Below are 115,343 nucleotides of genomic sequence, written 5' to 3'. Positions count from 1 at the left end.
TACCGCCAATGATCTTTTTGGTTGCTTTTAAATGGTACGGATGGATGCAGAATTTTGTTATCCCGACAATATTTTCCTCTAACCCTAATTCGAAAAGTAATTCTGTTTGCGAAGGCACCAGAGAGATTATTCTTTTGGGAGTGGTTTCAAAAGAATGCAGCGTTCCTAATTGATCTGTGAACATTTTCATAGTGCAAAAATACAAAAAGCGCTATCGTTGTAATGAAAAATCAGCCTGAATGGAAAACTTTTATTTTGGTTTTCGGGACTATTTGTGTTTATGGGTATTGGCCGCTAAAAACAAAAAATGGTTGTCTTAAATCAGGAACCGGGAATGGTTGCGGTTTTCCCCATTTGCTTCAACCCTGTTTTATCCGACAGATGAAATACAGGGTTGAAACCTTATAAGGTAATTTTATTTTGCAGCCAGGATGGCTTGCATTTCCTGTTGCATTTTTAGTGCTTCGGCTCTGGCTTTTTCGGCAAAATCGGCCCCGTCTGAAGCATAAATAATACCGCGTGACGAATTGATCAGTAAGCCTACATTGTCGTTCATACCGTATTTACATACTTCCGAAAGGCTGCCGCCCTGTGCGCCAACTCCGGGAACTAATAAAAAACTATCCGGGATGATCTTTCTGATCTCCGTAAAATATTCTGCTTTGGTTGCCCCAACCACATACATCAGGTTACTGCTGTTCTTCCATTCTTTGGAAGTTGCAATTACTTTTTTATACAGCTCTGCGCCATCCACCATTTGGGTCTGGAAATCAAAGGCTCCTTCATTGGACGTTAAGGCCAGCATTATCGTGTGTTTGTTCTCAAAAGCTAAAAACGGTTCCACACTGTCTTTCCCCATATATGGCGCCACGGTTACACTGTCGAAATTCAGATCTTCAAAAAAAGCTTTTGCATACATAGACGACGTGTTACCGATATCTCCTCTTTTAGCATCGGCTATTGTAAAGATGTCCGGATACTTTTCGTTAATATAACGGATTGTTTTTTCCAGTGACTGCCAGCCTTTAATTCCGTAAGCTTCATAAAAAGCTGTATTCGGTTTGTAGGAAACGGTAAGATCGTGTGTGGCATCGATGATTGCTTTATTGAATTCGAAAATAGGATCTTCCATCGCTAAAAGGTGCTTTGGAATTTTATTCAAGTCGACATCCAGGCCCACGCACAGGAATGATTTTTTTTGTTGAATCTGCTGAATTAGTTGTTGTGTTGTCAAAGTAGTGTGTTGTTTATGATTACTGGCAAATTTCGGAAAGTTTCAGAAAGCTGCCAAAAGGTTAAAAAAAATGCCACACTTAGATTGTTCTTCCGTGTGACATTTTTTGATAGTATTGCATTTAAAAAAATTAAAATACTTCGCTTTCTTTTAATTTCTCGGTGTTGCTTACCAATTGTAATTCGTCGATTACTTTCTGGATGCTTCCGTTCATTACCCCGTCCAGATCGTATAATGTTAATCCGATTCTGTGATCGGTAACACGTCCCTGCGGATAGTTATAGGTACGGATTTTAGCAGAACGGTCACCGCTGCTCACCTGTGAGTTACGTTTTTTAGCATCTTCTTCCTGTTTCTTTGCCAATTCCATTTCGTATAAACGGGAACGCAATACCGTTAGTGCTTTATCTTTATTTTTATGCTGCGATTTCTCATCCTGACACTGTGCCACCAAACCGGTTGGAATGTGTGTCATACGTACAGCCGATTTTGTTGTATTTACCGACTGACCACCAGGACCTGACGAACAGAAAAAGTCAATACGCACATCATTCATATCAATCTGTACATCAAATTCTTCTGCTTCCGGAAGTACCATAACGGTCGCTGCCGAAGTGTGAACACGTCCCTGAGTTTCCGTTTGCGGAACACGCTGTACACGGTGAACACCTGCTTCAAATTTTAAAGTACCATACACATCTTCTCCGGTTACTTCAAAAATAACCTCTTTGAATCCTCCCGAAGTTCCTTCGTTCATATCCACTACAGATGTTCTCCATCCTTTACCTTCACAGTATTTGGTATACATACGGAATAAATCGCCGGCAAAAATACTGGCTTCATCTCCTCCGGTACCGGCACGGATCTCCACCATTACGTTTTTAGCATCTTCCGGATCTTTCGGGATCAACAAAAACTTGATTTCTTCTTCAAGTTCCGGTAAGCGTTCTTTTGCTTCATCCAATTGCAATTTGGCCATTTCTACCATTTCCGCATCAGAACCGTCGGCAATTATTTCGTTCGCTTCCTTAATATTCCCGTCAAGATTTACATACTCATCACGTTTTTCAACCAATGCTTTTAAATCCTTGTATTCTTTATTTAACTGTACATAACGCTTCTGGTCGGCAATAACATCCGGCTGGATAATTAAGTCCGAAATCTCATCAAAACGTTGTTTTACTATTTGAAGTCTGTCTAACATCTTTGTTTCTCCTTTATTGGAGTGCAAAATTACAAAAAAATCCGTTTAGTTTCTAACAGTAGCCCTGTAGATTTTTTTTATACATTTGAAATTAAAATCAAGCGGTTATGGAAAATTTCGATTGGACTACATTCACGATAAGGATTGCCATAAACACTACTATTTCAAAACTTTATGCTGCCTGGACACAGGCTTCCGAAATAGAAAAATGGTTCCTGAGCAATGCCAATAATTTCGATCCCGACGGAAATATCATCGCTAAAAACATCCCGGTTCAAAAAGGGTTTCGCTATGAATGGAACTGGTATTTGTATGATGTCATGGAGATGGGAACATTTACCGAAGCCAACGGCAGGGATGCCCTTCAGTTTACCTTTGCCGGATCGTGCCAGGTTGCGATCAAACTTACCGACCACAAAGAATATGTACTGGTCGAGCTGACTCAAAAAGACATTCCAACAGATGATCATTCCAAAAAAGAAATCCGTTTGGGCTGTCACAGCGGCTGGTCCTTTTATCTGGTGAATCTGAAATCCGTTTATGAAGGCGGACTGGATTTAAGGAACAGGAATCCTAATTTAAAACCAATGCTCAACAACTAAAAACCCCGATAATTATGGCTAAAAAAAGTATCACACTGGCGGCAATCGCAATAACGGCTCTGGTGGTTTCCTGCCAGAAAAAAGAAAAAACGGAAACCACAGCCCCGGAACCCGCAGCAAAAACCTATGCCCTGATTGACAAGGCTTCCTGGCTGGTTGGCGAATGGGGCAATACCTCCAAAGAAGGTGTTTTAACCGAAACCTGGACCAGACTAAACGACAGTACGCTAACCGCACAGACCTACTTTGTGGCGGGTAAAGACACCGTTCATACCGAAAGTGTTGTACTGGAACAAAAAATGGACAGTTTGTTTTATATCCCTACCGTTAAAAATCAAAACGACGGCAAGCCGGTTACTTTTAAATTGACCAGCAGCACGGATCAGCTTCTTGTTTTTGAAAACCCGAAACATGATTTCCCGCAGAAGATCACGTATAACAAGATTACAAACGATAGCCTGGTCGCAGCAATTTCCGGAATGAAAAACGGAAAAGAAAGCAAGGAAAGTTATCCGATGAAGAAAAAATCATAACCACAAAAAACGCGTCATAAATGACGCGTTTTTTGTTAGCGGCGTGCTTTGAAATAATCCTCAAAGAAAGAACAGTCGCTGGTTAACGATGTATAATCGTCACTGTAATTATTCTTTAAATCGGAATAATAGCGGTTCTTACCCAGAAGATAGCTGTCATAATCCTTTATGTCCGAGCCATAACGATCCGGATAACGATAGGCCAATCTATTCTTTTCACATCTCCCGATCATTCGCAGACACAACGCTTTATACTTCCGGGTTTTAGCGTTTTCCAGTGCCAGCCTGTAATATTTTTTAGCCAGATTGCATTCGTAATATTCCGATTCATCTTCCAGTATGCTGTGATTGCCGCTGCTTGACCAGGAATAACGCCGCATCATCCAGGCATTCCCATATTGCGTCATGTTGTAATAGCAATTGGCGGCCAGAAAATAATAATAGTCCCGGTTTTGCTCTGCCGGATTATCTGCTTTATTGAGATACCTGATCAGCTGCCGGGTTATACTGGTCTTGGTGAGTCGCATCGAATCTTTTACCGCAATAAATTTCGGGGTATAATTCAATTCATAAAATGGATTTTTGTCAAACACATTGCTGTAATCCCAATAACTAGCTGTTTTTTCCCAGGCTGTATATTTTTTATCCCAAAAATCCTGCGTTACTTTTTTAAAACCCGCCAGGGCAGCAGCCAACTCATTCCGGCGGATGTATTTTGTACCGAGCAAATCATACAAGCGGGGTATTTCCTTTTGCAATCCGTTATATTTCCAGGCAGAGAAAACGTCCTTTTTATTTCGGTTAGCCAGTATATCGCCTATCAGTTCTTCCAGTTGTTTCGGAGTATACATGACATTCACATAATCAAAATAATTGTCATAAAAATCGAAATAGGTATCCCCTTTGTTCTTTTGTGTTTTCCAAACCACCTCCGAACCGTAACGATCACCATTCCCTAATCGGGTATATAGCAAAGCGGCATCTGTTGTATTTCCTTTATATTCTAACTCCCTGCCCAAAGCAAAAATAAATTTCTGGTTGTCTTTATTCTTAAGAATGATTGTTTGTACTTCTTCCGGAATAACAGCCTTCCCGTTTGCCTGATTTGCGGTGAGATTTAATGCCTTTAGCAGCGTTAACTGTTTTAACAGGGCTGCATTCGATTTATTTTCCTGAGCCAATTGCCCGATCAGTACCAAACTTTCCGAATAGTCTTTCGTGATAAAAAGCAAATGTGCCTTAGTGGTTTTCCAGAATACGGCATCTTCAACCTTGTTTATATTCACGGTATTGACAAAACGCAAAACTTTCCGGGCATAGTCCCTGTCGTTTTCAACCCTTTTTAAAACAATTTTCACGGAATTCTCTTCCCAAAATGACGTTACGGACGGACTGAACAAGGAATAATAAGGCGTAAAAATCCAGTCTTCAATTTTGTTGACTTCCCGCAATAAAAGAAAATTCATCGCTTCCGATCTGGGATTGTACCGGTATGTTTTTTCCAGATTTTCCAAAGCTCTGTCGTGTTTTAAAATACCGGCTAAAAAATAAACACTTGCTTTTTCCTGGTTTGTTGCAGCATATTTCAAAACCTGATCAATAGGAACAGTTCTATTATATTGCTGGGCAATCATAAAACGTTTGTCCGGGGCATTTTCAAAAACCCTGGCGGCATAAAAATTAGCCAGTGCCTTGTCTGTTTCAGCCAAAGTTCTGAAATACAAACTCCAGTAGTTCAGAATATCCTGATTGCCCTGATTCTTAAACACGGTATCATACAACTTCCGGATGGTTGCAAAATCCTTATTGTAAAAGGCCAGCCGAATGGCTAAAAAAGTATAGCGGCGTTTTATTTCATTATTCGCAACCTGCTTAGACAGCCGGATGGCTTTGTCGATCTGTTTGGTCCGTTCCGGCAATATTGCTCCCGAGCGGCGTTCCCAGGGATCATCCAGCCAGGTGTTAAAAAACTCACAGCTCTTGGCAAATTTCAGGTAATTGATTGCTTCCCAATCCTGCTGCCGGTGCAAATACTGCAGCATTTTATTATCATTCCCGATCGTTTTATCTCCATACAAAACCTCCCAGACAGCCGAAGCAGGAACTTTATGGTTGCAATACCGCAACCACAACACCTCATTAGGCGATAATTCTGCTTCTTCCTCTTCATATAGCGCTTTTGGCTTAAACGAATCCGAAGAATAATTAAATTCCGAATAGCCGTAATAACGGAAAACATTCGGATTAAAGAATGAAAAGCGCAGTTCTTCTCCGTAAGGATAAAACCCGCAGGCAAAAAGCGGTTTACTGACTAAAATCAGAATAAAAAGCAGAAAGTTCTTCATCGCTGCAATTGCTTAATTGTTGTTCGTCTAAATGAAAAAGGGTCACTGTGGTAGTCTTATCAAAGGCCACATTCTTTTTGATAATCCGGATAGCCTGCCGGATCGTTCCGGCAGTAAGTTCTTCCAGTTTAACCCGGTCGCCCATCCGCAGATACATATCTTCCACAACCGTATCTTTCGTAATTTCATACCATAACGGTTTTACAGGTTTCAGTATTTTCTTTACCGCTTTAATATCGGTATAAACCACTTTTGAAAACTGATTGTTCTGGTATACCTGCAGCCAGGAATAAACCGGTAACGCAACGTCCAGATGCAGCGGATATTTCTTTTTAGCAGGCAAATAGCTTTTTAATTCCTCAAGGTCCAGTATCGAATTTTTACGGGAGCTTTCCAGCGGATTAATCAGGTTATAACACATTAACGTCACTTTATCCACCGGAGGCACACCCATTTTATCAGGGTATTTATACGGATACAGGCGCAGCGTACAGCTGATCTGTTTCCCGGAAAGGGATTTGAGTTTCTTTAAAAAATAGAAATAATTGTCCTTCGTTTTTAAAGTCCAGTCACAGTCCATCTGGTATTCCTTAACTTCCGGCTGCTTCCCGAATCGTTCCTTACAATATTTCTCAATCAGGAAATGAACATTGTCTGCCAGTGTATCCAGACTTCCCTTACTGCTTTGACTGAAAACTTTGTTTTTCAGGTAAACCGTCGGAATAATATGCAGATTGCCTTTGGGCATTGAAAAATTCAGATTGGTTTTTGAAACCGGATAATTTCCCATTTCATTGCTATTGTCAACTTCAAAAAATTTGACGTATAATTTTTGTACCTGTAGCTTTTTAACAATCGAATCCTCCCTGTCTGAAAAATACCCATCATAACTTTTCCAGTAATAGAACGCTTTTTCCACATTTTCAATCTTGTGCTGACATGACAAAAACAGCAAGGCAGCCATTCCTGAGAATATAACATTTTTCATTTTAGCCTGTATTTCTTTTTAAGATAAATCCGTATTAAAGTTATGTTATTTTCTGAATGTATTAACAACAAAAAAAGCCTGTTTTAATATTTAAAACGAGCTTTTTTTATTGTTATTTTAATTCACTTTTGTTAGTGTTATGTTAGTGGGTATCGTAAAAGTGCTTGGCTGGCCTAAGCCACGCATTCCCATAGGTAAAGTTACCTCCCATTGTGCTGTATCAGGATTGGCCGGATTGATTATCATTTCTAATTCTCCTCTAACTCCTGTTGGGTATGAAGGATTTAAGACACCGGCAACATCAAATACTTGTCCTGTCATCTTATAATTCTCTAACGCTTTACCCGCAATAATAATTGTCGACCATGGGGTGACTGAATTACCTATGTTTTTTTCAGATGTATAAATAACCTGTTCATTTGGCTGCCCGTAATTCTGAACTAATTTATAGTGTCCGCATAATTCATCTATATAAAACTTCGGATTTTCATTGATGTAGCTGGCTTTCGTTTCTTTCCAAAATCTTATAACAAAAGTTTGGTTACCGTTTTGGTAAATCCAGGTTCCGATAAATGGAGTAAAATAATTGTTTACATCCTTATAGTAATAAATAATTAGAGAACTCTTTTTTAAATTAGAGTTGTAAAATTGTCTTATGTCCACTGTTTTCTCTGTCTGTGCGTAAGAAAAAAAGACTGTAAACATTAATAAAAAAAGGTATACTATTTTTTTCATAATATATGAGTTTAACGGGATTAACTTATCTCATACTAAACGGATATATAATCACTAATTAAAAATATGTCTATATGATATAACACACAATACCTAACAGCAATTAGGTCAACTGTAACAAACAAATTGCGGCAATATCGTCATTGAATAGTAGTCCCAAAAAGTATATAAAGCCCGATAAAACTTCCCGGATTTTTTATGTTACTGATTAACTTTTGTTAGTGTTACGTTAGTCGGTATCGTAAAAGTGCTTGGTTCGTCTGAGCCACGCATTCCCATAGGTAATATTACTTTCCATTGCGCTGTGTTCAGGTTAACTGGGTTTATTTCCATACTCAACTGCCCTTTTACACCTAAAGGATAAGCAGGATTCACTACTCCAGTAATATCATAAACGAAACCACTCATCTTATATGGCTCAATTGGCTGATTTCCCATTACAATAGTTTCCAAAGGCATTGTTGAATTTCCTATATTCATTTGAGAAGTATAAATTAGCTGTTCGTTTGGTTGCCCGTAATTTTGAACTAATTTATAATGTCCTCTCAATTTGTCAATATAATATTTAGGTGGATTATTAGGATATCCCGGGATTTTTTCAACTTTCCATAAAGTTAAAATAAAGGTTTGATTCCCGTTTTGATTAATCCAGGTTCCAATAAATGGGATGAAATTGTTGTCAATATCTTTATAGTAGTATGTAAAAAAGGGACTTGGCTTAAAGTTTGAATCAAAATATTGTCCGATATTTTCTATTTTTTCCTGTTGTGCATAAGAAAAAAAGACTGTAAACATTAATAAAAAAAGGTATACTATTTTTTTCATAATATATGTGTTTAACGGGATTAACTTATCTCATACTAAACGGATATATAATCACTAATTAAAAAATATGTCTATGTGATATAACACAAAAACCTGATAGCAATTAGGTCAGATGTAACAAACAAATTGCAGCAATATCTTCATTGAATAGTAGTATCAAAAAGTATATAAAACCCGATAAAACTTCCCGACTTTTTTATGTTACTGATTAACTTTTGTCAGTGTTATATTAGTGGGTATTGTAAAAGTGCTTGGCTGGTCTAAGCCACGCATTCCCATAGGTAAAGTTACCTCCCATTGCGCCGTATTAGGATTAGCCGGATTGATTATCATTTCTAATTCTCCTCTAACTCCTGTCGGGTATGATGGGTTTAAGACACCAGCCACGTCAAAAATAGTACCAGTCATTTTGTATGGTTCCGTTGGTTGGTTGGACATAACAATTGTTGGCCACGGCGTTATTGAATTTCCTACATTTTTTTGAGAGGTATAAATTAGCTGTTCATTTGGCTGCCCGTAATTTTGAACTAATTTATAATGTCCGCGTAACTCATCAACATAGTACTTTGGATTTGTATCTGGGTAGCCAATTTTTGTTTCCTTCCAAAAAAGCATAACAAAAGTTTGGTTTCCGTTTTGGTAAATCCAGGTTCCGATAAATGGGGTAAAATAGTTATTTATATCCTTATAGTAATAAATATAAAAAGGACTTGTGTTAAAATTGGGGTTGTAATATTGTCTTATTTCCTCAATTTTTTCCTGTTGCGAATAAGAAAACGTGGTAATAAACATTAATAAAAACAGGTATACTATTTTTTTCATAATATTATGTGTTTAACGGGATTAACTTATCTCATACTAAACGGATATATAATCACTAATTAGAAAATATGTTTATGTGATATAACACACAATACCTAACAGCAATTAGGTCAACTGTAACAAACAAATTGCAGCAATATCGTCACTAAATAGTAGTACCAAAAAGTATATAAAACCCGGTAAAACTTCCCGGCTTTTTTATGTTACTGATTAACTTTTGTTAGTGTTACGTTAGTGGGTATTGTAAAAGTACTTGGCTGGTCAGAAAGACGTATACCCGGCGGTAATTTAACTTTCCATTGCGCCGTATTAGGATTAACTGGATTAATTATCATCTCCAATTCTCCTCTTACCCCCAAAGGATAAGCAGGATTCACTACTCCTGTCACATCATAAACGAAACCACCCATCTTATATGGTTCAATTGGCTGATTTGCAGTAACTATAGTTGACCAAGGCGTAATGGAATTACCAATGTTTATCTGTGAGGTATAAATTAACTGTTCGTTTGACTGCCCGTAATTTTGAACTAATTTATAATGCCCTCCCAATTCATCAAGATAATATTTTGGGGTTTCATTGAGATAAGCATTTTTAGTTTCCTTCCAGAAGTTAATAACAAAAGTTTGGTTCCCGTTTTGATAAATCCAGGTTCCGATAAATGGCGCGAAATAATTATTAACATCTTTGAAATAATAGGTAAGAATCGGACTTCTCTTAAAATATTGATTGCGAAAATTTTTCATTTCCTCAATTCGTTCTTGTTGCCCATAAGAATAAACGGTAGTAAGCCCTAATAAAATTATATAGAATATTTTTTTCATAGTATAAGTAATTTTAGTTTAAACAAGGTATCTTAATAATATTTGACTTTTTAGAGTCATACTCTAACTTTTCAAAGTTTGTAAAAGTAGCGTCAACTTCAAATAAAGATATACCTAAATTCGCTTTTGATATAAACCTTAAAAAAGTTTTTTTATCCTCTTCTGGATCAGAGTTTGTGTGTATACCGTTAACTCCGTTATAAAATTCATCACTTAAATCATCCACTTTTTTTAATCTTGTCATATTTAAAATTGTACCAATCGCCAAATTTTCACCACAAGGATAGCAGAAAGCTTCTAAACAAGAGGCACAGTTTATCGTCATCGCATATCGTGTGCCGTCGGCCGTAGCCACATAAAAAACAAAATCACCGGTATCAATTTTTCCTTTTTGGATTAAATTACTTATTGTTGCCATATCGTCAAAAGAAAATATGGAATAAGTTCCTTGCCCATCAGCCCCGGATGCATCATGTGTATGTGCTATCATTGTATATTTTGATGGCGGATTTAAATTGATTTCGATAGTGCCGCCACTTCCTACCGGTACTGTCTGAACTGGATCGGGCGTTTCCGCTGTAGCTGATTTGTCAATAAATATCCCGTTTTCATGACTATCTGAGGTGGTGGCCGCTAAATCGATTAAAGATTGTTTTAAACCCGGGAATTTGGCCATTTGTTTGCTGATCGTTTTACACTTAGTGATCAGGTCTAAATCAAAAACCGGAGCGGTAAGTACCGGAGGATTCGTATTAGAACCCGGAGCAGTTCCGCTGCCATTTCCGGCTCCTGCATGTCCGCCGCCGGGGTCACTGCCCTGACTACCCTGATTAGCACCAAACCATCCGCCGGCTCCGGCACCCATACTTCCGCCACCGGCAGTCATATCGCAGGTGGTGGTGGTTACCTCCGTTAAGTGATTGGGGTTGTTACAATATTGGGTGGCCACATGCGGTGTTGTAGAGCCGCTACCCGACCAGGACTGGTCACACATCATCACGGTAGCCGTAACACAGTGTAATTCTTTCTCCGCTATGGCAATATTATAGGTAATGGGCGTGATATGAACAGCTCCTTTAAAATGGAATGAATCGTGTTCTTCACTGGGCGCTAATGGCTCTGTTGGCAAATATTTAAAGAGATAGGCATCCGTTTGCCCGATACTGTCCGTGTCTATGACAAGGTTTTCAAAATAGTCCGGATTTTGGACTTCTCTTTTTATCTGAAAAGTATAGGAGGTTTTGCCTTTATGCTCCAATACTTTTGCCTGGTCCGGCAGGATGGTAAAACCATATTCTGCCTCCATAACGGTTTTGGATTGTGCCGGTTTACTTTTGCTTAGTTTCGAAATTGCGTTAACAAAATGTTGTTCGTTCAGCAGCGCGTCAAAAGTGCTGTTTCTGATTTTTATATTTTCCCGGTAGTTGTTCTTTTGCAATACCTCTTCTTCAAGTTCACAACTAAAAAGAGCCAACAGCATAAAAGTTAGGACCGGAAAGCAGGCGTGTAATTTGCTAATTTTCATAGTGATACGTTTTGGAACTGCGAATCTTGTAATTTTTATTGAAATAACAATTATGGATTGGCATAAAAATTAGGAGTTGAGTATATTTGCGTATATAAGTACCTCTTTTTGGATAAAAAAGGGTGTAATCAGGAGGGAATTTATAACGATACAGCGAAATGATTCCGGAAAAATAACAGTATCATAAAGCTGTTTTTAAAAAGAAAAAGCCCCGAAACGGAGCTTTTAATATTGTTTGAAGACATTTCGTTTTAAAAAATATAACGGTACTGTCGTTTGAAATTAACTTAAAGATTGGTTAAGGCAATAAATAGCACAATAGCCCATTGAATAGTCAAAAGGATCCAAATGGTATTCCGACTTGGTTTTGTGATGCTTTCCAAAGTTTGAATGGTTTTTACCTTGATTATTTCATAGAAGTTCAAATTTTCCTGATTAAAATCGATATCATCCATATTAACTTTTTTCATCGCAAAAACTAAGATTTTCCGAAGCCATTTATTCTCGCTCTGGTCATTTTTAATTTCGTGGATAATCCGCATTTTAGTCATTGAATAATCACCGGCACTTCGAACGATTTGTGGTTGGTTTTTATGAAATTTTTGCAGCACTTTGTCCAGAAGCGGATGTATTAAACTTTCGGATTTGTCTGTTATCAGCTTATTGGCTACTTTCTTAATTGTATATTTATTTCCAAAGAAAATGAAAAGCCAGGGACTTCCGAAAGTACTGATTAACCACAGGATAGAGCCAACAGGTCTTGCTGCAAAAAGTAAGGCCAGAAACGGAATCGGGCTAACGTGTGCGGAATGTCCGGGATCTATGTTTTTGACCAAAAATACAGCTCCAATTATAGCAACAATTACCGTTGAAAATATTCCCAGTAAATTTATCTTGATTAAACTTGCCGCGCCGATGGACGAAAGTTTCACGAAATATTTAAAATTCTCTTTCATAACCTTGTTTTTCCGTGGTTTACATTTTTTTCTGGTTAAAAGTAACGATTTTTTTCAGATAAAAAACAGTGTAACCGGGAAGGTATTTTTAAATGATTTCAGAAGACCGGCAATACCCTAAAACTGTTTTAAAATGAAAAAGCCGGGAAAATTTTCCCGGCTTTTTATTAGTAATGCTTCTCTTTTAGTTTTTCGATGGGATATTTTGTAAAATCTCCAATACGAATTTCCAGTACTTCTGTGCAGAAGCGATAGATGCTCTTTCATCCGGGCTATGCGCTCCTTTGATGGTCGGTCCGAAAGAAATCATATCCATATCCGGGTAATTTGTTCCCAGAATACCACATTCCAATCCGGCATGGCATGCTACCACATGTGGTTTGGAACCGTTTTGTTTTTCGTAAATGGCCGTTAATACATCCAGGATAGGAGAATTCACGTTTGGTGTCCATCCCGGGTAAGAACCTGCAAAATTAACTTCACAGCCAATCAATTCAAAAGCCGAACGCAATGCATTTGCTAAATCGAATTTTGACGTTTCCACAGAAGAACGGGTTAAACACTGGATGGTGATTTTTCCTTCCTTAACAATTACACGAGCGATATTGTTTGACGTTTCCACTAAATTAGCCATATCGGCACTCATACGGTACACACCGTTATGAGCGGTATATAAAGCACGTACCAGACCTTCCTGAACACCTAAGTCCATTACTTTAGCCGGTAGATCCGATTTTACGATTTCGATCGTTAAATTCGGTTCTGTCGTTTTGAATTCTGCTTTGATATCCCCGATCACTTCCTGCATATCAAACACAAAAGCTTCATCATAAATCTGGGAAATAATCACTTTTGCAACACTTTCTCTCGGGATAGCATTACGCAAACTACCACCGTTGATCTCCGCAACCTGTAAACCGAAGTTTTCAAATCCGTCAAATAACAAACGGTTCATGATTTTGTTCGCGTTTCCTAATCCTTTGTCGATATCCATACCGGAATGTCCTCCGTTAAGTCCTTTTACCGTAATGGTATAACCTACAGAATCTGCAGGAGTTTCTTCCTCTTCATACTCACGAACAGCAGTAACATCTACACCACCGGCACATCCGATATCGATTTCATCATCTTCTTCCGTATCCAGGTTTAAAAGGATCTCACCGTCAAGCAAACCGCCTTTTAATCCCATAGCACCGGTCATACCCGTTTCTTCATCAATCGTGAATAAGGCTTCAATTGCCGGATGCGGAATATCGTTACTTTCCAGAATAGCCATGATTGTAGCCACACCAAGTCCGTTATCGGCACCAAGAGTAGTTCCTTTTGCGCGAACCCAGTCTCCGTCAACATACATTTCAATTCCCTGTGTATCGAAATCAAAATTTGTGTCGTTATTTTTTTGGTGAACCATATCCAGATGCGATTGCATTACTATGGTCTTTTTGTTTTCCATACCAGCAGTTGCCGGTTTTTTGATGATTACGTTACCAACTTCGTCGTTGATCGTTTCAAGTCCTAGTTTTTTACCGAAATCCATCATAAATGCAATCACACGCTCTTCTTTTTTTGAAGGACGGGGTACAGCATTCAAATCGGCAAACTTATTCCAAAGCTGTTTAGGCTCAAGGTTTCTTACTTCCTGGCTCATTATTTTTCTGTTTGTAGTTTATAGTTTGTTCTTTCGAATTCGAAAGTCCCAAAGTTACAAAGATTTTCAGCCAAGGAAAACGATAATCAACTTATTTTGAAGATTTAATTTGGAGGAGTAAAACAGCGGGGAAGGCTGTTATTTTGCAATTTTTAAAACCGGTAAGGCAATGTGTTCTTCAAAAATCTGAACTGCTTTTTTTTCCGATACTTCACCAAACCAAAGGTTTTCCGGCTGAACGGAAATTACCGGGGCACATTTACAGTTATCCGTGCAATAGGTTTTAACCAAAGCCACTTCATCTTTTAAGCCAGCTTCCTTTACTAAGGAACGAATGGCTTTGCGATTGTGCTTATTCTCTTTGCTGCATTTGCTGCCATCACAGAAAAAAATTGTTTTTTGAGGCGCTTCTAACTTTTTCATTACCAGAACAATTGCTTTGTTATTTTTATCTATTCTAATTAAATGCAAATATACTATAAGAAAATTAACGGCATCTTAAATTAACATTTTTTATATTTATAAAAATTTTGCTGATGAATAAAAAGCTGTTACTCCCCCTGTTTTTAGGGGTACAAATCCTGTTTTTAAAAGTACTTTCTTTTTTTCCTGAATTCGTAGAACGTTTTTACAGCAATGGCTTTTACCCTTTCCTGTCCCGGATATTGCGCATCAGTTTTGGCAAAATTCCTTTTTCTATTGGTGACCTGTTGTATTTTATCGTAATACTGCTGTTGCTAAAATGGCTTTGGAAACAACGCAAGTCCTGGAAAACCGCCTGGAAAGACAACCTGCTCAGTCTGGTCGGATTTGTGTCTGTATTTTATTTTCTGTTCAACCTGCTTTGGGGCGTGAACTACCACCGTGTTCCGCTGTATAAAAAACTGGCCATAGAAAAGGACTATTCACTGGAAGAACTGATGGATTTTACCAAACGGGTGATTGTCAAAGTGAATGCCGTTCACGCGCAGATCGAAAAAAATGACAGCCTGAAAGTTTCCGTTCCGTATACCCAAAAACAACTCTTTGAAAAAACACTGAACGGCTATCATCACCTTGGCGAAGCATTTCCCTTTTTCGCATACGATCATAAATCCGTTAAAGCGTCATTGATCAGCACACCGCTCACCTATATGGGTTTTAGCGGTTACCTGAATCCGTTTACCAATGAAGCACAGGTGAACGACCTGATCCCGAAAACCAATTTTGCCACAACTACCTGTCATGAAATGGCACATCAGATTGGCTATGCTTCCGAAAGTGAAGCCAATTTTATCGGTTATATGGCTTCCATCTATAATGATGATATTTATTTCAACTACTCCGGTTATACGTATGCGCTTCGCTACTGCCTGCACAATATTGAAATGAAAGAAGAAGGAAAGACCAAAGAACTTCTGCCGTTGATTCGTCCCGGTGTTCTGGAAAACTTTAAAGATTCCGATGCTTTCTGGGACAGCCACCAGAACATTATGGAACCGCTTTTTAAAGTGTTCTACGACAACTTCCTGAAACTGAATCAGCAAAAAGACGGCATGGAAAGCTACAGTAAATTTGTGGATCTGCTGGTTAATTATTACGAAAAGAGAGCATTATAACGATAAAGAGCCGTTTTAAAACGGCTCTTTTTTATTTTACATTTCATCCGGAATAAAACTCTGGGAGCTTTTCTTTTTATAAGGCCGGATAATCAAACGTCCTTCCCTGTCGAAACGGATATAATTGTATACCCAGTTCATAAAAACAACCGCTTTGTTCTTAAATCCGATTAAAGAGAACAAATGAACAAACATCCATACAAACCAGGCAAAAACCCCGTTAAAATGCCATTTCGGCAAATCGACAACCGCTTTATTCCTGCCGATGGTCGCCATCGCACCTTTATCGTGGTACAAAAATGGTTTTCTTTGCTGGTTCTGTATCTTTTTGATAAGGTTATCCGCTAAAAGCGCTCCCTGCTGCAAAGCCGGCTGAGCCATCATCGGGTGTCCCATCGGGTATTTTTCGGTTTCCACCATCGCAATATCCCCTATTGCAAAAATATCTTCATATCCGTGAACCTGGTTGAATTCATCCACTTTGATCCTTTCTATCCTGTCCACCAGCGATTCGGCATGTAAACCTTTTATCGCTGCGCCTTTAACACCGGCTGTCCAGATCACTGTAGCCGATTCAAAAATCAAATCGGAACTGGTTGTCACTGTTTTACCGTCATAATTGGTCACCTTTACATTTTTCCAGATACTCACGCCCAGTCCTCTTAAAAAGTCTTCTGCTTTCTGAGAAGCTTTGGCAGACATCGCATCCAGAATCTTGTTCGATCCCTGGATCAGGTTGATTTCCATTTTCCGCACATCCAGATCCGGGTAATCTTTTGGCAAAATGGCTTTCTTCATCTCGGCTAAAGCACCGGCAAGTTCTACTCCGGTTGGTCCGCCGCCAACAATTACAAAGTTCATCAGGCTCAAACGCTCGTTAATATCATTGGTCAGTAATGCCTGTTCGAAATTTTCCAGTATCAGACTGCGGATATTCAGAGACTGCGGAATGGTTTTCATCGCCATACTGTTTTTCTCAATCTCCTTATTCCCGAAATAATTGGTTTTGGACCCGGTGGCAATCACCAGGTAATCGTAGTATAAATCGCCTATATCGGCAATAACCTTTTTATGTTCCGTATCGATCTCTTTTACCTGCGCCAGCCTGAAATAGAAATTCTCATATTCCTGAACCACTTTCCGGATAGGATAGGCTATCGAACCGGCTTCAAGGCCACCGGTAGCAACCTGGTACAGCAACGGTTGAAAAGTATGATAGTTGTGTTTGTCCAAAAGGACAACCTGAACATTTTTGTTTCTGAGTTTTTTTGCTAATGCAATTCCTGCAAATCCACCTCCTATAATAACGATTCTGGGAAAACTTGAACGGGGAATATTCATTTTCTTTTTTTCATATTTAACACGTAAAGTTACAAACTTTAATCATCACTCCTGCGGTTTTTATTCGCTTTAAGCACTTTCCTTTTCTCCTTAAAAACATACCGAAATGTTCCTGCAACAGCATTTATTTCCTGCCGATAACGAAACTCATTTTCACAACCGGACGGAACGTTACAATGGTTTTATGAAAATCAAATGCTCGTAAGCACATCAAAACCAAAACAGTAATACCGGTATTTTTTACACAGCACAGCATTCCTGAAAAATTTGATTCGTATCTTTAAAAATAAAAAAGAGGAACACCTGTAACAATTCGTTTAAAAACCACACTAATTCCAATATGAATTCGAGTTTAGAGCAATCTTTTGTTTCCCAATTGGAAGAACATCAGAATATTATACACAAGATTTGTCGGCTGTATACTTCTGATGAGGATTCGCACAAAGATTTGTTTCAGGAAATCACGATTCAGTTATGGAAAGCTTTCCCGCAATTTCGCGGAGAAGCAAAATTTACTACATGGGCCTACCGGGTCGCTTTGAATACAGCGATTACATTATACCGAAAAAAGACAAAAACGGTTAATACTATCGAATTTGACAATAAAATACACCGATTTAATCACGAGGATTACAATTTTGAGGAAGAAGAGCAGATTAAATTATTGTATAAAGCGGTACATCAATTAAATGATATTGAAAAAGCCTTAGTCTTTATGTATCTGGAAGACAAGGATTATACGGAGATTGCCGAAACCCTGGGAATCAGCGAAGTAAATGCCCGGGTAAAGATGAACCGTATTAAAGGAAAATTAAAAAAAATTGTAAATCCATAAGGAGAGGATGACTATATGGAAGAGTTAGATTTATTAAAAAAAGACTGGAAAAAGAATGAAAATGCTTTTCCGAAAATTACGGAGAAGGAGATCTATGCCATGCTGCATAAGAAGTCTTCTTCCATCGTGAAATGGATTTTTATTATCAGTATATTGGAGATATTGTTCTGGAGTGTAATCAGTTTCTTTACCGCAGACGAAAATTATCTGAAGACTTTAGAGTCGTATCATATCGCTACGTTAATCAGCATTTTTACCGTTATCAATCATGTGGTAATTCTTTCGTTTATCTTTTTATTCTATATAAATTTTAAACGCATCAATACAACAGACAATGTAAAATCGTTAATGAAAAGCATCCTGAAAACCCGCAAAACCGTACAGTATTATATCTGGTACAACCTGGCGATGATCGGCACTATCTTTATCACGATAATGATTGCGTCTTTTATGTATGATGAGAAGTTTACCCGGATATATAAGGTTTCCGGAAGCGATCAGAGTTTTATGTTCTGGGTTTTAATCATCGGATCTACCATTATATTCTTTGCCATTCTCTTTGGATTGTTCTGGTTGTTCTACCGCTTACTTTACGGATTTTTACTCCGAAGACTGTATAAAAATTATGAAGAACTGAAAAAAATAGACCTATAAAAAAAGCGGCTTACCATCGTAAGCCGCTTTTTTTTATATCTTAATAATCCCACTGTCTTTGTTTGTTCAGTTCTTCCTGGGCTTCAATTTCTTCCACCGGAATAACTTTTAAAAAGGAAGGATGCTGTTCAATAGCATATTCCACTTTTGCGACAATTTCGTCTATAGTATCGTTTTCATAATCAATATCCAACGGTTCCTTGATGATAAACGATTGCAGAATGCCTTTCTTTTTTAACCGCAGTCCTTTTTTATCAAAAGAACGTCTGAAACCGTCAATAACGATAGGTACCACTACCGGTTTATGCTGTTTGATAATGTGTGCTGTTCCTTTTCTAACCGGTTTAAACGACTTTGTTGTTCCCTGCGGAAAGGTAATTACCCATCCATCGGCCAAAGCGATCTTAATATTTTCGGTATCATTCGGGTTGACATCCTTTTTTTCCGATTCGGCTACATCTTTACCTTTAGAACGCCAGGTTCTTTCTACAGTAATTGCTCCCACATAGGATAAAATCCTTGGCAGTAATCCGGCCTGCATGGTCTCTTTTGCCGCTACATAATAAATATTAAGTTTGGGCTCCCACAGGTATCCGATATTTTTAATACTGTCTTCCCTGCCTTTTAAACTGGCATTGAAAACATGAAACATCGCTACCACATCCGCAAAATACGTCTGATGATTGGAGATAAAAAGTACATTCTTATCCGGTAATGCCCTGATAATTTCCGATCCGTCAATCTGAAGTTCATTAAACCCGCGATAACGCCTATGGGTTAAAGCCCCAAAAACACGAATCAGCCATTTTTTAATAAAAAGTATATGACCGAAAGGATTTCTTTTAAACAATCCCATTTTTTTACTGTTTAGTTTTCAAAAAAGAGCTGCAAATTTACAGAAAACAAATCGATTAGATTACATTCTTAACAGTTTCTTTGAGCTCACTCATCATCATTGCTGTGGCACCCCAGACGATATGATCTTCGATTTGAAAAGCAGGTACTTTTATGTTTTGGGCATAGGAAGTGGTCATCATTACCTCGATGATAATGTTATCATCAAGGAACATGGCCAAAGGCAGTTCGATAATCTGGGCGACTTCTTCCAGCTGTGGCACAAAAGACAATTCTTCCTGTGAAATTCCCATAAACGGCGATACCAGAAAATTACTGGGTGGGATATAAATTTCGCTAAAAGGCTTTATTACTTTGATTTTCTGCGGCGCAATACCGACTTCTTCGTGGGTTTCCCGTAGTGCCGTCTGGATTAAATTTTTATCCTCCGGTTCCACTTTTCCGCCCGGAAATGCTATTTGTGAAGAATGAACTCCGGGATAAGTGTTTCTAACGATCAAAACCAGGTGTGTTTTGTTGTTTTTAGGATAAAACAACATCATCACGGCGGCCCTTCTCGGATTTTTATCAACGTAATTTGCCTCTTTCAGAGTAGAAATACGTTCCAGGGGTGCCATTTTTATATGTGCATCCGACGCCAGAAGTTTTTCTTTTTCTATTTTTGGAATATATTTTAAAAAATCTTGAAAGTCCATCTTTTTTTTGAGTTTTCTTTAAAAACACAATCATAAAGTTACCTCAAAAAAATATCTTGGCAAACTTTTATTAATACAAATATTCAAATAAAAAAATGTTCAGTAAGGAAGAAGCACAGAAAATTAAGAAGGAATTTTGGACGGAATTCGCGAGTGTTTATCCTCGAAAATGGTTGTTGTATGACACTAAAATCAAAGATTTTTCTTTTAAATTTTATGTGGACAACAAAAAGATTCAGGTACTATTAGACATAGAACCCAAAGATGAAGAGAAAAGAAAAATTTATTTTGAAAAGATAGAATCCCTGAAAACCATTTTATTAGAAGACTTTCTGCCGGAAGCCATATTGGAACGCAATTTCCATCTGGATACCGGAAAAGTAATCAGTAAAATATGGGTGGAAAAAACAGGAATCAGCCTGTTTAACAAAACAACATGGCCGGAAATCTTTGACTTCTTTTATGAGAATATGGACGCCTTTGAGCGCTTTTTCTATGAATATGAAGACTATATTAAAGATTTGGAAACCAATACCTAACAGAAAGAGCTATTCGGAAGAATGGCTCTTGTCTTTATTCTTTTCCGCTATCCATTTCGACATATAATGCGTACTCTGTAAAGAATGATGCTGTAACATGGCACCGATAAAGTTTCCAAGACGGTGTTCGTTTACATGCTGCAACAAATCCGTTATCCTGATTTTTAAGCTCCCCCAGTACAAAACATCCCGGTATCTTTCCTGCAACAGTAGCAGTCCGTTATTTTGCTTTTCCTGCCATAACTGCTCATTGGCATACAAGGCAGCTGCCTGCGCAATAAAACGGCTGTTATTATCTTCTATAAAACCGTTCCACTCTAAATCTCCGGACATCGATTCGGCTCCTGTAGTTGTTGTAACAGATGGTGTTCCGCACACCATAGCATCCAGCAATTTCCCTTTGATTCCGGCGCCAAAACGGATCGGTGCCAGTAAAACCCTTGCCTTTTCAATTACTTCAAAAGAATTCTCTGCTCTGCCTTTTACAAAAAAACGTTCTTTGGGATTATTAAAATCCAGTACTTTCTGTGACGGATAAGCTCCGTAAATATATAATGCGGCTTCCGGTAACTGTTTTCGCAGTTCGGGCCAGATTTCTTTCTTTAAAACCTGTACGCAGTTCCAGTTTGGTTCGTGCAGAAAGTTGCCGATAAAAACAAAGTCTTTCCGGGACGCAAAAGGCTCCCGCTGCGGCAAAGCTGTAAGTTCCGTTTGAGTGACTAATAAGGGTAAATAGAACAATAATGTCTGATCGACTTTAAAAGTCCCTGTTAGCAATTCCATCTCATACTCCGAGATCATAAAGGTCAGATCACAGCGAAAAATACTGGCAACTTCCCGTTTTGCAAGATCCGACTGCAATAATCCGGCGTCAACAGTAGTCTGATGCTTATAGGCAATTCTTCTGGCTTCCCGCAAACAGTGTAAATCTTCCGTATCCAGCAATCGCAAGGCATCGGGGCAATGTTTCGCCACACGCCACCCAAACTGTTCTTCCATCATAAAACGGTCAAACAAAACAATGGCAGGGTTCAATTCCCGGATATAATCATCAAAACTGGAGCAATTTAACGTTATAGCCGTCTGCTTTACTCCTATTGCTTTTAAATCAACAGCAAAAGGACTATAGGCTGCCGGGCTGGCAAATTCAACGGTATAATTTTCGGCTTTAAAAAATTCAATCAGCTGTAACATTCTGCTGCCGGCTGCAGAAGAATTCGGTTCCGGCCATACATAGCCAATAATCAGCACTAAAGGTTTTCCCATTTGCATTCAATAAGATGCAAATATAAGCAACTTGAAAGGAAACATCATTTTAGACTCTCGCAGTAAAATTGTATTTTTACATCTAAAATTCAGTACAATGTTAGGTTTAAAATTAAAAACAGACCCACGATGGGTAAATATAGTGGAATCCAATATTCAGGAGATCCTGACCGACCATGCCTGGTGTGAGCAGAAAGCTGCCTCCAATGCGATTTCTATCATTACCAACAATTCTGAAAAAGAGGAATTGGTAACCGAAATGCTTAAAATTGCAAAGGAAGAAATCGAACATTTCGAATTGGTACACGAACTGATTAAGGAAAAAGGCCTGACTTTAGGAAGAGAGCGCAAAGACGATTATGTAAATGAACTATACAAGTTCTTAAAGAAAGACGGCAGCCGTAACGATTCATTAATTGACCGTTTATTGTTCTCGGCTATGATTGAAGCGAGAAGCTGCGAACGTTTTAAAGTGTTGTCGCAAAATATTAAAGACCAGAAATTAGCAACATTTTACAGGGATCTGATGATCAGTGAAGCCGGACATTACACTACATTTTTAGGTTTTGCCAGAAAGTATACGGAAAAAGTGGATGTAGACAAAAGATGGCAGGAATGGATTGAATTTGAAACTTCTATCATCACCAAATACGGCAAACAGGAAACCATTCACGGGTAATTATAGGCATTAAAAATTGTAAAGCTCTTCAGTAGAAGGGCTTTTTTTGTGGAGTATTAGTATCCCTTTTGCCCTATAATAGCGTAATATCTTTTATTAAAGGACAATTTATAGGTTATATAACCGGTTCATCTTACTTCTTTTCTCTCACTTCTTACTTCCTAAAAACAAAAAACCCTATCCGTTTGGATAGGGTTTTCAAAAGAAAGGCGGCGACATACTCTCCCACAGGATTGCAGTACCATCTGCGCAGGCGGGCTTAACTTCTCTGTTCGGAATGGGAAGAGGTGAGCCCCGCCGCAATAACCACCTTAATAGGTACCATTGCTTTGAGCAAGGTTTCATTGAGTTTGATTTTTTAAACCAAATTCGAATGAACAATATCTTAACATACTGAGATAAAAATTATTTAATCTTAAAAGAAAGTTGCTTCCCCCACCGAAGCGGGGGAACCGCGTACATAAGCTTACGGGTTATTAGTACTACTCGACTATGACATTACTGCCTTTACATCTATAGCCTATCAACGTGGTCATCTTCCACGACCCTTAAAAGAAATCTCATCTTGTGGTGGGTTTCGCGCTTATATGCTTTCAGCGCTTATCCCTTCCAAACGTAGCTACTCTGCGGTGCTCCTGGCGGAACAACAGATACACCAGAGGTTTGTCCAACTCGGTCCTCTCGTACTAGAGTCAGATCCACTCAAATTTCTAACGCCCACAGTAGATAGAGACCGAACTGTCTCACGACGTTCTGAACCCAGCTCGCGTGCCACTTTAATGGGCGAACAGCCCAACCCTTGGGACCTTCTCCAGCCCCAGGATGTGACGAGCCGACATCGAGGTGCCAAACCCCCCCGTCGATATGAGCTCTTGGGGGAGATCAGCCTGTTATCCCCGGCGTACCTTTTATCCTTTGAGCGATGGCCCTTCCATGCGGAACCACCGGATCACTATGCTCTACTTTCGTACCTGATCGACCTGTATGTCTCTCAGTCAAGCTCCCTTATGCCATTGCACTCTACGCACGGTTACCAAGCGTGCTGAGGGAACCTTTAGAAGCCTCCGTTACTCTTTTGGAGGCGACCACCCCAGTCAAACTACCCACCAAGCAATGTCCCCCGCAACGCGGGGTTAGGCCTCAGATAAGCAAAGGGTGGTATTTCAACAATGACTCCACAACTCCTAGCGAAGCCGCTTCATAGTCTCCCACCTATCCTACACATCACTTATCCAAGGGCAATACTAAGCTATAGTAAAGGTGCACAGGGTCTTTTCGTCCCACTGCGGGTAATCGGCATCTTCACCGATACTACAATTTCACCGAGCTCATGGCTGAGACAGTGTCCAGATCGTTACACCATTCGTGCAGGTCGGAACTTACCCGACAAGGAATTTCGCTACCTTAGGACCGTTATAGTTACGGCCGCCGTTTACTGGGGCTTCAATTCAATGCTTCTCCGAAGATAACATCTCCTCTTAACCTTCCAGCACCGGGCAGGTGTCAGGCCCTATACTTCATCTTACGATTTTGCAGAGCCCTGTGTTTTTGATAAACAGTCGCCTGGACCTTTTCACTGCGGCCAGCATTGCTGCTGGCGACCTTTCTCCCGAAGTTACAGGTCTATTTTGCCTAATTCCTTAGCCATGAATCTCTCGAGCACCTTAGGATTCTCTCCTCGACTACCTGTGTCGGTTTACGGTACGGGTACTTATAATCTAAGTTTAGAAGGTTTTCTTGGAAGCCCTTAGGTACACTATCTCTTTGTCCGAAGACTCCGAGTACTATCGCATTTCACCAGTCCCTGCGGATTTGCCTACAGGGCCTATAGCTAAGTGCTTTAACGAACTATTCCGTCAGTTCGCGGTACTTTCATCACTCCGTCACTCCATCACAATTATAAGTAGTACGGGAATATTAACCCGTTGGCCATCGACTGTCCCTTTCGGGTTCGCCTTAGGACCCGACTAACCCTCAGCTGATTAGCATAGCTGAGGAAACCTTAGTCTTTCGGTGTGCGGGTTTCTCGCCCGCATTATCGTTACTTATGCCTACATTTTCTTTTCTAACCAGTCCAGCAATACTCACATATCACCTTCAACCCTGTTAGAATGCTCCCCTACCACTTGCGAATAAATCGCAAATCCATAGCTTCGGTAGTATACTTATGCCCGATTATTATCCATGCTCGTCCGCTCGACTAGTGAGCTGTTACGCACTCTTTAAATGAATGGCTGCTTCCAAGCCAACATCCTAGCTGTCTGGGCAGACAAACCTCGTTTTTTCAACTTAGCATACATTTGGGGACCTTAGCTGATGGTCTGGGTTCTTTCCCTCTCGGACATGGACCTTAGCACCCATGCCCTCACTGCTGGTAAACATTATATAGCATTCGGAGTTTGTCAGGAATTGGTAGGCGGTGAAGCCCCCGCATCCAATCAGTAGCTCTACCTCTATATAACTTAAGCCAGCGCTGCACCTAAATGCATTTCGGGGAGTACGAGCTATTTCCGAGTTTGATTGGCCTTTCACCCCTACCCACAGGTCATCCGAAGACTTTTCAACGTCAACCGGTTCGGACCTCCACTGTGTGTTACCACAGCTTCATCCTGCCCATGGGTAGATCACACGGTTTCGCGTCTACCACTACTGACTATGGCGCCCTATTCAGACTCGCTTTCGCTACGGATCCACACCTGAAGTGCTTATCCTTGCCAGCAACGGTAACTCGTAGGCTCATTATGCAAAAGGCACGCCGTCACCCCACGAAAGGGCTCCGACCGCTTGTAAGCGTATGGTTTCAGGATCTTTTTCACTCCGTTATTCACGGTTCTTTTCACCTTTCCCTCACGGTACTGGTTCACTATCGGTCTCTCAGGAGTATTTAGCCTTAGCGGATGGTCCCGCCAAATTCAGACAGGGTTTCACGTGCCCCGCCCTACTCAGGATACCACTATCCTTATCTTCTCTTACTTATACGGGACTATCACCCTCTTTGGTTAACCTTTCCAGGTTATTCTAATTCAATCCGCAAGAAATGTCGTGGTCCTACAACCCCAATATTGCCGTAACAACATTGGTTTGGGCTAATCCGCGTTCGCTCGCCACTACTTACGGAATCACTTTTGTTTTCTTCTCCTCCGCCTACTTAGATGTTTCAGTTCAGCGGGTTCACTCACCTATCGGTGTACTATGTCTTCAACATAGTGGGTTGCCCCATTCGGATATCTGCGGATCACCTCGTATGTGCCAATCCCCGCAGCTTTTCGCAGCTTATCACGTCCTTCATCGCCTCTGAGAGCCTAGGCATCCCCCATACGCCCTTATTTTGCTTATTGTACTTTTATCTTAAATTCTACTATTGCTAGCAGAACCCAAAATTACTGTGCTTTCTATTTTTTAAATATTTTCTTATCTCAATATGTCAATGAACGGTTTTTCCTCTCGGAATCGTGGAGAATATCGGAGTCGAACCGATGACCTCCTGCGTGCAAGGCAGGCGCTCTAGCCAGCTGAGCTAATCCCCCAATTTGTCCCGAATTTCGAATTCAGAATTAAATTGTGAATCCCAACTTCCAGAATTTCCTTCTCTTAAGTCTAAAATAGTAGTCCCGGGCAGACTCGAACTGCCGACCCCTACATTATCAGTGTAGTACTCTAACCAGCTGAGCTACGAGACTCTGTTTCTTTCTTAAGTGTATTATTTGAACTAACAGCGAGAGTAATATTTCCCTTTCGATAAACTAAATATTTATCATTCTCTAGAAAGGAGGTGTTCCAGCCGCACCTTCCGGTACGGCTACCTTGTTACGACTTAGCCCCAGTTACCAGTTTTACCCTAGGCAGCTCCTTGCGGTCACCGACTTCAGGTACCCCCAGCTTCCATGGCTTGACGGGCGGTGTGTACAAGGCCCGGGAACGTATTCACCGGATCATGGCTGATATCCGATTACTAGCGATTCCAGCTTCACGGAGTCGAGTTGCAGACTCCGATCCGAACTGTGACCGGTTTTATAGATTCGCTCCTTATCGCTAAGTGGCTGCTCTCTGTACCGGCCATTGTAGCACGTGTGTAGCCCAGGACGTAAGGGCCGTGATGATTTGACGTCATCCCCACCTTCCTCACGGTTTGCACCGGCAGTCTCGTTAGAGTTCCCGACATGACTCGCTGGCAACTAACAACAGGGGTTGCGCTCGTTATAGGACTTAACCTGACACCTCACGGCACGAGCTGACGACAACCATGCAGCACCTTGTAAAGTGTCCGAAGAAAAAACTGTTTCCAGTCCTGTCACTCTACATTTAAGCCCTGGTAAGGTTCCTCGCGTATCATCGAATTAAACCACATGCTCCACCGCTTGTGCGGGCCCCCGTCAATTCCTTTGAGTTTCATTCTTGCGAACGTACTCCCCAGGTGGGATACTTATCACTTTCGCTTAGCCACTGAGCTTGCGCCCAACAGCTAGTATCCATCGTTTACGGCGTGGACTACCAGGGTATCTAATCCTGTTCGCTCCCCACGCTTTCGTCCATCAGCGTCAATATATTAGTAGTAACCTGCCTTCGCAATTGGTATTCCATGTAATATCTAAGCATTTCACCGCTACACTACATATTCTAGTTACTTCCTAATAATTCAAGTCTAACAGTATCAATGGCCGTTCCATCGTTAAGCGATGGGCTTTCACCACTGACTTATTAAACCGCCTACGGACCCTTTAAACCCAATGATTCCGGATAACGCTTGGATCCTCCGTATTACCGCGGCTGCTGGCACGGAGTTAGCCGATCCTTATTCCTACAGTACCGTCAATCTACCACACGTGGTAGGGTTTCTTCCTGTATAAAAGCAGTTTACAATCCATAGGACCGTCATCCTGCACGCGGCATGGCTGGATCAGGCTTGCGCCCATTGTCCAATATTCCTCACTGCTGCCTCCCGTAGGAGTCTGGTCCGTGTCTCAGTACCAGTGTGGGGGATCTCCCTCTCAGGACCCCTACCCATCATTGCCTTGGTATGCCGTTACCACACCAACTAGCTAATGGGACGCATGCTCATCTTGTACCGTTGGAACTTTAGTTATCAAACCATGCGATTCGATAACACTATGAGGTATTAATCCAAATTTCTCTGGGCTATCCCTCTGTACAAGGTAGATTGCATACGCGTTACGCACCCGTGCGCCGGTCTCAAGGAAGCAAGCTTCCTCTACCCCTCGACTTGCATGTGTTAGGCCTGCCGCTAGCGTTCATCCTGAGCCAGGATCAAACTCTTCATCGTATATTTTTAATATTGTCGATAAATTATCTAGCTTATTCTTCTACTCGAAAAATCTTACTCTCTCTTTATATGCTGTCAATCCAATATGTCTATGAACGTGTCTTCTTTTTTATTCCCCTCAAAGCCTAAGCTCTGAGCCGCTAGCCTTTCAGTTAGCGGATGCAAAAGTAGAAATCCTTTTTTAATCTCGCAAGATTTTTTTTAGTTTTTTTTTCAAGCTTCTCAAAAGCTTCTTAACTCAAAAATCCTACGCAATCTCTCAATGAACTTCCCGTTTTTGCGGGCTGCAAAGGTAAAACCTTTATTCCATTTAGCCAAATCTTTTTTGAAAAATTTTTTAATCCCTTTTTCACTCCGATTCAACCTCAATATCTAATGAACTTCGCCTTGATTGCGGGTGCAAAAGTAGCACCTTTTTACTCTTCTCCAAACTATTTCTAAACTATTTTTTGCCTTTCTACAAAACAATAACTTAACAAACTGATTACTAATCCTTAATATAACAAATTATTTTTAGGGGGTTTTCATCCGCATACCCCACACCTTTAAAAAACACTGCAATCTCAGTAAATTCAATTGAAAAACACAAATCCGGCTTTATCACCACACCACAATACACCTATATATAGTAAAACAAACATTTATTAAATTCTTTTACAATTATACCTTATATATATATTGTATGTATTTCTTTAAACCGTTATATTTGCGCTTTATAAATTTAACATATGATAAAGATTACATTACCCGATGGTTCGGTTAAAGAGTTTGCACAAGGTGCAACTCCGATGGATGTTGCCAAAAGCATTAGTGAAGGATTAGCCAGAAATGTTATTTCTGCTTCTTTTAATGGTACAACAGTTGAAACCACCACCGAGTTAACCACGGATGGTTCTCTTATCTTATATACATGGAACGACAAAGAAGGTAAAAAAGCTTTCTGGCATTCTACTTCCCACGTAATGGCGCAGGCTTTACAGGAAATGTATCCGGGCATTAAATTAACAATTGGTCCTGCTATTGATAACGGATTTTATTATGATGTTGATTTTGGTGATCACAAAGTAACCGACAGCGATTTCAAAGCTATCGAAGATAAAGTACTGGCGATCGCAAAAGAAAAGCACGAATTTAAAATGCGTTCTGCTTCAAAAGCAGAGGCATTGGCTTTCTATGCAAAAGAAAACAATCCTTATAAAACAGAATTAATTGAAAATTTAGAGGACGGTACGATAACTTTCTGTGATCACGCTACTTTTACCGATTTATGCCGTGGTGGCCATATTCCGAATACCGGAATCATCAAAGCCATGAAAATTTTATCTGTAGCCGGAGCTTACTGGAGAGGTAATGAGAAAAACAAGCAGTTAACCCGTGTTTACGGAATTTCATTCCCGAAACAGAAAGATCTGACGGATTACCTGGAATTACTGGAAGAAGCCAAGCGTCGTGACCATAGAAAATTAGGAAAAGAACTTGATTTGTTCCATTTCTCTCAAAAAGTAGGACAAGGTTTGCCTTTATGGTTACCAAAAGGAGCTGCTTTAAGAGACCGTTTGGAGCAATTCCTTAAAAAGGCTCAGAAAAAAGCCGGATACGAGCAGGTAGTAACACCGCATATCGGACAGAAAGAACTTTATGTTACTTCCGGCCACTATGCAAAATACGGAGCAGACAGCTTCCAGCCGATTCACACACCGGCAGAAGGTGAGGAATTTTTATTGAAACCAATGAACTGCCCGCACCACTGCGAAATATACAATGCAAAACCCTGGAGTTATAAAGATCTTCCGAAACGTTATGCTGAATTCGGAACGGTGTACCGTTACGAACAAAGTGGTGAATTACACGGTTTAACCCGTGTGAGAGGATTTACTCAGGATGACGCACACATTTTCTGTACGCCGGATCAGCTGGATGCCGAATTTAAAAACGTAATTGACCTTGTATTATATGTATTCGGATCGTTAGGTTTTGAAAATTTCACCGCTCAGATTTCGTTACGTGACCCGGAAAAACCGGAAAAATACATCGGATCGGATGAAAACTGGGAAAAAGCGGAAAGCGCTATTATCAATGCAGCAGCCGAAAAAGGCTTAAACACTGTTGTTGAGTATGGTGAAGCAGCTTTTTACGGTCCTAAATTAGACTTCATGGTGAAGGATGCTTTAGGAAGAAGCTGGCAATTGGGAACAATTCAGGTAGATTACAATTTACCGGAGCGTTTTGAATTGACTTATAAAGGTTCTGACAATGAATTACATAGACCGGTAATGATTCACCGTGCTCCTTTCGGATCCATGGAACGTTTTATTGCCATATTACTGGAACATACTGGAGGAAATTTCCCACTTTGGTTGATGCCGGAGCAAGCTATCATACTGTCTTTGAGCGAGAAATATGAAAATTATGCCAAAAAAGTTTTAGATTTGCTAGAAAATCACGAAATTCGCGCCCTAATTGATAACCGTAATGAAACTATCGGTAAGAAAATTAGAGAAGCTGAAGTTCAGAAATTACCGTTTATGTTGATTGTTGGTGAGGAAGAAGAAAAGAACGGCACGATTTCTGTTCGTCGTCACGGTGATTCCGGAAAATCAAATCAAACAATGACTATCGATCAATTTGCTTCTTTAATACAGGAAGAAATCAATAAGACATTAAAATCATTCTAAGTTTAACTTAAATTTTTAGAGCCATAGCAATTAAAAACAACAGGGGTTACCAACCCAGAGTAGAAAAAAAGGATGCGCATAGAACAAACAATGCCATTCGAGTTCCTGAAGTTCGTCTTGTAGGAGAAAACATTGAGCCTGGAGTTTACAAAACTTCTCAGGCTTTACAAATGGCTGAAGAGCAAGAATTGGATTTGGTAGAAATCTCTCCCAATGCCGCTCCTCCTGTTTGTAAAATAATGGATTACAAAAAGTTTCTTTACGAGCAAAAGAAACGTGACAAAATGCTTAAAGCTAAGTCAACGCAAATTGTTGTAAAAGAAATTCGCTTTGGTCCTCAAACTGATGAACATGATTATGAATTCAAGAAGAAGAATGCTGAAAAGTTCCTAAAAGAAGGTTCTAAATTAAAAGCTTTCGTATTCTTTAAAGGTCGTTCGATTATCTATAAAGAACAAGGACAAATCTTATTGTTAAGATTAGCTCAGGATCTTGAAGAGTATGGAAAAGTAGAAGCACTTCCGGTTCTTGAAGGTAAACGTATGATTATGTTTATCGCTCCTAAGAAGAAAAAACAATAATCTTTTTAGAGCAACCGTTCCAAAACTTTAGCTTCGGGTAAAGCAGCAGAACAACCGACAATTAATCAAAGAGCATTATGCTCCTGATATGATATTGATTTTTACTTTTACAAGTAAAGACAAATAAAAATAGTAAGTAAGATAAATCTAATACCTAGGAAGAAAATGCCTAAAATGAAAACTAAATCTAGTGCTAAGAAACGTTTTAAAGTTACTGGCTCTGGAAAAATCAAAAGAAAGCACGCTTTTAAAAGTCACATTTTGACTAAAAAATCGAAAAAGCGTAAATTAGCTTTAACGCACTCTGCATTGGTTCACCAATCAGATATTAAGAGCGTAAAAGAACAATTAAGAATTATCTAATCGTTCTTTCGGTTACAACAATTTAATAACCCTGGAGTAGTGCCCGAAATTTATTTCGACAAGAACCTGAAAAGGTCGCCTGCTACAAAAACAATTTAAAATTATGCCAAGATCAGTAAATTCAGTTGCTTCAAGAGCTAGAAGAAAAAGAGTATTGAAGCAAGCCAAAGGATTCTTTGGAAGACGTAAAAACGTTTGGACAGTAGCGAAAAACGCGGTAGAAAAAGCAATGCAATATGCTTACCGTGGCAGAAAGCAAAAAAAGAGAAATTTCCGTGCATTATGGATTATGCGTATTAACGCTGGTGCACGTTTACACGGAATGAGTTATTCTCAATTCATGGGTAAAGTAAAAGCTAACAACATCGAATTGAACCGTAAAGTTCTTGCCGATTTAGCAATGAATCATCCAGAAGCTTTTGCAGCTATTGTAAATAGAGTTAAATAAACGTTTGTTAAACATATTTATCTTACTTATTATAAAACCCATTCGAAAGAGTGGGTTTTTTGTTTTATATCGTTAGTGTTCTTAACTCCTTCCTTTTTTAAAAGGTTTATTTTTAATTTTATACTACTTTTGAAGTCAATTCCATTTTAATGAAAAAAGCAACAATCAATACTACGACAAAAAGCCTGCATCCGCGAAACAAACATAATGACCGCTATGATTTTGATCAGCTCATAACGGTATATCCGGAGCTGAAGGCTTTTGTTGCCTTAAATAAATTTGGCAGTGAAAGTATTGATTTTGCCAATCCCGAAGCTGTAAAAGCGCTTAATGTGGCTTTATTAAAACAGTTTTACGGCATTGACTACTGGGATATTCCCAAGACCAATCTGTGTCCGCCCATTCCGGGACGGGCAGATTATATTCATTATATAGCCGATGTATTAACCGAAAGTAATCATCACAAAATACCAACCGGTAAAAACGTTCGTGTCCTGGATATTGGCGTAGGTGCCAATTGTATTTATCCGATTATCGGGCATCAGGAATATGGCTGGACGTTTGTGGGAACAGAACTGGACAAACCGGCTAAAGCCACTGCAGAAAAAATTATCAGCAACAATCCAGGTCTGCAGGATACGGTTAGCATTCGCTTACAGGAAAACAAGCGCAATATTTTTAAGAATATCATACAACCGGGCGAAACGTTCGATATTACTATTTGCAATCCTCCGTTTCACACTTCCAGGGAAGCGGCAACACAAGGCTCACAACGCAAACTGAAAAACCTGGGCAAAGCTGCCGAAGGGAAACCGGTATTGAATTTCAGCGGTCAGAATAACGAGTTATGGTGCGAAGGCGGCGAACTGGCTTTTATTACCAATATGATTTACGAAAGTGTTCACTTTAAGTCCCAATGCCTGTGGTTCTCGACACTGGTTTCCAAAAATGACCATTTAAAAAACTTTTACACTATTCTTAAAAAGGTAAAAGCGGTACAGGTTAAAACCATTACTATGGAACAAGGCAATAAGGTGAGCCGTATATTGCTCTGGACATTCTTAGAAGAACGACAACAGGAAAGCTGGTCGGCAAAAAGATAAGGGTTTTAATGCTAAAATATAGACATCCCGGTTTTGGTTGTCAGTAATTCCAGCGCATTCATTCCCAATTCGGAATTTCCTTTTTCGTTTAATCCCGGGCTCCAGGTGGTCACGGTAAAGTTTTTAGGATATAAGGCTGCTATACCGCCGCCAATACCGCTTTTTCCGGGCAAACCTACTTTATAGGTAAACTCACCGGATTCATCATAAAAACCACACATCTGCATTAGTGCATTTAGTCTTTTTACCTGACTCTGGGTTAAGATCTGCCTGCCGGATCGTGTCATTCCTTCATTGGCAAAAAAGAAAAAAGAGTGCGCCAGTTCTTTACAGGTCATTTCAATGGCGCATTGAAAAAAGTAAAAATCCAAAACTTCTTCCACATCATTTTCAATGTTTCCGAATGATTTGATAAAGTTTGCCAAAGCGGCATTCCGAAAACCGGTTTGTTTTTCCGATTCGGCTACTTTGCTGTTATAATTTATATTGGGGCTTCCGGATATGGTCCGGACGAATTCCAGGAAGTCCTGTTTCGGATTTTTTAATTGGGAAACCAGCATATCAGCAATAACGATCGCTCCGGCATTGATAAAAGGGTTTCTGGGTATTCCTTTTTCATATTCCAGCTGTACTAAGGAATTAAACGGATTTCCGGAAGGTTCCACACCAACGCGCTCCCACATTCGCTCGCCCAATGAGGCAAAAGCCAAGGCCACAGTGAGTGCTTTGGAAACACTCTGTATCGAAAATTTTTCTTCGCTATCGCCAATGCCGTAATCCTCGCCATCAATTGTTGTCAGGTGAATGCCAAATTTACCGGGATCTACTTTTGCCAGTTCGGGAATAGTGGCTGCGACCGTTCCGGTAACCGGTAATCTGCTGATTTGTTGGTATATTTCCTGCAAGATGGCTGTATAATTCATATATTCGGATCGAATGAGGTATTATTAAGCCACAAAATTATACTTTTTTGGTCTTCAAGAACAGAAATTATCTGTTTCTATTGTAAGGAAAGACTGTCCAGGCTGATAATTCTGTTCTGGATCGCATAAACCACCAGACCAGCCACGTTTTTGGAGTCTGTTTTTAACAACAGGTTGTTCCGGTGTCCTTCCACAGTTCGTGGACTGATAAACAGTTTTTCCGCAATTTCATTGGTACTTAACTGTCCACAGATTAACTGTAATACTTCTTTCTCCCGATTGGTCAAATAATCATCGTCGAAGTTACTTTTTGCTTTTTTCTGAGATTCAATCATGCTTTCGTTTACTACCTGCATTACAAAATCATTATAATAAAATCCCTTGCTGATTACCTCGTTGATGGTAAAGAGCATTTCTTTTGGTGTTGCATTCTTCACTAAATAAGAAGAGGCACCCACCTGAATCATATTCGCAATAAAAGGTTTGGTATTGTAGCTTGTTAAGGCAATAATTTTAATGTCGGGGAAAACTTTATGGATTATTTTCGTTGCTTCCACTCCGCTTATCAGCGGCATTTTCAGGTCCATTAAAATAACATCCGGAAGATTGCCTTTATTCTCATCCAGATAATCGATCAATTCACTTCCGTTAGAGGCTTCAAAAAGTATTTCAAAGTTTCTTTCCCGCTGTAAAATAAAAGCCACTCCTTTTCTGAAAAGCGCTTCGTCATCGGCTAAAACAATTTTAATTGTATCTGACATCAGATTAATTTTTAAAAATTAAAAGTCACATTTATTCCCTTATTAATCTCACTCTCAATATTGAGTTGTCCATTCAACATCGTAACTCTGCTTTCAATATTTTTCATACCAAGTCCGGGTTGTTTCTTTATAACTTTAGTATCAAAACCATTTCCATTGTCGGTATAAATACAATACCGCCCGCCAAAATCTTTGTCAAAACGGATGTCGATAACGGTTGCTTTTCCATGCCGTAATGAGTTATTAATCAATTCCTGCAAAATCCTGAAGATGTGCAGTTGGTTTTCATGCTTAATTTCTTCGAAAATTTGCTGCCTGTGTACGTTGTGATAGTTAATGTGTACTTCACAGTTATTGTACTGCTGGCACAATTCTTCAATAGCGGCATGCAGTCCGAACTTGTCCAGTATTGGCGGCAATAAATTGTGTGCTATTGTCCGGGAACTTTCCAGAACCTTAGCGGTAATTGTAATGATACCGGTTGTTATTTCTTTGACTTCTTCACCGGAAAGATCGGAAGCCGTTAATAAATGGCTGTTCAAAGAAATGATATTTAATTTTGAACTGATATCGTCATGCAAATCCTGCGCTATTCTTTCTCTTTCTTTTTCCTGTGTGAGGATGGTAGCCTGCAGGAGTTTCTTCTGATAGTCAATTTCAAGGTCTTTTTTTTCCAATTCCTTCTGAACAATTTTCTTCCGGGAATAATAGACAAAAATCAGTACGGCAACAATCATTAAAACAAAGGCTATAAAAGTGTAGATTACAGCCGATATTATTTCTAAATCATGTGCGTTCAAATCATTCATAGTCTTCAGTATTACGACGGGCTCTTTTTCGCCATTCTATGAAAATAAACAACTGGTATACCACTATCAGGAAGGCATTTAACAACCAGACAATATTCCGGGATTCGAGTTTCAGCGTGTTGATCAGGTTTCCTGAAATAAACAAAACCGTACTTCCGAAAAGGTAAATCAATATCCCTGTGTTGATATAATAGTAATTTTTTTCCTTGTTTAAAAGATTGTAAAAGTGAAACATTGAATACAGTATTAACAGATAGGATGTTATAAAAATTTCAAACAGGTTGAATTTTAAAAACAGTTGTTTATCCGATAAGTACTGGACTCCTAAAACAAACAGGCATCCCATTAAACAGGTTCGCACAATCCTTCGCTGTATTTTCATTTCTAAAATTGTCAGGTAAAAAAAACTTAACAAGATCAGCTGCAATACAAAGTAAAAATGGGAAAGGAACAGGTTATTGATTCCTTTATTCTTTAAAAGGCTTGTAAAAAACTGTATTAATGCGATAACAAATAAATAAAGGGTAAATATTCTGAAGGCCTTGTCTTCTTTTCTGCATCTCTTTAAATACAGAATCAAATTGATCCCTGAAAATACATACCCTAAATAGATAATATAATTAATCAAAAGGATAATTTTTTATTCACCACCACTAATAAAAGGTGCTTTTTTATTACAAGTACTCGGACACGGTTCTGAAAAATCATAGATATATTGTCCTTTGCTTTCGTCGATCATATCATTTCCGTCAGCATCAACACCTACAATCATTAATTTTTCCACATTGCTTTCATCAACTCCCAGATAAGCTCTGACATTTTGCGCACCAGCTTCTTTCATTACCTGAGTAAAATCTACTCCGGGAACCCAGAAAGCTTTTAATTCATGGTGCCTGTTGTAGCTTCCTTCTTTGTTTTTCCATCTTGCAGCCCAGTCCTGAGCCGTTGCTAAACTAATCGTATTTTCTGCCATAAGTAATAAATTATAAGTTACATATCTTATGTAAAAATAATACTATTAATTTTTATTTTGGCATTTTTCCTTAAAAAAAATCGCATTTTATCACATTATGTTATGCTTTTGTTGTGCTAAAATGAACAAAATGTAACTTTTAAAAAAATACGAATATAAAAAATATGCATTTCATAAAAAAAGCATAATAGTAACTATTATGCTTTTTTGAAATTGTGATCAGAATTTTATGTTTTGAGTTTTTTCTTTCTGGCTGCCGGAAATAATACATTGTTTAAGATTAAACGGTACCCGGGAGAATTGGGATGCAGGTCCAAAACCGTTGGCGCATCGCCTACCCGATGCTCGTAATCTTCCGGATCATGCCCGCCGTAAAATGTGAACATTCCTTTGCCTTTGGTACCGTGTATATAACGGGCTTCGCCATTAAACTTGTTCTCTCCCATAACCAGGATATTCGATTTGATCCGCTCGCTGTCAAAAGCGGTGGTCTGTCCCATAAAACCTTTCACCAGCTGGGTATGGTTCTGGCAAAGCATACTCGGGATGGGATCCCATTTTGCCGAATATTCCATCAGCGTGAAATAATCATTATCGGGCAATACTTTTCGCTTTCGCGACATATCAATATCTGAAAATTCATAAACAAGCGGGTTTCTTTCCAGGATAAAGTCCTTGAATGCAAAGCTTTTATTGTAGTCAATCCGCGCCTGATAGTTTGCCTCACTGTCATCGCCGTCAAACATCGGTTCACAGATGTCCACTCCTTCGGCAGCAAGGGCAATATCAAAGCTGTCTGTTGCAGAACACATGGCAAACATAAAACCACCGCCAATTACAAAGTTTCGGATCTTAGCGGCTACAGCCAGTTTTTCCTGTGATACTTTGCTAAATCCCAACTTGGTTGCCAAAGCTTCCGCTTCTCTTTTTTGTTCAATATACCAGGGTGCATTCCGGTAGGCTCCGAAGAATTTCCCATATTGCCCGGTGAAATCTTCGTGGTGCAAATGCAGCCAATCGTATAGTAAAAGGGCATCGCTTAGTACTTCTTCATCATAGATTGCCGTAAACGGAATTTCGGCATAGGTTAAAACCAGTGTCACCGCATCATCCCATGGTTTTTTCCCTTTGGGTGTATATACGGCAATTTTTGGTGCTTTTTCCAGCACAACCGTTTCCATATTTTGTGAAGGGGAACTAATTTCATTCAGGATTCCGTTTGCCTGATTGTCGGACAGTATTTCAAAAGTTACCCCGCGGATCTGGCATTCTTTACGAATCTCGGCCGCATCCGGCAACAGAAAAGAACCGCCCCTGTAATTTAGCAGCCAGCTCACTTTATACTGCTTATCCAGTGCCCAATAGGTAATTCCATAGGCTTTTAAATGGTTTTGCTGCACTTCGGCTTCCATCGGCAGCAGTATAAATGCTGCTTTTGCCGAAATTGAAAACAGGAATACTAAGAATATATAAACGGACTTTTTGAGATGCATTACAATTGATTTATTTTCAAAGATAAGTGATTTCAAAAATAAAAACTCATAAAAAAAGCCTACAGATGCAGGCTTAATTTTATTTTTTAGAACGGAACATCGCTGTCGTCGTCAAAACTGTTCATGTTGCTTCCGAAAGCTTCATTAGCCGATGGCAGGTTTTTGGTGATGAAAGGATTATCGTCCATATTCATTCGGGATGGCAATTCGTCAAAAGGAGAACCGAAATCGTCCAGGTTGTCAAATTTACCCAGATTTCCGATAAATTTCAGACGAATGTTATCCAATCCACCGTTACGGTGTTTGGCTACGATAAATTCTGCCTGACCTTGTGTTGGCGAACGCTCTTCGTCATCCCATTCGTCAATTTTATAATATTCCGGGCGGTAAATAAAGGATACGATATCGGCATCCTGCTCAATCGCTCCGGATTCACGTAAGTCGGAAAGCAACGGTCGCTTACTGGCTCCACGGGTTTCCACCGCACGTGATAGCTGTGACAGTGCAATTACCGGAACATTTAACTCTTTTGCCAGGGCTTTTAAGTTTCGGGAAATGGTGGAAATCTCCTGCTCACGGTTTCCGCCGCCGCCTTTTCCGTTACCGCCGGCCGTCATTAACTGAAGGTAATCGATCACAATCATACGGATTCCGTACTGGGAAGCCAGACGACGGGCTTTTGCACGTAAATCGAAAATGGACAGTGACGGGGTATCGTCAATATATAAAGGTGCTTTTTCGAGGTCTTTTACTTTAATGGAAAGTTGTTCCCATTCGTGTTTTTCCAGTTTTCCGGTACGCAGTTTTTCAGAAGACAAACCGGTTTCGGAAGAGATCAAACGGGTGATCAGCTGTACGGATGACATCTCCAGCGAGAACAAAGCAACCGGTGCTCCGGCATCGATAGCCATATTTCTTGCCATTGAAAGTACGAATGCGGTTTTACCCATACCCGGACGTGCTGCGATAATAATTAAATCGGAAGGCTGCCAACCGGAAGTAAGTTTATCCAGATCGTGGAAACCGGTAGGGATTCCGCTCAATCCTTCTTTATTGGCAATTTCTTCAATACGTTTTTTTGCCTGGATCACTAAACTTTGTGCCGTTTCGGAACTTCTTTTAATGTTTCCCTGCGTTACTTCATACAGTTTGGATTCGGCTTTGTCCAACAAGTCGAATACATCGGTCGTTTCATCATACGATTCTTCAATAATTTCATTTGAAATTTTGATAAGGCTTCGCTGAATGTATTTCTGCAATATAATTCTTGAGTGAAACTCAATGTGTGCGGAAGATGATATTTTCTGAGTCAGCTGAATCAGGTAAAAATCGCCTCCGGCTAATTCTAACTTCCCGTTTTTTCGCAGCTGTGCGGAAACGGTCAGAAGGTCAATCGGCTGTGTATCGTTAAAAAGTTCTACAATGGCTTCAAAGATATGCTTGTGGGCATCTTTGTAAAAAGCATCGGGTTGTAAAATATCGATAACCTCATCCACTCCTTTTTTATCAATCATCATGGCACCCAGAACCGCCTCTTCAAGGTCTAATGCCTGAGGTGGTAATTTGCCTTTTTCCAGATTAATAATAGTAGTTTTATCTACTCTGTTTGGGTTTACATTTTTGAGGTTTTCCATATTGCTAAGGTAGCCAATTTTTAGGTGAATATATTTTGAGTTGTTAGTCTTGTGCTGTTCATAACCTCTCAAAAAATGTTAATAGTTAAAAAAAATCCGAAGCTGTAAGGCTCCGGATGTTATGATTTGTAAGGTAATTTCGATTATTCTTTATACTCACCCATTCTACTGTATTTTTCCATACGCTGAGCCACTAATTCTTCTGTTGATAAGTCTTTCAACTCGTTATATCCTTTGGTGATATATTGTTCAACGGTTCTGAAAGTCGTTTCTCTGTCGTAATGAGCACCACCAAGCGGTTCCGGGATAATATCGTCAATTAACTTTTGTTTTTTCATATCGAAAGAAGTTAATTTCAACGCTTCGGCAGCCTGCTCTTTGTATTCCCAGCTTCTCCATAAAATAGAAGAACACGATTCCGGAGAAATTACAGAATACCAGGTATTTTCCAACATGTAAACTTTATCACCAACACCAATTCCCAAAGCTCCACCTGAAGCTCCTTCACCAACGATAACCGTGATGATAGGCACTTTCAGACGAATCATTTCGAAGATGTTTCTGGCAATAGCTTCCCCTTGTCCTCTTTCTTCTGCTTCCAATCCCGGATATGCTCCCGGAGTATCTACTAATGTAACTACAGGGATTCCGAATTTTTCGGCCATTTTCATTAAACGAAGTGCTTTTCTATATCCTTCCGGATTTGCCATTCCGAAGTTACGGAATTGTCTGGTTTTCGTATTGTATCCTTTTTGTTGTCCGACAATCATGAACGACTGTCCGCCAATTTTACCAAGTCCGCCAATCATTGCTTTGTCGTCCTTAACGCCTCTGTCTCCAAAAAGTTCCAGGAAAGTATCCCCGCAAAGGGCTCTGACATGGTCCATCGTGTACGGTCTGCTTGGATGTCTCGAAAGCTGAACACGTTGCCATGCCGTTAGATTTTTATATATATTTCTCTTGGTTTCTTCTAATTTTTTCTCAATTTGTTTGCACGTATTAGAAACATCAACATCCGATTCCAGCCCGATTATCTGACATTTATCTAACTGATCTTCAAGTTCTTTAATAGGAAGTTCAAAATCTAAATATTCCATTTTTTAGTACCTTTTTGGGTTTAGTTTGAGCTACAAAGATAAATTATCATTTTATATTGTAGTAACAATTTATTAATTTGTTTTTATTTTTTTATAGTTCTTGGCGATTCCGTTTAGCAGAACCGTAAGCAGTATTATGGCCGCTCCCACATAAAAAGAAGGGCTCATTTTTTCTTTTTCCCGGAAAACCAAAACGGCTAATATAATTCCGTAAATAGGCTCCAGATTAATCGTCAGCATTACGGTATACGGGCTTAAATATTTCATGACTTTCACTGAGGCTAAAAAGGCATAGGCTGTACAAACTGATCCTAAAACCAGCAGCCAGATACAATCGGATAAGCTCAGTACAAAGAATTCCCGGGTAAAATATCCGGATACCAGCATATAAACCGTCAGAAATCCGACACCGCCCAGCAGTTCATAAAAAGTGATGACTCCTGCGTCATGTTTTTGGGCAAACTTCCCGTTGATCACTGAAAAAAGTGCCGATAAAAATGCCGAGGTCAGCGCTAAGATTATTCCGTTAACATGGTCGCCTTCCACATTAAAGATGATTCCCAATCCCAACACGACTATCAGGCCGAAAAGCACTTCATACCAGATCATTTTTCTTCCATAAAAAATGGGTTCCAGAAATGAGGCAAAGAAAGCGCCGGTAGACAGACAGGCTAATGTTACGGAAATGTTGGAAACTTTAATTGCCATAAAGAAGGTCAGCCAGTGCAGCGCAATGACCAATCCGCCCAAAAGGAATTTCACGAGCGTAGTCCCGGAAACGGCTATCGGTCTTTTTCGGTATAACAGGTAAAGTAATACCAGAAATACCGCTACCATCATGCGATACCACACCAAAGGCAGGGCTTCCAGGGAAATCAATCCGCCTAAAATAGCGGTAAACCCCCATATAAAAACAATTAGATGGAGGTTTAAGTAACTTTTAATATTATCGTTTGGCATTTCTAAGTAGGTAAATCGCTAAAATTCCAAAAACAAAATTAGAGAACCATACGGCCACTAAAGGCGGTACGCTGGATTTTTCGGCCAGTGTTCCAAAAATCTTGTCAAAGAAAATAAAGGTAAAGGCTATCGCAATTCCCAGGGCTAAGTTTACACCCATTCCTCCTCTTCGCTTCATGGAAGAAACCGAAACGGCAATAATGGTCAGGATAAATGCCGAAACAGGGATACTGTATTTTTTATATTTGACAACCAGATAGGTGTTGATATTGGGGGAACCACGTTGTTTTTCCTTTTCGATAAACCGGTTCAGTTCTCCTAAGGTCATGGTTTCTGCAACATAAACAACCGGTGTTAAATCTTCCAGGTCAAAATCCAGAATCATGTCCTTTTGTTCCTGTTTTTCAATTTTATCATCCAGTTCTCCAATGGTACGCTTGCTGTAATTGAATAAGGTGTACGTACTGTCGGCAGGATTCCATTTTATACGGCTGGCATTGATTTTATATTCTAACTGATCGCCTTTAAATTTTTCAAGGGTAAAGTTGAACGCTATCTTGGATTCGTAGTTAAAATTACTCACATAGATAAATTCGTCTTTACTAATCTGCCGGTAAACATCCTGGTTTTCCCTGACGGTTGGATTACTGGACAGGTAATTGTAACGGAAATCGTTAAATCCCTGACTTGCCTTGGGCACCAGAAAGAATCCCATAACCAATGAAAACAGCGATACTAACGTTGCCCCGATAATGTACGGCCGTAAAAAACGGCTAAACGAAATTCCGGAACTTAAAATCGCAATGATCTCGGTGTTATTTGCCAGTTTCGAGGTAAACCATATTACGGAAAGGAACAGGAATATCGGGAAAAGTAAATTGGCAAAATATATTGTAAAATCGTAATAGTACTTTAAAATGGCTACTAAAGGTACTTTATTAGCAAGCATTTTATTGATCTTCTCCGAGACGTCAATAACGATTCCTATAGGAATAAACATTAATAACATGACCGAGAAGGTTGCTAAATACCGTTTTAGGATATATTTATCGATTATGTTCATTCGCAAGTTAGAATAGAAAATTAATTGTTAGCATTATAAACGTTGGCTCATCTGTTTTACCATTTTTTCCTTCCATGCATAAAAATCACCTGCTAAAATATGCTGTCTGGCTTCGCGAACCAGCCACATATAAAACCCTAAGTTATGAATGGTTGCGATTTGCTTCCCTAAGTATTCGTTAGCAGCAAATAAATGGCGTAAATAGGCTTTTGAGTATTCGGTATCTACAAAAGTAATTCCCATTTCGTCAATTGGGGAAAAATCGTCTTCCCATTTTTTATTTTTAATGTTAATTGTACCGTTAGCTGTAAATAACATTCCGTTACGGGCATTACGCGTTGGCATCACACAATCGAACATGTCAATTCCCAATGCTATATTTTCAAGGATGTTAACCGGTGTTCCCACTCCCATTAAATAACGCGGTTTGTCTTCCGGTAAAATGGCCGTAACCACTTCTGTCATCGCATACATTTCTTCTGCAGGCTCCCCTACAGAAAGTCCTCCGATGGCATTACCCTGCGCTCCTACACCGGCAATGTATTCTGCCGACTGCTGACGCAGGTCTTTATAGGTACTTCCCTGTACAATCGGGAAAAATGTTTGTTCGTATCCGTATTTAAACGGTAATTTATCCAAATGTGCAATACATCTGTCCAACCAACGGTGGGTCATGTGCATCGAACGTTTTGCATACCGGTAATCACAAGGGTATGGCGTACATTCATCGAATGCCATGATAATATCAGCTCCGATGGTACGCTGGATTTCCATCACATTTTCCGGTGAGAAAAAATGATAGGATCCGTCAATGTGCGATTTGAATTTTACACCTTCTTCTTTAATTTTTCTATTGGAAGAAAGGGAATATACCTGATAACCGCCGCTATCCGTTAATATATTCCGGTCCCAGTTCATGAATTTGTGCAATCCACCCGCTTTTTCCAATATTTCGGTTTGTGGGCGCAAATACAAATGATAGGTATTTCCTAAAATAATATCGGGATTAATATCGTTTTTTAATTCTCGCTGATGCACTCCTTTAACGGAAGCAACTGTTCCGACAGGCATAAATATTGGTGTTTCAATAACACCGTGATCTGTAGTTATACTTCCCGCTCTGGCTTTTGACAACGGGTCTTTGTGTAATAAATCGAACTTCATACTTACTTTTTACAATCGGCAAAGATAATCGAATTCAACTATTCGATTGGGAGTTCCTTAGAAAATATTAACGATTGCGTCTTTATTTAATATTCTTTTTAAACAAATCCGCCGAAATAATAATAAGCAATTGTTTTACTTACATTTTCTTCATTATAACGTAAAATCCAAAGGCAATAAAAACAGTCAGTACTCCGGTTCCGATCCACAGCGTATCAAATCCGTAAAAATCGGCTACACGGGTTCCCAAATAAGGCGATACGATATGGGCCGCAGAATAGGCCAGGGCGCCAAATCCCATATAAGCGCCTCTGTTTGTTGCTCCGGAACGCTGAACCGTCACGGTAGCCACAAACGGCATTACCAGGATTTCCGAGATACACAAAACAAACATGGACACATACAATACCAGGTATTTACCCGGCAGTACCAGCATTATAAACGACAAGCCGCATAAAATCGTTCCTAAAATGATTACCTGTGCCGATGTCATTTTACGTTCGGCAATATGCACCAGCAGCATTTCCAGCGCAAAGACCACAAAACCGCTATAGGCCAGCAATATCCCGATGTCTGCTTCGGTTAATTTATGGACTTCTTTATAAAACAAAGGCAGTGTACTCAGCAACTGAAAGAAACAGATTGCATATAGAGCCGTTAGTATGTTGAACCAGATAAACTGTCTGTCCCTGTACGGAGAAACTTCTTTAGCTTCTGCCGCCGCATCCGCTTCTTTTTTCAATACGTTTTCGTTCCCTTTTCTGTTTCTGAAATAAAAGAAGAATAACAGCCCGGCCAAAACAGCACCGATCGCATTGCCGTAAAAAAGCCAGCTGTAGGATATAATTGCCAGCAAGCCGCCCAAAGCAGGACCTATGGAAAATCCAAGGTTAATAGCCATACGATTGAGCGAAAAAGCACGGGTAATATTTTCCGGTTTGGCATAGTATGCCACCGAAACGGAATTGGCCGGCCGGAACGAATCGGTAATCACGCTCAATATAAATATTCCTACCGCCAGTGTTTCCACCGTTTTAAATAGCGGCAGCAGGCAGAACATCGGAACCGACAGCAATAAGCTTACCGTCTGCACTTTAAAATGTCCTACTTTATCCGTCAGCCAGCCGCCTAACCAGGAACCGGTTACCGCTCCCAGACCAAAACAGCTTAGTACCGTACCGGCTTCCTTTAGCGAAAAGTGCAGAGCTTCCGTCATATAAATCCCTAAGAAAGGAAGCACCATGGCTCCGCTTCTGTTGATAAAAATAACCAGCGCAAGCATCCATGCGGGTTTTGACAAACCGCGATACGAATCCAAATAAATATCTAAAAAACGTTTCATCTGTTAAACCGAAAAGGGGATACAATTAAAAAGTTACTAAAAGTACTACATTTAAAGCGTTTCCTCCTATCATTAAGCGAAATTATTACGTGCTAAATCTGAAACTAAAAAACAAAAAGAGTTGGTACATCTTTAAAATAAAACTATTTTTGCCATAGTTTAACTTTTACATAAAAAATGAAGCCTAACACTCAACAATTAAACGACTTAACAATTCAGGTTAGAAGAGATATTCTTCGTATGGTTCATGCTGTAAATTCAGGACACCCTGGAGGTTCACTTGGCTGTACCGAATTTTTAGTAGCCCTTTACCAACATTTAATGGACCGCAAAGAAGGTTTTGACATGAATGGTAGCGGTGAAGATCTTTTCTTCCTGTCCAATGGTCACATTTCGCCGGTTTTTTACAGCGTATTAGCAAGAAGCGGGTATTTCCCTGTTGCTGAATTAGCTACTTTCCGCCTTATCAATTCCCGTTTACAAGGGCACCCGACTACGCATGAAGGGTTACCGGGAATTCGTGTTGCTTCAGGTTCATTAGGACAAGGAATGTCTGTTGCCATCGGAGCTGCGCTAACCAAAAAATTAAACGGTGACAACCATATTGTTTACAGTTTACATGGTGACGGTGAGTTACAGGAAGGGCAAATCTGGGAAGCGGCGATGTATGCTTCTGCTAAAAAAGTAGACAACTATATTGCTACCGTAGATTTAAACGGAAAACAAATTGACGGAACAACAGAAGAAGTTTTATCCTTAGGCGATTTAAGAGCCAAATTTGAGGCTTTCGGATGGGATGTTCTTGAGATAAAAGAAGGAAACAACCTTGAGGCTATCATCAATGGTATGACTGATGCCAAATCAAGAACCGGAAAAGGAAAACCAGTTTGTGTATTGCTATATACCGAAATGGGTAACGGTGTTGATTTCATGATGCACACACACGCATGGCACGGGAAAGCACCAAACGATACACAATTGGAAAGTGCTTTAGCTCAAAATCCGGAAACTTTAGGAGATTATTAATCGATCTTTCTAATTTTTAAATTCTTTTAATTACGTCAACAAATGAAAAAATATACAAACACAGGAAATAAAGATACGCGCTCTGGTTTTGGAGCCGGACTTACAGAACTTGGTCAAAAAAATGAAAATGTAGTAGCACTTTGCGCTGACCTGATCGGTTCATTAAAAATGGATGATTTCAAAAAAAATCATCCGGAACGTTTTTTCCAGATCGGGATTGCAGAAGCTAACATGATTGGAATTGCAGCGGGAATGACTATTGGCGGCAAAATTCCTTTTACCGGAACTTTCGCTAACTTTTCTACCGGAAGGGTTTACGACCAGATTCGTCAGTCGGTAGCTTACTCCGATAAAAACGTTAAAATCTGTGCTTCGCATGCCGGATTAACATTAGGAGAAGATGGTGCTACACACCAGATCCTTGAAGATATCGGTTTGATGAAAATGCTGCCTGGAATGACGGTAATCAACACTTGTGATTACAATCAGACAAAAGCAGCTACATTAGCTATTGCTGAGCACCACGGACCGGTTTACCTGCGTTTCGGCCGACCGTCTGTACCTAACTTCACTCCGGAAAACGGAACATTCGAAATTGGTAAGGCTGTCGTATTAAACGAAGGTACTGATGTTACAATTATCGCTACCGGACATTTGGTTTGGGAAGCTTTGGTTGCTGCAGAAGCTTTGGAAGCAAAAGGTATTTCTGCCGAGGTAATCAACATCCACACGATAAAACCACTGGATGAAGAAGCAATTCTTAAATCGGTTGCTAAAACAGGTTGTGTTGTTACTGCTGAAGAGCACAATATGCTTGGCGGTTTAGGCGAAAGTGTTTCCAGAACATTATCGTTAAACAATCCTGCACCACAGGAATATGTAGCCGTTAAGGACAGTTTTGGCGAAAGCGGAACACCGGATCAGTTAATGGAGAAATACCAGTTGAACAATCAGGCTATTTTTGCAGCTGCTGAAAAGGTTATCACACGAAAATAATCAATATGTTTTATACAAAAAAGCCTGTCCGAATGGACAGGTTTTTTTATACAGCAGTATTTACCATAAAAAAAAGCCCTCTTCAAGAAGGGCTTTTTTTATTTTACTGGCTTACTCTTAGTGACAAGTAGCGTCCAGATGTTTTCTTAATCGTGCCGGATTCGTGTTGTTTCCGCTACAATCCGGGATCAAATCATAGGTATACTGGTTAATAGTACCCGGAATACGGATCTCTTCTTTTGTAGGTACGCCATCATTATCATCATCCACGTCAAAAATATCGGCAATACCGTCACCATCTGTATCAATCAGATTGTAATTTGCATCAAAACCATATTCATATCTTGACAATACACCATCGGCATCCTGATCTAAAAATTGTATATCGTATAATTTAAACGTAAACACCAACGGTGAATATTCCGGAATACTTCCTACATATTGGCTATAATAACCTAATCCTGAAGGCAGGAACATTACTCCTGCTCCGTAATCTTCATGACGCAATGTTCCGTCAGGCACTCCCGCTTCGTTTACATTTTCTACTGTAACTCCTCTTCTGAATTCCGGAAAAATAAACTCCCATCCTTTTATCGCTCCCACAAGGCTGATTTCGGTAGCATTCGGAGCATAATCAAACTGGTATCCCGTTAACAGCGTTCCTCTGTAGGAAGTGTACAGTTTATCTACACCACAAGGGGCATCACCTGTACCGGCAGCAGTTTTTAAATAATAAACTTTATATAAGATATTGTGAAGTTTCACTGTTTTATTCAATAACGGATAGGTTGTCTGATCCCAGATAGAAACCTGACTTCCTCCGGCAGGAATCGCTGTGATTGTCATATCCTCAACATCTCCATGTGCATTATGAGTAACTTCCAGGTAATGTGTTTTCAAATAATTTTCAATGGCTGTATTATCAGCGGCAAATTGCTCAGAATAATCCCGGATTTCAGCACCACCGCTACCTTTATCATCACATGCAAAAAGAGAAAACATAAGGACTAAGCTCCCTACTATCTTAAATAATCTATTCATTATTAATAAAATTTAACGGTGCAAGATACAATTTTCATTTATTTTTGTTTTAATATTAACATTGAATTTTGAATTTTCATATGAGAGTGGATAAATATTTATGGTGTGTACGCTACTATAAAACAAGAAACATTGCAACAGAAGCTTGTAAAAAGGGGCACATCACTGTAAATGGACAAACAGCAAAGCCTTCCAGGGAAGTTTTTGCTACAGATAAAATTACATTACGAAAAGATCAGATTAACTACATACTGACCGTTCTGGATGTTCCCGAAAGCAGAGTGGGCGCCAAACTGGTTGACATATACCGAAAAGACGAAACGCCTTTAGAGTCTTTTGAACATCTGGAATTACTAAGGCTTTCCAAGGAGCATTACCGCGCCAGAGGAACAGGCCGTCCTACTAAAAAAGACAGACGGGACATTGACGATTATACCTTAGATGCCGACGAAGATGATACTGAAACTGAATAAAAATTACTGGGAAGACCGCTATCTGAACAATGAAACCGGATGGGATGCCGGTTCAATTACCACCCCGCTGAAGGATTATATTGACCAGATTGACGATAAGACACTGAAGATCTTAATACCCGGTGCCGGAAATGCACACGAGCTGGATTACCTGTTTTCAAAAGGGTTCCAGAATGTATTTGTTATAGATCTGGCCGCTTCGCCGTTACAGAACATCAAAAAAAGAAATCCGCTGTTTCCCGGATCCCAGTTGATTCAGGGTGATTTTTTTGAGCTGGAGGAACACTTCGATCTGATCCTGGAGCAGACTTTTTTCTGCGCACTGTCACCGGAGCTTCGCAAAAATTATGTTTCCAAAATGGCACAATTACTAAACCCTAACGGAAAAATCGCCGGACTGCTGTTTGATTTCCCGCTCACCGAAGCCGGACCTCCGTTTGGCGGCAGCAAAGAAGCATATTTAAGCCTTTTTTCAGACATATTTTCGATAAAAACACTTGAAAGAGCTTATAATTCCATAAAACCAAGACAAGAAAAAGAGTTCTTCTTTATCTTTGAAAAAAAATAACAACAACACAAAAACAATGAAAAATATTATCTTAACCCAGCAGGAAATCAACCATAAAACCAAACGAATTGCTTTTCAGATCTACGAAACTTTTGTAGATGAAAACGAAGTTGTTTTAGCGGGGATCGCTTCCAACGGGTATATTTTCGCTCAGAAAATTGCGAAAGAACTGGAACAGATTTCCGATTTGAAGGTTATTTTATGCGAAGTAAAAATCAACAAAACCAAACCTCAGGAAAAAATCACTACCTCACTAAGCCCGGAGCAGTACGAAAATAAAGGTTTGGTACTGATTGATGACGTGCTTAGTTCCGGCACCACTTTGATCTATGGTGTAAAGCATTTTCTTGACGTTCCGCTGAAAAAATTCAAAACCGCGGTACTGGTAGACCGGAACCATAAAAAATATCCCGTTAAAGCCGATTTTAAAGGCCTCTCCTTGTCGACTTCACTATTAGAGCACATCCAGGTTGTTTTTGAAGAAACAGAGGAATACGCCTATTTAAGTTAACAGGCTTTCAATTTCCGAAACAATATGATCCGGCTTTTTACCATCAACGGCAATCACATGTTTGGCCTGGTGGTAAAAATAGCTTCGGTCAAACAAATGTTTGGCTATAAATTCTTCTATTTCGGTTTCTTTTAACGAAGCCAGCAAAGGTCTGCCCGCCTTTTCATTTTCCAGTCGCTGCATTAACTCCTTGACGGATGCTTTTAAGTATACCGATACGATACCTTCCAGCTGTAAAAATTCATGGTTATTGGCATAACAGGGAGCACCACCACCCAGACTTAATATATAGTCATCCTTTTCTGTTATAAATTTCCGGAGTGTTTCGTGCTCGATCTTGCGAAATCTGACTTCTCCAATCTCCGAAAACAATTCCGGAATGGTCTTTTTTGTCTTTTCTTCAATAATTTTATCCAGATCAAAAGCCGGTATTGCTATTTTTTCTGATAATATTTTACCTATTGTTGACTTGCCGGAACCCATATAGCCAATGAGGACTATTTTTTTCATAATAATAAATATCTAATAAACAGAAACTTAAATAATCCCTGTAAAAAAAAGGCAAATTTAAACCAAAATTCCCTTGGATAATAAAAAATACGTCTTATATTTGCACCCGCAATCAGGAAATGATTACAGACTCGGTAGCTCAGCTGGTAGAGCACATCACTTTTAATGATGGGGTCCTGGGTTCGAATCCCAGCCGGGTCACAAAAATGACCTGAATTTATTTTCTGAAAGCAAGACTCGGTAGCTCAGCTGGTAGAGCACATCACTTTTAATGATGGGGTCCTGGGTTCGAATCCCAGCCGGGTCACGAAAGTCGAACAGCGATGTTTGACTTTTTTTTTTAAGGCCACGTGGAGAAATTGGTAGACTCGCCATCTTGAGGGGGTGGTGTTGAAAGACGTATGGGTTCGAATCCCATCGTGGTCACGAGGATTGCCTAAAGTAGTCTGAATGATCAGAAATAGTACGGGAGGTTCCCGAAAACTGTTTCAGGAAATATTGATAAAGAGATTAAGAAATAATTACAGACTCGGTAGCTCAGCTGGTAGAGCACATCACTTTTAATGATGGGGTCCTGGGTTCGAATCCCAGCCGGGTCACTAATTAACCTGAATTATTTCTTAAAAAATACCGACTCGGTAGCTCAGCTGGTAGAGCACATCACTTTTAATGATGGGGTCCTGGGTTCGAATCCCAGCCGGGTCACAAAATGGTTCCACCGGAGTCATAAAAAAAGACGCAATTGCTGCGTCTTTTTTTGTTTTAAATACTTTCATAAGCACAAGGCTAAAATTCGTTACTGCGGCTTACGCAACAGGTTTGAATCAGCCTTCTCCATCGGAGCCGACGGTTTTATGATAATATTCACGCAGCAACTCCATAAATTCTATCTTTTTCAACGGTTTAATCAGATAATCGTCAATAAACTCATATTCGTTTATTTTTTCCATATCGGCAAGGCTAGTAGAGGAGCTTAAGATAAAAACGGGAATGTTACTTACAAAATCCATTTCCATCCTGCAAACCTCATCCATGAATTCCCATCCGGTCATCTGCGGCATATTAATATCCACAAATAACATGTCCGGCCAGTCTTCTCTCCTATCCTTAACAGACTGGAAATGCTTTATAGCCGAAACGGCATCCTCAAAACCGATTACCTCGGTAGCTGCCTCGGGAAACTTCATCACCATCTTTCCGAATATGAACCGGAATATCGAATCGTCGTCGATAATAGCAATACGTAGTTTTGTCATATAATTGGGTATTTAGGGCTTACTTATTTATCAAACTGGACATAAAAAGTACTTCCTTTATCAGGCTCACTAACTACATAAATCCTCCCTCCCAATGATTCTATCTGATGTCTGGTCATAAAAAGTCCAATCCCCTTGCTGTCATATCCGCTATGAAAGGTCTTCCTAAATTTGAACACATGCATCCCATACCTGTCCAGATCAATCCCTATTCCATTATCCTTAACGCTAAAGCCGCATTTTCCTTCTGAAGCATAGGATCTGATCGTAATCTGCGGTTTTCTGCCCGGTACTGTGTACTTTAAGGCATTCCCTATCAGGTTATACATGATGCTTTCCAGATAGATTCTTGAATAGGAAATAGCCGGAACTTCAAAATCAGCTTCTATTACAGCGCCCTTAGTATGGATCTCTGCCGAGAATTGCTGGATGGTCTTCCTGTATATCTGTTCGAAACCACATCTCTCCATTGGCAGCGATTTACTGCCTCTGACTTCCAGTATCTCGATAAGTTCCTGCATAATTTCGATAAGTCCGTCACTTGAACACTGCAGGAGCTCCAGATATTCTTTTCTGTCTGTTTCATTATCTGCATGTTCAATCTCGGCAACCAGCATCTGGATATTTCCGGCCGGTCCTCTCAGATTGTGTGCAACGATCTGGTTAAATTCTTCCAATTGCCGCACTTTGGTTTCCAGGTCGATCGTTGCAATCTCCAGCTGTCGGTTATTCCGCTGCAGTTCCTCCACATACTTTCTATACTGTGTAATATCCTGTATCTGCGCGATATAGAAAATGGGCGTTCCATGCTGATCAAAGACGGCCGACATGGTCTGAAGGCACCAGATAAAACGTCCGTCTTTATGGATATACCGCTTTTTTATAGTGTAACTTTCGGTTTCAAGCGTCTTAAGCTTATTCATATTCTCTTCAATATACGGCAGGTCGTCCGGATGTGTATAGTCACTACATTTCATCCTGGACATTTCCGACACATCATAACCCAGTATCTTTGTAAGGGTATTGTTTACTTCAATACAGCGCCCGTCGGTACCCACTAAAGCCATTCCCAATCCTGAATGCAGAAAAGCCTGGTTGAACTTTTGTTCGTTAACCCTGACCTCATCCTCAATTTTCATCCTGTTACTGATATCCGTAATAATAACGGCCGCTTTTTGTTTTGAATAATAAACAGGTCTCACCTGCATCCTGTACCATCGTTCACTGTTATCCTCCAAAGGAGATTGGTATTCCATACTTAGGGATTTGTTCTCTCTTAAGGAATCCCTGATAAGGGAAACAAAAGATCTACCAAGCTTGTTTGGAAAAATAACTTCCAGATTCTTTCCCAGAAACATTGTCGGATCATAAAAAAGTTGGTCTTCGTCATTCGTCCAGCAATTAAGGATCTCACCGGTAATACTGACCTCAAATACCATATCGTCTATTGAAGCCAAAAGCTGATCCAGCTGGTTTTTTCTGGTTTGTAGTTTTTGACTTTTCCGGATCGTTTCTGTAACATCAAAAAAACCGATAATTGCATATTTTGTTCCCGAGATCTCGATCATCCTGGAACTAACGGATATCCAGATCAGCGGCTTTTCACCGATTTCTATTCCAATCACACTGTCCTCTACCGTTTTGTCCGTTTCCAGTGTTGCAATAAACGGCAATCCGTTCCGATCCAGCGGAGTCTGGTCTTCCGCATAGGAGAAACTAAACAATTCAAAGCAGCTGCTGCCCTGATAATTCTGCTCGTCCAGACATAAAACGGCTTTGGCTTTTTTGTTAGCCAAAACGATGTTTCCTTCAAAGTCTGCAAGAATCAAACATTCTTTACTAATATTTTGCGTAATGCCAAATATTTCATCGCTCAACATGTTCTGAAGTTCCGCTGAATGCATATCTTTTTTTTTATTGATAAACTAAAATAATAAAATTCTAAATAGAGATTGGTATCACTAGAAAACAAGGATTATCTTCTATTAATGCTCTTGAAGACAAGAAAAGAAGACAATCAAAAATAATCGTTTAAAGCACTGTCGCTTTTTTAATATGCTTAAATATATAGTTCTATATACTTAGTGGGGGGACCGTTTAGCAAATTATTCTTTCAGAAAAAACCAATGACTTTTGTCAGATTCAGCCAAACCGGCCGAAATGACCTTCCTGTTTCAAACTCCTAACTCCCGTCTAAGCAATTCCTTAATTGGCGAAAGATACGTTTTAATTGCTAAAAATGTTCGCTCCTGCTAACTATTTAGGAAACTTTCAGTATTATTCCAATCACTTTTGTTGCCGCCGACCCTATTTTTCCCTGTAAAGCAGACTGCAGTTATCGCTTCTGTCATTTTTATAGTGCTATGGGATATCCTGCGAAAAGGATTCTCTAATCAGGTTACAGGATTTATTTTTTAGCTGCCTGCCTGAAGTTTTACCTTTTTCGATCTGACCGGAATTAGCTGTTATTTTCCAAACCGGCAATAGCCGTTAAAAAGGCTTTTAATCCTTAACAAATACAGAATTTATTCGTAAAATTGAGTTCTTTAAGTAAGCCCCTATATGAAAACAAGCTCTTGTCCATCAATTGATGATTTTAAGTATATATGGAGAAGATACTCCCTCTTTATCAACAAGAGAACGCGAACAGGGAAAAAGTACCTGAACAGGAACGAAATGTGGAAGGACCGGTTTTTCACACAAATCATAAAATTTGCAATACCAACAGGAATAGTCTCCCTTATCGTTAATATTGTAATAGAATGTTCTCACAGTAGTTATATAACAGCCATAACCGATTTACTCGCATTCGTATCGATTATTATCGTAGTGCTGCATAAAAAACTTACGATCCGATTTAAGAAGTTTTTTGGAGTGACCGTAATGATGCTCTTCTCCATTATCAAAATAGTAACCTTACATTCCCTGATGTGCGGAACGGTTTTTCTGCTGCTGCTCAGTGTGTTTGTTACGCTTCTGTTTTCTAAAAAAATGGCTTACCTGTCGGTTGCTGTCAATGCGATGATCTGTATTTTGTTTGGCATCGCTTTATTTGAGGGTTTTCCGATACACGAACTGGAACTGGTACATGATAACATACCCTACAGATGGATACTCTACTCGTTCAACTTTATATTTTCAAATCTGGTAATGGTCTCCATTATTATATATGTTATCAGCGGTTTTGAAAAGACCATTCTAAAATCTGAAAATCTTTATATCAAACTCCGTCAGGAAGTACAGGAAAAGGTTGTCAAGGAAAATCTGCTACAGGAAGCGGTGACCCATTATAAAAGTTTGTTTTTTTTTAATCCGCTGCCGATGATCATTTATCATCCCACTACTTTACGTTTATTATATGTAAACAAAAGTGCCATACACTGCTACGGATACAACAAGAAAGAGTTCCTGGATATGAAAGTAAACCGGCTTCTGCAGTGTGATGAAGAAGCATTCAGGAACAAGGTACGCAGAGATTATGTTCATCAAAGAGACCAGCATTATTGTAAAAACGGAAATCCCATACTGGTGGATATCAATGCCAGTAATATACGGTTAAACGGATCATGGGTACGTTTAGCCATCATCAGGGACATTACGTCAGAAGCAGCCTATATTGCTGCTATTGAGAAAAAGAATAAAAAGATGAAGGAAATAGCCCATCTGCAATCACATGTTATACGAAATCCCTTATCCAGAATAATGGGAATCATCGAGTTGTTACAGTCGGATCCTGTTGCAGCAGAGGAACTGGATCAGCTGCTTTCTTACCTGATGCAGTCTGCGCAAGAGCTGGATACAGTAGTCGCAAGCATTGTAAAACGGACAGAAGAAGAGATGAAAGAGGATTAAAGCCTAATAAAATGATCTTTTTCAGATAATTTTGGCTGCTTTTATACCGTCAAATTCCTGAATTCCTGAGGTGTATTGCCTGTTTTCTGCTTGAATAATCTGCTGAAGTACTGCGGATATTCAAAGCCTAACTGATATGCTATTTCACTTATGCTTTTGCTGCTGCCCAATAATATGTTCTTCGCTTCCTCAATAACAAAATGATGGATATGATCCTTTGCATTCATGCCTGTTTCTTTTTTTAACAGGTCGCTTAAATAGTTGGGTGAAAAATTGACAATCGCTGCCAGATAGCTAACCGTAGGCAGTCCTTTCTTTTCCAGTTTGTCCGAATAGAAATAGTCTTTCAGGGCTTTTTCAACCTGTCCTACGACATCCCTGTTTGTATGTTTTCTTGTAATGAACTGCCTGCCATAATATCTTGCACAATAGTTTAAAAACAGCTCTATATTGGAAACTATCAGGTTCTGACTGTGACTATCAATATTCTCATTTAATTCATTCTCAATATTCACAATACAATCATGTAAAACCTGTTTCTCTTTTTCTGATAAATGCAGGGCTTCAGATGCCTCATAAGAGAAAAAGGAATAGTCTTTCATCCTGGAACCCAATGCTGTTCCCCTTACCAGATCCGGATGAAAAAACAGTCCCCATCCCATCATGTCTTCCCGTTTTTCGATCTCACTGTCCAGTTCCACAACCTGTTTGGGAGCGATACAGATCAGACTTCCTTCCTGAAAATCATATTGCTGTCTGCCATATTTCATATTATTGATGCAGTAGTTCTTAAACATAACCGAATAAAAACCGCAGGATATCCGCGTACCCGCCTCAATATATTCATCTACTTTACTAAAATCAATTACAGCAACCAGAGGATGCTTTGCGCCTCCCTGCTGTACAAACCTGTTGATCTCGGAGATGGTCTCCAGATGTATAATCTGCTTCATTGCTATACTGTGTTCGTTTTCCTATTGCAGTTACTACTGTAACCGGGTATTCCTGATTTTTGGTTAATCCGTAATTCTCTTTAATGCTTTACCGCATACTGTAAAACGGTATTTTATCCCCTTAGGGTCTTATTTTGTTTTTGCTAATGCTCCTGCTTCTTTTAATAGCTGTGCCGATTCTACTATGGTATGCCCCGCAGGTGGACGCACAGCATACTGAAACAGTAATGCCGCAAGAGCTTTTACCGGTAATGGTGCTATTTTCCGGAGTAGTCCGAGTTTATTCAGAAAAGAAATAATGGCAACACTAATTTTTTCTCCGGCCCTGTCGGAATCGGGTCTTAACAATGGTCCGGGACGAAAAACAATCAGGTTCTTAAAGTTTAGCGCTTCAACAGCCTGCTCCAGTTCTCCTTTCATTCTCGAATAGAACAATGACGATTCCGGATTAGCCGAGGTTGAAGATACCAGTATAAAAGTGGGGATCTGTTTCGATTTCGCTATTCTGGCAAATTCATACTGATAGCCATAATCAACTTTATACTGGGCTTCCTTGCTTCCCGCCGCTTTCAATGTTGTTCCCATACAGGAGAAAGCTACATCGGCAGCAATGGCCTCATCCCATTCGCCTATCCTGTCAAAATCGACTACCTGTTCTTTTAGTTTTGTATGTTTTACAGGGAGCGGTTTCCGAACCAGCGCCACAATTTCTGTCACTTCCGGACTTGCCATCAGCAGTTCCAGTAACTCTTTTCCCGTAGCGCCTGTAGCGCCTATTATAACAGCTTTCATATTAAAATATTTGTTTCCGGATATTACTCATACAAAATACGATATATTTTTTGATGCCGGGCTTTATTCTGGCTACGAATTGTTCCACTACTTTTTAAGCTAATCATTAGCCGGTATGTTTTGAGGTAAAAAGGTTATTTTATTCTGTGAAATGTAGCGGTCTTCCCTAAAAAGGAAACTCCCATAAAGCCACGCAGGTACATTTTTTCATTTTTAATCCAGGCTTTACAGCTATAGGTATCGCCACTTGGTGCATTGTATATTTTCCCGTCCACATACGCTTCCCCGTCCCATTTGAGATTCGTCAGACTGGTAATCCCGATTACATCCCTTGTCCGAAGTTTCGGATCAGGATTCCGGCTATCTTTCTTTGAGGTAACTCCATCATTTTCTACAATCTGGTTACCCCACAGGTATTTTCCATAATATTGATCTCCCTGTTTAAAGATTTCCAGTTTTACATCTTTCTTATCCGATTCCCATTTTCCCAAAATAGCGTCCGCTCCGGTCTGTGCAAATGTTTTCCCGGCAAATGCCAGTACTAGTATAAATATGATCTTTATTGTTTTCATCTTAAAAATTTAATGGTTGTTTATTACGTTCGCAATCCGGTTATAACTGACTCATTACGATTTTATCGAACAGCTTATCTCCCAGATATGTCCTCATCCACACCATAGGTTTGGCAAATTTCCCAACCCTGTATCTTGTTTTGGGCTTTTTACTGTTTATTATTTTGGTTACCGCATTAGCAATAACTGCCGGTTTGGAAGAACCGTTCCCTTCCGCCGCTTTACGGGTACCGTCTTCAATCTTGTTCATCATCTGCCTGTAAGCACTGTCCTTTCTAATCTTTGCAAACCCATCCAGCAATACCGATCCAAATTCCGTAGCTATAAAACCGGGTTCCAGCACCACGACGTTAATATTGAACTGTTTCAGCTCTAACCGCAAACAATCGCTCAAACCTTCTACTGCATGTTTGCTTGCATGGTACCAGGCTCCCATTGGGAAATACATTTTCCCGCCCATTGAAGATGTGTTGATAATGGTCCCCTGCCCGGCTTTACGCATATAAGGAACCACTTTCTGCGTCATTGCAGCCATCCCAAAAACATTGACCTCAAATTGTTTTCGGGCTTCGTCTAAGGGAACATCTTCAACCGAACCATACAAACCAAAACCCGCATTGTTCCAAAGCACATCTATTCTCCCTTCTTTTCGGATAATCGTATTGACTACATTGTCAATGTCCGCTTCATCGGTTACATCCATCATTATTGGATGACCGCCAATTTGTCCGATGTCCTGCATCTGGTCGATTCTTCGGGCTACTGTATAAACCGTATGGCCTTCGCTGATAAGTTTCTTTGCAGTTTCTTTTCCCATTCCGGAACTTGCTCCGGTAATTAAGATTACTTTTCCCATTTTCCTGATGTTTTATTTTATACTGCAAATATCTGGCGGCCAGGAGCCATACCTTTAAGACAAATCCACGATTATTGTATACTTTTTACCGTTAGGACCGAAAACAGCTGGCAAATCAATTTAGTATTACAGAAACTACATTGAAGCGAAGATCAACTATCCCGTTTATGAACCGGCATCAGGAAAATACTTTTATGAAATAGCAATACGCAACGAGAAAAAGGATTTCAGACAGCATCCGCTACAGCAACAATTCCGCTATATTGATAAATAAAGCCGTCAATCACCATTTTGAATCTGCTGACGCCACATTATATTTATATATTACTTTTTAATAAATTTAACTTTGGAAACAATCCTAAAAACAGCCAACACTTTTGTAACAGATTACTTTATAAACAGACACATTGTTAAACAATTCACAGGAACCATAACAATAAAAAACACCAGTCATGATTTTCAAACAAACCAAATACACCTTACTACCATCCCTACTGTTAATCGTGTGCTTTTTTTCCTGCCAACAGCAAGACAAACACCGGCAGATTGATGCGGTTATAAAAGATTTCCATACTCAGGGTGCTTTTAACGGTGCTATACTGGTTGCCCAGAACGGTACGGTTGTTTACGATACCGTTATCGGATTGGCCGACTTTACCACCAAAAAAGACTTACAGCCGGACAGTCCTTTTTACCTGGCATCCTTATCCAAACAATTTACTGCCATGGGCATTATGCTGTTAGCGCAAAAACAACTGTTAAACTATGACGATCCCGTTTCAAAATACCTGCCGGAACTGCCGGAGTATGCAAAATCGATAACCATCCGGAATCTGCTGAATCACACATCCGGATTAAAGGATTATTTCGAATCCCCGAGTTTAATCAAACCGGGACTGACCAATCAGCAGGTATTCCATTGGCTGCAAAATGAAAAAAAGCTGAATTTTGCTCCCGGTGAAAAATACGAATACAGCAATACCGGCTACCTGTTATTATCGTTAATAATAGAAAAAGTGAGTTCCAAACCATTCGCCCTGTTTATGAAAGAATCCATCTTCGATCCGCTAAAAATGGAACACACACAAGTATTTGAAGCTAATACCACAGCAATTAAAAACAGGGCTGCCGGCTTTGACAAAAACAGCAAACCGGACGATTACAACATCCTGACTACCGGCGACGGCGGAATTTTCGCCACCACACACGATTTATTTATCTGGGATCAGGCCTTATCCAGCAATCGGTTATTAAAAGATACGGTACTCGAAGAAGCGTTTACAAAACCCAGACTAAACAACGGTACTTATTCCGATTACGGATTTGGCTGGAATATTATTGAAGACGACACTAAAAAAGTGGTTTTTCATACCGGCGGACTAAACGGCTACCGAACAATGATCTGGAGAGATCTGGATAAAAAAATCACGATCATCCTGCTGACCAATAATGGTGATGCCCTTCAAATGTGGCCGGTTACCAATGCTGTATTAGCAATAATGGGCGGTAAAAAATATGTAGAATAAAGCTGCTGCTTATGCCTTTTCCTTTTAGTCAATACGGCCGGATCCTTCCAAACCGGTAACGCTTCAAATTACCGGCGGGCATGAAGGATTTAAGAGGAAATTATCAAACGGGTATTGATTAATCTCCTAACTTTGTTTAACAAAACAGATTAAAAGATGAACATTATTAAAAACCTGTTCAGTATTAAAGACCTTGAAAATCTTTCAGGAGTAAAAGCCCACACAATCAGAATATGGGAAAAAAGATACGATATCTTACAACCCATGAGAACCGATACCAATATCCGCTATTACGACACTGTTCATCTTCAAAAACTGTTAAACATTTCTTTACTGCACCATCACGGTTATAAAATTTCGGAAATAGCAGTACTTTCCGACAACGCTTTAAACACTCTGGTTAAAGAAACCGCATCGGATAAAAGTGCTCAAAACCATGCAGTGAATGCCTTTAAAATGGCAATGATGAGCTTTAATCAGCAATTATTCATCGAAACCTACAACAACCTGATTACGCACAAAACCTTTAAAGAAATCTTCTATGAAGCTTTCCTCCCGCTATTGAGTGAACTGGGTCTGCTATGGCAAACCGAAACCATCACGCCGGCTCATGAACATTTTATCAGTCATTTGATCCGGCTGAAACTGCTTCGCAATACCGAACTGATACAGGCCAATGAACCGACCCGAAAGGATCGTGTTTTTATCCTCTTTTTACCATTGAATGAAATTCATGAATTGGGATTGCTCTATGTGAATTATGAACTTTTACGACACGGATACCAAACCCTATATTTGGGCGAAAGCATTCCCAAAGAAAACCTGTCCGAAATATTCAAACACTTTGAAAACGTCACCTTTGTGTGCTATTCCACTGTAGAACCCAAAAAGGAACAATTAAACGATTATATAGCTTCACTGGAAAATGAATTGTTGCAGAAAGCAAACAGCAAATTATGGTTACTGGGTTCTGCTACGGCTTTTATTAACCCCAAAAATATCTCTTCAAAAGTCGTCTTAATCAATTCGCTGCAAAAACTGGAACTTTACCTGTAATTTTCTTTGGCATACCTGTTCCGTATGCTGCAAAAAAGACCACAGTAAACCGTAAAAAACAGCGTCCGGATTTCCCCGTTGGTATTCCTTTTTTCAAAATGCAAATAATCTCATTGCGATGCCCTGTAAGCATTTATTCGCGGAAAAACGGAAATCTTCCGGAATGCCGATTGTCCCGTTGAAGTATTTTCAGAAATAAAATTCTTATAAAAACATTCCGTCCGACCGTTAAAAAAACACACAAATAACTAAAAAACAAATAGTTAAATAATTTATTTATATTTATTCTAAATTAATTTGTCTATTCAATCCGTTGAATTTAATTTTGAAGCAAACTAAATGAACTTAAATATCACAGTAAAATGAACAGACAATTAGTCGTGTTTTTGTTGAGCTTCTTCTCAATGATTTCATTTGCTCAAAACAGGGGAACCGTTAAAGGAAATATCGTTAATGAATCCGGAGTTCCCATTCCAAATGCAAGTATAACCGTTTTAAAAACCACTAACGGCACTTCCACCAACAATCTCGGAGAATACTCCATCCCCAATCTTCCCTACGGTAACTACACACTACGATTCTCAATGGTAGGTTACCAAAAATCAGAAACAAAAATCACGGTCAATTCAGAAGTAACGACAGTACCTGTATGGGTAATTAAAGAAACCGTTAATGAACTGGATGATGTGGTTATTAATGAAAAGAAAACGAACAAGTTCACAAAAAGAGTCAGTGCGACCGTTTCGAAAATGCCTTTAAAAGATATTGAAAACCCGCAGGTTTATGTATCAGTTCCGGCAGAATTGTTAAAAGAACAGGTGGTTACCAACTTTAACGATGCTTTAAAAAATGCAACCGGTGTTACCCGTTTATGGGAATCTACAGGTCGTGGCGGTGACGGAGCGCAATACTTCTCAATGAGAGGTTTCTCTGTACAGCCGAGCATGTTAAACGGATTGCCGTATATTAACAACGGTACTCTGGATCTGGCAAACACCGAAAGTATTGAAGTAATCAAAGGCCCATCCGGAACATTGTACGGAAGCAGCCTGATTTCTTACGGCGGTTTGATTAATGTGGTTACCAAAAAACCGTATGAAACTTTTGGCGGAGAATTGGCCTACAATGCCGGTACTTACGGATTAAACAGAATTACAGCCGATGTTAATACGCCGCTTGGCAAAAACAACGATGTATTTTTCAGAGTCAATGCCGCTTATACGACTAACGACAGTTTTCAGGATGCCGGTTTTTCGAAATCATTATTCGTAGCCCCTTCAATAACGTATAAAGCGTCAGACAAACTAACGTTTATGATCAACACAGAGTTCTTCAGTTCTGAAGGTTCTTATGCGCCTATGTTGTTCTTAAACCGTAATTTACCGTTATCATTCAACAGTATCGATCTATTTGACAAGAATTATAAAAATTCATTTACGTCAAATGACCTTTCCATCAAGAATCCGAATTTTAGCTTACAGGCACAAATGCTGTACAAAATATCCGATTCATGGACTTCACAGACTGCTTTATCCAGAAGTACTTCAAAATCGGACGGATATTACTCGTATTTATTTGACAGAGGTAACGGAAATGAATTCGATCGTTATATCACCAAGCTAAATGCAGAATCATTCGGTACGGATATTCAGCAAAACTTTATCGGAGACTTCAAAATTGCAGGTTTACGAAACAGAATGGTTGTTGGTCTGGATTACTATAACAGCATTATGAAAGACAACAGTACCGGCTGGGTAGGATTAGGTTTTGTATCGTTAGCAGATGGCAGCGATACCGGAAACACCACCCGTCCGTCTGTAGACAATGCTTTGGCTGCCTCACCGGTTACGAAATCGACAGCAGAAACAGAAACCTATGCTGCCTATATTTCCGATGTTATCAATATTACCCCTACATTATCGGCTATGGGTAGTTTACGTGTGGATCATTTTGTGGGTCAGGTAGACAATGAAAAGAAAGGGCAAACGGCTTTATCGCCTAAATTCGGTTTATTATACCAGCCGTTAAAAGATAAACTATCCGTTTTTGCAAACTATATGAATGGTTTCAAAAACATTTTGCCACAGGCAATCACCAACCAGACAACTCAGGAAAGAGAAGGTTACAGAACGTTTGATCCGGAAAAAGCCAACCAGATGGAATTTGGTGTAAAATCAAGTTTCTTCAACAACAAATTGAGCGCTACCGTAAGTTACTATGATATTAAAGTAAGCAATATCGTGATGAATGTTGGTAACGGTCCTGCTACCTATACACAAGGTGGTGAGGTAACCAGCAAAGGTGTTGAAGTGAGTGTTGTAGCCAACCCGGTTGAAGGATTGAACCTTATTGCCGGTTTCAGTAAAAACGATTCGGAAGTAACCAAAGATTTGGATACAGCAGGTTATATCGGAATGCGTCCGGAAAGTGCCGGTCCGGAAACACTGGTTAACTTCTGGGCAAACTATACGTTTAACGAAGGCAGCATCAAAGGTTTCGGTTTCGGTTTCGGAGGAAACTATGCGAGTGAGCAGAAAACCCTGAACAGATCCAACATTGGTACTTTCAGCTTACCAAGCTACACGATCGTAAATTCCTCTTTATCATACAGCACCGAGAAATTCCACATCATTTTAAAGATGAATAATATTACCAACGAAAAATATTATTCAGGATGGTCAACGGTTAGTCCGCAGGCATTGCGTTCCATTACAGCCGGATTAACCTATAAATTTTAATTTATTCCAGTTAGTTAGTAAACTCCCCTATTAAACGGGGAGTTTTTGTCTTAAAAACTTAATCATACCAATATGAAAAATTTATTCCTGATTACCGCCCTGTTAGTGATGGGACTTAGCAAAAGCTTTGCTCATTTTATGTGGATTGAAACCAATGCCACCGGAAAAATCAATACTTCCCAGGAAGTACGGGTTTACTTTGGCGAATACGGTCATGATGTCCGTGAAAAAGTAGGAAGCGATACTTTTAACAAAATGCAGGCTTTCACACTTTGGGCAATCGCTCCGAATGGCGAAAAAACAAAACTGACCGTTACACCTGCCGATCTGTATTACAAAGCGGCTTTTACCCCTAAAACAAACGGTACCTACACTTTTGTACTGGATAACGACAAAATTGAGGTGATTGACTTTACGAAATACAACTTCGGTATTTTTAAAACCCATTACCATGCTACGGCAAAAACAGAAGTTGGTTCCGGTTATACCGCTTCGGCTTCGGCAAATCCGAACGGATTATCCATCAGTGATATTTCTAAAAAACAAGTAGGTTTAAACGGGGAGATCACATTGAAAATAACCTATAAAAATGAGCCTTTTGCAGAAAAGGAAATCGATTTGTTTATTCCCAACCAATGGTCGAGAAAAGTAAAGACCAATAAAGAAGGGATCATCACTTTTAAAGCGCCTTACAAAACACAATACCTTGTTGAAGCGACCCATAAAGAGGAAACTCCGGGTACATACAACAACAAAGAGTATCAGTTTATCTGGCACAGTGCTACCTACGCCATTCCGTTTTAACAATCTTTAATTTATTTTACTGCCAAACGGTAAAAGCCCTATTTGAAAATACCCTGATGACTAAAAAAAAGAAAAATACTTTTAAACAGTGGATTGGAAAAGTCCATTTATGGCTGGGACTGGCTTCCGGCATTATCGTTCTTTTACTTTCCGTTACCGGCTGCATTTATGTTTTTAATGATGAGATAACCACGCTTATCCGAAAAGAGGCTATTTATGTAACGGACAAAGCGGAAAAAACCATCCCCGTTAGTCAATTATGGGAATCAACGGCAAAACAAATGGGAGAACGCATCCGGTCGGCTTCGGTAATTACTTATACCGATCCGGACAAAGCCTGGGTTTTCCGTACGTTTAAAAGAAGTGACAAACCGGATTCTGTTTTTTATTTCGGGAATATCGATTATTATCAGTCCATCTATGTCAGCCCTTATACCGGGAAGATTTTGGGTGTTTATGATGAAACAACCGACTTTTTCAATATTGTAAAGTTTCTTCACTGGAGCCTGTTGTTTGAAACCGAAATCGGTCAGCCCGTTATCGGGTGGGGAACCTTTATTTTCGTGATCATGCTGATAACCGGTATTATTTTGTGGTGGCCCAAAAACAAAGCCGCCCGGAAGCAGCGTGTCTGGTTCCAATGGAAAGCCACAACACAATGGAAGCGCAAGAATTATGACCTGCACAACATTCTCGGTTTTTACATTGCCTCAATAGCCATTATCATTGCTTTTACCGGAATGGTCTGGGCATTCACCTGGTTTCAGGCCATTGTTTATGTAGCCGGATCCGGCACAACAACGCCACCGGATGTTAAAACAGCCACCTCAAAAGTGGTAAAAGGAAATACCGATGCCGCTATAGACAGTGTTTACATGGTGACCAAAAGCAAATATCCGGCCGCAAGCGCCTACAGCATCAGCAAACCGGCCGACAGTACCGGTGCGGTAAATGTGTATGTTCAGGTAGTGGATGGTGCTTATTACATCAACCACAGTTTGCAGTTTGATCAATATACCGGTAAACTGCTGCTGGAAAGAAAACACGATGAAAAAAACTTCGGAGAGAAACTCATTACTGCCAACTATGACATTCATGTGGGCGCTATACTGGGAATACCCGGAAAGATAATCGCCTTTATTGCCTGTTTTATTTGTGGCATGCTGCCCGTAACAGGATTCCTGATCTGGTACGGCAGGAATTTTAAAAAGAAATAAAAAAAAGCCCCGTTTCGGGGCTTTTTTTATTTTTGCTCTTTGGGCATCAATTCTTTTAATGGTGCTAACTGATCCAGATCTAAATTTCCTTTTTTAAGAAGACCTACCAGCGACATAACATGATTAGGATTCATATCGTCACCTAAAATACGGACCACTGCAAATCCCTGATCGCTTTTATTTCCGTACAGTACAAACTCACTAACGTGGTCTGTATCCCCTACGAAATAAATAGCGCCTCCTTCTTTTCCGGAACCCATTTTAATCAGCTCCTGATAGCTTTCATCCTTTAAAAGGGTATTCACTTTAGCACGCTCCGTTTCAAATTCTTTCTGGTTTTTGCCATCTGCTTTAAAAGCCAGTACATTCATTTTTTTAAACGACTTTAAAGCTGCTTTTTCCTCATCGGACAAGGCAACCTTATCAACATTTATAAAACTGGGAGCAATATCAACAGCGATAAACTCTTTATTGTTGGAATTCTCTACAAAATACTTCTGTAAAGACGGATGACTGTCGCAACTTGTCAGTACAAGCGCAAGCATTCCTGCTATTAGTCCTAATTTTTTCATCTTTTATAATGTTATGGGGTTGTAAAATGCAAACGGATAAATGATTATCCGTTTGCATCTGGAATGGTTTTATTTCTGTGACGCTTTCTTTAAAGATTCTCCTCCGGGAAGTTTCATCTTTTCTGTTAAAGCTGATATTTCGTCTAAATCAAAGTTACCGGTCAGTGACATCAATACGGTTTCGTTTCCTTTTCCGTTTCCGCCTTCAATATACATTAAAAGCTCTTTTATCTGGCTGCTGGTTGCTCCTGATTTTACGTAGATCTTAACATTTTTACCATTATCATTCACTCTCATTAATTCTTCAAGAGGATTGGATTTCAAATAGGATGCTACACTGGCTCTCATTTCCGAAGCCGGTTTTGCACTTGTTGTTGTGTACACTTTCAGGTTATCCAGTTTTTTAAGTAAACTGATATATCCCTGTGTTTGCTTGTCCGAAGTATCTACTTTCACTTTACTCATCATTTCAAACATCTTTTTGTTGACAACTACCGAAGTAACATCGTCCTGATCGGCAAATTTTTCAAAAGCCGATTGGGCAAAAATCATGCTTGGTAATACTGCTAAAACTAAAGTGAATACTATTTTCTTTATAATTGCTTTCATAATAAAGGGGTTTTAAAATTGTTGTGGTTTACTATCTAAAAATTGTTTTTGTTGTTTTTTCATACTCTTTCATATAACTCATACCTTTCACACCTACATTAACATTTTCAGAAACAAGTTCCAGCGCTTTTTGAGTTTCTCTGTAAGCGACTTCCGGATCTTCAAAAGTTCCAAGATCGTGTTCATGTGTTTGCGGATGCTGGTTCAAAAAGGTAAACAGTCCAAACAAAAGGGCAACACTTGCCGCAACAGATATCCACGCTACATAGTTTCGTTTTCTGGGTTGTAGTGGAACTGTTTTGGTAAACTGTTCTTGTTTTGCCTGAGTGAAGTAACCAAACATTGCCCGGTATTGTTCCAGATGGGGCGCCACATCCGGCTGTGAAAAGTAATCTTTCAACTGCTTTTCTTCTGCAATACTGGTTTCTCCTGAAAAGTATTTTTCGACTAGTTTATTAATTGAATTGAATTCCATAATTGTGTTTTTTAACCAATTGTTCTCTTATTATTTTCCTTGCTCTCGATAATGCCACCCGCACTGCTGTTTCATTCATATCCATGATTTTGGCGATTTCCGAGAATTCATATTCCTCTACTTCTCTCATTTGAAGAATAAGCCGCTGCTGCTCGGGTAATGTTTCCATTATTTTTTCCACCCAGTCCCAGCTGTCTTTATCTTCAAGTTGTTTTTGAACATTTGCCGTTCCGTCCGAGTAATTGCTATGTACGATTTGCAAATTTGAGGCCCTTTTTGACTTTAACTGGTCAAGACAGTAGTTTTTGGTCATCGTCATTGCAAAAGCTTCAACACTGGAATAACTCGACAGTACATTGTTATTTTTCCATAATTTCACCAAAACTTCCTGAGTAGCATCTTCGGCTTCTTCAGTACTCACAAGCAAACGTTTCGCCATCCGAAACAATTTGTCTTTAAAAGGAGAAATCAATTTTATAAACTCCTGTTGGTTCATAATTCGCTGTTGGTTAGTTTTGGTTTATAATAGCAAGACGAACAGTATTTCTTTTTGTTACATCCGTTCGTAAATTTTATTAAAAATAATAAAAAAAGCGGTCAGGAATAGTATCTCCTGACCGCTTCAATTGTGGAATGCTGCTAATGTTTATCTGATTATCAGCTTTTTTATTTCTTTTCTGCCGGTTGTTGCCACTTCAATCATATATGTTCCGGAAGCTAAACCCGATACCGGTATCTGGTTGTGGTTTCCTTTGTTCAGGCTTTTAACAACACGTCCGTAAAGATCGTAAATCACTACCGTAGTTGCTTCATCCGATTCCAGATAAACAACATCACTTGCCGGATTAGGATACATACGGAATGCCGTGGTATCGAAATCATGGATTCCTAAAGTACTCTGATTGATTACCCCCACAGCATCCAGGTCAAATCCTCCGGATGCAAACGGCGTTGCATACGGTTCGTTGATAATATTCCCATGGCTGTCGTGTGTTGCATATACCGGATCGATCGTACCGATCACATCGATTACTTTTACATGGGTAATTCTGTCTTTATTCAATAACGGGTCATTTGGAATATCGGATAGATCGAAAGGTGTCCCGAAGTTTGCACGGTACTTTCCTGCCAGGTTGTTAATGTAACGGCAATCCAGGTTTCCGAAACCGCCGATCTGTGTGGTGGTTTGCGTTTCGCTATGCGACGGGAATCTGAAAAAATTAATTCCGTCTGAACTTACCTCAACAAAAGCCAATTCTAAAAAGGTATCGGAAAAACTATTTTCAAAAACAGCAAAATCAAATCCTGGTCCGTTTGCAATTGGCGTAGCAAAAGTCATCACGGCACTACCGCCGTCACCCAGACTGACAATAGCACTGCCGTTAGCCGGTCCGGTAGCATCGTCAGCAGTTCCCACAGTAGCCAAAGGCCCGGTAGGATTGGTAATATTCTGCGGTCCGCGAACTACCGTAGCTCCGGTAGCCCAGCCAACAAACTGGGAGCTGTTACCCGGAATAGCAGTCGTTCCGGCTACACCCGCTGCCGGTGCATAGGATTGTGCGTTAAGAAGAGTCGTAAGGCTTAAAGAAGCGATAAGTAATATTCTTTTCATGTTCGTTTGTGTTATTTTTTTATAATCTTGTAGGTTAGTGTTTTAGTGTTCCCCAATTCTATTGTAACCAGGTAAATACCGGCAGCGGCAGCAATGTTCATGGTTACCGTTTCAACAGCAGCAGCATTTTTCCGGGCAATTACCTGTCCGTAGGTATTCAGGACCGTTATTTTAGCTTCCGGGATTACTCCGCTAAAATGAATGGTAAATTCCGAAGTTGTCGGATTGGGATATAATGTGATGTTTTTCCAGTCAAATTCCGGAGCGGTTAACGAACAGTTCTCCCCGATACCAATCGGATTGCGCTTGTCAACCAAAGTATTGTCGGCCAGCTGTCCTTCATTGTTTTTTCCCCAGGTAAATAATTTATTGTCATTGTTTAAAGCCATCGCATGGTTTGATCCGGCGCTGATCTTTTCCCAGTTTGAAGCAGTACCAACCTGTAATGGCAGTGTTCTGTTTACCGTTGTTCCATCGCCAATCTGTCCGCTGGAATTATAACCGAAACTCCATAATGTCTTGTCGTTTTTTAAGGCTAAACTGAAATCCCAGCCTCCGCTGATGGCCGACCAGCTGTTTTCGCTGCCCACCTGTACCGGGCTGTTTTTTTGTATTGTCGTTCCGTCGCCCAGAGCGCCTTCGGCATTTCTGCCCCAGCTCCACAACGTACCATTTTCTTTAATTGCTAAAGAATGGCTGTAACCGGTACTGATTGTTTTCCAGTCGTTCGCCGTTCCTATTCTTGTAAGCACACTTTTAGTGATTACCGTGTCGTCGCCCAATTGTCCGCTCAGGTTAAGTCCCCATGCCCATAGTGATCCATCCGCTTTCAGTGCCAGGTTGTGACTACCGCCGGCAGCAATCAGCTTCCAGTCCGAATCTGTTCCTACCTGAACCGGCGTACTGGCATTTCCGGTTTCTGTTCCATTCCCTAACTGGCCGGAAGTATTGTATCCCCATGCCCATAAGGTACCGTTCGTTTTTAAGGCTAACGTATGGTTTCCGCCGGCACTCACCGCCTGCCAGTCGGTATCAGTACCCACCTGAACCGGGTCTACCCTGTCCAGTATCGTTCCGTCACCAAGCTGTCCTCTTCTGTTGTTTCCCCACGCCCATAAAGTACCGTCTGCCTTTATTGCTAACGTGTGGTTTAACCCGCCGGAAACAATGTTCCAAACCTGGCTGCCTATTTTTTGTAATTGCTTTTTGTTATTCTTTGTTCCGTCGCCCAACTGCCCGAAAGTGTTTTTACCGCTCAGCCATAATCCGCCGTCGCTTTCCACCACTAAAGAGTGGTTGGATCCGGCACTGATTTGCTGTTTGCATTGTGCAGAAAGTGTCTGGGTAAATCCTGAAAGTGCTGTAAGGCACAGTGTAAATAAAATTCTTAAAATTGTAATTTTCTTCTTCATTAATCCTTAAGGTATTGAATATACTGTTTTAAAAATTAGGCTATCTGAATCAGATAGCCTAAAAGTTTTAGTTATTGGGATAGAATCCGTTGGTTCCTATTCCTGTTGTTTTCTGACTCAGAACGGTTCCGGCACTGGAGTAAATCGTTACAGCACTTTTGTTGACAAATCCTTTTGCATCAGACACGTATATTCTTCCGTTTATAGCCGCAAAGCCATAAAACGTAGAAAAATCATTATCCGGTACTGTAAATATAGAAGTATCACTAACCGTTGTATCGTTAATTCCCATACGGTACACGCCGTTACCTTTTGTAAAGTAAACCACTTCCCCGTCAATGTCCATATTTCGGGCATTAACCAATGTTGCAGGGAACGTTACTGTACCGGTAATCTGGTCGTTCTGCGTATTTATTTTAACCAGCTTGCTGGCGCTGTCTGCACCGCTAAGCGCATATAAAGTGTTTCCTTTAGCTTCAATGGAATTTAATCCATCACCCACCTGAAGGGTTGCCGTTACGGTATTTGTTGCAGGATTAATAACGGTAATTTCCGATCCTGTACCGAAAGAAGCATTCATCACATATATTTTCCCGTTTACCGCAACAATCTTTTCAACGGTTTTATTGATCGCGATAGTTGCCAGTTTGGCAAATGTATCGGCATCATAAACCGTCACCGTATTGTTTGAAGAATTGGTTACATATATTTTTCCGTTTAGTGCCACCACATAGCGAGGCAGTGCCAAACCGTCTGTAATTGTTCCCAATGTTGCAAACGAGTGTCTGTTTACTATTTCTATTTTGTTTGAAGTATTCACAACAATATAGGCTTTCTCATTATAGAATCCCATGCTTTGTGCTACATCTCCAAGCACTTTTGTCGGGTTAACCACAAAAAAGATATTGTCCTGAAAGGTCAAAAGGTCATTTGAAATGAACGATACGGAAGCATTTGGCGTTCCAAAATTTCCTTCATTCAACATAAAAACACCATTATCATAAGCCTGTAACGGATTTTCATATACTACCGAATCATCGCTCTGATTACAGGCAGCAAAAGAAAAATATAAAACCGCTAAAGCAAAAAGCTTACTCCATTTCATCATGTTAGTTTTCATGGTTGTTCTTTTTTAGTTATTAAAATAAAACCCGTTTGGCATTACACCAACTGTATAAGTGTTTAATGCAGCTCCGGTCATCGTGGTTACGAAAACTTTACCATTATCAACATAGTTAAGGGCATCCCCTACATAAATTTTATTGTTATGTGCTGCAAAACCATAAACAGTTGTAGCAGTCGAAGTAAAAGTTGGTGTTGTTGGCAACGTTGCAGTGGCCACATCTTTTTGATACACTCCTTTACCTTTCATATAATAAATAGTTCCGTTTTCGATATCCATAAATCCAGGATGTTCTGTAGCGCCGAAATCAAGTGTTTGTGCAACGGTATTGTTTGCTAAGTTCACTTTTACCAGTTTTCCTCCGGTTTCAGCTCCAGCCCAGCTTGGTTTTCCGGAACATAAAACATACAGGTTATCCTGGCTTACTTCAATTACAGAAGGTACATCGCCAACAGTGATTGTTGTTTGTACCGTGTTTGAAGTACTGTTAATTACCGATATTTTATCGTTAAATCCGTAACCACCTTTGTGTGCTACATATAAATTATTGTTGTAAGTAATAATTTGCTCCGGTCCTTCCACTACAGCAATATTACCGGTAATCTGGTTTGTTGTCAGGTTAAGTACCGCTACATAATCGTCTGTAGCCACACCAGCATCACCCCAGTTGGTTACATATCCTTTTCCGTTAGCAAATGAAATATAACGAGGATTCTGAAGTCCGGTCTGAATCGTCGCTACACTTACAAAAGTATAACGGTTTACTACTTCAATTTTATTGTCTCCGTTTAAAACGATATAAGCGTTATCACCATTGAATCCGATGCTCTGACCAGTATTCCCTAATACTTTTGTAGGGTTCACCACATTGAAGATATTGTTTTGGAATAACGTTGGGTATTGTGCGGAAATAAAAGAAACCTCTGCATTCGGCTGTCCGAAGTTCCCTTCGTTCATTACTAAAATCCCGTTCTCATACGCTCCTTTAGAAACCGGTGCCGGATTTTCTTTATAAATAATCTCTTCATCTGTACAAGAGGCAAAAAAGACTGCCGATAGAAGACTTAGTCCAAGTAGTTTGTTGATTTTCATTTTTATTAAAAAATTAAAGTTAGGGTAATGTTATAATTTCTGCCAGGCATTAATCGGCTGACTACGCTTTCATATTTTTCATTGGTCAGGTTACGAACCTGGGCTCCCAAACGGTATTGGCTTTTTTTACCGATACTGTAATCGATTCCGAAATTGGAAACCAGGTAATCCTTTACCATATATTTAGGATCATTGTCCGATAAGGTAAACACCTCACCGTTGTACAGCGTCTGATAATAGGCTGCCATGTTTTTATAGCTATAGGAAACCGCACCGGTTAGTTTGTGATACGGTACGTAAATCAGTTGTTTTTTGGTTGTTTCGTCTTCCGAAACGGTATAGGCATAGGTACCTTTTAATCCCAGTTCATGAGCGCCCATTTTTTTGGTATAATCCAGCAAAACTTCCGCTCCGTAGGATTGCACTTTGTCGGTATTCACCGGAGCCCAATATCCTTCACTTGTAGGCAGCCAGCGCAGCATGTCCTTAATTTTCATATAATAAGCCGTAGCCGTTAGTTTTAAACCGTTAAAGGTAAACTCCTGACCAAAATCGGCCTGATAAGCACTTTCCGGACGCAGGTTCAGGTTTCCTCCCGGTTTCCAGTACAAATCATTAAAGGTGGGTATCCGGAAATTGTGGGAACCGTTTAATTTTAGCTTATACCATTTTGTGACGGCATAAGTGGCACCGGCAGAGAATAAAAACGGGCTCTGATAAGCATCCGTGATTTCTTTTCTTCCGCTTATTTCATACGTGAACGAATCGGATACCTGGTGTTTGAACAACAAAACTCCCGAACCGATTTTCCGGGTGGCTTCGCCAATTCCTTCACCTTCACCCTCGTTTATCGTATAATCGAAAATTGCATTCAGTTTCATGTTTTTGGAAATCGAATACACTACATCATACTTTCCGATAAACGTCTTGACCTCACCAAAAGAAAAATTATCATTTTCAATATTGTCATAATACTGGTAACGCTCTTTTAAAATTGCCGCTTTAACATTAGAGGTAAAAGCCCCGGAATAATTGGTCCAGACCAATAAATTACGGGTATTGTAGTTGCGGTACTTTGTTTTGATGGCATTCGCCGATGTCAATGCAAAATGGCGCTCGTCTTCATAAAACTGGCTGTATAGTTTAAGAACGTTCTTCGCATTTATTTTATAGCCGATATTCGCATTAACGGTGGTATTGAAATACTGCCCATTGGTATTTTTTTCATCAGTACCCACAAACGGATAATCGTTATCCGAACTGTTACGGCTAAAACTGATCTGGGTATTCCATTTTTCAGAACCGGCATTCAGGCGGTATTGTGTGTTGATCGTATTAAAACTTCCGTAACCCAGGTACAACTCGTTTCTGAACTGGTCTTTAAACTGAAACTCATTGTTCAGGTGGACGGTTCCGCCAATCGCTCCGCTGCCGTAAATCACACTTCCCCCACCCGATTTTACCGAAATGGAGTTGAAATCACGGGTCGTAACCGTATTGAAATCCGTTTGCCCGAGCAATTGTGAATTGATGTTGATCCCGTTCCACAAAACAGCGGTTTGCTGTGCCGTAGTACCTCTGAAGGAAGCAGAAGAAACCATACCGTATCCGTTTTCCTTAAAATAGATCACCGAATTGTAATTTAACAATGACGTCAGTGCGGGCTGATTTTGGTGAATAATGGAGTCATTCAGCTGCAATACCGTTTGGGAAACCGTATTGTCACGCAGTTGAACATCGGATACTACTACTTCATTTAATTTAATAGTATCGTTTTGGGCGAACAAACACTGGCCCAAAAAAAGAAAAGCAAAAAGTAATTTTAATTTCATAGTCTTAATAAGCCTTTTTTCCCGAAAGCTTTTAATGATTAATTACTATGGCAGGTCTCCTGGCTTGCGTCCTGTTATTCACCTTCCCGCAATCGTTACAATTGCAGTGGTTGAAGCATAATAACAGGCATTTCTATATTAAAGAAACAAAGCTCACAGTTGCGGGTACAGCTCAAGATTAAAACACCGGAAAAATTTCCCCGTGAACACTTGATTCCCTTTTAATATACTCAGTAAACTACTTAAGTATAACCACAATACAACGCAAAGATACTCGTAAGATTGAAATTATCTAATCCGAATTCGATTTTTTTTACATATATGACAAAAATACAATGAAAATAAATTTAATTTTGCAGAAACCGCAACTATCAAATGATGAGAAAAATAGCACTTTTATTACTGCTTTCGGCTATGGTATTTACAACCGTGAGCTGTAAAAAAGAAACGGAAAAAACTGCCGTAAATACTACCCCAGGTGAGAATACCATCAAACATGCCAAAGGACTTTCCATTTACAACTACGACGGTTACAGTGTTGTAAAAGTGACGAATCCGTGGCCGGAAGCCAAAGAAGGTTTTACCTATATTCTACAGGAAAAAAACGGCAAGGTTCCGGATAGCCTGCAAAAATATACAACCATTTCAGTTCCCGTTCAATCGGTTGTGGTAACTTCCACCACTCACGTTCCTTCACTGGAATTGCTTGGTGTGGAAAGCAAATTAGTCGGTTTCCCGAATACCGATTATATCTCTTCCGAAAAAACCAGAGCGCTGATAGAGGCTAAAAAAGTAAAAGAAGTTGGCAAAAACGAAAACCTCAACACCGAAGTACTGATCGATCTGGCTCCGGAAGTGATCGTAGGTTTCAGCATTGACAACAACAATAAAACCTACGCTACTCTTGAAAAAGCGGGACTAAAAATAGTGTATAACGGCGACTGGACAGAACAGACACCGCTTGGAAAAGCCGAATGGATCAAATTTTTCGGGGCTTTATTCGGCAAAAAGAAAGAAGCCGATGCTCTTTTCAGCTCCATTGAACAGAATTATACCAAAACACTGGCAATAGCCCAAAACACCACAAAAAAGCCAACCGTTTTTAGCGGTGCGATGTATCAGGACACCTGGTATCTGCCGCAAGGCGACAGTTGGGCTGCCCTCTTTTTAAAAGACGCCAATGCCGATTATTTATGGAAAGACAGCAAAGGAACCGGCAGCATATCCCTTTCGTTTGAAGCCGTTTTTGATAAAGCCCAAAAAGCCGATTTCTGGATCGGTCCCGGACAGTTTACTTCCATACAGGAAATGCTGGCGGTAAATCCGCATTACGGACAATTTGATGCCGTAAAGAATAAAAACGTATATTCATTTGCGGTAAAGAAAGGTAAAAAAGGCGGTATTATTTATTTTGAACTGGCACCAACCCGACCGGATCTGGTTCTTAAAGACATGATCCGCATACTCCATCCTGAAGCTTTACCGGATTATCAATTACACTTTTTTCAAAAATTAGAATAAGTTGACAACAAATAACCGAAACAGTATTCTTTTTATCCTGCTGGGCATAAGCCTGGTGTTGCTGTTTTTTATCAATATCAGTACCGGTTCCATTGCGATTCCTTTAAAAGAAATTGTCAATAGCCTTACCGGGAATCCCGTTAGCAAAACCTCATGGGATTATATTATTAGCAGTTACCGACTGCCCAAAGCCATTACGGCTATACTCGCCGGAATGGGACTGTCTGCCAGCGGTTTGCTCATGCAAACTTTGTTCCGCAACCCGTTAGCCGGACCGGATGTTTTAGGCGTCAGTTCGGGTGCCAGCCTGGGTGTAGCCCTGGTGATATTAGGCGCTGCATTTTTACCGCCTTTTTTAAGGGAAATTGCCGTATCGCCTTATAGTATCGTATTCGCTTCCACTTTAGGCAGCCTGGCGGTGCTTCTGGCTGTACTCTTAGTATCCCGGTATTTGCGCGATACCATGGGGATTTTAATCGTCGGCCTGATGTTTAGCAGCTTTACCGGTGCCATTGTGGGCGTACTAACCTATTTCAGTACGGCCGAACAGTTACAGAAATTCACTTTCTGGTCTTTGGGAAGCTTAGGAAACCTGTCATGGACTTCCATTATCATCCTTTTAATAACGGTTCTTATAGGTTTACTGCTCAGCCTTGGCAGTATTAAAGCTTTAAATGCCTTATTGCTGGGAGAAAATTATGCCCGGAGCCTGGGACTGAATTTTAAAAAAGCCCGGCTTATCATTATCCTTGCCACCAGTTTACTCTCCGGAAGTATTACAGCCTTTGCCGGACCAATTGCCTTTATCGGCCTGACCGTTCCGCACATCGCAAAACTGTTGTTCCAAACCAGTAATCATGCTGTTTTGTTTTGGGCAACGCTGCTTTTAGGAGCTTCCATCATGCTGTTGTGCGATTGTATTTCGCAGCTGCCAGGAAGCGACATGACCTTACCGATAAATGCAATTACTTCTATTATCGGAGCTCCGATAGTAATATGGCTGCTGCTTCGAAAACGAAAAATGATGAATTAACGGTGTAAAAGATAGCCATGAGTACAACGAACGACATATTAGTTACTACCGATCTGAGTATTGGTTATAAGACCAAAACTTCGGTAACGGTCATTGCCGAAAGCTTAAACCTGAACTTACAGGCAGGCAAATTAGTCACGCTTATCGGTGCTAACGGTATTGGAAAATCGACCCTGTTACGAACCATTACCGGCATACAGGCACCGCTGAAAGGTGCGGTTTTACTGAACAATAAAAAAGTTACGGCCTATCAGCCTACGGAGCTTGCCCAAAACCTGAGCATTGTTCTTACCGAAAAACTGCCGCCAAGCAATCTTACCGTTTTCGAATTGGTCGCTTTAGGCCGCCAGCCCTATACTAACTGGATCGGAACATTGTCTGACGAAGATATTGCAAAAGTGAATACCGCTCTGGAGCTGACGCAAATTACCGCTCTGGCCAATAAAAGGCATTATGAAATCAGCGACGGCCAATTGCAGAAAGTTTTGGTTGCGCGCGCTCTTGCCCAGGATACGCCGCTGATCATTCTGGATGAACCCACAACCCATCTGGATTTGCTGCACAAAGTGGCTTTATTCAAACTGCTGCGAAAACTCACGCATGAAACCGGAAAGTGTATTCTTTTTTCAACACATGATATCGATCTTGCCATACAGCTGAGTGATGAAATGATTATCATGACACCGGAACACATCACCCAGGACCAACCCTGCAACCACATTGCAAACGGTTTGTTCGACACGTTGTTTAAAGATGAAAATATCTTTTTTGATAAAGAAAAAGGGAAATTTATTATCCGTTAAATTCCAAAGGTTTCGTAATTTTAAGCTTGTTTAAAAAACATGCTATGAACTGGAAAACCTCAACCGCTTCTGTTGTGCTTATCTTAACAACCATTGCAACACAAGCACAGCTAAAAACCGTCGATTATTCAGATGGAAATCAAAAACTACAGGGGCTGTCTGCCACTCCTAAAAAGGCAAAAGCCAACAAAGCCGGTGTCTTGATTTTACCGGCCTGGATGGGCATAGACAACAACGCCAAAGAAAGTGCCGTTACGCTGGAACAACAGGGTTATTATGCTTTTGTTGCCGATATTTACGGCGTGGGGAATAAACCTGAAAATGCAAAACAGGCAGGTGAACGTGCCGGATTTTACAAAAATAATTATTCCGAATACCAGAAGCGCATTCGTCTGGCTTTGGAACAACTGGTAAAACAAGGAGCAAATCCGAATGAAATTGCGGTAATCGGCTATTGCTTCGGCGGTACGGGAGTACTTGAAGCAGCACGGGCCAATTTTCCGGTAAAGGGCGTTGTTTCTTTTCACGGCGGCCTGGGCAAAGATGCTTCCCGAAAAACAGAACCGATTACGCCTAAAGTACTGGTACTTCACGGTGCCGATGATCCGTATGTTTCCGAGAACGAGATCAAAGCTTTTCAAAAGGAAATGCGCGATGCCAAAGCCGACTGGCAAATGGTGTATTATGCCAATTCCGTTCACGGCTTTACCCATAAAGATGCCGGAACCGACAACAGCAAAGGCGTTGCCTACAATGAAAAAGCGGCACAACGCTCCTGGAAAGCCATGCTGGACTTTTTTGATGAGATCTTTAAATAAAAAAAGCCAGTGCAATTGCACTGGCTTTTATATTTTTTCGCTGTATTATTTATTCTGCTTGTTCGTAATCGTAATTGACCATCCAGTGAATTCCGAATTTATCTACAAACATACCAAAAAATGCTCCCCAGAATGTTTTGTCCAAAGGCATTGTTATTTTTCCTCCTGCTGAAAGTCCGTTAAAAAGACGCGTCGCTTCTTCTTCGGAATCAGTATTGATGGAAATAGCGATATTGTCACCCATAGTGGTGGCTTTTCCAAAAGCTTCGGAAGAATCACTTCCCATTAACATGCTTCCGCCGCCAATTGGCAGACATATATGCATGATTTTTTCTTTTTCAGCATCCGGAAGCGGATATTCTCCGGGCGGCATATCTTTATATTTCCCTTTATACGGAAATTCTCCTCCAAATACGGATTGATAAAAATCAAAGGCCGCTTCACACGTACCGTTGAATGTCAGATAAGGATTTACATTTGCCATAATTTGTTTGTTTTTGTTTGTTTGGTTCATTTTTGCAATACCAAATGTAACCAATGTTCAAATCTTTTAGCAAAAATTATTGTTGTTTTTTAAACAATTATGACAAATATCCGGTTATTCCGTATTATTTTCGCAATTGTCTTTTTGCTTCGCCAACAGCGAAAGCTACCGAATTGGCCAGGTTATAGCTTCTTACCAATGGCGAAATCGGAATAGTCAGTTGCTTTTCAAAAAGTGCCAGCACTTCTTTACTGAGTCCTACGCTCTCTTTTCCGAAAACCAGCCAGTCACCATCCTGAAATTCGGCATCCAGATACGAAACAGTGCTATGGGAACTAAACAGAAAAACGCGGGATAAATCGGGAACAGCCGCTTTCCATTCGTCAACCGACTGGTATTCGAACCAGTCAAGATGTACCCAGTAATCCAATCCGGAACGTTTGAGGTTCTTATCGGTAATTTCAAATCCGAACGGATGGATTAAATGCAGCCGGCTTCCGGTGCCCACACACAAACGACCTATATTGCCCGTATTGTTCGGGATTTCAGGTTCTACTAAAACAATATTTAACATAACGGTATTTTATAATGCCCCGGGTAGCGAAAAGTGTTCTACTTCCCGCACCGCACCGGCTTTAAGATTTTGCAAAGATATAGTTCCTACCCTAACGCGGACCAACCGCAGGGTGGGAAATCCTACAGCTGCTGTCATTTTGCGCACCTGCCGGAATTTGCCTTCGGTTAAGGTAATGGATAGCCAGCTTGTAGGGCCATGGCGTTCATCCCGGATTCGTCTTCCTTCACCTATATAATCGGGTAATTCATTTAGAATGCCGGCTTCACAGTGTTTTGTCGTGTAGCGGATGCCTTTAAAGCCTATTTCAACGCCGGTTTGCAACCGGGCAATAGCTTCCGCCGTAATCACACCGTCCACCTGGGCGTAGTATTCTTTTTCCACGGTTTTACTGCGCACAATTTCACTCATCATACCATCGGTAGTGAGCAAAAGCAATCCTTCCGAATCTTCATCCAGCCTTCCGATAGCCATGGTTCCTTCCGGAAAATCATAAAGTTCCCCCAGTAGTTTTTTATGTCTTTTCTTTTCATAAATAAACTGACTTAAATAACCATGCGGTTTGTGGATCAGAAAGTGGCGGTGCTGCATAACAATTAATTTGCGGCAAAAATACACTTTTTTGGCTGGTGCCGGTTACTGCAATCCGGAGGAATGCTATACCGGTGCAGCCGCTTCCTTTTGGAGCTGCTGTTTTTTGGCAATTGCCATTTCAGTGGTATAGTAGCTGCAAAGCAGGTCATAGATGATCATTTCACATTGGCGGTTATTGGACGGGAACAAACGGTTCATGTTCATGTGGATATAACTGCCCAGCAAATCATTCAGCGTTTTACCGCTGTGGTGTATTTTTTCCCGAATGGCTACTACCGGTTCTGCTAATCGGGTATTCCTTTCCGTTAACAGCTGTTTTAGTGCGCCGGTTTCGGTTTTCATAAAAGCAGCAATCTCATTTTTGTGTTCCCTGTATTTGGCGCTCAAGCCTTTTTTAGTAGGCGTATCCACTTTAAACTCTTTAAAAAAACCTTCTCTCAGGCTTTCCATTACTGCCCGTTTTTCATGGATCGGATAACCGAAAGTATCTAAAAAAGTATCAATGGAAGCCATTCCGAAAATCCACCTGGTATTTTCACTTTCCGGTTCTTCCAAAACAGTTAAAACGGCCGTGATACAATGGCTGTCGTGAAAAAAAATTGTTTCGGCTTCCGTTATCAGCGTAGCTCCGTAACGTTTCATCTCCCTGCTGTAGGTATCCGTCTGCAGTTTCCAGATGCTGTTCTGTTCCCATAAATTGCGCAGGCATTCCTGAAAGGCAAGCATTACTTTTCCCAGCTGTTCCGTATTGACCAAATGCACCCGCAGCCGAATGTGATGGTCCGGATCGGTATAGCGGATAAAAAACCATTTATCGAGTATTCCTTCCTCCTGCAAACCGGTAATGACCGCATGAAGATGATGGGTCAGAATAGTGTCGGTCGTGGAAAAGCCGGTATATATTTTATAGTACAGCCATTCGTCACCAATAAGAAATGATTGTTTTATAGTCGTATCCATATTCACTTCTTTTAATTTAATTCTTTATAAAATGAAAAGACCACCTCGTTTGCAAAATAGTCCTCTTTACTGCCTCTGGTCACGGCATCTTCAAAAAACAGGAATTCTTCTATTTCAAAAACGTTTCTTTTCGCTACTGCCGTGGCAAGCATCTGAAAAGAGGTCAGGTTTTCAAAATTGATCAGCAGCTTGTTGTCGCCTTCCACCAAAATGGCATATTGCGGAATATTCCTTTCATTGCGCCATTCGGTAATGGTACCGATCTCCGATACCGCATCGATGGCTAACAGTTTTTCCACTTCTTTATGGGTTATTTTCCATTTGGCTCTGGAAAGGATGATGTTTTCATATTCGACCCTTGGCAGAAAAGGATATTCATCACGCAGTCCTCCCCAGGTAAAGTACAAACCGCCTCTTTTTCCCTGCGCCTGTAAATCACACAAAAAGTGATAAATAGGCAAGGCGTTATGGGAGTAATTATGGGCGTTGGTTAAACGGGGAATGATTTCTTTATTGTGTTTCAGCGAACGGAGTACAACAGTGTTATCCCTTATGGAAACAACCAGATCTTCAATCGGGAGCTGATGGTCTGCCGTTTTTCCGGAAGAAGCCAGATACGGTATTTCAAATTTCCGGAAGGCAGGGCGCATCAGCACATTCCCTACTCTGTTTTCCGGAAGGTGTATGATTTCGGGCAGTAATTTATCGCTGTTTAGCGCCTCTTCTTTTTCGATGATTGTTTTGGCATATTCATGAAGCTCCTGATCGCCCAGACAGAACCTGCCGAACAAATTGGCCGCACCGGAACCACCAACCGTTTTAATGACAATTTTCTGTTCGTCACCACTGGTTACAATTTCTGTCATGGACGAAATCGTATCCGGTAAATCGTCCCATATTGGCTCAAAGCTGCTAAAATCTTCATCCTGTAGCTGAATGGTATATTCTTTATTGGCTTGAGCCGTTCTCATTTTACCAAAAAGAATACTGTCTACTGCCGACCATTTCATTTCCCGCTGCCGGTTGGTCTGCTGGCCGGAAGGAATGTATATTTTGTTTAACAACGGATTCAGGTTGCCTTTATAGCTGTTTACCGGATAGCCGATACCGAGTTCGTTATCAAGTGCCAAAGCAAGCGGCACCTCCCGGTCTTCATAGCGTTCCTGAAATTTGTCTATAAATTTTTGCAGCTGCAGATTGGGCATGCGCGAGGTCATTCTGTTTAACAGCGCAATTCCTTTTTGAAGCTGTGCAGTAGTGGCTTCTCCCAGTGTGTTATGGCTGGTATTGAGAATCATGTCGGTTTGAAAGATGTATTTTTCATCAAACGGAATGTCAAATTTTTTCAGTATTGCCAGCAGCGCTTCATATTCCTTCGGATCATTTCCAATGGAATGATCCAGTGCCGCTATTTTTTGTGCCGTTTCTTCCAGAATGGCAATAAGGTTTTCCGTGTCCTTTAGTCTTTTTAACGTTTTGATGGTCTGCCGGATGAATTCTTCGCCGGAAACGGAAAGTTCCATTTCACTAACCAGGATCTGATTGTCAATTAAGTCATCTACAAATCCGGCTGCTTCCTCCACAGTGATGTCTTCTTTTGCCAGCAACTTTACCAATGCCGCTTTATCGGCACCGTTTTTGGCCAGTTGCAGGCAGTCGTTCAGGTAATCGGAGGTTTCTATTTCGATAAGATGATGCGAACGATTTGTATTCTGGTAGATACATTCCACATAACGGATGTTATTCCCAATAAAATAAAGGCTCGAATTGGGATAATACTGCAGCTGTTCCCGAATATTCTTATTCGCGGTAAGGGATTGGTTTAAAGCTCCTACAAAATTCATATCCAGCCTTGTATGACGCTTGTTTTTAGAGAAATCACTGTTTTCAATACGGGTATTTTCTGTAATACTTCCCAGTTTACAACCGGCAAAAAGTCCGAAAGGTGTCGGACGGAATGCCATCCGGGTTAAATATTTCAGGAAGGAAAGCTTTATTTTTTTGCATTCTTTAGGGTCTTCTACTTTTCCTTCCGTCCATTTTTCAATTTCCTTATAGAGTACCGGCGATGCCAGGAAGATGGCTTCCCGGACTACCGGATCCCGGAACTGCTGCTGTATTGTTTCGTCAGGAGTATCTGCCTGCCGGGTGAGTTCCATCAGGAAATTGACCGGCATTAACGGTGTTCTCAAAACATATTTATCAAACCTGTTATAGCGTATGTTCTTCTTTTTCATAATGGTGTTATCGCTTAATACCTTAAGAATAGTGTTTTGTCCAATAAGGTTGTTCCTCCGGTTCTAAGATTGGCCAGATAGGCCGCTGCCACACCGGAAATTCCTTCCAGCAGTGTAACATCAATCTCATTTTTCCGGCTTCCTTCAAATAGTCTGTAGGCAACCACATCATAGGTTGCCGTGCTGTTTTTATAAGCATGCGTTTGTTGCAGCCAGTATTGGGCTGTTTCCAGAAATTCAGGTTCTTTCGTCAGCTGGTATATGTTTTGAAACATAATGGACAGTCCGCTGGTGCCATGGCAAAATCCGGCATCGTTGTGCATTGTGTTTTCTTTGGTTCTTCGTTGGGCTGTTTGCTTCAATTGTCCGATTATTTCCAATTTTAAATCCGGCATTTCCATAATATCGGCTGCAAACAATTGGGTATATAAGATGCCTAAATCGCCGTAACACCAGGCCATTCGGGATGTTTCGGGCGCGTAGGTTTTATCGAGATAGTTTTCTTCCGGTATGTGTACCGGAAAATACGATTGTATCGCATTGTGGTCCTGGATGTTGTTTTTGTAAAAATTAAGGCTGGCTTCGAGCAGCTCTTTACAGGCATCGGCTTTAATGTTGTGGTAAATGCATTTTCCCAGAAAATATTGTACTCCGGCGTTGCCGTGTGCCAGTCCGAAATCAATTTTGTATTTCCGGGTTTTATAGTGATCGAATGTTTTCCAATAACACTGATCGCCTTCTCTTTGGGCTATCCCCGCAAGTCTGTCGATCAATGCTTCAACCTGTTGTTTTTTGCCCGTTTCTATAAAATACAAGCCAAGTCCCATCGCACCGTGAAGGATGTCGATATCTTCTTCTTCGAGGTTTATTTCAAAATGTTCGTCAAGGATTTCATCAATTTCAGCGAGTACCTCACTGTAGTCGCCTTCCAGGATCTGTTCTTCTTTGAGCAGGTGCAGCAGATAGGCATATCCGGCAAGACCACCGCAAAATGACGGATAGAAGGCTTCACTTTCGGAAAGGATATCGTAGGTTTTGGCGATATATTGCCGAATGATATCCGGATCAACCAGTTCCGGGAATTTTTTACGGATGTTTACCAATGTTATGATAACACCTGACAAACCGGAATGCAATGCAATATTGGCGGCTTTTTCTTCTTTAAAAACCTGTTCCGGATTTTGTAAGTAGTCGGTAATTTCTTTTAGTTCTTTATAGCCTTCCAGTTCCATAGTGGTGTTGTGAGATTATTTATTTAAATACAAAACCGTTGAAGAACAGCAACTCTTCAACGGTTTAAAATAGCGTTCATTATGAAGTAATTGTATTTTTAACCGGTTTGGACAGAAGAGAACAATCTTCTCTTTTGGTTCAACACCTGTACTGCGATCTTTAAAAGATTATAGTAAAATACATTACTGCTATTTTATTTTGTCTGTTTACTACATCTCTTCAAGAGTAGTTGTAGGGCACACTAAATGTGTTACACAAGCCACTTTAATACTTGGGCACTCTAATCTGGTAACAGGTACACCACAAGGCTGTTCTGTCCATCTTATCTCTGTTGCAAAGCTCGCACAGGTTTCGTTTGTTCCTCCACCCTGAATGTTTGCTTTTTCTTTATCCGTTAATACGGAAACCACTTTCTTTTTTAGGTTTAATCGTTTCATTGTATAATAGTTTGATTGGTTACGGTAGTTTTAAGGCACGAATATCGGATCGCTGGTTGGCGGTGTGATCCCGTCATTCGGACATCTTTTTGTTGGCGGCGGCGGTACTACACAAGGGTCTTCGGTCCATCTTATTTCTGTTGCAAAGCTGGCACAGGTTACGTTTGTTCCACCACCCTGGATGGTTGCTTTTTCTTTATCCGTTAATACGGAAACAATTTTTTTCTTAAGATTAAGTTTCTTCATAATGGTACATTTTGAATAATTATTATTGTTCTAATTTGTGTTTCCTTTTCTGAAATAAGCCTTAATAATTCCAAATTTAACGACTTAAAAAGCACTCTCTTATGCGATTTAAGGGTAATTCTACCCTTTTTTTATAAGATAACCTTTATTTTTTTTATTTTTAGAAGCAGAAAACAACAGTATACATGAACAGAACAGTCGGGGAAAAAATTCGCCATATGAGAAAATTAAAAGGCTTTTCGCAGGAAGAAGTAGCCGAAAAACTCAGTATATCGCAATCTGCCTATGCCCGTATTGAAAATGGTGAAAGTCAGTCGTGGGCTTCCCATATCGAACAGTTGAGTTTGATTTTTGAAGTGAAACCCAAAAGCTTTTTAGCCAAACAGAAAAACGGAACCGATCCTAAAAAAAGAAAAGATAAGGAGATTATCCTGGATAGTATTAAAGCCTTGAATGACGTTTATAAAAAACTGATCGAGCAGTATGAAAAACGGCTGCAGGAAAAAGATGAACTGATTGCTTTGCTGAAGAAAGAACGGTAATCGGTTTAATACATTGCCCAACAAACAGGGTACGGTTTTCCGTAATGCTTTTTCGTTTTTTTTAGCTCTTTTTATAAGGTATTGCACCTTAAAAAATTAAAGCTATGATTAAACGTACCGTTCTTGTAGAAAACAAAACCCGTATTACTACAAAAAATCTCCAGCTGGTTTTACAATCCGAGATCCGGGAAAGTTTTATTCCTGTTGAAGATATCGGTTTTCTTGTTATTGATAATCCCGAGGTTTATTTAAGCATTCCTGCCATGAACCTGCTTATCGAAAATAATACTGCGATTATTGTTTGCGGCAAAAGTCATCTGCCCAACGGGATGTTTCTGAATCTTAACAGCCATCATATCCAACAGGAAATATTCCGAAACCAGATTGAGGCTTCTTTACCGCTAAAAAAGCAATTATGGCAGCAAACCGTTGTCGAGAAAATTAAGAATCAGGGATTACTTCTGGAAAAAATCACCAGGCAAAAAAATACGTTTCCGTTTTTGGCCGGTAAGGTACTCAGCGGCGATTCCAGCAATATGGAAGGTGTCGCAGCATCGCAATACTGGAAGTCCTTTTTTGAGCACAGTTTTAAAAGGGAACGTTTTGGCGAATATCCGAATAACTTTTTTAACTACGGCTACGCCATATTAAGAGCCGCTACTGCCAGGGCTTTATCCGGAAGCGGCCTGCTGAACACTTTGGGCATTCATCATAAAAGCAAATACAATGCTTTTGCACTTGCCGATGATATCATGGAGCCTTTTCGCCCGGCTGTAGATGAGCTGGTTTATCAAGTCATACAGCAATATGATGAAGAGGAATTAAATACGCTAATAAAGTCGGAACTCCTGCAGGTGTTAACCCGAACGGTTTATTTTAAAGAGGAAAAAAGTCCGCTGATGGTGGGTTTGCAAAAAACGGCAAGTTCACTGCAGCAATGTTTTACAGGAAGCCGCAAAAAGATCAAATATCCTTCGTTATGGAACTTAACGGATACCGAGTAATGTGGCTGTTTGTATTTTTTGATTTACCAACTGATACCAGAAAAGACCGGAAAAATGCTTCCGGTTTTCGAAACAGCCTGTTAAAGGACGGTTTTTCGATGATGCAGTATTCTGTTTACATACGGCATTGTGCAAGTAGTGAAAGTGCTGATGTTCATGAAAAACGGATTTATAAGCTGCTGCCGCCTTTAGGAAAAGTGAGTGTTTTAAGGATCACCGACAAACAGTTTGGAAATATCATTAATTTCTGGGGTAAAGCAGAAGTCCCCAAAGCGCCGCAACCCACACAACTGGAATTGTTTTAACCTTAGAAATAAAAAAATGCTTCAAGCTTAGCTTATCACTCTAAAAAAGAAGCATTTTTTATCACGATATTTACTTTTAAACACTTAATAATCAGAAGCTAAAAACGCAACTAATATCGTGTTTTCTAATCTTTAATCAAACCACAACTCCAGCATTTTTGCTGTCAGTGGCATTCCGAATATCGTGTTTTCTAATCTTTAATCAAACCACAACTATTCGAGCGTCTAGGTTTAGAGTGGCAAAATATCGTGTTTTCTAATCTTTAATCAAACCACAACCTTCCGAGAATGCTACTGGTGATATACCAAATATCGTGTTTTCTAATCTTTAATCAAACCACAACCTTCTTTTTTAGCTTTTTTTGCTCGTTCGAATATCGTGTTTTCTAATCTTTAATCAAACCACAACTACTAACCGTCACACCATTATATAATGGTGAATATCGTGTTTTCTAATCTTTAATCAAACCACAACTCACACTTGTTGTTTCTGTAGCTTGTGCTAAATATCGTGTTTTCTAATCTTTAATCAAACCACAACTTCGTACTGTTTTTATCTTTCCGTCCCCTGAATATCGTGTTTTCTAATCTTTAATCAAACCACAACTAGTTTTTATACGCATCGAAGTATGCTAGTAATATCGTGTTTTCTAATCTTTAATCAAACCACAACATGTCGTTACCTAGTATTTTACTTCCTATGAATATCGTGTTTTCTAATCTTTAATCAAACCACAACCCCTTGAATATATACAATCCAACACTACTGAATATCGTGTTTTCTAATCTTTAATCAAACCACAACATTTCACGCATTTTCTGCACGAAAGGTTGAAATATCGTGTTTTCTAATCTTTAATCAAACCACAACATAATTCAGGGTCTGGTAACGTCTGACCTGAATATCGTGTTTTCTAATCTTTAATCAAACCACAACTACTTCAGAATATATGTTAACGAACCATCTAATATCGTGTTTTCTAATCTTTAATCAAACCACAACCTTATCTTATAGTCATATTGTGTTTCGAGGAATATCGTGTTTTCTAATCTTTAATCAAACCACAACTATTTTAAGATATATGTTAACGAACCATCTAATATCGTGTTTTCTAATCTTTAATCAAACCACAACGCAATTCCTTGCACTTTGCTGGCTGCTTCTAATATCGTGTTTTCTAATCTTTAATCAAACCACAACCCGTGTCCGTGATCTTTAGTAATAAAGATAATATCGTGTTTTCTAATCTTTAATCAAACCACAACAAAGATTTTTGGCAAAATGAAAGCAGCGTTAATATCGTGTTTTCTAATCTTTAATCAAACCACAACCTAAAACATCTTTAATTACCATTTCAATTAATATCGTGTTTTCTAATCTTTAATCAAACCACAACCATGATGTAATGAACTGTTAATTATTATACAATATCGTGTTTTCTAATCTTTAATCAAACCACAACATGTGAATTAGATATAGTTGTATTAGCGCAATATCGTGTTTTCTAATCTTTAATCAAACCACAACTTGTATGACCATATATACTTGTTTAATAAGAATATCGTGTTTTCTAATCTTTAATCAAACCACAACTATAGTCGATGTTAAAAAAGATGTTCAACAATATCGTGTTTTCTAATCTTTAATCAAACCACAACTAATCATTATAGTCGTGTTGAAATCTCGGCAATATCGTGTTTTCTAATCTTTAATCAAACCACAACGCCGTAGTTGATATCCCATTCTCTACGATTAATATCGTGTTTTCTAATCTTTAATCAAACCACAACATAAGCTGTAGGTCACCATTTAGTTTTAAGAATATCGTGTTTTCTAATCTTTAATCAAACCACAACCACATCAATTATAATGAAGTTACTGAAAGCAATATCGTGCTTTCTAATCTTTAATCAAACCACAACATGAATTTTGTTGTGGGTTAACCTAGCATAATATCGTGTTCTCTAATCTTTAATCAAACCACAACAACAAATTTGACATACTGTACTATGCTGTAAATATCGTGTTTTCTAATCTTTGTCCATCTTACAATCAATGGATGAGTTTTCATTATCATTTTGATATTTTAAAATCATAAAAACCTATATTAAACAATCTAAAAAATCATATTTTCTTATACTTACCAGATGTTAAAACTTTAAAATCAATTCCTTCAACAAAAGCTGTAAATTGACCCGGACTCATTTTTCTTGTTGGTTTATATTCTGTTAATTTAAAATCTCCATCTGGTTTAAAATTATCTTTTTTTATATCATCAGCTTTTCTTGCTTCTTTAAAGTATTTCAGTTGAATAACTCCAAACTCGTAAAAGTTATTACCGGATTTAACTCTATTAATCGACAATCCTTCAATAATATAGGCTCTATCTTTAAAATCAATTATTTCTGTAATGTCTTTGGGATTTTCCACTTCTTTGTCATAAAAAACAACTTGTTGCCCTTTTTTCAAAATAACATCTCTGTTATTACTTTTAGCAACCGGAATTTGTACTTTTTTTCCTTTTATTTCTTTTTCTTTATATAAAGGATAATAACCTTGACCTTGTTTTATCAATTTTGCTAAATTAAAATTATTAATTAATTCAAAATCTCGTTTCCCATCCAGTTCATAAATAGCCATACAATAGTTCTCATCATTTTGTCCATAAACTTTTTGTTTATGCTTATATTTCGATTTCGACAATGGACTATGCTCTTTTATCTCTAAAGGATTTTTTACAGAATTAGCATATATTCTGACTTTCTTTATTACAATCCCTTTTTCTTCATTCATCCAAACCGTTCCGTTAAGCTTGTTTTTTTGCTGTGCATTTGAAGAAATTAACAGTACCTTATTTTCAATAGCCTTTTTTACTTTTTCTTTTACTGTCTCATCAACAATATTTTCCAGATCAGTCGCTTTAATACTTTCTAAATCTTTACGAATTACATAGCGGATTTCTTCATTATTTAACGGATTTCTTATAGCACCATAAATACTGTCCTGATGTAATGATCCCCGGATAGTATCTCCTTGCTGCAATCTTGGTATTTTATTACCTTTTCCGTCTAACTTATAAACTATCTTTTGGTTAACATCTTTTTTTACAACTGTTTTACCATTAGCATCCTTTTCTGTTTCTGCAACATATTGCTTTTTCCCTCTAATCCGAACAATCTTTTTAGATTGTTTTTTAACATTGTCCGGTGTGTGATGTGACACTAAAACTTCTTCTTCCAGTTTTTTTAAATCTTCTTTAAAAGTTTTCCAGGGTTTTGAATCAGCCAATAACTTTCGGGCTTCATTTATTTGTTCCTTATCCTCCAAAGTCCAGGCAGTAGCCAACACATCGTATTTTTCTTTAGTCATACAAGCTATCGTTATCGCATCGATAGTGTGGTGGGTGTGCTTACTCCTGTCTTTTTCAAGAAAATACTTTTTATCATTCTCATGATAACTTTCCTGAACTCCCCAAATTTTTCTAAACTCAGCAACCATGCCGCCTTTTACACTTTCCACTCTTTTGAAATACGATTTTAAATATGCCTGGGCGTATTTGGTGATGATTCCGGTGTCCGGAATTTGACTGTTCTTAAATCCTACTTTCGGCTCTTCCCAAATGAAACGCTCGTATTTCCCTTTCAGATAATCTCTTTTTAAAGTTAAAAAGTGTCTTCTTCTTATTTTTTTATCTTTTGCTTCTTTAGTTGCAACTCCTTTTATGGAACGTGTAATTAATTCAATTTCCCGGCTTAAATTTTCTGCTTCTTTTTTCCAATGTGCTATTCTGGGCAGAATTTCTAAATAGTTACTTAATTCAACCGGCATTTTATTCCCTTTGATATTTCTGTTAAATTTTGGACTGCAAAGTGTCTTATTCATCTGAGAATTATCTTGTGAGATACTTCTTGGAATAGTATGTTCAATATCATATTTGGGATTATTTCCAATTATATCACAAATACTGATGTTCCTGCCTTCTTCATATATCTCAGACCTGTTTTGTTCCAGCCAGAGCTGATAACGCAGTAAATCATCATCCGTGGGTTCAATCTCTTTTTTACATTCTTCCCAATAAAGTTTCTTAATGTCCTTGATTGCGTCATCCCTTTTCTTCTTATTCTCGTTTTGATAATCCTGAATTCCTTTTCGTTTGTTTGAATCGTTTAACTCACGGGCCATTTCGATATGAACTTTTGTTTTTTCATCAATCTGCCCCTCAAAAATCAAGGTATTCAAGACCTTTCGCAATTGATGCAGCGCGCGCATTGCCATAGGATTCTTAATGGATGTAGTTAATGGACTACCGAGAACTATTTTCTCATTTCCAAATGCATCTTTAATAATTTTCTTTTTAAAAACTTCAATATCAGACGGATGGTATAGTTTTTTCAAACGTTTTTCATTCATACAAAATACTTGTCCATCTTCGCTTTCGCCATTTAAAAACTCAAAAACTTTTTCATCCAGACGCTTGATCTTTATAAATTCATACGCTTTCAATTGTTCAATAAAGATTGGAAAGAGCTTATCCAAAAGCGATTGCTGTTCACCGGCGTCCTCCATTTTATTGTATTTAAAGAACGTTATAAGTTTTTTATTCAAATCATCCTTATAGGTTGTTTCCGCTTCTTTTGAATAATAACAATTGTCCGTTTTACAATCTTTTATCAACGAATTTACCACTTCGAGCAAGCTATTTTCATAGATATGATTCTCAATAATTAAAGCGATTTTATCTTGAATATATTTTCTTTGAGTGATATCCTCCCAGATTTCCTTATCTACAATATTCTCAATATTCGCCATAAATACTGCATGAGAATATAACAAACCTTCTTTCACATAAGGCAAAATTTTATTAATCGCATTTAAACTCAAACTTGCAAAATCTTTTTTTAGCCGAATTCTGCTGAATGCCTTAGAAGCCTTATCTTCTAAACCTAATTTGTCCTTGGCATATTCATACAAATAAACCTCAGAAGTCGAAACTGAAAGCAAGTGCCATAGATCTTTATAATCTACAGTCCTTGACACACGCTCGGCTTTTGAATTTAATGTTTCATAGGTAAAAGTCTTTGTTTTCCAGTTTTCACCAATTACATTTTTCAAGGAAGCCGAAACCGGACAACCTGTAACCGTATCTGTTGGTTTGTAGTTGAACCAATAATGAAACTCGTTCTTATTAGAAGATTTATAAAATCCGAATGTAGTGCCTTTCGGGATTAATTCCTTAGCTAAATCTTCAAAATTGAAATTGTCTTTTTTTCTAAAAAATTTAGATACTAAACTCATTTTTTCATCCTGTGATAAAAAACGCAGGGTTTTCTCTGATTGTGTTCCGTACTTAATGGTATTCAAATAAGTCCACATTCTGTATTCCTCAAAATCAGGATGAGAAATAGCACAACGGGACTTACTTTTTTCAAAAGAACATTTTCCAATCAATCCTTTTTGAGATTTTAAAGGTCGTTGAAAAAAAATCGCTTTGTATAATTCCTTAGCCAATCCAAAATATCTTTTTTCTGGCAATTGTTCTTTTTCATCAATCCCGTCAATTCCTTGTATTTTACACAGTATTTCAAATTCTTTTAAATAGTGTTCTTCTCTCGCCGTATATTTATTTCTTATCTTATCTTTACTATATAAACTAAAAAAATATTGTCCAAGAGTAGCAAAGTTGCCATCTTTCATTGCTTGGGAGATTTCCCCAATCACTCGCTTAACAGCTCCTAAATCCTCTTTCCTGTTTAAACGGGCAATAACTTCATCTTTTGCTTTAGCAATATCATTTTCATTCTTTTTCACAATGCCAATTAGGGCATTGTAAAGCGATTTTAATTTAGTTTCCCCTTCATCTAAATCTTTTTTAAAGCCACCTTTTATACTTTCATCAAGGATTCCTGTATTAAAAAAATAGTCTTTTAATTCCGTTTTCATTTCATCTATAGTATTCAGATCTTCAATCGCTGTCTGAATAACCGGACAATGCTCTTCCATTATCCCTTCTGCCGATTGATCCAATCGATTACTCAAAAAACCGCGTCTTTGCGCTATATGATACAGCGCTCTTCCAAATTCATATAAAGGAACTTTTTGCTTACTTGCCTTATCCCTAAAAACATACGGATTTATATTTTCATCTTCATTGGTACGCAACCATTTTAAAAATTCCGGATTAAGCGGATATGTTTTAAACCCTGATTTTTTCCATTCATCCACTTCTTCAACAGTCAACGGGCACATTCCGTTTACAGAAAGCACTTTAAGAGTTTCATATTTTCTTAATTTCCTGCGGTATTTAATTTTTCTGGCACTTCTATAACCGGTGCGTTCTGCAGCGCGGGAACTCTCTACACCTTTTTCTGATTTCACTCCTTCAGAAAATATTCTGACACCTTTATCCAATAAAGTAAAATCATTTCCATCCTTATCCACAACCGCCCAGCCGATACTGTTTGTTCCTAAATCTAATCCTAATATTTTCGTCATGACATTCTAAAATTTTAAGAATTTTAAAGCTACTAAAAAATTAGTATTGTTTGTTTACGGATTTCCATAATAAAAGTCAAGCATTTTTTTATTACATTTGAAATGTGAAAAAATTATTCTAATCTTTAATCTTATCACAATAAGGCTATATGCCGTAGGTGAAAACCTTTAGTCCTGCTTCGGTGGGACTTTCTTTTTTTTATTATTCAATAAAAACAAATTCCTATTTTTACATAACACGCAAATTTTAATTATACGATGTCACAAAACGTAATACTACCCGCCGCATTTATCATTGCCCTGCTTATCGGGATATGGATAGGAAAAATACTGGCTGCCGCTGCTTCCAAATCGGAGCAATCCGGACGGGACGAACGCATCAATGGCTTACTGGCTCAGGCGGAACAGCTCAAACAGCAATTCCTGCAGGAGCGCAACCAGTTTGACAGGCAGCTCGCCCAGTCGAATATGGAGAAAGAACAGATCCGTACGGAAAAAGATGCCTTAGCCATACAACTCTCTAAAAAAGAAGTGGATTTTGACAATCTCTGGGAACGCAATAAAGAACAAAAAGAAGAGGTTAACCAGCTGCAGGAAAAGTTTGCGAAAGAATTCGAAAATCTTGCCAACAAAATCCTGGAAGAAAAATCGGCTAAGTTTACCGAACAGAATAAAGAAAACCTGAAAAACATACTGTCTCCTTTACAGGAAAAAATTCATTTGTTTGAAAAAAAGGTAGAAGACACCCATAAGGAAAGCATTGATTACCATGCAGCTTTACGCCAGCAGATTTTAGGATTACGGGAAATGAACGAACAGATGAGCAAAGAAACGCTCAACCTGACAAAAGCATTAAAAGGCGACAGCAAAATGCAGGGGAACTGGGGCGAATTGATTCTGGAAAAAGTACTGGAAAAATCGGGTCTTGAAAAAGGACGTGAATATGAAGTACAGCAAAGTTTTGTAACGGCAGACGGCAGCCGCGTACAACCGGATGTAGTCATCAATTTACCGGATGGAAAAAAAATGGTGGTGGATTCAAAAGTATCGCTAACCGCCTACGAGCGTTTTGTAAATGAAGAAGACGAACCGGCAAAAACAGCCCACCTGAAAGAACACCTGCATTCAATCAGACGCCACGTAGAACAATTGGGCAGCAAAAATTACCACGATCTGTACCAGATGGAAAGCCCGGATTTCGTATTGCTTTTTATCCCGATGGAACCGGCTTTTGCAATAGCGCTTAACGAGGACAACACACTTTACAATAAAGCTTTCGAAAAGAATATTGTAATCGTAACACCCTCTACTTTACTGGCCACCCTGCGCACTATCGACAGTATGTGGACAAACCAAAAACAGCAGGAGAACGCCTATGAGATTGCCCGTCAGGCCGGCGCCTTATACGATAAATTCGATGGTTTTGTAACCGATCTGGTTAAAATCGGCAAAAAAATGGACGAAGCCAAAACGGAATATCAGGGCGCTATGAATAAGCTTACAGACGGTAAAGGCAACCTCATCAGCAGTGTGGAAAAATTAAAGAAAATGGGCGCCAAGGCGAAAAAATCGCTGCCCGAAAATATCCTGAACAGAGCGAATACTAATCACGAACAAAACGAATAACACTATGGAAACCGACTACAAAAAAATAAATTCTTCGAGAATCACTATCTCAGAATTGATGCTCCCTTCCCATTCCAATTTCAGCGGAAAAATTCACGGTGGCTATATTCTTTCCCTAATGGATCAGATTGCTTTTGCCTGTGCTTCCAAATATTCCGGCCGTTACTGTGTAACCGCGTCTGTAGATACGGTGGACTTCCTGAATCCTATAGAAGTCGGGGAATTGGTTACCCTGAAAGCCTGTGTGAACTATGTGGGCAGAAGTTCGATGGTTGTCGGTATCCGTGTGGTTTCCCAAAACATTCAGACCGGAAAGGTCAAACATTGCAATTCTTCTTATTTTACGATGGTTGCCAAAGATGATACCGGTAAAAATGTAACCGCTCCGAAACCGATACTGACCAGCCTGGATGAAGTGCGCCGTTTTTATGATTCCATACGCCGCAACAATATCAGGAAAGAACATAATGACCATTTAAACCGCTTTGACCATACCACTAAAGAAGCATTGGAAGGATTATCAAATTACGGAGTACAGTTAGATATATAACTTTTTTAAACAAATTAATTAATATTGTTTAAAATAATTGTTAATTTAAAAACAAATCCACAAATACTATATATTTGTTATACAAAAACATAAACATTTGAATAACAAGTATATGAAGAAAAGCTACTTATCCCTTACAATTATTGCATTTCTGGGGGTTTTCACCTTATTCTCCTGTCAGTCCGACAGTGACGAATATGAAACGATTACGCCCACTCCAACCACTACTCCGGTCTCCCTGGATCTCAATCAGATTCCCTATCAAAAATTATCGGACTACCATTTCTTTACCGGTATTTTAAAAAATAACACACCCAATGCCCGGGTGCTGCCTTATGAAATTGCCAGCGGGCTGTTTACCGATTATGCCCATAAAAAACGTTTTGTATGGATGCCCGAAGGCACCAAAGCCGTTTATGACGGCGACGGTAAAGTCCTTAAATTTCCGGTGGGAACAGCACTGGTTAAAACTTTTTACTACGACAATGTACAGCCGTCCAATGACACCCGGATTATCGAAACCCGTTTGATGGTTAAAAAAGGAGTTGACGGCAGCGGCAATGACATCTGGATCTTTGCCAATTATATCTGGAATGAAAACCAGACGGAAGCAACACTGGATATGAACGGCAGCTATAAACCACTCACCTGGAAAGAAAACAATGTAACAAAATCGACCAACTACAGAATACCTTCCGCAACGGAATGCCTGACCTGTCATAAAAAGAATGAAAAAGCAATTCCGATTGGTCCGAAACCACAAAACCTGAATATTACCTACAACTATACGGACGGCGCCAAAAACCAGCTCACCAAATGGATGGAAAACGGTATGCTGCAATCCGGATACCCATCCAATATTGCCAGTACGGTAAACTGGCAGGATACTTCCAAACCTTTGGAACTGAGAGTACGCTCCTATATTGATATTAACTGCGCGCATTGTCATGCCGAAAACAGCCATTGCGATTACCGCCCGATGCGCTTTGCATTCAGCGAAACCGGTAATCCCGTAAATCTGGGTATTTGTGTTTCCCCTCAGGAATATATCGACAATTCGCTTACCCATATTGTAACCAGAGGAAGTTTCCAACGTTCCATGTTACATTTCAGAATGAATTCTACAGACGAAGCAAACAGAATGCCGCTTCTCGGAAGAACAATTGTACACGAAGAAGGTGTACAAATGATAGAGCAATGGATAAACTCTTTAAATCCCAACTGTCCATGATTTAGTAACCACCTACCAAAAAACAAAACAACATGAAAAAAATTACACTTTTACTATTTTTAACGTGTGCCGTCAGTGCCTTTTCCCAAAGCAACTGTCAGACGGCGCAACTGGTAAGCATCGGCACCTACACCGTTAATGCTATTGACGGATCGGAAGCACCATCCCCTATTTGCCCCCCAAACAGCAATACTGCTACTTCCGGTAAATGGTACAAATACAACGCGACCACAAACAACAGCATTACCGTATCTACCGATCTTGCCGTAAATACCGGTAAAGATACCCGTGTACACATTTACAAAGGACTTTGCGGTTCCCTGGAATGCGTGGGCGGTGATGACGATAGCGGTACCGGATATTTATCCATCGCTACGATTAACGGTACTCCGGGCACTACCTATTATATTGCTTTTGATAACCGCTGGAGTCCTGTGGGATTTGACTTTAAAATCACCGAACAGGCACCGGTAGTTCCACCGCCAACGCTTGTTAGTTTCTCTCCGGTTTCCGCTTCGCTTGCCGGTTCTTCCTATAAGAACTGTGTGGTGGATATGAATGGGGACTACCTGGACGACATTGTTGGCGTGAGCGGTTCCCAGATTAAAATTTTATACCAGAATGCTACCGGTGGGTTTACCACCGTCACCTATCCGACAACGATGGTTAACAACGTACCTTCCTGGAGTATTGCCGCAGCAGATTACGACAAAAACGGATATAACGATTTGATCTACGGAGGCGGCAGCGGGGCAACCTTTATGAAAGCCAACAGCAACGGAACAGCTTATACCGCTACCTCCTATCCTAATTATATCTTCTGCCAGCGAACCAACTTTGTGGACATTAATAATGATGGTAACCTGGATGCCTTTGTATGCCATGATGTCGATCCTAATGTTTATTTCCTGAACGACGGTAATAATAACTTTACGTTCCATCAGGGCGGTATGGGAGATCATCCCGAAGGCGGAAATTATGGCTCTATCTGGGTGGATTATGACAACGACGGAGATCCGGATTTGTTTATAGCCAAATGCCGAGGCGGGAACACTACTGCAAACATCAATGAACTGCACCGTAACGATGGTAATGGTGTTTTTACCAATGTGAGCGTTCAGGCCGGTCTTGCCGACCCTATCCAGACCTGGTCGTCAGCATGGGCCGATTTTGACAATGACGGTGATATGGATGTTTTAGTCGGAGCAAGCTCGAATGCAAACGGAATGCACAAATTAATGCGCAACAACGGCGACGGAACTTTTACCGATGTTACAGCCGGTTCCGGATACCCGCAACTGACCAACTTAGGACAGGAAAATGTTGCCCATGATTTTAACAACGACGGTTTTGTGGATGTATTCGGAGCAGGAAACATCATCATGATCAATAACGGCAACATGACCTTTACACCACAGCCTATTGGTGTTACAAACGGTCCTATAGGCGATTTAAACAACGATGGCTTCCTGGATATCCAGAACAACGACAACGTTTATATGAATAACGGCAACAGCAACAAATGGCTAAAAATATTACTGAAAGGTGTGCAGAGCAACATTAACGGTATCGGGGCAAGAATTGAAATATTCGGTCCGTGGGGCAAACAAATCAGAGATGTAAGAAGTGGCGATGGTTTTAGAAACATGAGCTCTTTAAATGTTCATTTTGGTCTGGGAACAGCTACCGAAATTTACCAGGTAATCGTTAAATGGCCTTCCGGAACGGTAGATGTTATTAACAATCCAGCCGTAAATCAAAGCCTTATGGTGGTTGAAGGTACAGCACTTAACAATCCTGAAGTTGCCCTGGATACATTTATGATTTATCCGAACCCGGCACAGGACTTTGTTAAAGTACATTTTAACAACCTTGACAGCAGTGCGAAAAAAGCACTTTTCTATGACACAACCGGTCGTTTAGTACTGAAAGCAGCGATCCAGTCGGAACAGATTGACATCCGTACACTTTCCAAAGGAACCTATATCCTGAATATAGAAAGCGCCAACGGTCAGAAATACTCAACAAAATTCATCAAGAATTAATCATAAAAAAGTCCCGAAGATTCGGGACTTTTTTTATTAAAACACGCGGACTAAATTAAAGCCGAATGCGATTTCTCCTTTGGACCAGTTCCCGGTGGTTGCTCCCAGGAATCCTGCCTCATGCATCGCTCTCGAATTGGTAAAGTGCATCTGGAAAACATGCCCTCCGGTTTCAAGATCGACCCCTATTGACAACGGATTGGTGTAGATAGAATGTTTGGCACGGTTCAGGTGTGCCGCATAATCCATATTAATGGACCAGCGTTTGGTGAGCTTGTATCGTCCTCCCATTCCCAATGCAAACTGATCGTTGGACTGCGGATTGGGCAATACCACATTATTATCGGCATCCAGAAAATCCCGCAGGGTATTTTGATGAAAATAGGAGGGTGCCAGTTCCAGCGATAATCTTTCCGTAAACTTTCGGGACACTAATAACTGGGTCACATAACTGAGTCGGTTCTCAAATTTCAGATTCGGAAAATCGTCTTTCTTTAATTCCGAATTGATCGCCAGGCTGTTAAACCCAACCAGAGTTACCGGGAAGCCATTTTTTTCCTGCGACATCAGTCTGTATTTCAGCGCCATTTCATAGGTTTTTTCAAAACCGCTTCTGGACACATGTGCCGTTAGCCAGTTATTGATTCCGTATACAAACTTAATCTGGGTGTTTGCATCGTCCATTCCAAAAAAGTCGGAAAACCCGTTTTTAACATACGAAAAACGGTGCGCCACTATAAAATAAAAGTCGCCTTTCGAGGCTAATTTTGTAGATTCCAGATTAACAATTTTCAAAGATTTAAAAACAGCTTCGACTTTATTATCCGTTTTTACGGTATCAATCTGAGAAAGTAAATCATCTTGCGCAAAGGAGCAGAAAGGCAATAAGCATAAGGTGAGTAAGGTTTTTTTCATATAATTACTTTTTTGGGTATAATGGTTATACTTATCTATACGATGATTTTGGTGTTTCGGACGGCAATGGTCTGTATTTTATTTTACAACAGAACCTTCATCCATTTTCAATTCACCCAGCAGGTCATCATAGCCGATAAATCTCCCTTTCACATTTACATTGGATAACAGCATCATTTCACCTTCTTTAATTTTATCCTTAAAAACAATAAAAAGCTTTTCATCAATAATAACAGAATTGGTTTCCAAATCCATACCCGTTACTTTCCCGTATACTTCTATAGCCTTGTCCAGATATTTTTCATTGGCTTTGGTTTCGTTGGTTTTAAATTCTTCAAAAATAGAATTTGCCGTAACCAGATAGCTTTGCTTTTCAGAGGCAATATCACGATGTCCCTGATACAAATATGAATAAGCACCAAAGCCCAAAAGTGCCAGAATAACGAGGATTATTATTATTTTACCTTTTCTCATAATAATTATTTTAATATCACAAAATTAACAATATTATTTTCTATAATTTAAATTTTTAATCATAACTTTAACTAAATAATTGCAATAACAATGAAATTCACAAAAATACTTTTTATCTCATTTCTATTTGTATTGTTAGCCGGCTGTACCAATGAAACCGACTCCAATCTTGTGGGAACCGATACCAATACCGGTCCTGTAACCTACGCCAATAGCGTTAAAAGTATTATTGACAATAATTGTATTTCCTGCCATGGAACCGTGCCGTCAAATGGCGCTCCAATGTCGTTAACCACCTATGCCGATGTTAAAAATGCCGTACTGAACAGAGGGTTGATCGACAGGATCACACGGGCGCAGGGAGCACCGGGAATGATGCCGAATGGCGGAACCCGGCTGCCGCAAACTTCGATTAATAAAATTATAGAATGGAATAATACCGGTCTTGTAGAACAGTAAAACACCCTAAATCATGAAAAGAGCACTATTTGTTTTCGCACTATTCCTCTCTTTTGGTTCTTTATCCGCACAATCTAAAAAAGTGACCAAAACCGGGGAAATAACTTTTGAAGCCTCTGTTCCTGCCTTTGAAGAAGTAAAAGCGAACAGCCGCAACGCCACTTTTGTATTGAATACGGACACCGGCGAAATTGCCAGCCTTATTCTGGTAAAAAGCTTTCGTTTCAAGATTGCACTGATGGAAGAACATTTCAATGAAAATTACATTGAAAGCGACCGTTATCCCAAAGCCACTTTTAAAGGGAAAATCGATAATTTCAAGCTGAGCGCCCTATCGGAATCTGCGAAAGACTTTGCCATCAGGGGAAAACTGGAATTACACGGAAAAACAAAGGATGTTATCATACCCGCCAAGATACAGAAGAGCGGTGAAGACATCGTTATCAATGCCGCATTTAATGTGAATGTAGACGATTTCGGAATTGACATTCCCAGCATTGTGAGTAAAAAAGTTTCTAAAAATGTGAATATCACGATCAACAGTACGCTAAAATAAAAGCTTTGTTACAGCTCCCAATAAAAAAGGCATCCCGGTTTATGGGATGCCTTTCACTTTTTAACGATTACTTATTCTTCTTTTTCGATTTCGCTTTTTTCTTGCCTTTGGCTTTCTCTTTATCCTTTTTTAAACCGGTTAATTCCATTTTCTCTTTGATACGCTTTTCCGTATCGGAAATAAAATAATGTAAATCGGAATTATACGAATGCAGCTTTACTTCTTTCAAAACCGCTTTGGCTTGCTTGAAGTCTCTTTTTCTTTCCAGAAACATTACTTTCTTTAACAGAATTTCCGCTTTATTACAGCCTTTAATTGTTAAGGCGAAATCAATTAGTTTCCCGGCCTGCCCGTAATCTTCATTGATCAGAAGCGTATCAATAAAATACGGATAGACCTCCAGTGCGTTAATATTTTCTGACAGCGCCTGTTCAAAGTACATTTTTGCGCTTTCATAATCATATAACTGCTCTGCATGCAGTCGGCCGAAAAGGCACAATGCCATTGTATTCTTTTCGTCGTATGACAAGGCATAGCCTAATGATTCTACTGTTTCTTCCAGATAAGAAGGATAGGCATCCATAGCCTGAAACAAAAACTTATCTAATTTATCTGTTTTCATTCGATATAGTTTTGCAAATTATTTTTTAATTGTTGCCGGGTGGCTTTATAGCTTTTATCCGTTTTTTGTTTTTTAAAATCGGTTCCGCTAAACACCCGTTTGGGATTTCCTCTTTCAATTTGGAGCTGGTTTTCCCATTGTTGGTTCACTTCTTCTTTTAGCTGTTCCAGAGTTGCCGCTTCCAGTTTTTGGATTAAGCGTTCGGTCGCTGTTTTTTTATTCTGATGCTGCGAACGGCTTTCCATTGCCACTGCCGCAATGCCCGTAGGAACATGAACGGCACGAACGGCCGAGCTCACTTTGTTCACATGCTGCCCTCCGGCTCCGGAGCTTCGCATGGCCTGGTACTTAATATCTGTATACGAAATCTGCGCTTTCGCGGATTGCCGTACTTCAAAAATTCCGATAAACCAATTCTTTCTTTTGTGCATTTTCCGGAACTGGCTCTGCCCGATCCATTGAATCGTTCCAATCCATGAATCTGCAAATTCAGCACTTCCGGATCCTTCTACAAGCACTGTGGCCGTATTGACCGTCCCGTTTTCCTGTCCGGATTCCCGTTGCAGCACTCTGGCTTCCATCCCCTTTTCTTTTGCCTCTTCCAGTACTTTTTTAAGTACCTGGGCGGCCACCCAGGAACATTCTTCCGGACCTCTTCCGGAAGTTATCTGTATGATCCTTTCCATTGTTGTATCGCTTTTAAAAGCTTCTCTCTGTTTTTTGCGTCTTTAATAAATCCCGGCAGACTGGCCACCATTGTTTTACCACCGTTATACTGGCTGTTTCTTTCTCTTAAATCAGCAGCAATATAACGTTCCATATATCCGATATGCGCTTCGTTATACGCCCAGAATATATTTCCCTTCACAGCGGTCTGAAACCATAATTCCGTATTAAAGCAGCATTCCCTGTAATTATTTTCATCGGTCACAAATTGCATATACACTTCCACTATTTTGGGTTTAAAGGCTTTTATCTCATTGCAGCTGCCGCATTTTAAGCGTACCGTTTCCGGTTTTTCATTTAAAAGCTGCGATTCATAGTTAACCTTTTCGCTATTGTTACAGCAATACTGATCCACAACGGCCTTATATTTAATCATGCCGCCCTGCTGTGAAAAGTGGCAGTGCCTGCATGCTAAAATTTTAGTGTAGCCGTAACCTTTTTTCCCGTCAGGTTTTTTTGTAACGCTTGCCTGTTTATGGCATTTGGGACATTTAACAGCTATAGCTTCTGTGAAATTATAGCTTCTCTTATTTTCGTCTTGAAATCGTTTCATGTTTTTCGGTTTTAAAACCGGTCTGATTCGGAAATCAGACCAGTTCTGTTATCGGTCCATTCTAACAATTTTAGGCGTGAATGTGCCCAAAACCGTTACCAGTTCCTGCTGGTTGTCCATCACTTTCATGATGTCTTTATAAGCCATTGGTGCTTCGTCTATTCCGCCGCCAATGAGCGCTACATCATGTTTCCGGAGTTCCTTTTTAATATCGCTCTGCGTAAAAGTGGTTTTGCACTTTGCTCTCGAAAACAATCTTCCGGCGCCGTGTGAAGCCGAATTCAGACTGGCTGCATTGCCTTTTCCCATCACGATATAACCGGGGGCTGTCATCGAACCGGGAATAATCCCCAATTGTCCTTCGGCAGCCGGTGTCGCTCCTTTCCGGTGAACGATACACTCTTTTCCCTGATGCATTTCTTTCCAGGCAAAATTGTGATGGTTTTCTATTGTTGCCACTACTCTTTTGCCTAATATTTTCGCGATCCTTCTATGGATATCGTCATGGCAGGCTTTCGCATAATCACCGGCTAAATTCATAGCACTCCAGTATTCCTGCCCGTCATGGGTATTCAGATCCAGCCATGCCAGATGCTGTACATTTTTAGGCAACGGACATTGTTTGCCTGCCAGATAGGTATACTGTTTGGCGATATTGGCGCCCAGTCCGCGGGAACCGCTGTGTGATAAAACAGCAAAATATTCGCCGGCTTCTATTTTCCATTCCTGTAGCGGATGGGCAATGTTTACGATCCCGAATTCTACAAAGTGATTCCCGCCGCCGGAAGTTCCCAGCTGTTTGTAAGCCTTATCCAACAGAGCTTTCACAAAAGGAATTTCTTTAAACTCCGGTCTGGAAAACACCTCATGATCGGCTTTGGTCGCATGGGTTTCATACATCCCGAATTTGGTATGTTCTTTCAGGATTGCCTGTAGCTGCAACTCTTTTCCTTTCAGAAACGCAGCCGGCAGATCGAAGATGGACAGACTCATCCGGCAGCCAATATCGACACCCACTCCATAAGGAATCACGGCGTTTTCTGTTGCCAGCACCCCGCCGATTGGTAGGCCGTAACCGGAATGTGCATCCGGCATTAAAGCACCTGCAACGGCTATTGGCAGTTTTAAAGCATCATAAAGCTGAAACTTTGCCTGTTCGTCAATTTCATTTTCTCCAAAAATCGTGAACGGTGCCCGTGTTGTACGCAGCTGCTGCATTCTGACGGCTACCGGATTTACCAATCCTTCTGCAACCTTTCCCCAGGTGCCGTGGTTTTTGAACTTTTCAGGAGCAAGCAATACCGCTTTTGCTTCCGTTAAAATGCTCTCTTTTTTTTCTCTTTTCCGATATCTGTTGATTTGCCCTAAGGCTATATTGATACTATTGTTTTTAGGAAAACCCAATTTTATAAGGTCTTTCCCGGATAATTTATTTCCCATTTTTATAAACTTTGATTTTTTTGGTGCGAAATCATCCGATACTGCCATTCATCGGGAATGGCAAAAATGATTTTGCGGACTATTATCCAAACGGATAAATAAGGTTCAAAAACCGGAAGCTTTGAAGTATAAAAAGTATACAAAAAAGCCCGAAACTAATTGTCTTCGGGCTTTACATATCCTGGAAAGAAAATTTCTACGATTGTGAGCCACGAAGAACAGCCACATCATTTTGCTTTGATGCCTGACTGATAGATAATGATTTGATTACAAACATTTTTCTTCGTTTTTTAAAGGTTATTAATATTTCACTGTGCAAATTTTGTAAAATGTTTTTGACATTTCCTAATCTTTTTAAAAAATTCACTAAAACAAAAACACAAATACCTGATTTAAAAACAGTTGCAATATTAAATAATTACCACAATTTTAGCTTAATTACAAAAATTATCGCTTATACTGCCGGAAAATTTCATGTTGTCCGGAGCATCATCGCCCAATATGCCATTCCTATAAACCGGAAAGAATCCGGTCTTTTTTGTAGTCAAAAAGAAAAATGTAATCCTAAAAAAGTTATTTTAGTACCTTAAAACAGCAACCCAATACTGTACCCGTGAAACAAATTACAGCTCCTTTATTTTTAGCGATACTACTCTCTTTTCAATTCGCCTTTTCTCAGAAAAAACCGGGTCTGTCCAAAAAACTCGAAACCAAAATAGACAGCCTTATCCGTACCGAATTTAACGATCAAAATGGTCCGGGAGGCGTATTTGTGGTTACCCAGAAAGGCAAAAGTTTATACCGTAAAGCCTTTGGAAAAGCCAATCTTGAACTGGATGTGAACATGACACCGGAAAATGTTTTCCAGATAGGTTCGATAACCAAACAATTTACAGCTGTAGCCATTTTGATGCTGGAAGAACAGGGAAAACTGAATGTTAACGATGCTGTTTCAAAATATAGCAAAGACTATCCATCGGGAGATAAAATAACGATTCATCACCTGCTCACGCATACTTCGGGTATTAAGGAATTTACTAAAATGAAGTCCCTTTCATCAATTGCGCAAAAAGAGATGAAACCGGAAATGGTGGTCGATTTTTTCAAAAACGAAACTGTTGATTTTGCACCGGGTGAAAAGTTTGAGTACAACAATTCCGGCTATGTCCTGTTAGGTTATATTATTGAGCAGGCTTCCGGGGAAACCTATGAAAATTTCCTCAAAAAGAATATTTTTGACAAAATCGGAATGACGCATACGTATTATGCTACCGATCGTCAGATTATCCCTAAAAGGGCATACGGATACCATAAAAAAGAACACGGATATGTGAACAGAACCGTAATTAGCTTTAGTATTCCGTTTGCATCTGGCGCATTAATGTCTACTGTTGATGATATGCTGAAATGGCAAAATGCGTTAAACCAAAATGTTTTACTGAATTCGACGGAGACCAAAAAAGCTTTTCAGAAATACCCGTTAAACAATGGTGAAACCTTCTCTTATGGATACGGATGGCACCTAAAAGACATCGACGGAACGCCTACAAGAGAACATGGCGGAAGTCTTTTCGGTTTTAAAAGCATGGGCGTTTATGTCCCGGGTGAGGATATTTATGTGATAGGATTTAGCAATTGCGACTGCCATTCTCCAACGGAGATTACCCGGAATATTGCCAAAGTGGTTCTGGAAAATAAAAAAAAGTAACCCGGAAATAACCGGAATTTATTAGCAAAAGGGCATCCTGTTCTTTTGATACCCTGATGCTCCTTCAAAAAAATTAACAATAACTTGGGATTTTAAAGAGGCATAATATTTACCTTTATTTTTTGTAAAACACATATATACATAACCATATTTATTATGCCTACTGACTGTATCAGCTATCAAGAATCCAATTATTTTTCGAAGTTAATTGTTGATTATTTAGATAAAAAAACAGAAACACAGTCCTTATACCATCGTTTTCCTTCTCTGGAAAATTTCAAATTACAGCTCGAAGAAAAAGGAAATAATTTCAATCCGGCCCACAGAAATACTTTAGCGGCCGTTCTTAAAGAACAATATCGTTCCGTGAATACTTCGGAAGCAACCCGGCAGCATATTGCTCTTTTAAAAGAAGTCAATACTTTTACGATAACAACAGGACATCAGTTAAATTTATTTACCGGTCCGCTGTATTTTCTTTATAAGATTGTTTCGACCATCAATTTAGCCAAAGAATTAAAAGCAGCCTATCCCGGTTATAATTTTGTACCGGTATATTGGATGGCTACCGAAGATCATGATTTTGAAGAGATCAATTATTTCAATTTCAAAAACAAAAAGATCAAATGGAATAAAGAAAGCCACGGTCCTGTAGGCCGTCTTTCGACGGAAGGACTGGAAAATGTTTTCGATGTTTTTTCGAAAGAACTGGGTATCGGGGATCATGCAGAATATTTACGCCAGCTATTCAAAAACGCTTATCTGAAACAGGATAACCTGGCAGATGCCACCCGTTTTTTAGCCAACGAATTGTTCCGGGAACAGGGATTGGTGATTATTGATGCCGATAACGCATCCTTAAAAAAACTGTTTGTCCCGTATCTCAAAAAGGAATTACTGGAACAATATGCTTTCGGGAAAGTAACCGAAACTGCCGGGTTACTCAAATCCTATACGGTTCAGGTAAATCCGCGCGAAATCAACCTATTCTATATAGAGGACAATTTAAGGGAACGTATTGTTTTTGAAAACGGGAAATATATCGTGAACACCACTTCCCGCACTTTTACGGAAAGCGAGCTGCTAACCGAGCTGGAAAGTCATCCCGAAAAATTCAGTCCTAATGTTATCATGCGACCGCTATACCAGGAGGTTATTTTACCCAACCTTTGCTATATTGGCGGAGGCGGTGAACTGGCATACTGGTTTGAGCTGAAATCCCTTTTTGAAGCGTCCAATGTTACTTTTCCGATCTTGTTATTACGGAATTCCGCTTTGATCGCAACGGTAAAACAAGCTCAGAAAGCCGACAATTTACAATTGAGCTGGTCTGATTTATTCACCAGACAAGGTGAATTGGTTACCGCTAAAACCAAAGCATTTTCGGAATTTACAATTGATTTTACCGAACAGAAAAATCACCTGTCGCAACAGTTTAAAAACCTGATGGACATGGCAAACAGAACAGATGCTTCCTTTTACGGTGCTGTAAAAGCACAGGAAACAAAGCAGGTAAAAGGATTGGAAAACCTGGAAAAACGCTTGTTAAAAGCCGAAAAACGCCAGCATGAAGAAAAGCTGCGCCGCATCACCGATTTACAGAACGAATTGTTTCCCAACCAGAGTTTACAGGAGCGTTTTGCTAACTTTTCGGAGTTTTATCTGGAATTTGGCCCGGCCTTAAACGACGCTTTACTAAAACAATTAAAACCACTGGAACAGGAATTTTCGGTTTTAGTTTTATAAGGCTGTTGCTGTTTTTATAACTTTTCTGAACGAAATAACAATTTCAGCAATACGAAATCGGTTTTATTTATTTTAAAAATACTACTTTTGCAAAAAATTTAAACAAATCAAAATGGCAACGAATAGAACATTCACTATGATTAAGCCTGATGCTGTTGAAAAAGGACACATCGGAGGAATTATTAACATGATTACTGAAGCTGGTTTCAGAATCGTATCTATGAAATTAACGCAATTAACTGTAGCTGACGCTCAGAAATTTTACGCTGTTCACAGTGAAAGACCTTTCTACGGAGAATTAGTGGAGTTCATGTCAAGAGGACCAATCGTTGCTGCTATCTTAGAAAAAGATAACGCTGTTGAGGCTTTCAGAACTTTAATTGGTGCTACAAACCCAGCTGAAGCTGCTGAAGGAACTATCCGTAAAAAATATGCTACTTCTATTGGAGAAAATGCTGTTCACGGATCTGACAGTGATGAAAATGCTGCTATTGAAGGTGCTTTCCATTTTGCAGGAAGAGAGCAATTCTAATACAAGATACCTTATATTTAAAAGGCTGTTCGATGAACAGCCTTTTTTTATTCCTTTTACTTTCCCACAGCACCATCGCTATTAATAACACGGGTCACTTTCTTGTTGTTTTTTATTAATTATACAATATAACTGTTAAAAACGGGTAGTTATACGCTATAATACGTTTTTTCAAGGCGCTACTTTTACCTAAAACCTTAGCATCTGCATACAGGTATAAGTGCTTTTTGAAACGAAACATTACCCAAACTAACAAAAACAATTATGAAAACACTACACAAAACCAAGGCAATGGCTATCGGAATAGCCTTGACTGCTCTAGGAATCACATCGCTGGTTTCCTGTAAAAAAGAAAAAGCAGAGGAAGCAAATGCCAAACTGGCTGCTATCGTTCCCGGTATTAAACCTCAGGAATTTCCAAGTAATTTAAACATTCCCGGTTTTAATTTCCCGGAAGATTCAACTGCAATTTACGGCTGGCTTAACAAAGCCGATACCGCCAGTATTGCCCGACATGCCTGGGGACTTTGGGCAGGAATTACCCAAAAATCCAATCAGGTTTATAACGGCGACAGCCTGATGGTTTTTGAAACCTGGATGGGTGTTAAAGAACTGGCTAAAATGGCTGCAGACGGCAACAAACAAGGCGGATGTGATCAGATCAAAAAACAGCGAACACCATTAAATGTTCCGAAACAGTTTGTACACGGAATGTTATTTGCCAATAAAAAGGCGGTAATTGACAGTACCAAATTTAAAGTTTTTGAAACGGTTGCCTACAATCCTGCAGCAGCTTGTTTTGCTACCGAAAATTTAATTTTCAATCAATCCGTATTGAACCAATACCAGGTGAAAGACGGTATTGGAAAAATACCGGATTTCCCGGCAGCTGCCATTACCACCAAGCCAACATACTATGCAGGAAAACCGGACAATAACGGCTTTATCAAAGTTCCTGTATGGCCCGGAACTCCCAATCCGGCAAAAGTTTACGGTTATAATGACTGGCAGACTTTTGTGTATGCCGACATCAACAACAAACAGTCCAATACCAACATAACACCGGTAACCACTGCCAATCCTACACCTGCGCAAATTAAGGCCGCAAGCTGTAACCTGAGTGATTTCCTTTATATGAAAATCGACCAAAAAACAGCGGCATATCTTAATGAACATCAGAATAAAAAAGAAGATCAGTTTAAAGCCGGTGATTACGTATTGTTAATGGCCATGCACGTAGGCACCAAAGAAATCAGCAACTGGACCTGGCAGACGTATTTCTGGAGTTACAATCCGGAAACACCATTTACTCCGAGTTCTACTTTCCTTGCTAAATTACGTCCAAAACAAATCAAAGGTGCAGCTGCCAATTATGCCGTTTCCACTTCTTACACGATGGTATGGCCTAACCAGCCGATAACCGGAGGAACGGACAAAGGCGCAAAACCGATGATCTCTTTCAACCCTTATCTTGAAGGCTCTTTCGGACCAGGTACGTTTAATATTCCGAACAATTATAACAAAACCTATCAGTATGGTGTTCAGACCAACTGTATGACCTGTCATGCTTTGGCTACCCAGATTGGTGTAGGTTATGCAACCGATCAGTATATCGACATGAAAGACATGAAGTTATTCAAAAATCAGGTACAACTTGATTTTGCCTGGTCTATTCAAAGTAATATCAACAAAACCAAATAGTTATGAATCAGCACGAAAGCATTCATCATGGTTGCACCCATTGCTCCTGCAACAGCCCTATTCTTAAAACTTTAGAGCAGGATTTATTCAGCCCGTCACAAATTGCCAAACTTTCCGAAAACCGGGATCTGGCTATTGCCCCTGAATCGGAATCATTAGTAATTCACGGCGGTACGATCAGACCATTGATCAACGGAAAGATGGATACCGTAGAAGCTATCGGGATTCATGACGGAAAAGTGGTTGCTGTGGGTACTTTACAATCGGTAACAGACACGATGAATTCCAACGGAATCACTCATAAGACTAAAAAATTAAAAAAACAGCAGACTTTATTACCCGGCCTGATCGAACCCCATGTACATATAGTTCCTTCTGCCCTAACCGGAAGCTGGCTGGATCTGGGTCCTTATAAAGGTCAGGATCTGAGAAAGGTTTACGACAAAACCTGGCTGAGCAAACAAATAAAAGCGTACATCAAAAAGCATCAGACCAAGCTTTCCATAGGCAGCTGGATTTTAGGATGCGGTGTGGACCCGGCATTAATGCCTTTTCAGAAAAGTGATGTTCCCGGCGGACTGAATCAGCTGATTACTTTCGACTGTGATTATCTGGACACCATTGTACGCGATTATCCGCTATTCATGACCAGTGCTTCGATGCATACGGCTTATGTGAACACCAAAGCGTTAAAGATTGTATATGAAAAAAATGAAGCGGCCTTAAAACCCACTTATCCTACTTTTGAAGATTATAAAGCCAAAACAAACGGGCAGCTTCAGGAAGAGGTGGGTATCGCACCGGCTTTAAAGAGCATACCGTCCTTTCAGATAGCCGAAGCCGCCTTATCGATCTTCCGCAACCTGAACGAGCAGTTCGAAACAGCTGTTTCAAGAGGTATTACGTTTATGTATGATGCCGGTATGAATGCTTTGCAGAAAACAATACTGGAAACATACCTGACTTTCCATCAGCGAAAAGTGCGGATCGGTGCTGCCCAGACGATAACTTCGAAAGAAATTGACAGTCTTGCGACTTATGTCCCGGTTCAAAACTATGAAGATGTTTATTACGGCAGTATCAAGATTATTTCCGATGGTTCCAATCAGGGATTAACCGGCTATCAGTCTGAAAAATATTGCTGTAATCCGGATAATAACTACGGTGCTTTCAACTTCCCGGAATCGGACCCGCATCCGAAGGAGTTACCGGACGACTACAGAACGCTGGTTAAAAGGATTGTTTCCGAAAAAGAATGGCCGTTAATGATCCATGCCAACGGTGACGTTGCTGTTGCTTATGCGATTGAGGTTTACCGCGATGCCTTTAAGGATGCTTCCGATAAAAAGAAAGTCATTACCGACCGCATGCACCGTATTGAGCACTGCTCTATCCTTACGGACGACCAGATCAAAGACATGAAAGATTTGGGAATAGTTCCCAGCTTCCTGATCGGGCATGTCGGCTATTGGGGTTATGCTTTCCGTGAAGCCATTTTTGAAGATAAAGCCGAAAAACTGGATTTGTGTAAATCTGCCCTGAATGCCGGTTTAAGAATAACACTGCATACAGACCACAGTGTTAGTCCGCTTGGACCGCTGCGTTTAATGGAACAGTCCATTACCCGTATCATGGAAGGTTCACCGGCTTCCTATCCGGATAATGTGTTAAATCCGAAAGAGCGCTTAACCGTTGAAGAGGCGTTATTAGCCGTTACTTATGATGCCGCCTGGCAATGTCATGCCGATAAATGGGTGGGGTCATTACAGGAAGGTTATTTCGCCGATTTTGTGATCCTGGAAGAAGATCCGTTACTATTGAATATCGCTTATAAAAAGCTGCGCAACATTCCGGTACTGGAAACCTGGAAAGGCGGTACCAGTGTTTACAAAAAGACTAAAAAAGCCGCAATGGCCTTTTAGAAATCAAAACAAAAAAGCAGGAGTAATATCCTGCTTTTTTTATCGTAATACCAAGTCTTTCACCAGGTCTTTCCGCAATTCCTCGTTGATCATTGCGATAATCTTTTCTTTTCCGTAGCTCAGCTCTTCCCTAAGCACTGCCGAAGAAAGGGCAACATACAAGGTTGTTCCTTTTAAGGCTATTTCTGTAGTATAGTTGTTTACACCGTTACCCATCAGGTTTTTCCAGGCATCCCTTACATCAATCTTATCCATCCCGGACTGCAAGCGGTTATCCTGAATGAACTGCTTTAAAACATCCCCTATCGGAGATTCTTCATTAAATCGTTTCGCCATGCTTATTTAATTGAAAATGAAGTCGCTTTTTTGTAATGGTATTCCATATCATGCTCATTCTTAAGAACCAGTTCCTCATCGGATATTTTTACCAGTTCTTCCTTCCATTTCGCATAAGCCGTAGTATACTTTAAATATACATGCTTATCTTCTTTTACAATAGCTACTTTTTCATCCAGTTCACTCACCAGGTAAGTCCCGTCAAGCTGCGGCATCACTTTTTTACGAAATCCCTTGTTGTTCTTTATCTCAAAATAATCAATAGTAGGATTAATTGAATATTCTTTACTGCTTCCGTCCGGCATGACCGCTTTCTCGATTTCCCAATAGCCGTTAATTTTGGCGATATCTGTATCTTCAATTTTTTGGTTACAAGCTGTAAAAACCAAACAAATCAGCAATGACGAAATTATTTTTTTCATGGCATAAACATTTTTACAAATTTACCTTTTAATATGGCAAAAACTAAATTTAGATGGAAAAAACAGTTCTGATTAAACTATTTAATATTTTTGGAGTCCTACAACAAACCCTCACCCGATGAAAAGAATTTTCCTTACTGTTTTTACGGCAATCAGCTTGATGAGCTGCAGTGCTGATAATGAAGCCGTTTCCGATACTACACCTGTTGTTCCGGTTACTCCGGGCGAAAGCATGTATTTCCCGCCTGTAACCTCCGGGAGCACCGTTTGGGAAACCAGGAGCCTGGCAGAGCTGGGCTGGAACAATAACGCCGTACAGCCGCTTTTGGATTATTTAAATCAAAAGCACAGCAAATCGTTTATTATACTTGTAAACGGACGAATCGTGATGGAACAGTATTTCAACGGTCATACCGCTACGGCAAACTGGTATTGGGCAAGTGCCGGCAAAACCCTTACGGCAACGATGACCGGAATTGCACAACAGGAAGGTTTGCTGAACATCAACAATAAAGTATCCGATTATCTGAATACCGGATGGACCAGCGCCCCATTGGCTAAAGAGAATTTAATTACCAACAGGCATCTGCTTACCATGACATCCGGACTGGACGATGCTGCCAATGGCGATTGTGTTACTCCCGATTGTTTAACCTATACTGCCGATGCCGGAACGCGATGGGCTTATGACAATGTATATGTAAAATTGCAGGATGTGGTCGCTGCCGCTTCCCATACCTCTTTCAGCAGTTATTTCAATACCAGACTCCGGGATAAAATCGGGATGAACGGAATGTGGATCAACACCAGCGACGGACTGAGCGTTTACTGGAGCACTACCCGAAGCATGGCACGCTTTGGTTTACTGATGCTGAATAAAGGCAGGTGGAATACCGATCCGATTTTAAACGAAACTTATTTTAACGAGGCAACCAATACCTCTCAAAACATCAACCTAGCTTATGGTTATTTGTGGTGGCTGAATGGAAAATCAAGCTATCATTTACCGCAAAGCCAGCTGCAGCTGCCGGGAAGTATTATTCCTTCCGCACCGGCAGATATGGTAATGGCACTGGGTAAAAACGATCAGAAAATATACATCATCCCTTCCAGGAAGATGGTTGTTATCCGGATGGGCGATGCCGCCGATGGCAGCAATATGGCCTTATCGGATTTTGACGAGGTATTATGGCAAAAAATAAAAGCGTTATATGAATAACGCTTTTATTTTCTATTGAAATATTTTATAATGGCTCCGATACATAATATAAAACTTAATAATCGTAGTCCTAAGAATATACCCGGCAACGGTTTTTCTATAAACGTTGCTGCCAGACCTAAAACACAGCCGGTAATAAACATTTTCAGCGGTGTTACTGCCTTAATGAAATCAAGAGCTTTTTTCATTGGTTCTTATTTGAAAAATGAGTCTACAAATTCAAATTTATTAAACACCTGTAAATCTTCAATTCCTTCACCAACACCAATATATTTTACAGGAATCTGGAACTGATCGGAGATACCGATAACCACTCCTCCTTTTGCCGTTCCGTCCAGTTTGGTAACGGCCAGGCAGGAAACCTCAGTAGCTGCCGTGAACTGTTTTGCCTGCTCGAAAGCATTTTGTCCGGTAGAACCGTCTAAAACC

General features: G+C 39.8%; 108 protein-coding genes, 7 tRNA genes, 3 rRNA genes, 1 CRISPR repeat array and 1 riboswitch (2 of these 120 cut by a window edge). Of the genes, 48 read left to right on the top strand and 70 right to left on the bottom strand.

Translation table 11 applies throughout. The annotated features are described in order from the left end of the window. The 3 genes from HW120_RS08745 to prfA all read right to left on the bottom strand — a co-directional run. Positions 1–190: the 5' end (the start) of an ABC transporter substrate-binding protein gene (locus tag HW120_RS08745; protein WP_177733254.1), read on the bottom strand. Its footprint begins 608 nt before the window's first position; the window shows 190 of its 798 coding nt (coding positions 1–190); its start codon is at positions 188–190; the stop codon falls past the left edge of the window. Positions 191–415: 225 nt separating this feature from the next. Continuing rightward, positions 416–1,234 carry an orotidine-5'-phosphate decarboxylase gene (gene pyrF / locus HW120_RS08740; RefSeq protein WP_177733252.1) on the bottom strand — a complete coding sequence of 273 codons (819 nt, stop codon included), beginning with the start codon at positions 1,232–1,234 and terminating at the stop codon, positions 416–418. A 130-nt stretch (positions 1,235–1,364) separates the two neighbouring features. Further along, positions 1,365–2,438, bottom strand: coding sequence for a peptide chain release factor 1 (prfA, locus tag HW120_RS08735; RefSeq protein ID WP_177733249.1), 1,074 nt, complete (start codon positions 2,436–2,438; stop codon positions 1,365–1,367). A gap of 107 nt (positions 2,439–2,545) precedes the next feature. Between prfA and HW120_RS08730 the strand changes: the two genes are divergently transcribed. After that, complete coding sequence (locus tag HW120_RS08730) at positions 2,546–3,040, top strand: SRPBCC family protein (protein ID WP_177733246.1); 495 nt, start codon at positions 2,546–2,548, stop codon at positions 3,038–3,040. Between the two features lie 14 nt (positions 3,041–3,054). Then, positions 3,055–3,573, top strand: coding sequence for a DUF6265 family protein (locus tag HW120_RS08725; protein WP_177733244.1), 519 nt, complete (start codon positions 3,055–3,057; stop codon positions 3,571–3,573). A 35-nt stretch (positions 3,574–3,608) separates the two neighbouring features. Here HW120_RS08725 and HW120_RS08720 read toward each other — a convergent pair whose 3' ends face one another. The 10 genes from HW120_RS08720 to HW120_RS08675 form a co-directional block, all read right to left on the bottom strand. Further along, entirely contained in the window at positions 3,609–5,918 is a 2,310-nt protein-coding gene (locus tag HW120_RS08720) for a hypothetical protein (RefSeq protein WP_177733242.1), read from the bottom strand. Beyond that, positions 5,878–6,906: a hypothetical protein gene (locus tag HW120_RS08715; protein ID WP_177733240.1), complete on the bottom strand. Its 1,029-nt coding sequence runs from the start codon at positions 6,904–6,906 to the stop codon at positions 5,878–5,880. The genes HW120_RS08720 and HW120_RS08715 overlap by 41 nt, the downstream gene beginning before the upstream one ends. Before the next feature lie 117 nt (positions 6,907–7,023). Further along, positions 7,024–7,641 (bottom strand): DUF6705 family protein, encoded by a 618-nt coding sequence (locus HW120_RS08710; protein WP_177733238.1) that lies wholly within the window; start codon positions 7,639–7,641, stop codon positions 7,024–7,026. A gap of 201 nt (positions 7,642–7,842) precedes the next feature. Then, positions 7,843–8,466 carry a DUF6705 family protein gene (locus HW120_RS08705; protein WP_177733236.1) on the bottom strand — a complete coding sequence of 208 codons (624 nt, stop codon included), beginning with the start codon at positions 8,464–8,466 and terminating at the stop codon, positions 7,843–7,845. Between the two features lie 201 nt (positions 8,467–8,667). Further along, positions 8,668–9,288 carry a DUF6705 family protein gene (locus tag HW120_RS08700; protein ID WP_177733234.1) on the bottom strand — a complete coding sequence of 207 codons (621 nt, stop codon included), beginning with the start codon at positions 9,286–9,288 and terminating at the stop codon, positions 8,668–8,670. Positions 9,289–9,491: 203 nt separating this feature from the next. Then, positions 9,492–10,112: a DUF6705 family protein gene (locus HW120_RS08695; RefSeq protein WP_177733232.1), complete on the bottom strand. Its 621-nt coding sequence runs from the start codon at positions 10,110–10,112 to the stop codon at positions 9,492–9,494. A gap of 13 nt (positions 10,113–10,125) precedes the next feature. Beyond that, positions 10,126–11,637 carry a hypothetical protein gene (locus tag HW120_RS08690; RefSeq protein ID WP_177733230.1) on the bottom strand — a complete coding sequence of 504 codons (1,512 nt, stop codon included), beginning with the start codon at positions 11,635–11,637 and terminating at the stop codon, positions 10,126–10,128. Positions 11,638–11,924: 287 nt separating this feature from the next. After that, positions 11,925–12,593, bottom strand: coding sequence for a hypothetical protein (locus HW120_RS08685; RefSeq protein WP_177733228.1), 669 nt, complete (start codon positions 12,591–12,593; stop codon positions 11,925–11,927). A gap of 184 nt (positions 12,594–12,777) precedes the next feature. Further along, positions 12,778–14,241 carry an aminoacyl-histidine dipeptidase gene (locus HW120_RS08680; protein WP_177733226.1) on the bottom strand — a complete coding sequence of 488 codons (1,464 nt, stop codon included), beginning with the start codon at positions 14,239–14,241 and terminating at the stop codon, positions 12,778–12,780. A 138-nt stretch (positions 14,242–14,379) separates the two neighbouring features. Beyond that, positions 14,380–14,664: a (2Fe-2S) ferredoxin domain-containing protein gene (locus HW120_RS08675; protein ID WP_177733224.1), complete on the bottom strand. Its 285-nt coding sequence runs from the start codon at positions 14,662–14,664 to the stop codon at positions 14,380–14,382. 113 nt (positions 14,665–14,777) lie between these two features. Between HW120_RS08675 and HW120_RS08670 the strand changes: the two genes are divergently transcribed. After that, positions 14,778–15,839 carry a DUF3810 domain-containing protein gene (locus HW120_RS08670; RefSeq protein WP_177733222.1) on the top strand — a complete coding sequence of 354 codons (1,062 nt, stop codon included), beginning with the start codon at positions 14,778–14,780 and terminating at the stop codon, positions 15,837–15,839. Positions 15,840–15,875: 36 nt separating this feature from the next. Here the strand turns inward: HW120_RS08670 and HW120_RS08665 are convergent, their stop codons facing one another. Then, on the bottom strand, positions 15,876–17,180 hold the full coding sequence (locus HW120_RS08665) for an NAD(P)/FAD-dependent oxidoreductase (RefSeq protein ID WP_177733220.1): 1,305 nt from the start codon (positions 17,178–17,180) through the stop codon (positions 15,876–15,878). A 340-nt stretch (positions 17,181–17,520) separates the two neighbouring features. Here HW120_RS08665 and HW120_RS08660 point away from each other — a divergent pair, with 340 nt between their 5' ends. Beyond that, positions 17,521–18,015, top strand: a complete 495-nt coding sequence (locus HW120_RS08660) for an RNA polymerase sigma factor (RefSeq protein WP_177733218.1) — start codon at positions 17,521–17,523, stop codon at positions 18,013–18,015. 15 nt (positions 18,016–18,030) lie between these two features. Next, positions 18,031–18,669 (top strand): hypothetical protein, encoded by a 639-nt coding sequence (locus HW120_RS08655; protein ID WP_177733216.1) that lies wholly within the window; start codon positions 18,031–18,033, stop codon positions 18,667–18,669. A 40-nt stretch (positions 18,670–18,709) separates the two neighbouring features. Here the strand turns inward: HW120_RS08655 and HW120_RS08650 are convergent, their stop codons facing one another. After that, complete coding sequence (locus HW120_RS08650) at positions 18,710–19,525, bottom strand: lysophospholipid acyltransferase family protein (protein WP_177733214.1); 816 nt, start codon at positions 19,523–19,525, stop codon at positions 18,710–18,712. Positions 19,526–19,580: 55 nt separating this feature from the next. Continuing rightward, positions 19,581–20,219, bottom strand: coding sequence for an NUDIX hydrolase (locus HW120_RS08645; protein ID WP_177733212.1), 639 nt, complete (start codon positions 20,217–20,219; stop codon positions 19,581–19,583). Between the two features lie 95 nt (positions 20,220–20,314). Here HW120_RS08645 and HW120_RS08640 point away from each other — a divergent pair, with 95 nt between their 5' ends. Beyond that, a complete protein-coding gene (locus HW120_RS08640; protein WP_177733210.1) occupies positions 20,315–20,758 on the top strand; it encodes a DUF4268 domain-containing protein in 444 nt (147 codons plus the stop codon). Positions 20,759–20,767: 9 nt separating this feature from the next. Here HW120_RS08640 and HW120_RS08635 read toward each other — a convergent pair whose 3' ends face one another. Then, positions 20,768–22,024: a glycosyltransferase gene (locus HW120_RS08635; protein ID WP_317168422.1), complete on the bottom strand. Its 1,257-nt coding sequence runs from the start codon at positions 22,022–22,024 to the stop codon at positions 20,768–20,770. Between the two features lie 97 nt (positions 22,025–22,121). Between HW120_RS08635 and miaE the strand changes: the two genes are divergently transcribed. Next, positions 22,122–22,703: a tRNA-(ms[2]io[6]A)-hydroxylase gene (miaE, locus tag HW120_RS08630; RefSeq protein ID WP_177733206.1), complete on the top strand. Its 582-nt coding sequence runs from the start codon at positions 22,122–22,124 to the stop codon at positions 22,701–22,703. A gap of 204 nt (positions 22,704–22,907) precedes the next feature. On the opposite strand, the gene rrf is transcribed toward miaE, so the two are convergent. The 5 genes from rrf to HW120_RS08605 form a co-directional block, all read right to left on the bottom strand. After that, positions 22,908–23,017, bottom strand: a 5S ribosomal RNA gene (rrf, locus tag HW120_RS08625). A 142-nt stretch (positions 23,018–23,159) separates the two neighbouring features. Further along, positions 23,160–26,041: ribosomal RNA gene (locus HW120_RS08620) — 23S ribosomal RNA — on the bottom strand. Between the two features lie 115 nt (positions 26,042–26,156). Further along, positions 26,157–26,230 (bottom strand) — tRNA-Ala (locus tag HW120_RS08615). Positions 26,231–26,309: 79 nt separating this feature from the next. After that, positions 26,310–26,383: transfer RNA gene (locus tag HW120_RS08610), tRNA-Ile, on the bottom strand. 85 nt (positions 26,384–26,468) lie between these two features. Then, positions 26,469–27,984 (bottom strand): 16S ribosomal RNA (locus HW120_RS08605). The 16S, 23S and 5S rRNA genes sit together here with 2 tRNA genes alongside, the layout of an rRNA operon. A 728-nt stretch (positions 27,985–28,712) precedes the next feature. On the opposite strand from HW120_RS08605, the gene thrS reads away from it, so the two are divergent. From thrS to rlmF, 5 genes are all read left to right on the top strand, one after another. Next, a complete protein-coding gene (gene thrS, locus HW120_RS08600) occupies positions 28,713–30,659 on the top strand; it encodes a threonine--tRNA ligase (RefSeq protein WP_177733204.1) in 1,947 nt (648 codons plus the stop codon). A gap of 29 nt (positions 30,660–30,688) precedes the next feature. Beyond that, on the top strand, positions 30,689–31,240 hold the full coding sequence (infC, locus tag HW120_RS08595) for a translation initiation factor IF-3 (protein WP_177736271.1): 552 nt from the start codon (positions 30,689–30,691) through the stop codon (positions 31,238–31,240). Positions 31,241–31,405: 165 nt separating this feature from the next. Further along, entirely contained in the window at positions 31,406–31,603 is a 198-nt protein-coding gene (gene rpmI, locus HW120_RS08590) for a 50S ribosomal protein L35 (RefSeq protein WP_177733202.1), read from the top strand. A gap of 103 nt (positions 31,604–31,706) precedes the next feature. Beyond that, on the top strand, positions 31,707–32,051 hold the full coding sequence (rplT, locus tag HW120_RS08585) for a 50S ribosomal protein L20 (RefSeq protein WP_177733200.1): 345 nt from the start codon (positions 31,707–31,709) through the stop codon (positions 32,049–32,051). Positions 32,052–32,200: 149 nt separating this feature from the next. Further along, positions 32,201–33,154, top strand: a complete 954-nt coding sequence (gene rlmF, locus HW120_RS08580; RefSeq protein WP_177733198.1) for a 23S rRNA (adenine(1618)-N(6))-methyltransferase RlmF — start codon at positions 32,201–32,203, stop codon at positions 33,152–33,154. A gap of 11 nt (positions 33,155–33,165) precedes the next feature. Here the strand turns inward: rlmF and HW120_RS08575 are convergent, their stop codons facing one another. The 12 genes from HW120_RS08575 to HW120_RS08520 form a co-directional block, all read right to left on the bottom strand. After that, positions 33,166–34,077 (bottom strand): glutaminase, encoded by a 912-nt coding sequence (locus tag HW120_RS08575; protein ID WP_177733195.1) that lies wholly within the window; start codon positions 34,075–34,077, stop codon positions 33,166–33,168. A gap of 77 nt (positions 34,078–34,154) precedes the next feature. Next, entirely contained in the window at positions 34,155–34,838 is a 684-nt protein-coding gene (locus HW120_RS08570) for a response regulator (protein ID WP_177733193.1), read from the bottom strand. An 11-nt stretch (positions 34,839–34,849) separates the two neighbouring features. Then, positions 34,850–35,647 carry a sensor histidine kinase gene (locus HW120_RS08565; RefSeq protein WP_177733191.1) on the bottom strand — a complete coding sequence of 266 codons (798 nt, stop codon included), beginning with the start codon at positions 35,645–35,647 and terminating at the stop codon, positions 34,850–34,852. Beyond that, positions 35,640–36,275 (bottom strand): hypothetical protein, encoded by a 636-nt coding sequence (locus HW120_RS08560; protein ID WP_177733189.1) that lies wholly within the window; start codon positions 36,273–36,275, stop codon positions 35,640–35,642. Before HW120_RS08560 ends, HW120_RS08565 begins: the two co-directional genes overlap by 8 nt. Positions 36,276–36,287: 12 nt before the next feature. Continuing rightward, the gene (locus tag HW120_RS08555; protein ID WP_177733187.1) at positions 36,288–36,620 is read right to left on the bottom strand and encodes a hypothetical protein; all 333 of its coding nucleotides are present in this window, start codon (positions 36,618–36,620) and stop codon (positions 36,288–36,290) included. Positions 36,621–36,847: 227 nt separating this feature from the next. Further along, entirely contained in the window at positions 36,848–38,113 is a 1,266-nt protein-coding gene (locus tag HW120_RS08550; RefSeq protein ID WP_177733185.1) for an asparagine synthetase B, read from the bottom strand. A gap of 86 nt (positions 38,114–38,199) precedes the next feature. Then, complete coding sequence (gene dnaB / locus HW120_RS08545; protein ID WP_177733183.1) at positions 38,200–39,747, bottom strand: replicative DNA helicase; 1,548 nt, start codon at positions 39,745–39,747, stop codon at positions 38,200–38,202. A gap of 143 nt (positions 39,748–39,890) precedes the next feature. Beyond that, positions 39,891–40,844 carry an acetyl-CoA carboxylase carboxyltransferase subunit alpha gene (locus HW120_RS08540; protein WP_177733181.1) on the bottom strand — a complete coding sequence of 318 codons (954 nt, stop codon included), beginning with the start codon at positions 40,842–40,844 and terminating at the stop codon, positions 39,891–39,893. Between the two features lie 72 nt (positions 40,845–40,916). Then, positions 40,917–41,804, bottom strand: a complete 888-nt coding sequence (locus HW120_RS08535) for a DMT family transporter (RefSeq protein WP_177733179.1) — start codon at positions 41,802–41,804, stop codon at positions 40,917–40,919. Beyond that, positions 41,791–42,867 carry an LptF/LptG family permease gene (locus tag HW120_RS08530; RefSeq protein WP_177733177.1) on the bottom strand — a complete coding sequence of 359 codons (1,077 nt, stop codon included), beginning with the start codon at positions 42,865–42,867 and terminating at the stop codon, positions 41,791–41,793. Before HW120_RS08530 ends, HW120_RS08535 begins: the two co-directional genes overlap by 14 nt. 33 nt (positions 42,868–42,900) lie before the next feature. Continuing rightward, on the bottom strand, positions 42,901–44,031 hold the full coding sequence (tgt, locus tag HW120_RS08525) for a tRNA guanosine(34) transglycosylase Tgt (protein WP_177733175.1): 1,131 nt from the start codon (positions 44,029–44,031) through the stop codon (positions 42,901–42,903). Positions 44,032–44,170: 139 nt separating this feature from the next. After that, positions 44,171–45,373: an MFS transporter gene (locus HW120_RS08520; RefSeq protein ID WP_177733173.1), complete on the bottom strand. Its 1,203-nt coding sequence runs from the start codon at positions 45,371–45,373 to the stop codon at positions 44,171–44,173. Positions 45,374–45,550: 177 nt separating this feature from the next. On the opposite strand from HW120_RS08520, the gene HW120_RS08515 reads away from it, so the two are divergent. Together HW120_RS08515 and HW120_RS08510 are read left to right on the top strand one after the other, a co-directional pair. Then, positions 45,551–46,399 carry a transketolase gene (locus HW120_RS08515; protein WP_177733171.1) on the top strand — a complete coding sequence of 283 codons (849 nt, stop codon included), beginning with the start codon at positions 45,551–45,553 and terminating at the stop codon, positions 46,397–46,399. Between the two features lie 42 nt (positions 46,400–46,441). Then, on the top strand, positions 46,442–47,395 hold the full coding sequence (locus HW120_RS08510; RefSeq protein WP_177733169.1) for a transketolase family protein: 954 nt from the start codon (positions 46,442–46,444) through the stop codon (positions 47,393–47,395). Positions 47,396–47,512: 117 nt separating this feature from the next. On the opposite strand, the gene HW120_RS08505 is transcribed toward HW120_RS08510, so the two are convergent. Then, the gene (locus HW120_RS08505) at positions 47,513–48,436 is read right to left on the bottom strand and encodes an FKBP-type peptidyl-prolyl cis-trans isomerase (protein WP_177733167.1); all 924 of its coding nucleotides are present in this window, start codon (positions 48,434–48,436) and stop codon (positions 47,513–47,515) included. Between the two features lie 80 nt (positions 48,437–48,516). Here HW120_RS08505 and HW120_RS08500 point away from each other — a divergent pair, with 80 nt between their 5' ends. From HW120_RS08500 to HW120_RS08490, 3 genes are read left to right on the top strand one after another with little or no spacing between them, the layout of a single operon-like run. Next, complete coding sequence (locus tag HW120_RS08500) at positions 48,517–48,909, top strand: RNA-binding S4 domain-containing protein (protein ID WP_177736268.1); 393 nt, start codon at positions 48,517–48,519, stop codon at positions 48,907–48,909. Continuing rightward, positions 48,890–49,477, top strand: coding sequence for a methyltransferase domain-containing protein (locus HW120_RS08495; RefSeq protein ID WP_177733165.1), 588 nt, complete (start codon positions 48,890–48,892; stop codon positions 49,475–49,477). The genes HW120_RS08500 and HW120_RS08495 overlap by 20 nt, the downstream gene beginning before the upstream one ends. Positions 49,478–49,493: 16 nt before the next feature. Beyond that, a complete protein-coding gene (locus tag HW120_RS08490; protein WP_177733164.1) occupies positions 49,494–49,988 on the top strand; it encodes a phosphoribosyltransferase family protein in 495 nt (164 codons plus the stop codon). Here HW120_RS08490 and HW120_RS08485 read toward each other — a convergent pair. Further along, entirely contained in the window at positions 49,980–50,498 is a 519-nt protein-coding gene (locus tag HW120_RS08485; RefSeq protein WP_177733162.1) for a shikimate kinase, read from the bottom strand. The two genes, HW120_RS08490 and HW120_RS08485, sit on opposite strands and share 9 nt — an antisense overlap. Positions 50,499–50,626: 128 nt before the next feature. On the opposite strand from HW120_RS08485, the gene HW120_RS08480 reads away from it, so the two are divergent. The 5 genes from HW120_RS08480 (at position 50,627) to HW120_RS08460 (ending at position 51,203) form a co-directional block, all read left to right on the top strand. After that, positions 50,627–50,699: transfer RNA gene (locus HW120_RS08480), tRNA-Lys, on the top strand. Positions 50,700–50,732: 33 nt separating this feature from the next. Then, positions 50,733–50,805 (top strand) — tRNA-Lys (locus tag HW120_RS08475). A gap of 37 nt (positions 50,806–50,842) precedes the next feature. Next, positions 50,843–50,924 (top strand) — tRNA-Leu (locus HW120_RS08470). 100 nt (positions 50,925–51,024) lie between these two features. Next, positions 51,025–51,097, top strand: a tRNA-Lys gene (locus tag HW120_RS08465). A gap of 33 nt (positions 51,098–51,130) precedes the next feature. Beyond that, a tRNA-Lys gene (locus HW120_RS08460) sits at positions 51,131–51,203 on the top strand. A 119-nt stretch (positions 51,204–51,322) separates the two neighbouring features. On the opposite strand, the gene HW120_RS08455 is transcribed toward HW120_RS08460, so the two are convergent. Next, the gene (locus HW120_RS08455) at positions 51,323–51,754 is read right to left on the bottom strand and encodes a response regulator (RefSeq protein ID WP_177733160.1); all 432 of its coding nucleotides are present in this window, start codon (positions 51,752–51,754) and stop codon (positions 51,323–51,325) included. Between the two features lie 23 nt (positions 51,755–51,777). After that, a complete protein-coding gene (locus tag HW120_RS08450; protein ID WP_177733158.1) occupies positions 51,778–53,658 on the bottom strand; it encodes a PAS domain-containing sensor histidine kinase in 1,881 nt (626 codons plus the stop codon). Positions 53,659–54,316: 658 nt separating this feature from the next. Between HW120_RS08450 and HW120_RS08445 the strand changes: the two genes are divergently transcribed. After that, positions 54,317–55,606: a PAS domain-containing protein gene (locus HW120_RS08445; protein WP_177733156.1), complete on the top strand. Its 1,290-nt coding sequence runs from the start codon at positions 54,317–54,319 to the stop codon at positions 55,604–55,606. Between the two features lie 41 nt (positions 55,607–55,647). On the opposite strand, the gene HW120_RS08440 is transcribed toward HW120_RS08445, so the two are convergent. The 4 genes from HW120_RS08440 to HW120_RS08425 all read right to left on the bottom strand — a co-directional run bounded on the left by HW120_RS08440 (position 55,648) and on the right by HW120_RS08425 (position 58,779). Further along, complete coding sequence (locus tag HW120_RS08440; RefSeq protein WP_177733154.1) at positions 55,648–56,559, bottom strand: helix-turn-helix domain-containing protein; 912 nt, start codon at positions 56,557–56,559, stop codon at positions 55,648–55,650. A 129-nt stretch (positions 56,560–56,688) separates the two neighbouring features. After that, positions 56,689–57,351 carry an NAD(P)H-binding protein gene (locus HW120_RS08435; protein ID WP_177733152.1) on the bottom strand — a complete coding sequence of 221 codons (663 nt, stop codon included), beginning with the start codon at positions 57,349–57,351 and terminating at the stop codon, positions 56,689–56,691. 134 nt (positions 57,352–57,485) lie between these two features. Further along, positions 57,486–57,923 carry a DUF2147 domain-containing protein gene (locus tag HW120_RS08430; protein WP_177733150.1) on the bottom strand — a complete coding sequence of 146 codons (438 nt, stop codon included), beginning with the start codon at positions 57,921–57,923 and terminating at the stop codon, positions 57,486–57,488. 40 nt (positions 57,924–57,963) lie between these two features. After that, complete coding sequence (locus tag HW120_RS08425; RefSeq protein ID WP_177733148.1) at positions 57,964–58,779, bottom strand: oxidoreductase; 816 nt, start codon at positions 58,777–58,779, stop codon at positions 57,964–57,966. Between the two features lie 452 nt (positions 58,780–59,231). On the opposite strand from HW120_RS08425, the gene HW120_RS08420 reads away from it, so the two are divergent. From HW120_RS08420 to HW120_RS08400, 5 genes are all read left to right on the top strand, one after another. Continuing rightward, positions 59,232–60,305 carry a serine hydrolase domain-containing protein gene (locus HW120_RS08420; protein ID WP_177733145.1) on the top strand — a complete coding sequence of 358 codons (1,074 nt, stop codon included), beginning with the start codon at positions 59,232–59,234 and terminating at the stop codon, positions 60,303–60,305. Positions 60,306–60,461: 156 nt separating this feature from the next. Next, the gene (locus HW120_RS08415) at positions 60,462–61,361 is read left to right on the top strand and encodes a MerR family transcriptional regulator (RefSeq protein WP_177733143.1); all 900 of its coding nucleotides are present in this window, start codon (positions 60,462–60,464) and stop codon (positions 61,359–61,361) included. Positions 61,362–61,723: 362 nt separating this feature from the next. Continuing rightward, positions 61,724–64,099, top strand: a complete 2,376-nt coding sequence (locus tag HW120_RS08410; RefSeq protein WP_177733141.1) for a TonB-dependent receptor — start codon at positions 61,724–61,726, stop codon at positions 64,097–64,099. Positions 64,100–64,171: 72 nt separating this feature from the next. After that, positions 64,172–64,903, top strand: a complete 732-nt coding sequence (locus HW120_RS08405; protein ID WP_177733139.1) for a DUF4198 domain-containing protein — start codon at positions 64,172–64,174, stop codon at positions 64,901–64,903. A 56-nt stretch (positions 64,904–64,959) separates the two neighbouring features. Beyond that, on the top strand, positions 64,960–66,120 hold the full coding sequence (locus HW120_RS08400; protein ID WP_246297054.1) for a PepSY-associated TM helix domain-containing protein: 1,161 nt from the start codon (positions 64,960–64,962) through the stop codon (positions 66,118–66,120). Between the two features lie 26 nt (positions 66,121–66,146). Here HW120_RS08400 and HW120_RS08395 read toward each other — a convergent pair whose 3' ends face one another. From HW120_RS08395 to HW120_RS08355, 9 genes are all read right to left on the bottom strand, one after another. Then, positions 66,147–66,692 carry a DUF4252 domain-containing protein gene (locus HW120_RS08395; protein WP_177733137.1) on the bottom strand — a complete coding sequence of 182 codons (546 nt, stop codon included), beginning with the start codon at positions 66,690–66,692 and terminating at the stop codon, positions 66,147–66,149. 69 nt (positions 66,693–66,761) lie between these two features. Next, positions 66,762–67,301 (bottom strand): DUF4252 domain-containing protein, encoded by a 540-nt coding sequence (locus tag HW120_RS08390; RefSeq protein WP_177733135.1) that lies wholly within the window; start codon positions 67,299–67,301, stop codon positions 66,762–66,764. A gap of 31 nt (positions 67,302–67,332) precedes the next feature. Beyond that, positions 67,333–67,776 carry a hypothetical protein gene (locus tag HW120_RS08385; protein WP_177733133.1) on the bottom strand — a complete coding sequence of 148 codons (444 nt, stop codon included), beginning with the start codon at positions 67,774–67,776 and terminating at the stop codon, positions 67,333–67,335. Then, positions 67,757–68,272: an RNA polymerase sigma factor gene (locus tag HW120_RS08380; RefSeq protein WP_177733131.1), complete on the bottom strand. Its 516-nt coding sequence runs from the start codon at positions 68,270–68,272 to the stop codon at positions 67,757–67,759. Before HW120_RS08380 ends, HW120_RS08385 begins: the two co-directional genes overlap by 20 nt. Positions 68,273–68,422: 150 nt before the next feature. After that, positions 68,423–69,388, bottom strand: coding sequence for a T9SS type A sorting domain-containing protein (locus HW120_RS08375; RefSeq protein ID WP_177733129.1), 966 nt, complete (start codon positions 69,386–69,388; stop codon positions 68,423–68,425). Positions 69,389–69,399: 11 nt separating this feature from the next. Beyond that, on the bottom strand, positions 69,400–70,800 hold the full coding sequence (locus tag HW120_RS08370; protein ID WP_177733127.1) for an RCC1 domain-containing protein: 1,401 nt from the start codon (positions 70,798–70,800) through the stop codon (positions 69,400–69,402). A gap of 67 nt (positions 70,801–70,867) precedes the next feature. Further along, complete coding sequence (locus HW120_RS08365) at positions 70,868–71,920, bottom strand: YncE family protein (RefSeq protein WP_177733125.1); 1,053 nt, start codon at positions 71,918–71,920, stop codon at positions 70,868–70,870. 12 nt (positions 71,921–71,932) lie between these two features. Next, the gene (locus HW120_RS08360; RefSeq protein ID WP_177733123.1) at positions 71,933–73,015 is read right to left on the bottom strand and encodes a YncE family protein; all 1,083 of its coding nucleotides are present in this window, start codon (positions 73,013–73,015) and stop codon (positions 71,933–71,935) included. Positions 73,016–73,020: 5 nt separating this feature from the next. After that, on the bottom strand, positions 73,021–74,847 hold the full coding sequence (locus HW120_RS08355) for a TonB-dependent receptor plug domain-containing protein (protein ID WP_177733121.1): 1,827 nt from the start codon (positions 74,845–74,847) through the stop codon (positions 73,021–73,023). A gap of 32 nt (positions 74,848–74,879) precedes the next feature. Continuing rightward, positions 74,880–75,119, bottom strand: a riboswitch (cobalamin riboswitch). A gap of 103 nt (positions 75,120–75,222) precedes the next feature. Between HW120_RS08355 and HW120_RS08350 the strand changes: the two genes are divergently transcribed. The 4 genes from HW120_RS08350 to HW120_RS08335 are packed head-to-tail and all read left to right on the top strand — an operon-like array spanning position 75,223 to position 79,022. Continuing rightward, positions 75,223–76,368, top strand: coding sequence for an ABC transporter substrate-binding protein (locus tag HW120_RS08350; protein WP_317168420.1), 1,146 nt, complete (start codon positions 75,223–75,225; stop codon positions 76,366–76,368). Position 76,369: 1 nt separating this feature from the next. After that, positions 76,370–77,401 carry an iron ABC transporter permease gene (locus tag HW120_RS08345; protein WP_177733119.1) on the top strand — a complete coding sequence of 344 codons (1,032 nt, stop codon included), beginning with the start codon at positions 76,370–76,372 and terminating at the stop codon, positions 77,399–77,401. Positions 77,402–77,418: 17 nt separating this feature from the next. Next, entirely contained in the window at positions 77,419–78,204 is a 786-nt protein-coding gene (locus HW120_RS08340) for an ABC transporter ATP-binding protein (protein WP_177733117.1), read from the top strand. A gap of 44 nt (positions 78,205–78,248) precedes the next feature. Then, positions 78,249–79,022, top strand: coding sequence for a dienelactone hydrolase family protein (locus HW120_RS08335; protein ID WP_177733115.1), 774 nt, complete (start codon positions 78,249–78,251; stop codon positions 79,020–79,022). Between the two features lie 49 nt (positions 79,023–79,071). Here the strand turns inward: HW120_RS08335 and HW120_RS08330 are convergent, their stop codons facing one another. The 8 genes from HW120_RS08330 to HW120_RS08295 all read right to left on the bottom strand — a co-directional run bounded on the left by HW120_RS08330 (position 79,072) and on the right by HW120_RS08295 (position 85,787). Beyond that, positions 79,072–79,506, bottom strand: coding sequence for a VOC family protein (locus tag HW120_RS08330; protein ID WP_177733113.1), 435 nt, complete (start codon positions 79,504–79,506; stop codon positions 79,072–79,074). A gap of 124 nt (positions 79,507–79,630) precedes the next feature. After that, the gene (locus HW120_RS08325) at positions 79,631–80,080 is read right to left on the bottom strand and encodes a tRNA (cytidine(34)-2'-O)-methyltransferase (protein WP_177733111.1); all 450 of its coding nucleotides are present in this window, start codon (positions 80,078–80,080) and stop codon (positions 79,631–79,633) included. 9 nt (positions 80,081–80,089) lie between these two features. Beyond that, positions 80,090–80,671, bottom strand: a complete 582-nt coding sequence (locus HW120_RS08320; RefSeq protein WP_177733109.1) for a pseudouridine synthase — start codon at positions 80,669–80,671, stop codon at positions 80,090–80,092. Between the two features lie 66 nt (positions 80,672–80,737). After that, positions 80,738–81,634, bottom strand: coding sequence for a thiopeptide-type bacteriocin biosynthesis protein (locus HW120_RS08315; protein ID WP_177733107.1), 897 nt, complete (start codon positions 81,632–81,634; stop codon positions 80,738–80,740). Positions 81,635–81,645: 11 nt separating this feature from the next. Beyond that, positions 81,646–83,871, bottom strand: a complete 2,226-nt coding sequence (locus HW120_RS08310; RefSeq protein WP_177733105.1) for a lantibiotic dehydratase family protein — start codon at positions 83,869–83,871, stop codon at positions 81,646–81,648. A gap of 14 nt (positions 83,872–83,885) precedes the next feature. Next, positions 83,886–85,103, bottom strand: coding sequence for a lanthionine synthetase LanC family protein (locus HW120_RS08305; RefSeq protein ID WP_177733103.1), 1,218 nt, complete (start codon positions 85,101–85,103; stop codon positions 83,886–83,888). A 210-nt stretch (positions 85,104–85,313) separates the two neighbouring features. Next, positions 85,314–85,541 carry a hypothetical protein gene (locus HW120_RS08300; protein ID WP_177733101.1) on the bottom strand — a complete coding sequence of 76 codons (228 nt, stop codon included), beginning with the start codon at positions 85,539–85,541 and terminating at the stop codon, positions 85,314–85,316. A 30-nt stretch (positions 85,542–85,571) separates the two neighbouring features. Further along, on the bottom strand, positions 85,572–85,787 hold the full coding sequence (locus HW120_RS08295; RefSeq protein WP_177733099.1) for a hypothetical protein: 216 nt from the start codon (positions 85,785–85,787) through the stop codon (positions 85,572–85,574). A 218-nt stretch (positions 85,788–86,005) separates the two neighbouring features. On the opposite strand from HW120_RS08295, the gene HW120_RS08290 reads away from it, so the two are divergent. The 3 genes from HW120_RS08290 (at position 86,006) to cas2 (ending at position 87,638) form a co-directional block, all read left to right on the top strand. Next, a complete protein-coding gene (locus tag HW120_RS08290; protein WP_246297053.1) occupies positions 86,006–86,329 on the top strand; it encodes a helix-turn-helix domain-containing protein in 324 nt (107 codons plus the stop codon). Between the two features lie 104 nt (positions 86,330–86,433). After that, positions 86,434–87,333, top strand: coding sequence for a type II CRISPR-associated endonuclease Cas1 (cas1, locus tag HW120_RS08285; RefSeq protein ID WP_177733095.1), 900 nt, complete (start codon positions 86,434–86,436; stop codon positions 87,331–87,333). Further along, positions 87,309–87,638, top strand: coding sequence for a CRISPR-associated endonuclease Cas2 (gene cas2, locus HW120_RS08280; protein WP_177733092.1), 330 nt, complete (start codon positions 87,309–87,311; stop codon positions 87,636–87,638). Before cas1 ends, cas2 begins: the two co-directional genes overlap by 25 nt. A gap of 112 nt (positions 87,639–87,750) precedes the next feature. After that, positions 87,751–89,626: direct repeats of the CRISPR family, unit length 36 nt; unit sequence AATATCGTGTTTTCTAATCTTTAATCAAACCACAAC. Between the two features lie 137 nt (positions 89,627–89,763). On the opposite strand, the gene cas9 is transcribed toward cas2, so the two are convergent. Further along, positions 89,764–94,131: a type II CRISPR RNA-guided endonuclease Cas9 gene (gene cas9 / locus HW120_RS08275; protein WP_177733090.1), complete on the bottom strand. Its 4,368-nt coding sequence runs from the start codon at positions 94,129–94,131 to the stop codon at positions 89,764–89,766. 258 nt (positions 94,132–94,389) lie between these two features. On the opposite strand from cas9, the gene rmuC reads away from it, so the two are divergent. The 4 genes from rmuC (at position 94,390) to HW120_RS08255 (ending at position 99,583) form a co-directional block, all read left to right on the top strand. After that, the gene (gene rmuC / locus HW120_RS08270; protein ID WP_177733088.1) at positions 94,390–95,757 is read left to right on the top strand and encodes a DNA recombination protein RmuC; all 1,368 of its coding nucleotides are present in this window, start codon (positions 94,390–94,392) and stop codon (positions 95,755–95,757) included. 4 nt (positions 95,758–95,761) lie between these two features. After that, complete coding sequence (locus HW120_RS08265; RefSeq protein ID WP_177733085.1) at positions 95,762–96,307, top strand: acyl-CoA thioesterase; 546 nt, start codon at positions 95,762–95,764, stop codon at positions 96,305–96,307. A gap of 112 nt (positions 96,308–96,419) precedes the next feature. Further along, entirely contained in the window at positions 96,420–97,538 is a 1,119-nt protein-coding gene (locus HW120_RS08260; RefSeq protein WP_177733084.1) for a hypothetical protein, read from the top strand. Between the two features lie 32 nt (positions 97,539–97,570). Next, positions 97,571–99,583: an FG-GAP-like repeat-containing protein gene (locus tag HW120_RS08255; RefSeq protein ID WP_177733081.1), complete on the top strand. Its 2,013-nt coding sequence runs from the start codon at positions 97,571–97,573 to the stop codon at positions 99,581–99,583. A 36-nt stretch (positions 99,584–99,619) separates the two neighbouring features. Here the strand turns inward: HW120_RS08255 and HW120_RS08250 are convergent, their stop codons facing one another. Then, on the bottom strand, positions 99,620–100,498 hold the full coding sequence (locus tag HW120_RS08250; protein ID WP_177733079.1) for a DUF5777 family beta-barrel protein: 879 nt from the start codon (positions 100,496–100,498) through the stop codon (positions 99,620–99,622). A 78-nt stretch (positions 100,499–100,576) separates the two neighbouring features. Then, positions 100,577–100,972, bottom strand: coding sequence for an OB-fold protein (locus tag HW120_RS08245; protein WP_177733077.1), 396 nt, complete (start codon positions 100,970–100,972; stop codon positions 100,577–100,579). A gap of 90 nt (positions 100,973–101,062) precedes the next feature. Between HW120_RS08245 and HW120_RS08240 the strand changes: the two genes are divergently transcribed. Together HW120_RS08240 and HW120_RS08235 are read left to right on the top strand one after the other, a co-directional pair. Continuing rightward, positions 101,063–101,431: a c-type cytochrome gene (locus tag HW120_RS08240; protein WP_177733075.1), complete on the top strand. Its 369-nt coding sequence runs from the start codon at positions 101,063–101,065 to the stop codon at positions 101,429–101,431. A 13-nt stretch (positions 101,432–101,444) separates the two neighbouring features. Beyond that, on the top strand, positions 101,445–101,987 hold the full coding sequence (locus HW120_RS08235; RefSeq protein ID WP_177733073.1) for a YceI family protein: 543 nt from the start codon (positions 101,445–101,447) through the stop codon (positions 101,985–101,987). Between the two features lie 67 nt (positions 101,988–102,054). Here the strand turns inward: HW120_RS08235 and HW120_RS08230 are convergent, their stop codons facing one another. The 4 genes from HW120_RS08230 to HW120_RS08215 are packed head-to-tail and all read right to left on the bottom strand — an operon-like array spanning position 102,055 to position 105,328. Beyond that, a complete protein-coding gene (locus HW120_RS08230) occupies positions 102,055–102,609 on the bottom strand; it encodes a tetratricopeptide repeat protein (RefSeq protein WP_177733071.1) in 555 nt (184 codons plus the stop codon). Continuing rightward, a complete protein-coding gene (gene prfH, locus HW120_RS08225; protein ID WP_177733069.1) occupies positions 102,606–103,295 on the bottom strand; it encodes a peptide chain release factor H in 690 nt (229 codons plus the stop codon). The genes HW120_RS08230 and prfH overlap by 4 nt, the downstream gene beginning before the upstream one ends. After that, a complete protein-coding gene (locus tag HW120_RS08220) occupies positions 103,274–103,888 on the bottom strand; it encodes a hypothetical protein (RefSeq protein ID WP_177733067.1) in 615 nt (204 codons plus the stop codon). Before HW120_RS08220 ends, prfH begins: the two co-directional genes overlap by 22 nt. A 48-nt stretch (positions 103,889–103,936) precedes the next feature. Continuing rightward, positions 103,937–105,328 (bottom strand): RtcB family protein, encoded by a 1,392-nt coding sequence (locus tag HW120_RS08215; RefSeq protein WP_177733065.1) that lies wholly within the window; start codon positions 105,326–105,328, stop codon positions 103,937–103,939. 329 nt (positions 105,329–105,657) lie between these two features. Here HW120_RS08215 and HW120_RS08210 point away from each other — a divergent pair, with 329 nt between their 5' ends. The 6 genes from HW120_RS08210 to HW120_RS08185 all read left to right on the top strand — a co-directional run bounded on the left by HW120_RS08210 (position 105,658) and on the right by HW120_RS08185 (position 112,937). Continuing rightward, positions 105,658–105,918 (top strand): hypothetical protein, encoded by a 261-nt coding sequence (locus HW120_RS08210; protein WP_177733063.1) that lies wholly within the window; start codon positions 105,658–105,660, stop codon positions 105,916–105,918. Between the two features lie 23 nt (positions 105,919–105,941). Continuing rightward, complete coding sequence (locus HW120_RS08205; protein WP_246297052.1) at positions 105,942–107,036, top strand: serine hydrolase domain-containing protein; 1,095 nt, start codon at positions 105,942–105,944, stop codon at positions 107,034–107,036. 156 nt (positions 107,037–107,192) lie between these two features. Further along, on the top strand, positions 107,193–108,782 hold the full coding sequence (gene bshC / locus HW120_RS08200) for a bacillithiol biosynthesis cysteine-adding enzyme BshC (RefSeq protein WP_177733061.1): 1,590 nt from the start codon (positions 107,193–107,195) through the stop codon (positions 108,780–108,782). Positions 108,783–108,894: 112 nt separating this feature from the next. Further along, complete coding sequence (locus HW120_RS08195; RefSeq protein ID WP_177733059.1) at positions 108,895–109,314, top strand: nucleoside-diphosphate kinase; 420 nt, start codon at positions 108,895–108,897, stop codon at positions 109,312–109,314. Positions 109,315–109,578: 264 nt separating this feature from the next. Beyond that, the gene (locus HW120_RS08190; RefSeq protein WP_177733057.1) at positions 109,579–111,015 is read left to right on the top strand and encodes a hypothetical protein; all 1,437 of its coding nucleotides are present in this window, start codon (positions 109,579–109,581) and stop codon (positions 111,013–111,015) included. Between the two features lie 2 nt (positions 111,016–111,017). Continuing rightward, positions 111,018–112,937 (top strand): amidohydrolase, encoded by a 1,920-nt coding sequence (locus HW120_RS08185; protein ID WP_177733055.1) that lies wholly within the window; start codon positions 111,018–111,020, stop codon positions 112,935–112,937. 39 nt (positions 112,938–112,976) lie between these two features. On the opposite strand, the gene HW120_RS08180 is transcribed toward HW120_RS08185, so the two are convergent. Continuing rightward, positions 112,977–113,273: a DUF721 domain-containing protein gene (locus tag HW120_RS08180; RefSeq protein WP_177733053.1), complete on the bottom strand. Its 297-nt coding sequence runs from the start codon at positions 113,271–113,273 to the stop codon at positions 112,977–112,979. A 2-nt stretch (positions 113,274–113,275) separates the two neighbouring features. Next, the gene (locus HW120_RS08175; RefSeq protein WP_177733051.1) at positions 113,276–113,695 is read right to left on the bottom strand and encodes a lipocalin family protein; all 420 of its coding nucleotides are present in this window, start codon (positions 113,693–113,695) and stop codon (positions 113,276–113,278) included. Positions 113,696–113,813: 118 nt separating this feature from the next. Between HW120_RS08175 and HW120_RS08170 the strand changes: the two genes are divergently transcribed. Then, on the top strand, positions 113,814–114,914 hold the full coding sequence (locus HW120_RS08170; RefSeq protein WP_177733049.1) for a serine hydrolase domain-containing protein: 1,101 nt from the start codon (positions 113,814–113,816) through the stop codon (positions 114,912–114,914). A gap of 5 nt (positions 114,915–114,919) precedes the next feature. On the opposite strand, the gene HW120_RS08165 is transcribed toward HW120_RS08170, so the two are convergent. Both HW120_RS08165 and ftsY read right to left on the bottom strand, forming a co-directional pair. Further along, positions 114,920–115,102 (bottom strand): hypothetical protein, encoded by a 183-nt coding sequence (locus tag HW120_RS08165; RefSeq protein WP_177733047.1) that lies wholly within the window; start codon positions 115,100–115,102, stop codon positions 114,920–114,922. Between the two features lie 6 nt (positions 115,103–115,108). Continuing rightward, positions 115,109–115,343 carry the final stretch of a signal recognition particle-docking protein FtsY gene (ftsY, locus tag HW120_RS08160; protein ID WP_177733045.1) on the bottom strand. It continues 719 nt past the right edge of the window, so only the last 235 of its 954 coding nucleotides appear in the window; its start codon lies off the right edge, out of view; its stop codon occupies positions 115,109–115,111.

Source organism: Flavobacterium inviolabile (assembly GCF_013389455.1).
Classification (GTDB): Bacteria; Bacteroidota; Bacteroidia; order Flavobacteriales; family Flavobacteriaceae; genus Flavobacterium; species Flavobacterium inviolabile.
Note: the sequence above shows the minus strand (reverse complement) of the source record. Positions and strands in the feature narration are given on the sequence as shown.

Coding starts and splice junctions, on each gene's coding strand:
- HW120_RS08245 (WP_177733077.1), bottom strand. CDS start 100,972: ATGAGAAAAGGTAAAATAATAATAATCCTCGTTATTCTGGCACTTTTG.
- HW120_RS08260 (WP_177733084.1), top strand. CDS start 96,420: ATGAAGAAAAGCTACTTATCCCTTACAATTATTGCATTTCTGGGGGTT.
- HW120_RS08195 (WP_177733059.1), top strand. CDS start 108,895: ATGGCAACGAATAGAACATTCACTATGATTAAGCCTGATGCTGTTGAA.
- HW120_RS08350 (WP_317168420.1), top strand. CDS start 75,223: ATGATGAGAAAAATAGCACTTTTATTACTGCTTTCGGCTATGGTATTT.
- HW120_RS08395 (WP_177733137.1), bottom strand. CDS start 66,692: ATGAAAAAATTAGGACTAATAGCAGGAATGCTTGCGCTTGTACTGACA.
- HW120_RS08435 (WP_177733152.1), bottom strand. CDS start 57,351: ATGAAAGCTGTTATAATAGGCGCTACAGGCGCTACGGGAAAAGAGTTA.
- HW120_RS08325 (WP_177733111.1), bottom strand. CDS start 80,080: ATGTTAAATATTGTTTTAGTAGAACCTGAAATCCCGAACAATACGGGC.
- HW120_RS08665 (WP_177733220.1), bottom strand. CDS start 17,180: ATGAATATTCCCCGTTCAAGTTTTCCCAGAATCGTTATTATAGGAGGT.
- HW120_RS08640 (WP_177733210.1), top strand. CDS start 20,315: ATGTTCAGTAAGGAAGAAGCACAGAAAATTAAGAAGGAATTTTGGACG.
- HW120_RS08165 (WP_177733047.1), bottom strand. CDS start 115,102: ATGAAAAAAGCTCTTGATTTCATTAAGGCAGTAACACCGCTGAAAATG.
- HW120_RS08300 (WP_177733101.1), bottom strand. CDS start 85,541: ATGAAACGATTAAACCTAAAAAAGAAAGTGGTTTCCGTATTAACGGAT.
- HW120_RS08690 (WP_177733230.1), bottom strand. CDS start 11,637: ATGAAAATTAGCAAATTACACGCCTGCTTTCCGGTCCTAACTTTTATG.
- HW120_RS08555 (WP_177733187.1), bottom strand. CDS start 36,620: ATGGCAGAAAATACGATTAGTTTAGCAACGGCTCAGGACTGGGCTGCA.
- HW120_RS08535 (WP_177733179.1), bottom strand. CDS start 41,804: ATGCCAAACGATAATATTAAAAGTTACTTAAACCTCCATCTAATTGTT.
- dnaB (WP_177733183.1), bottom strand. CDS start 39,747: ATGGAAAACCTCAAAAATGTAAACCCAAACAGAGTAGATAAAACTACT.
- HW120_RS08720 (WP_177733242.1), bottom strand. CDS start 5,918: ATGAAGAACTTTCTGCTTTTTATTCTGATTTTAGTCAGTAAACCGCTT.
- tgt (WP_177733175.1), bottom strand. CDS start 44,031: ATGAAGTTCGATTTATTACACAAAGACCCGTTGTCAAAAGCCAGAGCG.
- HW120_RS08405 (WP_177733139.1), top strand. CDS start 64,172: ATGAAAAATTTATTCCTGATTACCGCCCTGTTAGTGATGGGACTTAGC.
- HW120_RS08170 (WP_177733049.1), top strand. CDS start 113,814: ATGAAAAGAATTTTCCTTACTGTTTTTACGGCAATCAGCTTGATGAGC.
- HW120_RS08575 (WP_177733195.1), bottom strand. CDS start 34,077: ATGAATTATACAGCCATCTTGCAGGAAATATACCAACAAATCAGCAGA.
- HW120_RS08450 (WP_177733158.1), bottom strand. CDS start 53,658: ATGCATTCAGCGGAACTTCAGAACATGTTGAGCGATGAAATATTTGGC.
- HW120_RS08440 (WP_177733154.1), bottom strand. CDS start 56,559: ATGAAGCAGATTATACATCTGGAGACCATCTCCGAGATCAACAGGTTT.
- HW120_RS08365 (WP_177733125.1), bottom strand. CDS start 71,920: ATGAAAACTAACATGATGAAATGGAGTAAGCTTTTTGCTTTAGCGGTT.
- HW120_RS08430 (WP_177733150.1), bottom strand. CDS start 57,923: ATGAAAACAATAAAGATCATATTTATACTAGTACTGGCATTTGCCGGG.
- thrS (WP_177733204.1), top strand. CDS start 28,713: ATGATAAAGATTACATTACCCGATGGTTCGGTTAAAGAGTTTGCACAA.
- rplT (WP_177733200.1), top strand. CDS start 31,707: ATGCCAAGATCAGTAAATTCAGTTGCTTCAAGAGCTAGAAGAAAAAGA.
- HW120_RS08215 (WP_177733065.1), bottom strand. CDS start 105,328: ATGGGAAATAAATTATCCGGGAAAGACCTTATAAAATTGGGTTTTCCT.
- HW120_RS08495 (WP_177733165.1), top strand. CDS start 48,890: ATGATACTGAAACTGAATAAAAATTACTGGGAAGACCGCTATCTGAAC.
- HW120_RS08505 (WP_177733167.1), bottom strand. CDS start 48,436: ATGAATAGATTATTTAAGATAGTAGGGAGCTTAGTCCTTATGTTTTCT.
- HW120_RS08670 (WP_177733222.1), top strand. CDS start 14,778: ATGAATAAAAAGCTGTTACTCCCCCTGTTTTTAGGGGTACAAATCCTG.
- HW120_RS08210 (WP_177733063.1), top strand. CDS start 105,658: ATGTTTTTGACATTTCCTAATCTTTTTAAAAAATTCACTAAAACAAAA.
- HW120_RS08380 (WP_177733131.1), bottom strand. CDS start 68,272: ATGAACCAACAGGAGTTTATAAAATTGATTTCTCCTTTTAAAGACAAA.
- HW120_RS08520 (WP_177733173.1), bottom strand. CDS start 45,373: ATGAAACGTTTTTTAGATATTTATTTGGATTCGTATCGCGGTTTGTCA.
- HW120_RS08190 (WP_177733057.1), top strand. CDS start 109,579: ATGAAAACACTACACAAAACCAAGGCAATGGCTATCGGAATAGCCTTG.
- HW120_RS08445 (WP_177733156.1), top strand. CDS start 54,317: ATGAAAACAAGCTCTTGTCCATCAATTGATGATTTTAAGTATATATGG.
- HW120_RS08695 (WP_177733232.1), bottom strand. CDS start 10,112: ATGAAAAAAATATTCTATATAATTTTATTAGGGCTTACTACCGTTTAT.
- HW120_RS08725 (WP_177733244.1), top strand. CDS start 3,055: ATGGCTAAAAAAAGTATCACACTGGCGGCAATCGCAATAACGGCTCTG.
- HW120_RS08290 (WP_246297053.1), top strand. CDS start 86,006: ATGAGAAAATTAAAAGGCTTTTCGCAGGAAGAAGTAGCCGAAAAACTC.
- HW120_RS08490 (WP_177733164.1), top strand. CDS start 49,494: ATGAAAAATATTATCTTAACCCAGCAGGAAATCAACCATAAAACCAAA.
- HW120_RS08385 (WP_177733133.1), bottom strand. CDS start 67,776: ATGGAATTCAATTCAATTAATAAACTAGTCGAAAAATACTTTTCAGGA.
- cas9 (WP_177733090.1), bottom strand. CDS start 94,131: ATGACGAAAATATTAGGATTAGATTTAGGAACAAACAGTATCGGCTGG.
- HW120_RS08500 (WP_177736268.1), top strand. CDS start 48,517: ATGAGAGTGGATAAATATTTATGGTGTGTACGCTACTATAAAACAAGA.
- HW120_RS08235 (WP_177733073.1), top strand. CDS start 101,445: ATGAAAAGAGCACTATTTGTTTTCGCACTATTCCTCTCTTTTGGTTCT.
- HW120_RS08485 (WP_177733162.1), bottom strand. CDS start 50,498: ATGAAAAAAATAGTCCTCATTGGCTATATGGGTTCCGGCAAGTCAACA.
- HW120_RS08355 (WP_177733121.1), bottom strand. CDS start 74,847: ATGAAATTAAAATTACTTTTTGCTTTTCTTTTTTTGGGCCAGTGTTTG.
- HW120_RS08415 (WP_177733143.1), top strand. CDS start 60,462: ATGAACATTATTAAAAACCTGTTCAGTATTAAAGACCTTGAAAATCTT.
- HW120_RS08510 (WP_177733169.1), top strand. CDS start 46,442: ATGAAAAAATATACAAACACAGGAAATAAAGATACGCGCTCTGGTTTT.
- HW120_RS08730 (WP_177733246.1), top strand. CDS start 2,546: ATGGAAAATTTCGATTGGACTACATTCACGATAAGGATTGCCATAAAC.
- HW120_RS08240 (WP_177733075.1), top strand. CDS start 101,063: ATGAAATTCACAAAAATACTTTTTATCTCATTTCTATTTGTATTGTTA.
- prfA (WP_177733249.1), bottom strand. CDS start 2,438: ATGTTAGACAGACTTCAAATAGTAAAACAACGTTTTGATGAGATTTCG.
- HW120_RS08700 (WP_177733234.1), bottom strand. CDS start 9,288: ATGAAAAAAATAGTATACCTGTTTTTATTAATGTTTATTACCACGTTT.
- rmuC (WP_177733088.1), top strand. CDS start 94,390: ATGTCACAAAACGTAATACTACCCGCCGCATTTATCATTGCCCTGCTT.
- HW120_RS08530 (WP_177733177.1), bottom strand. CDS start 42,867: ATGAACATAATCGATAAATATATCCTAAAACGGTATTTAGCAACCTTC.
- HW120_RS08655 (WP_177733216.1), top strand. CDS start 18,031: ATGGAAGAGTTAGATTTATTAAAAAAAGACTGGAAAAAGAATGAAAAT.
- HW120_RS08650 (WP_177733214.1), bottom strand. CDS start 19,525: ATGGGATTGTTTAAAAGAAATCCTTTCGGTCATATACTTTTTATTAAA.
- HW120_RS08645 (WP_177733212.1), bottom strand. CDS start 20,219: ATGGACTTTCAAGATTTTTTAAAATATATTCCAAAAATAGAAAAAGAA.
- HW120_RS08335 (WP_177733115.1), top strand. CDS start 78,249: ATGAACTGGAAAACCTCAACCGCTTCTGTTGTGCTTATCTTAACAACC.
- HW120_RS08425 (WP_177733148.1), bottom strand. CDS start 58,779: ATGGGAAAAGTAATCTTAATTACCGGAGCAAGTTCCGGAATGGGAAAA.
- HW120_RS08565 (WP_177733191.1), bottom strand. CDS start 35,647: ATGAATGATTTGAACGCACATGATTTAGAAATAATATCGGCTGTAATC.
- HW120_RS08660 (WP_177733218.1), top strand. CDS start 17,521: ATGAATTCGAGTTTAGAGCAATCTTTTGTTTCCCAATTGGAAGAACAT.
- HW120_RS08370 (WP_177733127.1), bottom strand. CDS start 70,800: ATGAAGAAGAAAATTACAATTTTAAGAATTTTATTTACACTGTGCCTT.
- HW120_RS08320 (WP_177733109.1), bottom strand. CDS start 80,671: ATGCAGCACCGCCACTTTCTGATCCACAAACCGCATGGTTATTTAAGT.
- HW120_RS08400 (WP_246297054.1), top strand. CDS start 64,960: ATGACTAAAAAAAAGAAAAATACTTTTAAACAGTGGATTGGAAAAGTC.
- HW120_RS08515 (WP_177733171.1), top strand. CDS start 45,551: ATGAAGCCTAACACTCAACAATTAAACGACTTAACAATTCAGGTTAGA.
- cas2 (WP_177733092.1), top strand. CDS start 87,309: ATGGAACTTAACGGATACCGAGTAATGTGGCTGTTTGTATTTTTTGAT.
- HW120_RS08360 (WP_177733123.1), bottom strand. CDS start 73,015: ATGAAAATCAACAAACTACTTGGACTAAGTCTTCTATCGGCAGTCTTT.
- HW120_RS08230 (WP_177733071.1), bottom strand. CDS start 102,609: ATGAAAACAGATAAATTAGATAAGTTTTTGTTTCAGGCTATGGATGCC.
- HW120_RS08635 (WP_317168422.1), bottom strand. CDS start 22,024: ATGGGAAAACCTTTAGTGCTGATTATTGGCTATGTATGGCCGGAACCG.
- HW120_RS08540 (WP_177733181.1), bottom strand. CDS start 40,844: ATGGAATATTTAGATTTTGAACTTCCTATTAAAGAACTTGAAGATCAG.
- HW120_RS08265 (WP_177733085.1), top strand. CDS start 95,762: ATGGAAACCGACTACAAAAAAATAAATTCTTCGAGAATCACTATCTCA.
- HW120_RS08295 (WP_177733099.1), bottom strand. CDS start 85,787: ATGAAGAAACTTAATCTTAAGAAAAAAATTGTTTCCGTATTAACGGAT.
- HW120_RS08715 (WP_177733240.1), bottom strand. CDS start 6,906: ATGAAAAATGTTATATTCTCAGGAATGGCTGCCTTGCTGTTTTTGTCA.
- HW120_RS08675 (WP_177733224.1), bottom strand. CDS start 14,664: ATGAAAAAGTTAGAAGCGCCTCAAAAAACAATTTTTTTCTGTGATGGC.
- HW120_RS08255 (WP_177733081.1), top strand. CDS start 97,571: ATGAAAAAAATTACACTTTTACTATTTTTAACGTGTGCCGTCAGTGCC.
- miaE (WP_177733206.1), top strand. CDS start 22,122: ATGTTAGGTTTAAAATTAAAAACAGACCCACGATGGGTAAATATAGTG.
- HW120_RS08330 (WP_177733113.1), bottom strand. CDS start 79,506: ATGGCAAATGTAAATCCTTATCTGACATTCAACGGTACGTGTGAAGCG.
- HW120_RS08410 (WP_177733141.1), top strand. CDS start 61,724: ATGAACAGACAATTAGTCGTGTTTTTGTTGAGCTTCTTCTCAATGATT.
- HW120_RS08705 (WP_177733236.1), bottom strand. CDS start 8,466: ATGAAAAAAATAGTATACCTTTTTTTATTAATGTTTACAGTCTTTTTT.
- HW120_RS08680 (WP_177733226.1), bottom strand. CDS start 14,241: ATGAGCCAGGAAGTAAGAAACCTTGAGCCTAAACAGCTTTGGAATAAG.
- HW120_RS08305 (WP_177733103.1), bottom strand. CDS start 85,103: ATGGAACTGGAAGGCTATAAAGAACTAAAAGAAATTACCGACTACTTA.
- HW120_RS08455 (WP_177733160.1), bottom strand. CDS start 51,754: ATGACAAAACTACGTATTGCTATTATCGACGACGATTCGATATTCCGG.
- HW120_RS08420 (WP_177733145.1), top strand. CDS start 59,232: ATGATTTTCAAACAAACCAAATACACCTTACTACCATCCCTACTGTTA.
- bshC (WP_177733061.1), top strand. CDS start 107,193: ATGCCTACTGACTGTATCAGCTATCAAGAATCCAATTATTTTTCGAAG.
- cas1 (WP_177733095.1), top strand. CDS start 86,434: ATGATTAAACGTACCGTTCTTGTAGAAAACAAAACCCGTATTACTACA.
- rlmF (WP_177733198.1), top strand. CDS start 32,201: ATGAAAAAAGCAACAATCAATACTACGACAAAAAGCCTGCATCCGCGA.
- HW120_RS08185 (WP_177733055.1), top strand. CDS start 111,018: ATGAATCAGCACGAAAGCATTCATCATGGTTGCACCCATTGCTCCTGC.
- HW120_RS08180 (WP_177733053.1), bottom strand. CDS start 113,273: ATGGCGAAACGATTTAATGAAGAATCTCCGATAGGGGATGTTTTAAAG.
- HW120_RS08570 (WP_177733193.1), bottom strand. CDS start 34,838: ATGTCAGATACAATTAAAATTGTTTTAGCCGATGACGAAGCGCTTTTC.
- HW120_RS08710 (WP_177733238.1), bottom strand. CDS start 7,641: ATGAAAAAAATAGTATACCTTTTTTTATTAATGTTTACAGTCTTTTTT.
- HW120_RS08250 (WP_177733079.1), bottom strand. CDS start 100,498: ATGAAAAAAACCTTACTCACCTTATGCTTATTGCCTTTCTGCTCCTTT.
- HW120_RS08310 (WP_177733105.1), bottom strand. CDS start 83,871: ATGAAAAAGAAGAACATACGCTATAACAGGTTTGATAAATATGTTTTG.
- HW120_RS08390 (WP_177733135.1), bottom strand. CDS start 67,301: ATGAAAGCAATTATAAAGAAAATAGTATTCACTTTAGTTTTAGCAGTA.
- HW120_RS08375 (WP_177733129.1), bottom strand. CDS start 69,388: ATGAAAAGAATATTACTTATCGCTTCTTTAAGCCTTACGACTCTTCTT.
- HW120_RS08340 (WP_177733117.1), top strand. CDS start 77,419: ATGAGTACAACGAACGACATATTAGTTACTACCGATCTGAGTATTGGT.
- HW120_RS08315 (WP_177733107.1), bottom strand. CDS start 81,634: ATGGATACGACTATAAAACAATCATTTCTTATTGGTGACGAATGGCTG.
- HW120_RS08220 (WP_177733067.1), bottom strand. CDS start 103,888: ATGAAACGATTTCAAGACGAAAATAAGAGAAGCTATAATTTCACAGAA.
- HW120_RS08175 (WP_177733051.1), bottom strand. CDS start 113,695: ATGAAAAAAATAATTTCGTCATTGCTGATTTGTTTGGTTTTTACAGCT.
- HW120_RS08550 (WP_177733185.1), bottom strand. CDS start 38,113: ATGCATCTCAAAAAGTCCGTTTATATATTCTTAGTATTCCTGTTTTCA.
- rpmI (WP_177733202.1), top strand. CDS start 31,406: ATGCCTAAAATGAAAACTAAATCTAGTGCTAAGAAACGTTTTAAAGTT.
- HW120_RS08685 (WP_177733228.1), bottom strand. CDS start 12,593: ATGAAAGAGAATTTTAAATATTTCGTGAAACTTTCGTCCATCGGCGCG.
- prfH (WP_177733069.1), bottom strand. CDS start 103,295: ATGGAAAGGATCATACAGATAACTTCCGGAAGAGGTCCGGAAGAATGT.